Consider the following 115,343-nt stretch of genomic DNA (forward strand, 5'->3'; position numbering starts at 1 on the left):
TTTTGGCGCGCTGGGCAGGGCTGTTGATTTGCATCAGCGCCTGCGCCAGCAGCTCAGAGAGCATCAGCGTCATCACGGAACTGCGGCTGTAGTGTGCGGAAAACACCGGCAGACGTTCCTCCGGTGCCAGATCGGACAGCGGCTGGCCTTCGTCGTTGATCAGAAAAGTCAGCGGCATGGCGGCAGCCACCGGCTCCTGTACCGCGCCGTGGCCGCCCTGGCTGAAACGCCAGCCTGGCGTATAACTGTCTTCATCCCACAAATAGCGGCGCGGGCTGGAAAGTCCGGTGGATCCTTCCGTTCCTTCACGCAACTGGGCCAGACGGCTGGCTTCACGACCGGCGCGCAAAATGGACGGCCAGATGAAAGCGTCATCACGGCCACTTTCAACTGAGAAATTCGGCTTTCCAAAACGCGCCTGTGAGAATTCCACCCGGCTTTCAAACAACTCGTTATAGAGATAATGCGGCTGCGACAGGTCCCGCAGTTGCAGTTCGCTGGTCTGTTTCAGGCCATCGGTTTCACCGACGTGATCTTCCACCAGAATGCCGCAGGTGTGCGAGTTGCCGACGTCCAGAATAAGATCGACGTTGATCGAGGGTTCCTGCAACGTTGCGCCGTTGATCTTCAGTTCAGGGATACCCAGCTGGCTGCCGAGCATGCCCAGCAGATTCAGGTAATGCGCCTGATATTCAAACTCGCGCAGCGCCACTTTGATATTGCGCACTTCACGCAGCTCACGGATCGCCACCTGTTCGGTGAACACTTCACGCAGCCAGCCGTCCACCCAGGTCTGGTCGAGAAAATCGAGCAACTCTTCGTTGTGCCATGCCAGCGCAAAATGAATACCATTCTTCACATCGTCCGGCGTCGGCGCGAGCAGCGACTGTTCGTCATCACCTTCGGCCACACGGGTATCAAATGCGATCACCACGCGATGCGTGCTGCCGTCGGCTTCCGGCGTCTCAAGTGCGCGGATCTGCACCCGCGCCCAGTTATCCGGGCCCGCCATAAAGGTGCGCGGCGGATTGAAGCGCAGAAACGGCAGCGGAAGCCAGATCTGATCCAGCAATTGCAGAGACTGCTCCAGCGGAAAACTGAACTCCGGACGCACCACTTCAGGCGCGCCGCCGTCCAGCCCCGGCAGAAAATGACGGCCACTTTGCGCGTTATACTCCAGACGCAGCAGCGGGCCGTTCGCGCTTTTACGCACGAATTTCGCGGGCAGGGCCTCATCCCAGACAGGTTTTAACGCGAAGTCGAGGAACTGGATCCCGCTGTCCTGAATCAGGGTAATTTTTTGTTTAAAATCAGTAATCGTTGCCAGCATGCTGTTATTTACCTTCGCGCTTTATCGTCATGGGATAAACCGTGTCACCGTTGTAGCGCCCCTGACACACAGCGGCGCCGGTCGCGGCCTGAGTACAGCTGATTTCCGGCATCTGATAGCGGGAACCGTCGCTGCATTTGGCGCGGTAGCGGCTGTTGATCACCAGATTTCCCGACTGCATCAGCCCGGCATTGATGGCAGCCCGGCAGGTAATGCCTGCGCCGTAGCTGATTTTCACCGTGCCCTGACCTTGTTTGATTTGATAACGCAGCACCGGCGGCTTGCCGGTCACCGGATCCTTAATATCGACAATCACATTCCAGTTGCCGTTGAGGAATTTGGTCGAACCGATTTTCACCGCGTCCGGTGGCATCACCAGCGCGTTCTTACTGACGGGAACTGGCGCAGGCTCCGCCACGACAGGGTTTTTCTCGACGTCCGAAACCGGTGCAGGTGAGGCCACCACCACCGCAGCAGGTGCTACGGGCAGCGCCGCCGGGGTTTGTGGCGCTTTCACTTGCGGCACGCTAGCGGCCTCTGCTTTAGCCTCGGGTTCAGCCACCACCGGCGTCGGCGCAATGGCGCGCGGCTCAATGGTCTGCGGCGCAGGTTTTGGTTGCGCCTGAGCGACGGCCACAGGCGCGGCGGGCGTACGGGAATAAAGCCAGCCGGCAGCAGAACCGGCAATCACCAGCGCAACGGCGGGCAGCGCCCACATCAGAGGCGAAATTTTACGGCGCGTGACGACAGGCACAGGCTCCGGCACATCCTGCTCGGCGGCGCGCGCTTCAATGGTTTTCACCACGCGAACCGGCTCCGGAGGTGGCATGTCAGCCTCTGCATCCTCGACGGCCATGGCAAAGGCGGGTAAAGGTTCATCGGCTTTCACCGTCTCACGCAGACAGGCGAACGCATCGGCATTGCTGCTGTTATCCAGGCTCACAAACCCCCAGAAAGTCAGTACCGGCTGGCCGCCAACCAGATAAACGTGGTTTTGATCCGGAAAACGGAAAGCTTTTTCCAGCAACGCGCCGAAAAACTGCAAGGCTGATTTTTCTGAAGATTTCGCCGCAGCGCTGATGTGCGCAACGGTGTCGAGGCAGTTTTCGAGGTGGCGCAATGCCGACGCCCGCGCCGCATCGGTCGCGGCAGCCCAGGAGATCACTTTACCCTCGCGCGGGGAGTACCAGTCGAGACGATCGCCCGACTCATTAAGCTGTGGAATAGCCAGACAATCGGCAATCGACGGTTGTTTACGCAGACGTAAGGTTTCCCGTAATTGCAGGGCTGAGGCATAAACCGGTTCCCCGTTTTCGCCCAGCGCAAGGATGTCGTTGAGACTGCCACTGCGTAAAAATGATTTTGCCACGCCTGAATAGCCCTTGTAGGTTTTGCTCTGCAAAAAGTGCACCCGAAAAAGGTGCATGATGCTGACAGTATGGATGATTTAAGGGAAATCAAACGGTGGAATAAGCGACTAAAAGGGTGGCTGTTTGTGCCGTGGCGAAAGGGAAATACGGCGGGAAAGGCTCCCGCCGTGAAGATCAGGCGTGCAGACCGAGCCTGTCGAGTACGCCAGCCAGTTGCTGCCGTTCGTCACCGGCCAGCGCGTGCAGCGGCAATGGCAGGCAAGGCGCACTCGCCAGACCGAGCAACTCAGCGGCCGCCGCGACCACCCGCACACTGCCGTGTTTTCTGAAAAAGACCCATAAAGGCTCAAGCCCGGCCGATAGCGCCTGCGCTTCGGCCACATTGCCGTTTTGCGCTGCACGGGTGATCGCCACCGGGATCTGCGGGAATAAACCGGCAATCACCGAATACCACACATCACCGCCCTGCGTCAGCACCGTGGCAGCCGCCAGATCGCCTGCGGCGCCCAGGGTGATATGGGCAGGAAGCAGGCCACGGATCGTCTCCAGCCGCGCGCGGGTTGTCAGCGGATCGGCAGAAAGATTCGGAATTTTGATGCTGGCAACGTGCGGCAACTGCGCCACGCGGACATACAGGTCATCGCTGAACTCAAAGTGCGTGGTGTTAGGATTGTCGTAAACGCACATCGGCACCGAAAGATGGCGCGATACGGTTTCATACAGCGCAAACACTTCGTCAGCGGTCAGTTTCTGATAGGACACCGGTGCCAGCAGCACCGCACTGACGCCCGCCTGCTGGGCATCTTCCGCCAGATGCAACACCTCAGCGGTGCTGGTCGCACCGATGCTCACCATCACCGGCACCCGGTCTGCATGTTCTACGGCCAGACGGGCCACTTTCGCGCGCTCATCGCGGCTGAGGTAGGCATAGCTGCCGGTTGACCCCAGCGCACCGATCGAATCCACGCCTGCACTGACACTTCTTTCAATCAGCCGCACAAACGCCCGTTCATCGACACCATTATGATTGAGCGGCGTGAGGGGAAAAGCACTTAATCCTGCAAACATCGGTTTCTCCGGTTCAGGTGAATTAACACGATTAATCATAGAGTAAAGTTTACTGTTTGCCGGAAACTGTTGCCCCTGCATCAGGTTTCAGGCGCAGCATATCCAGCCAGCCGATAAGCGTTATCACAGCGATCACCACAAACGCGATTTTAAAACTCATTCCCGGCACCGCCTGCCATTGCATCCGCTCCGCCAGTTGCTCCCCGAAACGGGTGCCCAGCGCGCCAACCGTGATGCCCAGCCCGACCGAGAGTTGCAGCGCAGTGCTAAACAGCGTATTGGCATCCGCCATGTGGCTGGCGGGCACATCCGAAAATGCCAGCGTACTGATGCCGGTGAACTGCATCGAACGGCTCAGCCCCCCGAGAAACAGCAGCAGCATGATCAGCCAGTCTGGCGTGCCGGGTGTCAGGAAAGCGCAAAACAGCAGCGAGAAAAAGCTCAGCAGGCCGTTCACCACCAGCACAGGCCGAAAACCAAAGCGGCGGATAAGCGGCGTGGTAGCCGGTTTCATCGCCAGATTTCCGGCGAACACCGCCAGTACCAGCAGCCCGGCGTGGAACGGGTCCATACCGAACCCGACCTGCAACATCAGCGGCAGTAAAAACGGCACGGCGCTGATGGTGATACGAAACAGCGAACCGCCGCCCATACTGATACGAAAGGTCGGAATCACCAGCGATCCGAGGTGCACCATCGGCGCAGCAGATCGGGACAAATGACGCACCGCCAGCACGGACATCGCCGCGCCCGCCGCCAGCAGCAGCACGGCGGTGGTCCACAAGATATGATCCTGACTGATAAGCTCCAGACCGGTCACCAGCGCCAGCATCGCCAGCCCGGTCAGCACAAAGCCCGGCTTGTCGAAATGCTTGGGCTGGTCGGCGGGTTGCTGGGGAAACAGCCGCCACGCGAGGATCATGGCGATAATCCCGAGCGGCACGTTGATGTAGAAAATCCAGTGCCAGGAGGCGTAGTGCGTGATAAACCCACCCAGCGGCGGCCCGAGGATCGGCGCGACCAGCGCGGGCCAGGTGAGGGTGGCGATGGCTTTAATCAGCTGAGGTTTTGGCGTGGTTTTCAGCACGGTCAGCCGCCCGACCGGCACCATCAGCGCTCCCCCGACGCCCTGAATAATGCGCAGAAGGATAAATTCCCCGACGCCTGTCGCCATCGCGCAGAACAGGGAGGCAAGCGTAAAAACGGCAAGGGCAAAGGTGAATACATTCCGCGCCCCAAACCGCTCCGCCGCCCAGCCGCTGGCCGGGATCAACACCGCCAGCGTCAGCATATACGCGCTCATCCCGGCATTGAGATCCACCGCAGACACCCCGAAAGATATCGCCATTTGCGGGAGTGCGGTGGCGATCACCGTGCCATCGATAAACTCCATGAAGAAAGCCGCGGCAACCAGTAAAGCAATCACGGAGATCCCTGAACGTTCGGCACTGTCCTGCGACGGATGTTCTGCGACATCCGGTTTACTTTGGTTCATGGTCTGTCCTGAAACAGCAAAAGATAGATGATAAGTATTAAACCTATCACACACCTTTGGCTGGGTTATAGATCAGGCGAGGGGCAAAAAGAGCGATTTTACCGGTGTGCACGGGCGACTGGCTTCGTTTTCTCCAGTCTGACATCGCCATCCTCAAACCGCTCAACCTCCTGCCAGCCGAGTTTCTGATAAAACCCGAAAGCGCGGCTCTCAGCACTGGTTTCAAGCCAGATGGTGGAATGAAGGTCAAACAGCGCCTCTTCCGCTCTTGCCATCAGGCTCCGGCCAATGCCTCTGTCTTCAAAACCGGGAAGGATGAACATCGCGAAAACGCTGGCTTCTTCCAGGTCGGCCATCGAAAATCCCACCGGGGCGCCATCCACTTCGGCGATCCACAGACAAGGCGCTGCCAGCATAGCTTCAAGGATCGTCTCATCCGTGATACCCATTTCTGTGAGTTGCTCGCGGGAAAGCGGGTTCTCCTTCACGCGGGTGCGGATATCAAAAATCGCACCAACGTCTGCTGGCGTTGCGGGTCTGATACAGGGGATTGACAGATTTTTGAAAGCAGTCACTTGCAGGGTTTCCTTACATTGAGAAGTAAAAGTAGCCGGGGCTGTATTCGCCTACTATAAATCTTATAAGGGAGGGGCGTCAGGAAGTCATCAGAGACTTTGCGTTAAAAGCGCCTGACATCATCAATCTCAGGCGCAATGCATTACCCCAGATACTCGATAATCGACAGGCCGCCGTTGTAGTCGGTGCTGTAAATGATCCCCTGGGCATCGACAAACACGTCGCAGGACTGGATCACCTGCGGTCTGCCGGGACGTTTATCGATCATCCTTTCAGGCGCAGCGGGCACCAGCGCGCCGGTTTCTTTTGGCTGATAGGGGTTGCTGATGTCGTATGCGCGCACACCGGCGTTCTGATAGGTGGCGAAAATCAGCGTGGAACTGATGAAGCTCCCAGGCCGGTTTTCATGCAGATTGTGCGGTCCGAAATGCGCGCCTTTGCTGACGTAATCCCGTTCGTCCGGCTGCGGAAAGGTGGAAATACTCACCGGATTCGAGGGTTCGCGTACGTCAAACAGCCAGATCAGTTTCTCGCCGTCTTCCTGATTGTCGAGAACGGCTTCGTCGAGCACCACCAGCAGATCGCGGTCGGGCAACGGCAGTGCCGTATGCGTGCCGCCGCCAAAGGGCGGGCTCCAGTTTCGGTGCGAGATCAGCTGCGGCGCACTGCGGTCTTTGATATCCAGCAAGGTCAGGCCGCCGTCGCGCCAGCTGGCATACGCCGTATCCCCGCTGATGATCGCGTGGTGCAGCGCGTAACGTTTGCCTTCCGGCCAGTCCGGCGTTTCGCCGCCTGCGGTATGCATTCCCGGCAACCACCAGCGTCCGGCAACCTGCGGATTACGCGGGTCGGCCAGATCGATTGTCAGAAAGATATAATCACTGTAACCGTCAATCAGCGCTGAAACGTATGCCCAGCGGCCGCCGACGTACCAGATGCGGTGCACGCCAATACCTTCCAGCCCGAGAAAGCCGATCTCTTTTGGCTGATCGGGCACCGAAATATCAAAAATCCGCACGCCCGCGCTCCATCCGCGTTGCTGCGTGCCTTGCACCGTCTCGCTGACGGAACGGGTGTAATAGACTTTTTCATCGGCGAAACGCACGTCAGCAAACAAATCACGGGCGTTGATCACCAGCAGTAAATCGTCGTGCGCCTGTAAATGCACATTCCAGGTGCCCGGCGGCGCAGGGATGAAACCGGCAGGGCGCGGGTTTTTCGGGTCGCGCACATCCACAATCGAAAACCCCTGCGACACCATATGCCCGATATAGGCGTAGCCACGGTGAACCATCACCTGCACGCCATCAGGTTTACCGCCCTGATCGCTGTGGCCGATCAGCCGCATATTGCGGCTGTACTCCGGTTGAGGGAGAGAATACGTCGTCATAATCCGGCCTTATTTTTTATGCTGCGCTTCGAGGGTAGCGAACCAGGGGGCGATAAAGTCATCGGATTTTCCCCAGCCGAGGATCACTTTTGCCAGCGACGCCACGTTGACCGCATCAGGATTGCCGGACAGCAACGCCTGCGGAATGGCCGCCGCTTTAAACTCATAAGTGGCAGGCGTTTTTTCACCGGCGATTTTGTTGGCGACCAGACGCAGGTTGATGGCGCCGATGAGTTTAGGATCTACCGCCACGCTGACTTTCCACGGGCTGTTCGGTTCGCGCATCAGCGCCAGATCCTGATTGGAAATATCAATGCTGTAGAGTTTGATCTCAGTGCGGCCATTCTCTTTCAGGGCTTTATACGCGCCCTGACTGAACGCATCCCAGGTTCCCCAGATGGCGTCGATTTTACCCTTCGGATATTTCGCCAGGATCGCGCCCACTTTATTCGCCGTATCCCCCTGAACGTCAGAAGACACCGCGCCAATCGATTCCAGTTCATGAATGCCAGGCTGATCCTGCAACAGTTTTTTGTACTGCGTCTGGCGGCGCTCCATCGGCGGGAAGCCGGCCACCCACAGTTTGACGATATTGGCTTTGCCGTTGAAATCCTTCACCAGCTGGCCGAAGGAGAGATCGGTGAGCGAAGCGTCGTCCTGCTGCGTGACGGTCACGCCGGGGATCTCGCCATTTACCGCGGTATCAAAGACCGACACCGCAATGCCGCTGGCGGTGATACGTTTGACCAGCTCGGTGGAATAGGGGTCACGCCCCTGCGATAAAATAATGCCGTCATATTTCTGGCTGATGGCCTGATTGACGAAATCCTGGAATTTCGCGTCGTCGCCGTTACTCAGAAAAGTGCTGACCTGAAAACCGAGTTTGCGGCCTTCCTGGATCACACCGGAGACAAACTGGGTGGTGTTGTCGTCCGACCCCAGATTACGGATCACCGCGATGCGGATGGGCCCCTGATGCCCGGCAATCGCTTGCGGCACCGCAGCGGTTTGTGCAGCAAACGACGGCAGGACGGTGAATAAACTTAACGCCAGCAATGAGGTGGAGAGCAGTTTCATTTTTATTACCCTGTGTGGTTAATCATCATTAAAACGGGAGGACAATTCATCTGAGCTTTTGTGCAGGCTTTTATAGTGAGTTAATGAATTGATTGTCCGAGTTTTGATGACGGCGCAGCCGTTGGCAACGAACTAAAACGTATAAGTTAATGCCAAAGAGTATTAGCCATCCGGATGTCCGGGGGTAGGATGTTAACAGCTTCTATATTAAGGAATTCCCGATGAGTGATACCGATATCCGCGTGGTCGCCGGCCCTGCCAACTATTTTTCTTTCCCCGGCGCCATTGAGCGTCTTGCTGAGTTTTATACCCCGGCGCAACTGGATAAGGCGCTGTGGATTTACGGCGAACGGGCGCTGCTGGCTGCGCAGGATTATCTGCCGGAAGCCTTCACCGCCTCGCAGGCCAGGCACGTGCTGTTTAACGCACATTGCAGCGAAACAGAAGTGCAGCGGATTGCAGAGATCGGCGGGCCGGATCGTCAGGTGGTGATCGGCATTGGCGGCGGGGCGGTGCTGGATACGGCGAAAGTCGTGGCGCGCCGTCTCGGGCTGCCGGTGGTGGCGATCCCAACCATCGCCGCGACCTGCGCGGCCTGGACGCCGCTCTCGGTCTGGTATAACGACGAAGGCCAGGCGCTGCGTTACGAAATCTTCAGGGATGCCAACCATCTGGTACTGGTCGAACCGCGCATTATTCTCGCCGCGCCAAAGGAGTATCTGCTGGCAGGGATCGGCGACACGCTGGCGAAATGGTACGAAGCCGTGGTGCTCAGCCCGCAACCGCAAACGCTGCCCCTGACGGTTCAGCTCGGCCTGAATACCGCGCTGACGCTGCGCGACGTGTTGCTCAATGAAAGCGAAGCGGCCTTACAGGCGCAGGATGATCATCAGCTGACTCAGCCGCTCCTGAATGTGCTGGATGCGATCATCGCAGGCGGCGGATTAGTGGGCGGGCTGGGCGACCGGTACACGCGCATCGCGGCGGCGCATTCCGTGCACAACGGCCTGACCGCTCTGCCGCAGACTGATGCCTTCCTGCACGGCACCAAAGTGGCCTACGGTATTCTGGTGCAAAGCGCGTTGCTGAATCAGCCAGACGTGGTGGTGCAACTGACCGCACTGTATAAGGTGCTTGATCTGCCGGTCAGTCTGGCCCAATTACAGGTGGATATCTCGGATGAAAAGCAGATGTCGCGTCTGATCGAACGCACGCTCCAGCCCGGTGAATCCATTCATCTGCTGCCGGGTCATCCCGACGCCGTACAACTGCGGCGGGCGTTTGAATTTGTCGAAGAACAGTGTGTGGAGAATAACGCTGAGCGAACGGGTGATGCTTAAACAGGCCGCAAAACCTTAATTATCCCCCTTACGTAAAGATAATGTAAACGGCGCCTCAACAGGATTCATCTACCGGTCGGGCGCCGTTTTCTTTAAGGAAGCGTTGTAAAGTTGTTTAAAAATCGGGTGATACCGTGATTATTTCAGGCAGCGGAAATAAGTCATGGAACACTCACCACTTAACGACATCGAATCCCTCAGCGGACCCCAGTCCACTGACCCAACTCTCAACAAAAAAGTCAGCGGATTCAGTCTGTTCATGGATTTGCTGAGCGGTGCCTGTGTACCGGATAACCTGTGGCGCGACCGGATGTTCCGTGTCAAATACGCCGTCCGCACGTTGCTGCATCCGCTGGATACCCTGAAAGTCCTTAACAAGATGGCCGCCGAGCCCGTCTGGCAGGAGGCGTTCACCGTTCAGACGAAATTGCCGAGCAAAATCCACAAACCCTATCTGCACCTCGGGTTGCCGTCCGCCGGACGCGCTTCTGCGCTGGTTGATCACTACGCCTTCGTCAGTAACATTGAAAGCGCGCCGCTGCGCAACACCTTCCTCAGCGCAAGCGGTGACACCGTCACACAGTTCACCGGCAAAGACGGTGAAACGTTTAGGGTCGTGCTGGGATCGATCGGTAAATCCGAGCGGGAAGGCGAGGCGAACATGTTCCTGTATATGGAAGAAACGCTGCTGGCCGCGCTGACGTTCAGCGTTGTGCAACGCCCTGAAGGGCTGACGATAGTCGTGGGGGGATTCCAGGGAGCGCACCGCTCGACGCCGCATGAGGTGATCAAACAGGCGACCAAATCCTGCTACGGGCTGTTCCCGAAACGTCTGCTGCTGGAAAGCCTGCAACGCATTGCTGCACACACCGGCGTACAGCGGATCCTGGCGGTCAGCGACACCGGCCATGTTTTCCGCAGCCTGCGTTACCGTCACCGTAAAAAGAACGTATTCGTCGCCAGCTATAACGAATTCTGGGATTCCATCAGCGCCACGCCATATTCATCTTCCTTATATGACGTTCCGCTGACGCTGCCGCGCAAAACCATGGAAGAGTTACCCAGCAAAAAGCGTTCTGAATACCGTAAACGTTACACATTGCTCGATGAATTACAGGAAAGCACAGCGTCATTGCTGAAGGCCTGAACCTTTACGCCTCTTTTGAATCACTCGCTGTAGCAAGCACCAGGGCCAGGGATTGGCCTTTTCCTCTTAAAAACCTGCCGTATGACATGCCTGTAAGGTGATGAACCCTCAGGTTATTTCACCGCAGGCTGCCTGTCTGAAATCATTCAACTGTGAATTAATTCAACGTAAATAATCGCGCCAAATGTGTGTTATTTATGGAGAAGAATGATAACTGCATCGCAAAATCCACGTTCTTCCCTTCGTCTGGTATATCAAATGTGAACTAATTCACATCTATTCATCATGCTCGCCTATATAAAACGATATCTCTAAAAAAACAAAACACCGGTTCATAAATATAAAATATCTCTCTGGGCGGGAAACACGATGAACGCAGAAAAACCAATTTTATTCAGACATCAGCTGGCCTATGGTGGCGGCAACCTGTTGGGCAGCGGCGCGCTGGCCATTGCCGGTATCTGGCTGCTGTACTTCTACACGACCTTTTGTGGCCTGACGCTGTTGCAAGCTTCGGCCATCTTCTCGGTCGCCAGCATCATCGATGCGATCAGCAACCCGCTGATGGGTTATCTTTCCGATAACTTTGGCAAAACGCGCCTCGGCAAACGTTTTGGCCGCCGTCGCTTCTTCATTTTACTGGGCATCCCGCTGATGATGTTCTACCCGCTGCTGTGGGTGGAAGGCTTCGGCTTCTGGTATTACCTTTCCACTTACGTGGTGTTCGAGCTGATTTACACCTCGGTGATGGTGCCTTACGAAACCCTCGCCACGGAAATGACCACTGACTTCTCCGCACGCTCCAAGCTGACCGGCTACAAAGCGATCTTCGGTAAAGTGGCTAACTTCCTCGCCGCCTTCATTCCTGGTCAGTTCATTCTGATCTACGGCAAAGACTCCGCCGAGCCGTTCTTTTTCACGGCCCTGACTTACGGTGTGATCTTATGTGTGGCGATCGGCATGTTGTATCTCTCCTCCTGGGAACGTCCGGTTGAAGAAACCACGCCGGTGGATGAGAAGAAAATGACGCTGGGCAAAACCATGCTCACGCTGCTTCGCGACATGAAATCCACATTCCACCTGCGCGTGTTCCGTAAACATCTGGGCATGTATCTGTGCGGCTTTGGGGCGGAATGGCTGTTCGCGTCGGTCTTCACGTATTTCATCATTTTCGTACTGCAATATGACCCGACCATGGTGGCCGGGCTGAGCAGCCTGAACTCTATTCTGCAACTGTTCTCCACCGCCATTTTCATCGGCATCTGTGTGAAGCACGGCTTCAGCAAGCCTTACATTCTGGCGCTGGGCATTGTGGTGTTCTCGGTCGCCTGTTACAGCCTGCTGCATTTTATGCACCTTCCGCAGCAGTACGCCACGGTCGCCATGTTGACCATTACCGTGATATTCGGTATCGGGACCGGCGGTGTGTATTACATCCCGTGGACGGTGTACACCTTCCTGGCCGACATTGACGAAGCTTTCACAGGGAGACGTCGCGAAGGTATTTATGCCGGTGCGATGACGTTCTCCGGCAAGCTGATGCGTTCGGTGATCGTCTTCGTGATGGGCGCTATCCTCAGCTTCTACGGCTTCCAGTCCAAATCTCACACCCAGCCGGAAAGTGCCGTAACGGCGATTGCGCTGGTGTTCTGTATCGGGGTCATTGCGCTGGCACTGATGGCAATGGTGTTCAGTAACCAGATGAAACTTAACCGCAAAACGCACCTGGTGGTATTGGGCGAAGTGGCGCGCATCAAAGCGGGCGGCGAAATCAGCGATATTCAGCCGGACGTTCGCCTGGTGATGGAAAACCTGATTGGTTATCCGTATGAACAATGCTGGGGCAACAGTGAAGTGTGCCGCAAAATCTTCGATACGCCCGCCGTTGAGTTAACCGATCCGAAACCGATGGTGAGCACCACGCAACACCCGTAATACCTCAGTTTTACCACGCAGATTGACATCAATCACCTTACCGACTGGCCGGGAAATCCGGCCAGCGACGCCTTACGTTTTTAGGATGAGAACGACTATGTGGGAACGACATCTGTTTATTGTCGCGCTGACTCTCGCAGCAAGCGCACAAGGCATGGCCGCTGCATTGCCTGATGCCAGCAAACTGGTCTGGCACAGCATCACGTTTGGTCAGTCTACCGATATCAATTTTGCCACCAACGTATTGCCGGAAAAAATCGGCATGAATGAAACCCGTCTGGCCGACGGAAAAACCATCCCATCAGACGGCACCTTGCTGACCACGCCATTTACCCTGGAAAGCCGTGGCGGCAAAGTGGGCAACAGCCACGACGGGCTGACCTATTTCTACACCCGCTTACCGGCACAGGCGAATTTCCGGCTGGAAGCAGACATTACGCTCAATCAGTTTGGCCCTGAAAACGGTGCGAAACCGGCGGGCCAGGAAGGCGCGGGGTTACTGGTACGCGACATTCTCGGCAACCCCCGTGAACCGGTCACTAAACCGGGCATAGAGGAGTTACCGGCCGCCTCCAATATGGTGATGAACAGCGTCATGGCGACGGGCGATAAACCGCCGGTGGTGGCACTTCTCGCCCGGCAGGGCGTGCAGCAACCCTGGGGCAATACCGGGATTGGCATGGTGCGTGAAAGCTATCATCCGCTGAATACGCCTGCGCATTTCTCGCTGCGCCTGACCCGCACGGATTCGGGTTTTGAGGTCGCTTATGCCCCGCAGGGCAGCGACCAGTGGACCACCCGCACGGTGGAAGGTGCTGACCGCATCACCCAACTTGATAAAACCGGGTACTACGTCGGCTTCTTCGCCTCGCGCAATGCCAGCATCACCGTGAATCACGCCACGCTGACGCTGTCCGGCGCCCAGACCTTGCCTTCCGCGCCTTACGTGACGCCGTCACTTAAAGCACGCATTGAGGTGATGTCTTCCCCGGTGATGGCCCGTCGTGACGGTGTCTTCCAGCTGCGCACCAACGGCGACGGTCAGTTGCAGATTATGCAGGAGAAAAAACCTTTGCTGCGCCAGAAAACGGTGCGGGGCGGAGAAATCATCAGCGTACCTTTTCATGCCGATAAGCCCTCAACCGCCCTCAGCGTGACCTTTACACCGGATAACGGCCAGCCGCTCACGCAAGAATTCCCGGTCAGTATGGCGCTGGTGAATAATCCTGATGAACTTTATGTCTCGCCGCAGGGCGTGGCGGGCAGTGACGGTTCACGCGCACATCCGCTGGATTTCTCGAGTGCGGTCAATCTGTTAGCACCGGGCGGTACGCTGTGGCTGGCAGAAGGCGAATATCCGGCCAGCGTTATCCCGGCTACCGCCAGCGGCACGGAAAAAGCCATGAAAACGCTGCGTGCGCAGGGCGATAACGTGGTGTTCAACGGGCTGAAACTGGAAGCCAGCTACTGGAATGTGCAGGGAATTACCGTCACCGGGAAAAGCTTCCATATCTCCGGCAGCTATAACCATCTCGACCGGATCAAGGCCCACCATGCCGATGACACCGGCATCTGGGTAGCCTCGCCGGACGGCATCGGACGGGCACTCTGGGCCAGCCATAACCTGATCAGCAATTCGGAATCCTGGGGAAATCAGGATCCGGGGCGCAAAAACGCTGACGGATTTGCAGTGAAAATGCGCGTGGGCGAGGGCAACCGGCTGGTGAATTGTTATTCCCATGACAACATTGACGACGGCTTTGACCTGTTCAACAAAATAGAGGACGGCCCGAACGGCAGTGTGACCATCGAAAACAGCCTGTCTGTGCACAACGGCAGCAACGGTTTCAAACTGGGTGGCGAAGGGTTACCGGTGGCACACGTTGTCCGTCATAACGTGGCAGTCGAAAACGGCATGGACGGCTTTACCGACAACTTCAATCCGGGTGCGCTGGTGATTGAAAGCAACCGCGCGGTGGACAACAAACGCTTCAATTTCCTGTTCCGTCCTTCGCCCTACACCACGGCGGACAAGCAGGGAAGCTTCAGAGATAACCTGTCACTGCGCACCACGCCCGGCAAGTATGACGATGCGGTGAGCGGCAATGTCGACGACAGTAATTATTTCTACACCGGTCATCACAGCGTAAACAGGGCAGGGGAAATCATCACACCAGATAATTATCTCTCGCTGAAACTGCCTGAGCCTGTAACCCGTCATGCGGACGGCGCCTTTAATTATCAGCATTTTTTAGAAAAGAAATAAAAGAAGTCAGAATAAGTACGTGTCGTAAATACAAACATAAAAATACTACTCAATATCTCTGGGATTAATAACAACATGAAAAATAACAGACTGCTGCTCTGCGGTCTGCTGCTGGCCAGCGCCGGTAGTCAGGCTGTCACTATTGATCTTCGCCACGAATGGCTGGACGACAGTAAACAACATAAAGACCGGGCCATGGTGTCTCACCGGTTTGCCAATGGCTTTGGTTTTTCACTGGAAGCCAAGTGGAAATCCGGCGGCGATAACCCGAATAAACCCTTTAATAATCTGGTAGATAACGGCACTGAAAGCACCATCAGCTATCAGTATAAAGTGACACCGGCGTTTTTCCTGCAACCCGGTTTTACCCTGGAATCCAGTTCGGACAACAGTATCTACAAGCCGTTTTTAACCGCCGGATATACCTTCGACAGCGGCATCTATTTCAATGCCCGCTATCGTTACGAATATACCCGTTATACCAAAGAGAATACCGAAGACCGCAAAACAAACCGTGGCGAAATCTGGCTGGGTTATCGTCTTGCCGACTGGCGTTTCGAATATAACTATATTTACAAACACAGCGATCAGATTCTGTATGACAATGACAAGTGGGATTATGAGCAGGATTTAAAAGTGGCTTATAATATTAATAAGCAATGGACGCCTTATGCACAAATCGGTGATGTGTCGGTGAGAAAAACCACGGACGAAAGACAAACTCGTTTCCGTTTGGGGATCCAATATAATTTCTGATATCACTTGATCAGGGTGTGACAGACGTCTTGCCGGTCAGTGATGGCTGACCGGCTATTTCCTCACTGAAATATAAACGAAACATTTTAAACTGCTTTTGCGGGTTGACAATAATATACGGCATGGGTAAATTGCACGAGCCAGAAGTAGCGGCCTTTATCCACTAATACATAAGAGACTAATGGACACAGTATTGCGAAACTCACCGGACGACGCTGATATAGCCCGCCGGAATATTAAACATGAAATCGATTGTGATCATTTTATCGTTTGGGTGTGCCTCGCCAGAGCCTGATGCTCTCGTGTAATCCCACCTCAACCTGAAGGTCACGGTCCCGAGGTGTGTTATGAAGTTCAAATTCCCCTTTTTTGCTGATGTCAAAACGCTGACATCCACTTTGCGTGTCCGCCCGTCTCGCGACAGGACGCTGGCTGCCCGCAATAAAGACTCGTCATCTCTTTTTTCTTCTAAAATCAACAGAATGAATCACTCTGTGACCACCTGGCGCGTCAGTCCCGTGACCGGCCAGCTGGAGCAGCGTTGTGTTTTTTCTGACAACGAAGAACCCCAAAGTCGGCTTTCCCCCGCCTGATTCAGCCCGTGGCATCTGCTGCGCTGAATTTCGTCCTAATTGACGCCTGACCGCGACGTCTTTTTATTATTTTCCTTTACGGAATGAATAAAGAGAACGGCGAAGCCATGCCGAAATAAAAGACTCATTATCGATTTCACTCTGTTTATTTTCTTTCTCAACGTAAGAGGAATAATAAACGGCGGGAGATCTTGTGCAATAAAGACGTAAACACCGATCGCTTAAATAACGCGAATGTCTTCGGCTGCCCGCAATATAAGACAGCCATACAACGGACGCGTTACCGGCGACAGGAGCACCACCATGACTGTACAAAACAAAACAGCAACTCCCCTGAAAAATCAGGACAAAAAAAAGCAGGCGCTTTCCATGCGTGCTGCGATGGAAGCCAGAAACGGCGTGAACGTAACGCTGATTAACGTCAATGCCACCCGCGAAGGGCTGACGGAATCCGCCGCCGCCCAGCGTCTGGAGAAGCAGGGCTACAACGAAGTGGCCCACGACAAACCGCCTCACGCGCTGATCCAGCTGATCCGTGCGTTCAATAACCCGTTTATTTATGTGTTAGCGGTGCTCGCCATCATCAGTTTTTTCACTGATTTCTGGTTCCCGCTGCGCGCCGGTGAGGAAACGGATCTGGTGTCGGTCTATATCATCAGTGCGATGGTTGCCATCAGCGGGCTGGTGCGTTTCTGGCAGGAGCATCGCTCGGCAAAATCCGCCGAAGCGCTGAAAGCCATGGTACGCACCACCGCCAGCGTGTTGCGCCGCAATGCGGCCGGGCAGCAGGGCAAACTGCGTGAAATCCCGATGCGCGAACTGGTGGTGGGAGACATCGTGCAGCTCTACGCCGGGGATATGATCCCGGCTGACGTGCGGCTGATCGAATCCCGGGATCTGTTTATCAGCCAGGCGGTACTGACCGGTGAAGCCCTGCCGGTGGAAAAATATGACACGCTCGGCAACGTCGCGCAGAAATCTGCCAGCGACGTTGCGGCGGAAAACGAGAATCTGCTGGATATCCCGAACATCTGCTTTATGGGTACCAACGTGGTCAGCGGCACGGCGCAGGCCGTGGTGGTGGCGACCGGCCCGCGCACCTATTTCGGTTCGCTGGCAAAAGCCATTGTCGGCACCCGCGTCCAGACGGCGTTTGACCGGGGAGTCAACAGCGTCAGCTGGCTGCTGATCCGATTCATGCTGGTGATGGTGCCGGTGGTATTCCTCATTAACGGCATCATGAAAGGCGAATGGTGGGATGCCATGCTGTTTGCCGTGGCGGTCGCGGTCGGTCTGACACCGGAAATGCTGCCGATGATCGTCAGCGCCAATCTGGCGAAAGGCGCCGTGGCGATGGCGAAGCGCAAGGTGGTGGTCAAACGTCTGAACGCTATCCAGAATCTCGGCGCGATGGACGTATTGTGTACCGACAAAACCGGCACGCTGACGCAGGACAAAATCATTCTTGAGCACCACATGGACACCCACGGGCAAAAGAATGACGCCGTGCTGCAACTGGCGTGGCTGAACAGTTTCCATCAGAGCGGCATCAAAAACCTGATGGATCAGGCCGTGATCTATTTCTCAGACACCACGCCCGGCTTCGTCAAACCGCAGGGCTACAGCAAAGTCGATGAAATGCCGTTCGACTTTATCCGCCGCCGTCTGTCGATTGTGGTGAAGGATCCGCAGCAAAATCATCTGCTGGTGTGTAAAGGCGCCGTGGAAGAGATGCTCAGCATTTCCACCCACATGCAGGAAAACGGCAAGGTTGTGGCGCTGAGTGATTCCCGTCGTCAGGCGCTGCTGGCCATGGCGAATGACTACAACAAAGACGGTTTTCGCGTGCTGCTGGTCGCCACCCGCACCCTTCCTGCGGCAGAAACCAAAAAACAGTACGGCACTGACGATGAGCATGACCTGATCATCAGCGGGTTCCTGACCTTCCTCGATCCGCCGAAAGAGTCCGCAGGCCCGGCGATTGCAGCGCTTCGCGAGATCGGCGTGGCCGTAAAAGTGCTGACCGGCGATAACGCGGTGGTCACCCAGCGGATCTGCCGTCAGGTCGGGCTGGAGCCGGGCGAACCGCTGCTCGGGCCGCAGATTGAACGCCTCGACGACGCCACGCTGCAACAGCTGGCCGAAGAACGGACAGTGTTTGCCAAACTGACGCCGTTGCAGAAATCGCGCGTGCTGAAAGCCTTGCAGGCCAACGGCCACACGGTGGGCTTCCTTGGCGACGGCATCAACGATGCGCCTGCGCTGCGGGATGCGGACGTCGGGATTTCCGTCGACAGCGGCACGGATATCGCCAAAGAATCGGCCGATATTATCCTGCTGGAAAAGAGCCTGATGGTGCTGGAAGAGGGTGTACTGAAAGGACGCGAGACGTTCGGCAACATCATGAAGTACCTGAACATGACCGCCAGTTCCAACTTTGGCAACGTGTTCTCGGTGCTGGTCGCCAGTGCGTTTATTCCGTTCCTGCCGATGCTGGCGATTCAGCTTCTGCTGCAAAACCTGATGTACGACATTTCTCAACTGGCGCTGCCTTGGGACAAAATCGATAAAGAGTTCCTGAAAAAACCGCGTAAGTGGGATGCCAAAAACATTGGCCGCTTCATGGTGTGGATTGGCCCGACGTCCTCGATTTTCGATATGACGACGTTTGCGGTCATGTGGTACGTGTTCAGCGCCAACAGCGAATCGATGCAGACCCTGTTCCAGTCCGGCTGGTTCGTCGAAGGTCTGCTGTCACAGACGCTGGTGGTGCACATGCTGCGTACCCAGAAAATCCCGTTCATTCAGAGCACTGCGGCCTGGCCGGTCATGATGATGACCTGCCTGGTAATGGCATTTGGTATTTACGTGCCGTTCTCACCGCTTGGCCCGATTGTCGGATTGCAGGCGCTGCCGTGGGAATACTTCCCGTGGCTGGCCGGTACGCTGCTGGCTTACTGCTGCGTGGCGCAGGGCATGAAGACCCTTTATATCCGTCGTTTCAAACAGTGGTTCTGATCCGCTGAACAAGGTGCCGCAGCCCATCGCGGCACCTGCTTTAACACTTTATTTGCTGTCAGTGAATAACAATGACAACCCTGAAAAAGGGGACTGCGATGTCCATGACCCATACCGTTACCACCATGACCACCCAATCCGGCACCACGCTGCTGATCAATCTGGCGGGCGCAATTGCGCTGCTGCTTTGGGGGTCCCATATGATTTCAACCGCGCTGCAACGCGGGTTTGGCACACCGCTGCGCAACTGGATGGGCCGTCACCTGACGCACCGCTGGATGGCGCTGCTGGCAGGGATCGGCATCACCGGTTTGCTGCAAAGCAGCACGGCGGTCAGCCTGATGGCGACCTCTTTTACCGCCGCCGGTACGCTGAGCCTGGCCCCGGCGCTGGCGGTGATGCTCGGCGCTAACGTCGGCTCCACGCTGGTCGTTCAGCTGATGAGTTTCAACACCGCGATTGCCATTCCACTGCTGATGCTGAGCGGATTCGTGGTGTTCAAAATGCGCGATCACACCGGTTTTGAAAGCGCCGGTTGCGCACTGATTGGCCTCGGCCTGATGCTGATGGCGCTCAGCCTGCTCGGCGCGACCCTCGGCCACATCGAAACCACCCCAGTTTTCCATGCCGTGATGCAGGGGCTGGAGGGCGATACGCTGATTGCGCTGCTGGTGGCGATCATTCTCACCCTGATTTGCCATTCAAGCGTGGCGGTGATTTTGCTGATTGCGTCGCTTGCCGCCACCGGCGTCATGACCCCGGTCACCGCCATGGTGCTGGTGCTCGGCGCGAATATCGGCGGCGCACTCCCGCCGGTGCTAAATGCCGGGTCGGCCGTCGCACGCCGTCTGCCGGTGGGCAATCTGCTGATCCGCGGCGCAGGCTGCGTGGTGGCGCTGGCGATGATGCCGCTACTCAGCCAGCTCGCCGGGCGTCTGGCACTGACCACGCCGCAGCTGGTGGTGTGGTTCCACACGGCCTTCAGCGCGGTGCTGGCGGTGGCCTTTATCGGCCTGACGGCGCCGATGGCACGCCTGCTCGAACGTTTACTGCCCGAGGCTGAGCGCACCGGCAGCGCCGCCATGCCGATGTATCTCGATGAAGCCGGGCTGGATATCGCCTACATCGGGCTGTCCAATTCGGTGCGGGAATCCCTGCGCGCCGCTGACATGCTCAATACCATGCTCGACCGGCTTCGTGCGCTGTTTAACGCACCTCACAGACATTCAGCGGCGGAAATCCGCCAGCTGGATCACCAGCTCGATGGTCTGAGCGCGGCGATCCGCGCTTATCTGGCCGATCTGGGGCACGACGGCCTGAGTGACGCCGACGCTGACCGCGCGCAGGAAATCCTGATGTTTGTGATCAACGTGGAGCACGCGGGCGACATTCTCTCGAGCAGCCTGGCGCAGTTAGCCACGCGCCGTTCCCTGCGCGGTGAGCTGTTCAGCGAGTTCGAATTGCACAACATCGGTCTGCTGCACACGGAAATGCTCACCAGCCTGCGTCTGGCGGTTACCGCATTTCTGGGCGAAGACCTGGCGGCGGCACATCAGCTGGTCAGGCGTAAAGATGTGATCCGCCAGATCGAGGCCACCGCCAGCCGTGAGCATTTTAAAAAGCTGCGTGATGATAAAAGTGCCTGGGCGGAATCCGGCGATATTTTCCAGCGTGTTCTGCGCGATTACCGCCGCGTGCATCACCATATCGCCGCCGTGGCCTACCCGGTCATTGATCGTCTGAGTGATGAGAACGGCAGGGCGGATACCCTCCCGCACGCCTGATAACAACAATAAAAATAAAGGAGTTCACCGATGAGAGTGCTTATCTGCGCCGGGCGTTTTTACGCTGATATTCATACTGTCGAACGGGTGCTGGAGCTTTATGCCCACAGCCAGCACATCCGCGTGTTGATCCACGGCGGGCATCAGTCGCTCGGCGCAATGATTGAACGCTGGGCGCGCGATGCAGACGTGCATGTGGTGCGTTACCCCGCTAACTGGGCGTTGCACGGCAAATATGCAGAAATCCGCCGTAACCTTTTCATGATTGAAGACAGCCGGCCAGATATTATCCTGGCGTTTTCCGGCGGAGAGGATACGGCAGAATGCATAAAGCTTGCCCGTCAGGCCGGGATAAAAGTGATGGAAATGGACGATGCCCTGTAAACCCTGAAATGCCATGCGCGGGGCTTTTCAGGTCTGAAAGCCCCGCAGCTCCTGTCTGGAATAATCTGATAATCCCGGTGAGGCGGTCATAAGGGGCTATAGTTAACGGATTGCAAAAAGCAAGAGGCACAGCATCTGATTGTGCCCGGCCTCACAAACAGGAGCATTACTTTGACGACTATCACGCAGGACACCACCGCGGAAACACCCCCCAATCCCGCCATTTGCGGCGGGGATTATGCTTTCTTCTTCGATGTCGATGGCACCCTGGCTGAAATTTGCCCCGAGCCTGACGCCGTTACGATCCCGGTCAGCGTACGAAACAATCTGCACAGCCTCTCGGCGGCCTGTGGCGGCGCAGTCGCGCTGATTTCCGGTCGCCCGATTGAGCAACTGGATCAGCTCGCCGCGCCCTTGATTTTCCCGGCAGCCGGTGTACATGGCGCAGAAATGCGCGACAGCGCGGGGAATTTCCACCGCGTCAGCCTGCCCGAGGGCGTCGCCGGACCGCTGGCTCAGATGCTGGAGCAGGGCATGGCCGCCATGCCTGGCACACTGCTCGAAGCCAAAGGCATGGCGTTCGCACTGCATTACCGTCAGGCGGAAAACTATCAGCAGCAGGTGTTGCAGCTGGCAGAAGCCGCGGTGGCGAAGTTTCCTGAGCTGATGCTTCAGCGTGGAAAATGCGTGGCTGAGATCAAGCCGCGTGGCAATGACAAAGGTGCGGCCATCGCTGCTTTTATGCAGCAGGCACCTTTCGCCGGGCGTACCCCGGTTTTTGTCGGGGATGACCTGACGGACGAAAAAGGGTTTCAGGCCGTGAGTGCGTTGCACGGTATTACGTTAAAAGTCGGTGAAGGGCAAAGCCATGCGCGTTATCGCCTCAGCCGGGTTGCAGATGTTCACGCGTGGATTGCACAGATCCTTGAACAGGCAACGTTACAACGTCACACCCTCAATAATGAAAATAATGAACAAGAAAAGGAGTCCAGTTTATGAGCCGCCTGGTTGTTGTTTCTAACCGTATTGCTATCCCTGACGGGTCAAAATCTGCGGGAGGTCTGGCCGTAGGTATTGTGGATGCGTTGAAAAATACCTCAGGTCTGTGGTTTGGCTGGAACGGTGAGATCAGCGAAATTTCTGAGAACGAAGACGATGACATGAGCGTGGTGGAAGACGACGGCATTACTTATGCCTCCGTTCCGCTCAATCAAAACGATTACGATCTCTATTACTGCCAGTTCTCCAATGCCGTTCTGTGGCCCGCGCTGCATTACCGTATCGATCTGGTGGATTACCAGCGTGAAGCCTGGGAAGGCTATTGCCGGGTCAATGATCTGCTGGCGAGAAGATTACTGCCGCTGCTGAAACCGGACGATATTCTGTGGATCCACGATTATCATTTACTGCCGTTTGCCGCCGCGCTTCGCAAACTGGGCGTGACTAACCGCATCGGGTTCTTCCTGCATATTCCGTTCCCAACGCCGGAAATTTTCAACGCCGTGCCGCCGCACAATGAACTGCTGGAAATGATGTCCCAGTATGATCTGCTCGGTTTCCAGACCGAAGGCGACCGCCTGGCATTTCTGGATAATCTGGGTGAACTGACCACCTTGCAGCCCACCGGCACTTACATGCATCAGGCGTTTGGCAACACGTTCAGCACCGGCGTGTACCCGATCAGCATCGCGCCGGACAGCATCAAAGAGATGGCCGAGGGGCCGCTGCCCTCAAAACTGGCAGCGATGGAGCAGGAGCTGCGCGAAGCCCAGAACATCATTTCCTGTGAACGCCTTGATTACACCAAAGGGTTGCCGGAGCGTTTTCTGGCGTTCGAAGCCTTGCTGGAGAAATTCCCGCAGCACCGCGGCAAAGTGCGTTATTCGCAAATCGCCCCGACGTCGCGCGGTGATGTGCAGGCCTATCAGGATCTGCGTCATCAGCTGGAGACAGAAGTGGGGCGCATCAACGGCAAGTACGGCAGCCTGAACCAGACGCCGCTGTTCTATCTCAACCAGCATTTCCAGCGCAGTTTGCTGATGAAACTGTTCCGCCTGACCGACGTCGGGCTGGTGACGCCGCTGCGCGATGGCATGAATCTGGTGGCGAAAGAGTATGTGGCCGCACAGGATCCGAAAGACCCTGGTGTGCTGGTACTTTCACAGTTTGCCGGTGCGGCGACAGAACTGACCGCCGCACTCATCGTCAACCCTTACGACCGTGACGATGTGGCGGCGGCGCTGGATAAAGCGCTGACCATGCCGCTGGAAGAGCGTATTGAACGTTACAACGACATGATGGACGTTTTGCGCAAAAACGACATCGCGAACTGGGGCGACACCTATCTGAAAGATTTGAACGCCATTTCCGCTCACAGCATCGGTCATGACGCTGTGGCGTAAGGTTTCGTCGCATTCACCCTTTTGATACAGCCCTGAGTCCGGGCTGTATTCTTTTCAGCAATGCAGAGGCTTGTAGCATATGGAAAATACACAATTTTCGATGAAGGAAGCGAATGAAACTGAGGTGGCAGACGATCGCCTGACTGAGCTTGAACCCATTGAACTGATCCTCGAAAGGATGATGGACGCCGAGCCGGAACCGGAAATGATCGAAGGGTTGCCGCACTCGGATGCGCTGACGCCCGCTGACCGTTATCTCGAACTGTTTGTGGCGGTACAGTCCTCCCACCTGTTTGAAGACAGTAAAACCTTCCCCGACTGCCCGCCGAAAATGGATCCGCTGGACATTTTATTGCGCTACCGCCGGATCAAAAACCATCCCGGATTCAATTTGCAGCGGTTCGTGGATGCCCACTTTTCTCTGCCCGCCAACCACAGCGACGAGTATGTCAGCGATCCGGGCGATTCCCTGAAAGAGCACATCGACAAACTCTGGCCTGTCCTCACCCGTCAGCCGGAAGATCATGTGCCCTGGTCCTCGCTGCTGCCACTGCCGCAGGCGTATGTCGTGCCGGGCGGGCGTTTCAGTGAAACGTATTACTGGGATTCCTACTTCACCATGCTCGGTCTGGCGGAAAGCGGCCGTAACGATCTGCTGCGCACCATGGCGGATAACTTCGCCTGGATGATCGAGATTTATGGCCACATCCCTAACGGTAACCGCACCTATTACCTCAGCCGCTCGCAGCCGCCGATCTTTGCGCTGATGGTGGAACTGTTTGAAGAAGACGGCGTGCGCGGCGCAAAACGTTATCTCGATCATCTGCTGATGGAGTACGAATTCTGGATGGACGGCGCCGAGTCGCTGACGCCGAATCAGGCCTATCGTCACGTGGTCTGCCTGCCGGATGGCACGCTGCTCAATCGTTACTGGGATGACCGTGATACCCCGAGAGATGAATCCTGGCGGGAAGATGTGGAAACTGCCAGGCTGTCGAGCCGCCCGGCGAACGAAGTCTACCGCGACCTGCGCGCAGGGGCAGAATCCGGCTGGGATTACTCCTCTCGCTGGCTGCGCGACGCCGACCGCCTCGCCAGTATCCGCACCACGCAGTTTATTCCGGTCGATCTCAATGCGTTCCTGTACAAACTGGAAAGCGCTATCGCCAATATCTCCGGGCTGAAGGGCGATAAAACCACACAGGTCCGTTTTCGCGAAAAAGCCGAGGTGCGCCGCGAGGCCATCAACCGCTATCTGTGGGACGAAGAAGGCGGGTGCTTCCGCGATTACGACTGGCACCAGCAGCACATGGCGCTGTTCTCTGCGGCAAGCGTGGTGCCGCTTTACGTCGGGCTTGCCACTCACGCGCAGGCGGAAAGGCTGGCGACCGCGGTGCAGGAACGTCTGCTCACGCCGGGCGGTATTCTGGCGACGGAATATGACACCGGCGAACAATGGGATAAACCCAATGGCTGGGCACCGCTGCAATGGATGGCCATTCAGGGCTTTAAACTTTACGGCAATGACGCGCTCGGCGACCAGATTGCCCGCAGCTGGCTGAAAACCGTAAACCAGTATTATCAGCAGCATCATAAACTGATCGAGAAATACCATATCTCCGGCGACGCCTCACGGGCGGGCGGCGGCGGCGAATATCCGCTACAGGACGGCTTCGGTTGGACGAATGGCGTAGTTCGGCGGTTGATTGGTTTGTATGGCGAGAATTACGAGTAACCGCTGCAAAAATCAACTGACATTTAAAAAACCTTTCACTCCCGGGAAATAATGATTCCGGGAGTGAGTTGACGCAACAAATTAATATTAGATTTTAATATTAATCAGAACAGAATTTAAATCTGCGGATAATCAGAAAGCTTGATGTTATTAAAGTCATCTGATGCTGACGCGGTGAAATCACCATAGTTACCTTGATCATCAATAATACGGAATGTCACCGGATATTCAAACGTTTCCACAGAAGGATTCGCCGTGTCTTTAATAGACATCCGGGTGAAACAGACCGTGCCCGCACGGTTATTTACCTTGATTTCATAACTGTCTGTTGCAGTTGCAGACTGATAGGTAATTGTCTGTTTTTCCGCACTGTCCAGCGGCCAGGCAAATTGCTGAACGCAACGGACTGGCTCATTGAAAAGTGCAAACATATTCAGAACACCATAATTCCACTCAACAGAAACAATCGGATTACCATTTTTCAATGTAAGATAGTAATTATCCTGATCCATCGTCACGCCATCAGCGAAAGGCTTCGAGTTTGAGGTGTTCTCATAGAAGAAATTAACATCCGCTACGGTATAGGAGATTGGCGCTGTGCCACGACAACTGACGTGACTACTAAAAGGGGCTTTAACAGTGGTGACAAGCGACTCATCAGGCATGAGAACAGAGGCGCCGATAGAGACAGGCTCCGGCACCACGGTACTCACCCAAAAACTGAAAGACTGAACGCCAGACAACGGACCGGCTCCCGAGACGGCTGTCGCAGGGGCGACAGGATTATTATTCGGTTCTGCTGATTTTCTAAAAGACCAGTCGTAAACAAAGCGGTCGCCGTTATTAGAGTCGATTAAATTCAGATGGTTAATATCAAATTCTGTCAGCTGAACCGGATAGCCATTAGCATCGACCACTTTAATATCAACAATGACTTCAACCTGTTGATTTCCATTCGCCGTGACAGTCGTTGAACTTTCACCAGAAGGCAGTCTTACTGCAAATTCTTCAACTTTAGACCATGTTGATCGGGACATAGTGTTTCCTTTGTTAGCGTTAATAGTAGATTGAAATGAAACAGGCACAACATTTGATGGGTGCAAATTACTACCGGAGAAATTTAATAACTAATGATTACGCAACACAAAAATAATCATCAAACTAAAAATAATAAATACCGAATTAATCACGATGAAAAAAAATAACAACGATCTGATTGACGCATCATTTATACATAAAATAGCGTCATCATGTGACTGACACGGCAAAAAGAAAGGGTATTGCAATGTCCTGTCAATCATCAGAAACCCACACAGGATCGCGCCGGCGGCGAATATCCGCTACAGGATGGGTTTGTATGGCGAGAATGGCGAGTAACCGCCGCAGCAACGGGGGACCGGCAGGATAAGCACGATATAAATACCGTTTCACTCCCGGAAAGAGTATTCCGGGAGTGAATTCACATAAAAAGAAATATGACTTAAAACGAAACTTAACTCTGCGGATAATCAGACAATCCAATGGAATTGAATCCATTTGTTGCTGACACAGTAAAGTCACCATTTAACGTAAAAAATTCAGGGGCGCCCTAAAAATGATATAAATTTAAAAATTAGAATTTATTAATATCATTATCAACGTACTATCATTCCTGCTGTTTTATTCCCGGCAGTGCCTCTGAGAACCGCACCGTTATCGCATCCCGCTCATAGCCCTGACGCTCAGTCAGGATCTTATACAGCTCGGGACGGCGTCCTGACATCCAGCGGCGCCCGGTACACATGGGAATTAATGAGAGATCGAGCTCCGCACACACCATCGCGTCAGCCGCTGCCCAGGTTTCCCGCACAATGCGGCCATACGGATCGAGAATCATCGCATTGCCGGTGCGCACTTCGTCATCGTCAGCCCCGACGCCATTGCTGAACAGAATAAACAGCCCGTTATCATGCGCACGGGCAGGGAGCCAGCGCATTAGCCATTCACGACCGCTGGGGCCTTTAAACGCTGCGGTGATTTCGGCCTTGCGCTCAGCGCGTTGCGCCCAAAGTTCCAGAGGGATCGGCTTCATGCCATGCGGGCTGCGGGAATGCGTTCCGCCGGTCTGATGCGGGGCCAGCAGAATATCCGCGCCGAGCAGCGCGGTGGCACGCACGTTTTCCACAAGATTATTATCCCAGCAGATCAGGATGCCCACCTTCACGCCCCACGGCGTATCAAATACCGTAAAGCCCGCGCCGCTGCTGATTGCCGGATGCTCAAAAGCATGCAGCTTGCGGTGGGTATGCAGCGACCCGTCCGGCATGCAGGCCACGTAGGCGTTATAGAGACGCCCGTCCGCGGCGCGCTCGATCAATCCCGCGCCAATCAGCATCTGATGTTTCATGGCAAGGGCGCGGATAAGGCCGACAGACGGGCCAGTCTCCACCGGTTCCGCCAGCGCTTCTACGCCTGCCACGCTTAGTTTTGGTACATGCCAGTAGCCCGTGATACACATCTCGGGAAACGCGAGGATTTTCACCCCTTCAATGGCCGCCTGGCCGATAAATTTCTCCATCATCATCAGGTTATATTTCTTGTCACCCGCCTGATGCTGGAACTGAATCACTGCCGCCTTGATTAACTGATTTTCATGCATCGCTGTTCTCCGGTCGTTTCAGGTTTATCTGTTGACGCTGGTATTACAGCAATGACGTTGATAACTTTATAATGAATGATTTTCCATCCCTGATAACCAACCGGAATGACAAATGAACCTTCGTTTACTTAACGCTTTTGTGGTTCTGGCTGAAAAACAGAATTACGCCAGCGCCGCCGACGCACTTTCCATCTCTCAACCGGCGCTGACCAAGCAAATAAATCTGCTGGAATCGATGCTCAGTGTGACGCTGTTTGCACGCGGTAGGCACGGCACATGCCTGACCGCCGGAGGGAAATTACTCCTCCCGCAAGCGCAGAAAGCCCTCAGGCAAACCGCCGTGTTTTTACACCACGCCGATCAGGTCGCCAGAGGCCGCGAAGGGGTGATTGCCGCCGGATTCGGGCTGTCGAGTTTTCTCTTTGCGCCTCAATGCATTGCAAAATTCAGGTCGGAATATCCGGGGGTGGCGTTCACCCTGGAAGATCTGCCTTCCGCTAAGCAATATGACATGCTGCAAACCGGCGAGTTGCAGGCAGGCTTTGTCCGCACCCCGGCGCCCGCACAACTCAGCTATCACACCTTGTTTGAAGACCGGCTGGTGTTAATCACACCGAATAAAAACGATCTGAGCGCCGCAGAGTGGCTGAAAAAATTGCCTTTACTGCGGCTCTACAATGAACGCGGGCGCGGTCTGAATGCACAGACCGACCGCTTTCTTGAAGAAAACCGGCTTGAGGTATGTGCCACGCAGCAGGCGGAAGATATCCAGACGCTGGTGGCGCTGGTGATTGCCGGCATTGGCGTGGCGCTGCTACCACACAGCGTCACGCACATCGCACCGCCGGGACTGAACATTCTGCCGCTGACCGGCAGCGCAACCTGCTGGGAAGTGGGGATCGCGTGGGACCCGCAGACCACGGATGTGATTCGCGATAATTTTGTGAAGATGGTGAACGCCTGCGTGGCTGAAAGCGAGTAGACACAGCAGCCCCTTAGGCGGGGCTGGCTTCTTTCACGATGGCTTATTCTTTCCTTCCTTTTCCATCACCAGACTCATTGCCGCAGGCAGCACCGTCAGCGTTACCAGCGTGGCGACCATCAGTCCGCCAATGATCGCGAAGGCCATCGGCCCCCAGAATACCTGGTGGGAAATCGGGATCATCCCGAGGATCGCCGCGCAGGCGGTCAGCAGGATAGGGCGGGCGCGGTGTGAGGCGGCGGCGATAATCGCGGCGTTGTTCTCCATGCCGTTGCGGCTGTTGTTATCGACTTCGTTAATGAGGATCACCGCATTGCGGATAATCATCCCCGCCAGAGCAATCACCCCCAGCAGCGCGACAAATCCCATCGGCGTGCCGGTCGGCAGCATCGCCAGCACAATGCCGATCAGCCCAAATGGCGCCATCATTAACGCCAGCAGCATGCGGGAAAAACGCTGAAGCTGGATCATCAGCAGGATAAGCATTGCGCACAACGTCACCGGCAGCATGGCGTACACCGAACGGTTGCCCTTGTCCGATTCAGCCACCGTACCGCCTTCCTCAATGTGATAACCGGCAGGCAGTGAGGCCTGCAGGCGCGACACCTGCGCAGACAATTGCCGGGAAAGCGTCTCTGCACTCATACCCGGCGCGAGATCGGTTTGCACCGTGATGAACGGCAGCAGCTGATGCCGCCAGATGACCGGTTCATCAATGCCCCATTCCGGCGTAGCGACCTGCGCCAGCGGGATTTTTGCTCCGCCGGAAGTGGTCAGCATCATCCCTGAAATCGTGTCGATGTCCTGACGCTCTGCGTCGTTGCCGCGCATGATCACGTCCACCAGCCGGTTACGATCCCGCACCGTGGTGATGGTGCTGCCGGAATAGAGGGTGTTGAGCGTCTCTGCCAGCGATTCGGAAGAGACGCCCGCAGCCCGCGCGGCAGTCTGGTTGACGCGCAGGGTAATGGCGCGCTCCGGCTCGCCCGCGGTGAGGTTCACCTCGCGCGCGCCGGGGTTATTTCCGGCCAGGGTCGCCAGCTGGCGGGCGATGGTCTGGACTTTGGCATAATCCGCGCCGCTGACCCGATATCTCAGCGGCCAGCCAACCGGCGGCCCCAGCTCCAGCGGTGAAACGCGGGTGGTCAGATCGCTGAAATGGCGCGCCAGCTCGGTTTCCAGTTGTTGCCGGAGGCGGTCACGCGCCTCAAGATCTTTGGCGACCACCACCAGCTGCGCCGTATTTTCATTGTCGCTCAGCACGTCCATCGGCAGATAAAAACGAATCGCACCGCCGCCCACATAGCTGGAGTAGTGATCGACGTTGCGGTTTCCGCGCAGGGTGCGCTCCAGTTTTTCGGTCTGCCGCGCGGTTTCTGTCTGCGACGCATTTGCCGGTAACGTCAGGCTGACCAGCAATTCAGGGCGATCGGAGGCCGGAAAGAATTCACCCTGCATAAACGTCGTGCCGTAAAGGGCAATCAGCAGCGCCGCCACCGCGCACGCCACGGTCAGCAGGCGGTGACGCAGCGCAGTAAGCAGTAACCGCTGATAAAAACGCATCAGCCTGCCCGGTCCGGCATGAGGATGTTTTACCTGCGAGGAAAGCAGCCAGGTGCCCATCAGCGGCGAAAACAGAATCGCCACCACCCACGAGCTGAGCAGGGAAATCAGCACCACGGCAAACAGCGATAAACAATATTCTCCGGCGCTGGAGGCAGCAAACCCCACCGGAATAAAGCCGGCGATCATCACCAGCGTGCCGGTCAGCATCGGGAATGCGGTGGTTTCGAAAGCATAGGTGGCCGCGCGCCAGCGGCTGTCGCCCGCTTCAAGCCGTGACACCATCGCCTCCACGGTGATCATCGCGTCATCCACCAGCAGGCCGAGCGCAATGATCAGCGCGCCGAGGGAGATGCGTTGCAGGCCGATATTGGCCAGCAGCATGCCGGTGAAGGTCATCGCCAGCACCAGCGGGATCGCCGCCGCCACCACCAGACCGGCGCGGGTGCCCAGCGACACAAAAGACACCGCCAGCACGATGGCAATCGCCTCGAGCAGCACCCGCACAAATCCGCTGACCGCCTGCGCCACCACGGCGGACTGATCGGCGACTTTGGTCATTTCGATCCCGTGCGGCAGGCGTTTGCCGATATCGGTCATCTGCTGGTTAACCGCCTGGCCGAAGTCTGTCATGTTGCCGCTGGCGGCCATCGATATCGCCAGACCAATGGCGGGCTGGCCGTTCACCCGAAAGGCGAGGGCAGGCGGCGACTGACTCTGGCGGCTGAGGGTGGCGATATCGGTCAGCGGAATATAGCGGTCGTTGATATGCAGCGTCACATCGCGCAGATTTTCTTCCGAATTCAGCGCGCCGCTGACCCACAGCGAAATATTCTCTTTATCACTGCGTATTGTCCCGGCGGGCACCACCGCATTCTGTGCTTTCAGCGCACTGGTGACCTGCTGTAAATCAATTCCCATCCCGGCCAGCTTACGCGGCGAAAAGGCGATGACGATTTGCTCTTCCTGTTCACCGAGCAGACTGACTTTACCGATGTCCGGCACAGACATCAGGCTGCGGCGGATCCCTTCCACCTGATCGCGCAGCTCCCGCATGCTGTAACCTTCTGCGGTAAACCCGTAGAGGGTGCCAAAGGTGTCGGCGAACTCATCGTTGACCGCGACGGCCTGCACGCCCTGCGGCAGTGACGGGCTGATATCCTGCATTTTTTTACGGACCTGATACCAGATATCCGCCACCGCGGCGGGCGGCGTGTCGTCGCGAAGATTGACCATAATGATCGTCTGCCCGGCGCGGGTTTCGCTTTGCACGTAATCCAGATGCGGCGTTTCCTGAAGTTTTTTCTCCAGCGGATCGGTGAGCAGGCTGACCGTGTCATGGACGCTGGCACCCGGCCACTGCGCCGAGACCACTGCCGTTTTAATGGTAAACGCCGGATCTTCGTTGCGCGGCAGATTCTCATAACTGAGCACGCCCGCCACCATGATCATCAGCATGAAAAAGATCATCAGTTGCTGATGCCCCAGCGCCCAGCCGGAAAGGTTAAACGTCTCTTTAAGGGAACGCGGGCTCATGGATTGCTCTCCTGAGCGATGACTTTTTCACCCTGACGCAGTTTGCTGACGCCCGCGGTGACCACCGCGTCTCCGGCGACGATCCCGGCGCAGACAGAGATGTCATCGGTGGTGTAGCGGCCAAGAGTCACTTCGCGCAGTTGCAAACGCTGGCTCGCGCGGTCAACCACAAACACCGCCGGTTTATTGCCAATGCGGGTGAGGGCCGAGGCGGGCAGGGAAATCATCGTCTGGCCGGATTGCTGCCACGCGCCCTGAACGCTGGCACCCAGCGCCATGGCCGGTGGCGGATTATCCAGCGTCACGCGCACCCGCCAGGTGCGGGTTTGTGGATCGGCCTGCGGGCTGATGTCGCGCAGATGCCCGGTCGTGCGAACGGCGGGATCGGAGAGCAGGGAAACGGACACCGCGCTCTGTTGCGTCAGGGCTTGCGGTGTGGCGACATTAAACACCGCATCGCGTGCGTTGCTGCCTGCCACTGTGACCACCGCCTGACCGCTGCTGACCACCTGGCCCGCAGAGGCGCTGACGGCGGTGATCACGCCGTCGTCCGGGGCGGTCAGCCGCGTCCACGCCAGATTATCCTGCGCCGTTTTCAGGCTGGATTCGCTGCTCTGACGGCGCGACAACGCGGCCTGCCAGTCTGACTGCGCAGTATCAAACTGTGCGCGGGATATCGCCCCTTGCGGCATCAGCAGTGTCATCCGATGCAGGTTCAGCGCCGCCACCCGTTCGGCGGCGCGCGCGCTGTTCAGATCGGCCCTGGCGCTGCTGAGCTGATTCTGGCTGGTATCGCTTTCCTGCGTGGCCAGTAACTGCCCGGCGCGCACGTGGTCACCCACGTCAACGGCGCGGCTGATCAGACGTCCGTCTTGCCGGAAACTCAGCGTGACGTCGTCATGGGCCCGGATTTCACCGGTTTGCAGCAGGGTGCTGGCCCCCGAAGGGGCTGGCGCGATGATAAACCGCACCGGCCGCGCAGGGGCTTCAGATTTTTTCTTCTGATCATGGCAGGCGGTGAGCGCTAACCCGAGCGGGATCAGCAGCAAAAAAGGCCACAGGGCGCGCAGGCGTTGTGAGCCGGTGAGGTGGCAAATGGCCCGGCTGGCGTAATCGGTGAATGTGTCTGTCATGACCCGGTTCCTGAATTGAGATGTCGCTATTCAAACCGGGTTATGTCCAGATTCCCTGTATGTTTCATCAAGGAAAATTCAAGACGGGCAATTTATTTGCCCGTCCTGTTGAAAATCGCGTTACGCGTCAGGAAGGAATACTGAAATTTGCAGGCCGCCGCTGTCCGGCAGGGTAGCGCGGATGGTGCCGCCGTGCGCTACGCAGATCGCCCTGGCGATTGACAGCCCCAGCCCGCTGCCGCCGGAATCGCGGGCGCGCGAGGATTCTGCGCGGGTGAAACGCTCGAACATATCAGGCAAAAAGCCCGCCGTGACGCCTGGCCCGAAGTCACGAAACGCAATCTCTATCCCGCCCGCCAGCTTGCTGACGTTCACCTCCAGACGTGCGCCTTCTGCGGCGTAGCGCAGGGCATTCTCCATCAGGATGGTGAACACCTGGGCAAGGCGGAACGGATCGCCGACGCAGGTATAAGGCTGTGACGGGTTTATCTCAATCGCCATGCCCGCCGCTTCAGCCTGCGGTTTAAGCCAGGCGGCGCGTTCGAGCAGCAGATCGGTGAGATTAAGCGTGACAGGCGTCAGCTGGAGTTGTCCGGCGTCGGCCAGCGAAAGCAGGTGAAGTTCGTCCGTCAGACGGCTGAGGTGGCGAAGCTGCTTCATCACCATATTCAGCTGCTGAGGTTCCGGCTCAAACACACCGTCGATCATGCCCTGCAACCGGCCAATGGCGGCGGTCAGCGGCGAGCGTAATTCATGCGCCATCGCCACGTGGGAGGCCCGCAGTTCACGATCGTAACGTTCCAGCTGCCCGGTCATGGCGTTAAAGTTTTCCGTCAGCTGGATAAGCTCCGCCGGTGCCTTTTCCACCTTTTCAGCGCGCGTGCTGAATTCCCCGCGCGCCACCGATCCCGCCGCCGCCGCCAGCCTGCTCACCTGCGCCGAAAGCGGACGCGCAGCGCGCAGCCCGAGTACAACGATAAAAGGAATCACGGTCAGCACCAGCACGCCGACGGTGATCCAGTCCGAAGACGCAATGCTGGGATCGGAGTAGCGGATCCCCCAGCGCTCATCGACAATCTGGTGAAAACGCGCCAGATTCAGCGCGGGCTGTTCACGCAGCAGGGCAAACTCCTCTCTCATCGAGACAGGCATATGGTGGAGGATCCATAAATTCTGGATGACAAACCTCAGCCACATGCACAAGGCGATAAGCACCACGGAACCGATCGCCAGCGTCAGAACACGCAGGCAGATCCAGCGCCACAGAGACTGATGTTGTGGCTTTTTCATGGCTGTCTGAACCTGTAACCAATACCGCGCACGTTGATCAGGACATTCAGAATGCCTGCCAGCTCAAGTTTTTTACGCAGGTTATAGATGTGGGTATCCACCACGCGCTCCAGCGCTTCGCTTTCCGGCAGGCAGCGTTCCAGCAGTTGCTGACGGGTAAAGGGGCGCGTGGGTGCGCCCATCAGTATCACTAACAGCGCGAATTCAGTGGGCGTCAGCTCGAGGCTTTTCGGCATGCCGTCAGCGTCAGTCACCGTGGTGGTGAGCGATTCGGTATCCACCTCAAGCCCCTGCCAGCGCAGGAGTTCGGCCTGCCGGGTTTGCGGTGCGGCACGGCGCAGAACGGCCTGAACGCGCGCCACCACTTCGCCGGGATTATAAGGCTTCACCACATAATCATCCGCGCCGTAACGCAGCGCGCCAATGCGGTCAGGCGCATCCCCCATGGCGGTGACCATAATCACCGGCGTATCACGGGTACGGCGCAGGGTCGAGAGCACTTCAGTCCCGTTCATGCCGGGCAACATCACGTCGAGCAGGATCAGATCAGGCTTCCAGCTGCTTACCATCTCCAGCCCCAGCAACCCGTCGCCCGCCACCTTCACCTCATAATTTTCACGTTTCAGGTAGGCCTCAAGAACGCCCGCCGCATCGGCATCATCTTCTATAACCAGCACTCGTTTAGTCTGCATTGAGGTGACCTTGACAGTTTCTTCATAATTCCCAAGCAGTTTATTGACACTGCCTCTCCATACTTCCCGCTTCGGACGTGCCCTGAACCCCTTCCTGGCCGTCAAACATCGGGTAACGAGGAATTCATGATAACCAGAAAACTGATCATGCACATGACATGTGTTGCATTCACCACCACCGCAACGGTCGCCTGGGCAGAAGACAGCAGTACACCGGCGTCAAGTTTCACGCTCGGCGTCGGCGTGCAGAATGCGCCGAAATACAGCGGTTCAGACAAGCGCCACACGCTCATCGCCCCGGTGATTCAGGCGCGCGACGGCGCGTTTTTCTTCGACGGCCTGAAAGGCATCGGCTACGACCTGCAGAGCGATAACGGGTTATATCTGGAGCACACTTTGGGGTACAGCCTCGGACGAACCGAAAAGGACTCCACCTGGCGAGACGGTTCAAAAGAGCTGAAGGGCATGGGCTCCATCAAAGCGGTGATGAACACCTCGGTGGCGGTGGGCTGGCAGGCCACCAGCTGGTTTTCGCTGGAGGGGAAAGCCACCTTGCCGCTGACCGACGGGCAGGGCGGACAATATCAGGCATCGCTCACGGTGCTGCCGTGGCAGGACGAGACGGATACCGTGGCGCTGCAATCGGCGGCGCTGTTTGGCGACAGCCGTTACATGCAGACGTTTTACGGGGTGAACAGCGCCCAGAGTGAACGCAGCGGTTATGCACGCTATCAGCCGGGCGGCGGGTTTTACGGCATCAATACGAATTTAACCTGGAGCCATCAGTTTTCACCGCACTGGGCGACGGTGTTAATCGGCGGATATACCTGGCTTGACGATCACGCCGCCGACAGCCCGATTGTGTTTCGCCGCAATCAGGCCACCGCCTCCGCGGCGCTGCTCTACACCTTTTAACCCCCCGGACAGAGCGCAGGATGAATATCGATACACGGGTTATACTGCTTATATTGCTGCTGTACGCGCTCTTAAACAGCGTATTATTTGTCATTTTCCGCGCCTGACAGACAGGGGGGCTCCCCCCCTTTTATCGTCGTCAGGCCTTCTGAATACCGCCCTCCGGCGGTGTCTGCCTGCCCAATTAACAGCAATTTAGTGCCTTATTAATGCCCGCGTAACAGAGTTATGGCAGCATTATCGGTCATAAAATCAGCATGTTATTGATTCATATGAAAAAGAATAAACAATTCTATACAAAATAAGTTATTGAGCCGGGGGCAAAAAAGCCATATATTGGCCGCGTTTTTTCACGGTAGTGACTTCTTTTATTCAATTATTCAACTTAGGCGTTAGCGATAACCCCCGGTTGTAGGAGAGATATGATGACGGATAAAGTCCGTATTGATAATTTAGGTGCGAATTCATTAAATGGAAACAATGAAACCTATTTGGCAAGACAAGCTGAATTTGAATCGAATGTCAGGAGTTATCCACGTAAGTTACCGTTAGCAATTGCCAAAGCCAACGGCGTGTGGATCACCGATGTTGAGAATAATCAATATCTTGACTGTCTGGCAGGCGCAGGAACGTTAGCGCTTGGACACAACCACCCTGACGTGCTGCAAAGCATCCAAAATGTCATTACCAGCGGCTTGCCGTTACATACACTGGATCTGACAACCCCGTTGAAAGATCAGTTCTCTGAATATCTGCTTTCTTTATTGCCGCAACAGGGCAAAGAGTATTGCTTACAGTTCACCGGCCCGTCTGGCGCCGATGCGGTGGAAGCCGCACTGAAACTGGCAAAAAAATACACCGGACGTTCCGGCGTGATCAGCTTCTCCGGCGGCTATCACGGCATGACCCATGGCGCGCTGGCGGTAACAGGTAACCTGTCTCCGAAAGAAGCCGTCAACGGCATGATGCCAGAAGTGCAGTTTATGCCTTATCCGCACCAGTACCGTTGCCCGCTGGGCATTGGCGGTGACGCTGGCGTTAAAGCATTAACCTATTACTTCGATAACCTGATCAATGACGTCGAAAGTGGCGTACGCAAACCTGCGGCCGTCATTCTGGAAGCCGTTCAGGGTGAAGGCGGCGTTAACCCGGCTCCTGCCGAATGGTTACAGCGCATCCGTAAAGTCACTCAGGAACACGGCATTCTGCTGATCCTCGACGAAGTGCAGGCGGGTTTCTGCCGTACCGGCAAACCATTTGCCTTCGAACACGCGGGCATTGAGCCGGACATCATCGTGATGTCTAAAGCGGTCGGCGGTGGCTTGCCACTGGCTGTTCTGGGGATCAAAAAACAGTTCGATGCATGGGCACCGGGTCACCATACCGGCACGTTCCGTGGCAACCAGCTGGCAATGGCGACCGGCCTGACCACGCTGAAGCACCTGAAAGACAACAACATCGCAGGCAAAGTCGCTGAACAGGGCGAATGGCTGAAAGGCAAACTGGCCGAGATGCAAAAACGTTACCCGGTCATCGGTAATGTGCGCGGCCTGGGCTTAATGATCGGTATCGAGATTGTTAAACCTGACGAAGCGCAGGATCACATGGGTTGTTACCCGGCCGATGGCGATCTGTCCGCCCTGTTGCAGAAAAAATGCTTCGAAGCTGGCCTGATCCTCGAGCGCGGTGGCCGTAACGGTTGCGTTCTGCGCCTGTTGCCTTCTCTGCTGATCACCAATGATGAGCTGGGTATTTTCCTCGATAAGTTTGAGCAGGCGCTGTTAGCGGCTGGCGTCAAACCTGTCTGAGCGGAGTAAGAGATTCTGATGTCCGAGTTAAACCCGATTCTGGCAGGCTCAGCGCAAAGCACTGAAGCCTACCAGCAGGCCATTGCACAGAGCAGTGAAGCTGTCGTGCAGTGGCTGCAACAACCTGAGATGTATCAGGGCAAAACCGTTGCTGAGCTGCGTGAACGTATCAAACTGGACTTCAATCCAAACGGCCTGGGTAACCAGGCCGCGATTGAACGCGCCATTGAATACTTTTTAAAAGACAGCTTGTCTGTGCACCATCCGCAATGTGTTGCGCATTTGCATTGCCCGAGCCTGGTGGTAAGCCAGGCCGCGGAAGTGCTGATCAACGCCACTAACCAGAGCATGGACTCCTGGGACCAAAGCCCGTCAGCCACCATCATTGAGATGAAGCTGATCGAATGGCTGCGCACTCAGGTAGGTTATCAGGCTGGCGACGCGGGCGTGTTCACCAGCGGCGGCACCCAGAGCAATCTGATGGGGCTGATGCTGGCGCGTGACGCCTTCTTCGCCCGTCAGGGACACTCCGTGCAGCAGGACGGCCTCGTCGGCAACCTGCGTAAAATTAAGGTGTTATGTTCTGAAAATGCACACTTCTCGGTGCAGAAGAACATGGCACTGCTCGGCCTCGGCTATCAGTGCGTGACGCTGGTGAAAACCGATGAGTTTGCCCGTATGGATCTCAACGATTTGCGCGAGAAAGTGGCACAGGCGCAAGCCAATGGCGATCAGATCCTGGCCATCGTGGCGACTGCCGGTACCACCGACGCCGGTGCGATCGACCCGCTGCGCGCTATCGCTGAACTGGCGGCTGAGCATCAGATTTGGGTTCACGTGGATGCGGCGTGGGGCGGTGCTCTGTTGCTGTCCGAAAAATACCGCGACTATCTGGATGGCATCGAGTTAGTGGATTCCATCACGCTGGACTTCCACAAACAGTTCTTCCAGACCATCAGCTGCGGCGCGTTCCTGCTGAAAGAAGCGCGTCACTATGAGCTGATGCGTTATCAGGCGGCTTACCTGAACTCTGAGTTTGACGAAGAGGCAGGCGTGCCAAACCTGGTGTCTAAATCACTTCAAACCACCCGCCGTTTCGATGCACTGAAACTGTGGATGGGGCTGGAAGCGTTAGGGCAGAAACAGTACGCCGCGATCATCGATCACGGTGTAACGCTGGCACAGGACGTCGCGCAGTACGTGACGTCTGAAGCCGCGCTGGAACTGGTGATGCAGCCACAGCTGGCAAGCGTGCTGTTCCGCTACCGTCCTGAGCAACTGGCAAACAGCAGCGATGCCGCTGTCGCCCTGCTGAACCAGAAGATCGGCGATGCGTTGCTGGATTCAGGCCGCGCCAACGTGGGTGTCACCGAGCATAACGGCGTGACCTGCCTGAAGCTGACCCTGCTGAACCCGACCGTCACGCTGGACGACGTAAAAGTTCTGCTGGCGCTGGTAGAGAAAACGGCGCAGCAACTGCTGAACGCGTAAGGTTTAGTTCTGCGGTAAAGGCGTATTAAAAAGCCGGTAGCATGAAAATGCTGCCGGCTTTTTTGTGTCTGCATGTCAGGCTGAAATCGTCTGATGACGGCCTCATCGCTCACTTAAAAAACGGTCCTCCAGCGTGGCTTCTAAACCGAGCATGGCGTCTTCGGCGTGTTGCATGTGTTCGGTCATGATCTGTTGTACTGCCTCGGCGTCCTGACGGCGCATGGCGTCGATCAGACGGTACTGATAATCGATACCGGCACGGCGCTCTACCGGTTCGGGGCGCTGGTAGATGTCTTTGCAGACGGCCAGATCTTTGAGCAGGCGTTGCAGGAAGTGGCAGATAAACGCCAGCAGGACGTTATCGGAGTAGCTGGCGACCACACCGTGGAAATCGAGTTCGGCCATACGCTGTTCCCAGCGTTCGTTTTCGTCGGCGGGTTCATGATCGTAGACCGCGATCAACTGATGCAACTGCTCAAAGCCTTTGGCGTCGATGTTGCCGATGGCGCTCACCGCCACCAGCGGCTCCAGCGCTTTACGCAGCGCGTAGATATTGCTGATGGAAAGCTGGCGCGTAAACAGATAATTGGACAGCAAACTCATGGCGCGCGATTCGGTCATCGAATCGATAAACGCACCGCCACCGGGGCCGGTTTTGGTGCGGATCAGCCCCTGAACTTCAAGGGATTTCAGCGCCTCGCGCACCGTGCCTTTGCCCGCCGCGTAGCGGGTGATCAGGTCTTTTTCCTGCGGCAGACGGTCGCCCGGCAGCAGGTTTTCGCTGATGATGCTCTCTTTAATGGCATCGACGATTTCGTCGGTGCGCTTGCGGCGTACCGGTTCGGGCTGGTGTGACGTTTCAGTGCTCATACATCCCTTCATTGGCTCAAACCCTGGGCGCGCTGGCCAGCAGACGTTGGGTATAGTCGTGCTGAGGCGCGTTGAACAGCATGTCATTATCCGCGCATTCTACCAAATCTCCGTGATACATCACCGCCACGCGATCGGCTATCGACTCTACCACTGCTAAATCATGGCTGATAAACAGATAGGAGAGGCCGAAATCACGTTTAAGCTGATCGAGCAGCAATAACACCTGCGCCTGCACCGAGACATCCAGCGCGCTGACCGGCTCGTCGAGCACCAGTATGCGCGCCTCCGCCGCCAGTGCGCGGGCGATAGCCAGCCGCTGCGCCTGTCCGCCGGAAAACTCATGCGGATAACCGGTGAGGGCGTCCGCAGGCATCTGTACCGCGTCCATAAGCTCGCGCATCCGCGTCTGTCGCCGCGCGGCAGGGTACCCGCACAGATAACGCAGCGGCACGTCCAGCGTATCCGCGATGGTTTTGCGCGGGTTCAGTGAGGCCACCGGATCCTGAAACACATATTGGATCATCCGGCCAAAGGCTTTATCGCCGCGTTTACTGTGCGCCGACATCTCTTCGCCCATCAGTGTCACCGAGCCGGAGGTTGGCCGCTCCAGCCCGACCAGCATCCGCGCCAGCGTGCTTTTCCCTGAGCCACTTTCGCCCACCACCGCCAGCGTCTCGCCTTCGGCAAGATGGAAAGAGACACCTTTAACCGCTTCCACCTGATGTTTTTTACCGGAGAACCAGCCTGAACGGCTGCCGAAAGTTTTCACCAATCCGCTGACTTCAATGACATTGTTCATAGCGCCTCCGGCTGCGTTTTTTGTGTGGCATACAGTTCGCCGACCTGTTTGAGGAAACCGCGCCCCTGGCCGAGTTTGGGTACGCTTGCGATCAGTCTGCGGGTGTAATCATGTTGCGGATCGCGCAGCACCGAACGGGTATCGCCGCTTTCCACAATTTCGCCGTTCCGCATTACCGCCACGCGGTCACAAATCTGCGCAATCACGCCGAAATCGTGAGTAATGAACAGCAACGTCAGGCCGCGTTCGCGCCGTAACTGTTGCAGCAAATCGAGAATACGGGCCTGCACGGTGACATCCAGCGCGGTGGTCGGTTCATCGGCAATGATGATTTCCGGGTCATTCGCCAGCGCCATTGCAATGCCTACGCGTTGCCGCTGACCGCCTGACAACTGGTGTGGAAACGCATCAAAGCGCGCCGCGGCATCCTCAATGCCTACGCTGACCAGCAGCGACAGCGCTTTGTCTTTCGCTGCACGGTTTGGCATCGCCTGATGCGCCTGAATGGATTCGATGATCTGCGCACCAATGCTGAACTGCGGGTGCAGCGTGGTCAGCGGATCCTGGAAAATGTAGGCCACGCGCGCGCCACGCCGCTGTTGTAACTGGCCTTGCGACAACCCGAGCATCTCTTCTGCGCCGACATAGATGGCGCCCCCGGTGATTTCACCCGGCGGTGACGAGACCAGCCCCATCACCGACAGCGCGGTGACGCTTTTACCTGAGCCGCTTTCGCCAATCAGCCCCAGACATTCGCCTTTTGCCACGTGGAAGCTGACCCCTTTTACCGCCGCCACTGACTGCCGGCCTGAGCGGAAGCTGACCTGCAAATCCACCACTTCCAGCAGGGCGTCGCTTCCCTTTACGGCGGGCGGCACAGCGGAACGCGTTACGGTGGTCACCGCGCGGGCACGCAGCAAAATACCGGATTTAAGACGCGGATCCAGCAGATCGCGGATGCCGTCGCCGAGCAGGTTAAAACTCATCACCAGCAGGAAAATCATCAATCCCGGCACCACGGAGACGTGCGGCGCACTGAACATTTGCGCGCGCCCCTGACCGAGCATCGAGCCGAGATCCGCATTTGGCGGTTGCGTGCCCAGCCCGAGGAATGACAACCCGGCGGTTTCTAAAATCATCCAGCCGACGGTGGTCGACATGGTGACCACCACTACGGGCATCACGTTGGGCAGCACTTCGGTGAGCAAAATTTGCAGATGATTTTTACCCGACAGCCGCGCCGCCTGGATAAAGTCACGCTGCCGCAGGCCGACGGTCAGCCCGCGAATGTTACGGGCGAAGAAGGGAATATTGACCACGGCGATAGCGTACAGCGCATTCAGCAGGCCGGGGCCGAGCACCGCGACGATCACCAGCGCCAGCAGGATGTAGGGAAAAGCCATCAGCATGTCGATCAGCCGCATCAGCAGGCTGTCGGTTTTGCCACCGGCGTACCCGGCAACCAGCCCGATCAGCGTTCCCAGCAGCGCGGCCAGCAGCGTGGCGCATATCCCGACCGCCAGCGACACCCGCGTTCCCCACAGCAGACGTGAAAGCATATCGCGCCCCAGCGGATCGGTTCCCAGCCAGTGGCCGGGCGAAAACGGGGGCAGCAGCCGGTTAAGTAAATCCGTCGCGTCCGGATCAGGTATCGGCAACAGCGGGGCGGCGAGGGCAGCGGCCACGGCAATAACAAGCAGCGTCAGGCCGAGCGTTGCCAGGCGGTTAGCCAGCAGCAGCGCCCACAAAGACTGGCGGTAGCGCGGCGCGGGGGAAGTGATGGTCTGGCTCATGATTTTAACCTCGGGTCGAGAAGCGCCTGCAGAATGTCTGCGCACAGGTTGATCAATACATAGGCTGCAGCGGCGACCAGCACGCCGCCCTGAACCAGCAGCAGATCACGGGTGGCAACGGCTTTCACCATCATCGCGCCCAGCCCCGGCCACTGGAACACCGTCTCGATATACACTGCGCCGCCGAGCACGAAGCCCGCCTGAATGCCGATCACCGGGATAACCGACACCAGCGCCATCCGGAACGCATGCTTGTAAATCACTTTGCGTTCAGACAGCCCTTTGGCGCGGGCGGTGCGGATAAAGTCCTGACGCAGCACTTCCAGCATCGCGGTGCGGGTAAGACGGGCGATCACGCCGGTGGCGACTATTGCCAGCGTCACAGCGGGCAGCGCCAGATGGTGCAGCAGATCTGCCACGTCACCGCCGCCCCAGACCGCATACATCCCGGACGCCGGGAACCACTGCAGCTGCACGGCGAACAGCATGATCATCAGCAAGCCTATCCAGAACGACGGCATAGAAATGCCCAGCAGCACCAGCAGCGTGATGATGCGGTCGCCCCAGCCGAACTGCCTGACCGCTGAGAAAATCCCTGCCAGCAGTCCCAGTACGGTGCTGAGTAACAGCGCGCAGCCGCCGAGCAGCAGCGTTGCACTGAAACGCTCCATCACTTCATCAATTACTGGCCGGTTCAGCACATAGGAGCGGCCAAAGTCGCCGTGCAGAATATTGCCCGCCCAGATCAGATATTGCTGATACAGCGGCTTGTTCAGCCCCAGCTCGCGGTTAATGCGCGCCACGTTTTCCGGCGTTGCCCAGGCCCCCAACAGCGCCTGCGCCGGGTTCCCCGGAATCATCGCCATGATCAGAAAAACAATTAACGACAACCCGATAAACACCGGAATGGTCGAGAACAGCCTTTTAAGCACGTAACTCCCCATAAACATCTCCGATTACTGTTTGGTTACCCGGTTGAGCAACAGGTTGAAATTAGGTTGCAGCGCGAAATGCTGAATACGCGTGGAGGTCACGGCGTTCTGCTTCCAGTTAGCGACAAAAATCCAGGGGGCATCGTCGTGTACGCGCTGCTGTACCTCGCGGTAGAGGGCGGCACGGGCGGCGGTGTCCGTGGTCAGACGGGCTTTCTGCAACAGGATGTCGACCTGCGGATTGCTGTAATACCCGGAGTTAAATCCGCCTTTTTTCGGCCAGGCGTCGGTGCGTAAGGTCAGGAACGGCAGGGTGTCCGGATCGTTGGTCATCCACGCCATCTCTGCCATCTGGGTATGGTTATCCAGACCGGCATTGACCTTCGACAGATAGGTATTCCACTCATAGGTTTGGATGGTCACCTTCAGCCCGACCGCTTTAAGATCCGCCTGAATAGCGGTCGCCATCGGAATAGGATCCAGCATGCCGGAACCGCCCTCGGTCACATAAAATGTCAGCGAGGCGCCTTCGGCACCGGCCGCTTTGAGCAGGGCGCGGGCTTTGGCGGGATCATAGGGATAAGGGGAAACGTCTTTGTTGGCGGCCCAGTTAAAGGCGCGGGGGATCGGCCCGTCGGCGACGTCGGCTGAACCCTGCAAAATATTGTCAGCCAGCGACTGCTTGTTAACCGCATAATTCACCGCCTGACGCACGCGCACATCGTTAAACGGCGGTACCTGCGTATTGAGCATCACGTACCAGACGTGGGGGCCGGTGGTCTGATAGAGACGGAAGCGATTGCTTTTTTGCGCGAACAGTTTGACCGTATCGGGTGGCACTTCCACCATGGCGTCAATGCCGCCGGAAAGCATTTCCGCCACCCGCGTATTGCCGTCGGTAATCGGCCTGAACACCACGTTTTTGACCGCCGGTTTGCCATCCCAGTACGCGTCATTGGCCGTCAGCACCACCCGCTGATTGGCTTTCCACTCGGCAAAACGAAACGCACCGGTCCCCACCGGATGGCGGCCTGCGTCTTTACCGTACTTTTTCACCGCCTCCGGCGAGACAATCAGGCCGGTCGGCGTGGCGAGGTTGGAAAGAAAAGGCGAGAAGGGCTCTTTCAGCGTGAACACCACCGTGTTTTCGTCGGGTGTGTCGATGGAATTAATCGATGAGAAGAAGAACGACAGCGGGAACGGGCCGGTGTTGTGCCACGGATTTTTATCATCCAGCATCCGGTCGAAGGTGAATTTCACCGCGGCGGCATTAAACGGCGTGCCATCCTGAAACGAAACCCCTTCACGCAAATGAAAACGGTACGTCAGGCCATCGGGGCTGATTTCCCAGCGGGTGGCGAGCGCCGGTTCGATATCCAGCTTGCCTTCGCCGTTACGCACCAGCCCGTCGAAGATATTCACCAGAATGCGGGAATCGTTGGCCGCCGTGGCGACCTGCGGATCCAGAGACTGCGGCTCCGCCACCTGACCGATTAACAGCGCATCCGCCGGGGTTTTCGCCTGCACCGAAGCCTGCCACGACAGTGTGCCAAGACAAAGACAGAGCGGGATAACTAACGTTCGCAAAGCTGGCAGCATATCGACCTCGTCGCGTTGTAAAGCTTGTGATGAACACCTTTTTGGGAAATCAGGCGTTGTCCTGTTTATTATTTATGCGTATAAATAAACTGAATTGCAATAATTTATACGCATAAATTTAACCAGACCGTCACGGAGTATTTATGACCTTTTCGATCGTCGCGCGCGATCCGCTCTCAGGGGCGCTGGGCGTCGCTACCGCCACCGCCGGTCCGGCAGTGGGGGCGCTGGTGGTTCACGGGCAGGCGCAGTGCGGCGCGATCGCCACCCAGGCAATGACCAATCCGCTTTATGGCGGGCAGGGGCTGGCGCTGTTGCAGCAAGGTGAAGACGCAGCCAGTGCGCTGAACATGATCCTTGAAAACGATGCCGACGCGGCCAAAAGGCAGGTGCTGATCGTCGACAGTCAGGGCCGCTGTGCCCGGTGGAGCGGCGCCGAGTGCGGTGGCTGGGCGGGAAGCCTTGAAGGAGCAGGGTGCGTGGTCGGTGGCAATTTACTGACGGGGGCGAAAACGCTGGAGGCGATGCTGGCCACTTATCAGGACCGTGACGGCTTGCCTCTCGCCGATCGCCTGCTGGCGGCGATGAACGCCGGGGCGGCCGCAGGCGGTGACCGTCGCGGGCTGAAATCCGCTGCGCTAAAAGTCTGGTGCGACCGGCAGTATGCCAGCGTCGATTTGCGCGCCGACTGGTCGGATTCACCGCTGGAGATGCTGGCGGAAATTCTGCAACAAACCCGCGCGCCCGCGCATGCTGACTTTTTCGCCGCACTGCCGAAAGGGCAATCAGGCGGTTAAATCGATACAAGGATCGTAGCAAAGACAGGTGACGCTTTTTTACGCGGAAACGGCTTTGCAGAAAAATCCGAGAAACACTTAAATTTCAGCCAGTTATGACAATGCTGTTGCCAGATAGTTTCATTGCTAGCTTTTTTTTCCTAAAATACCTGTACAACTTTGCATATCTTGTATAACTTTATGGTCACACCAGCAATTATTATTCACACACGTATTAACATAAGGGTTAATCATGCGACAGAATAAACTCAATCCATCGTCTTCTGACACATTTTCTTCACTGTACACTCAGGTTTTTTCTGAGGAAGAAACGATGGGCCGCGTTGTCGTTGAAATTCTGGAAGCAGGCAAAAACCTTAATCGCAAAGCCTTATGTTCCAAGCTTTTAAGCCGCGTGGAAATGGCCGGAAGTGAAGCGGAGGAGAAGCATTATATGAAGCTTATCCACCTGGTACTTGAACGCGATTCTTAATGTCGGGCAGTTATTTTATTAAGTAAAGATTGGTTATATTAGCTATTCAGTTCGACATATTATGCGGGCCTGATTTATTCATCGCCTTAAAACCCTTTACCGCTTACGGCGCAAGGTAATAACTCTGAACCTGAAGCTAATCTGCCGAGGCCTTATGGCCGGCGTAAATTCAGAGGCTGATAATATGTACAGAAGTAACGAAGAAAAATTGACGGACAAACTGATAGGTGAGGCCGTTGTTTCTTTGCTCAAAAGCAAAAAACAAATATCGACCGATAAACTCATTGCGCAATTACAGTATATGGCTGTAAGTGCGGATTCCATTAACCGAAAAAGCGCGTGCGAACAGGTTATCAACGAGATTCGCCATAACATTGCGCAAAAGCGCGGGCAAATCAGTTATGAGGTTCGTGACGTCGACAATGTTCGACACTTTTTCAACGCTGAAGGGCCGTCCGATGACAAGAAAAAACATTGAGCCATCTGATTCTGTTATGACTCATTACAACGAAACGATGCCCTCAAACCACTCTCATTCGATGATTGATTCAGCCAGTCATACGGTGATGTATAAGCATTTCGAGAAAGCCGGTGAACTTTACTCCAGCGAAACCGAAGTGCTGGGTGCGGCAATTCGCCTTATTCTGGCAAGCAACGGTGTGGTGACGAATAAAGCCATCATTTTGCACCTGATTAATCAACTCGAAAGTACATCCGATATCGTGCAACTGGATGTTCTGCGTAAAACCCTGGAATTAGTGGTGGGATACACCCCTGATGATTCCGGCTTTTAATTAAACTCAGTGACGGAGAGTACTAAAATGCAAGACGTGTCTTATACTCATGTGAAATTGGCTGATTATATTCTGACGGAAGATCCTGAGCTTCTGGTGGGTAATGAAACAGTCATCCGTATCTACAATACGTTAAAAAGCCAGACAGGGCATGTCACCCACAAAGATATTATTCTTTGTCTGATTCAGAAGATTGAACAGGAAAGTGACGCGGATAAGCAGGATGTTTATTTAGAAGCGCTGGAATATGTGGTTTACCGCACCTCGGACGATGATATTGAATAAGCGTTCCCGGACATGTTTTGTCAGTCCTGATGCAGGGACGTGTTTCCACGACCCTGCATGCCCTTAAAAATTCTGATTGAGTAACTGATCTTCCTGCAAAATTTCAGGCCAGGCGACCACCGGCAGGGCATTAACCCGTGGCGTGGTAAACAACTCACCCTGAAAATTACATATCCCTGCGGCATCCAGCCACATCCATTCTTCCGGTTTTTCCACACCGGTCGCAATCACCGATATCTCAAGTGAAGAACAGAACCTGATGATCGCCTGCACAACCGCTTGCTTCGGCCCGCTGGTGTGAACGTCGCAGATGATATTACGGTCAATCATGATGCTGTCAGGCTGGCACTGCGTCAGCAGCAATAACCCCGCCGATCCCGCACCAAAATCATCAATCGCCAGACGCATTCCCGAGGCTTTCAGCTGTTTCATTGCTGCGTTGAATTTGTCTTCGCGGGTAATGACACCGTTCTCGGTGATCGCAACGACAATCTGCTCCGGCACCAGACCGTTCGCCGTGATCTCCTGAATCAGAAACTCAACGGCATCGGGCACCATCACCAGCGTCATGGGCAGGAGTTTGATCGTCAGCGTTTTACTGTTCAGCCCCATCTGATTGGCCAGCGCGAAGGCCAGCTTTTTAGATTTAAGATCTGCTTCATAAATGGTCATGCGCGAAAGCTTAGAGAAATAGCCCATCGGCGAACCACCGTCCGGCCCGCGCAGGGTCGCCTCGTACGAAATGATCTCACGGCTCAGCGGATCAATAATCGGCTGGAACGCAAAGCTGTAGTCCTGCATTTCCGGAAAGATAAATTCTACTTCAGCTTCCGGCTGTTCTTCAGGCAGAAACGACCAGGTGCCCGCAGGAAGAATTTCGAGATAATTCTCCTTTTCACGCGCCTGCACAAAAGTGCATAAGAACTGCAATGCGCGGTCATCATAGGTCAGCTGATATTTCGACGTTCCCTTATCCAGCACCGCCTGAAGCACCACATCTTCATGATGTGATCGCAGATCAAAAAGTTCCATACCGACATTACCGAACCGCCGGGAATGCGCATAATCTCGCATCAGTTCGACGACGTTATGGTGCCGGCGGTCCTGACTGATGGTGTAATAAAGCGCATCGACCGCGTCTTCGGGCCCTTCCAGCAACTGGAAGAAATGCGTTCCGTCAAAAAGCAGGATACCGGTGATACCTGACAGTTCATTCTTAAAACTCGCTTGTGTCACCAACCCCGCAAGGGAGGCGGACTGAACATGCTCGCTGACATGACTGCGATAAACGAGGGTTAACAGCATTCGATCTTCCAGTGTGAATCTTCTCAGAAGCGACACAATATCAGATAAATTTTTGTTATGGAAAATTCTTGATCGATCAGATTTTCTTAACTTTTATTTTGCAAACGCCCGCCGCCCCGCCTGTTAATGCTTTCCCTGATGGGTCAAAAACTTAGCGAAATACTCTTCGGGAAACGCGCTATTTTTCGCCGTCACGATGGCGGCAATATACCCGTCAGGGCGCACCAGCAAAACCTCACCCGCAACAAGATCGTACGCCTGATTAAATTCCCCCCATTCATCCGTCAGATCACCGCCCGCGCCCAGTATATGTACGTGTACGCCGGGGTGAGGGGCGATCTGCCCGGCAGGGATTTCCACGCCGAGTAACGTCCAGTGGGTTCCTTTTAGCAGATCAAACAGCCGTACGCTTTCGCCGCCTGCACGGCGAACCCGCGCATCCGGCGCACGGTCACCGGCGAGGAGGGTACGCTGACGCCCCGTGTCTTCCTGCGCAAGGGAAGAACCGGCGTAGCCGATATCCAGCTGATGCACTTCGCGACCGCGCCGCATGTCACCGCGTTTCTGCGCTTCCAGAAGGTGCGTCGCCAGCCCGAGCATCGCCGCCGCGACAGGCCTGCGTTCTTCCTCATAGGTATCGAGCAGGGCATCCGGCGCGCCACCGGCAACGGCTGCCAGTTTCCAGCCAAGATTATAAGCATCCTGCACGCTGGTATTAAGCCCCTGTCCGCCGGTTGGCGGGTGAACGTGAGCCGCATCGCCGACCAGTAAAATACGGCCAACGCGATACTGCTCTGCCAGCCGCGCATTCATGTTGTAGGCCGATGCCCAGGAAACTGACCGGATACGAATATCACTGCGCCCGGTGCGTTCTGCGACGAGGGCGTCTAACCCTTCGGCGGTTAAATCAATCTCGCCCTGAGCAGGTACCGGCCCCTGCACCTGGAACAGGTCGGTGCCGGCGAGCGGGCAGAGCATTATTTGTCGCGCCATATCGCCCTGATGAAAACAGTGCCAGGCATCGCGCGTTAATCCGCTGAGCGTGACATCGGCGACGATCGCCCGCACCCCGAGCGTTTTACCGGGGAAGGGAATGTCCAGCGCCTGCCGTATCCTGCTGCGGCCACCGTCAGCCGCGACCAGCCAGCGCGCAGACAGCGTTCTTTCCTGCGTATCGCTGATGACTTTTGCAATTACGCCCTGTGCATTTTGTTCAACACCGATCAGTTCGCAGCCAAATTCAGGCTGATGCCCCAGCCCGAGTAACCGTTCGCGCATGATCCGTTCGGTCATAAACTGCGGCACCATCAGCGGGTGCGGATAAGGCTCGGCAGGCGTCGGCGGTGCGTGCTCAATCACCTCTTCATCGCGGTAGCCGCCCCCTTCAGCGTAATGGCGCATAGGCGGATAAACGCCTCCGGCGGCCGCGATCTGTTCGAGAATACCCAGATCCTCGAATATCTCCAGGGTACGTGGCTGAATGCCTTTGCCCCTGGAACCACCGAACGGCGCCGGGCTCTTTTCTATCAGATGAAAGGCAATACCCCGGCGCGCCAGTTCGATAGCCAGTGTTAAACCTGCCGCGCCCGCGCCGCAAATCAGCACATCTGTCTTGAATATTTTTTCCATCGCTCACCTCTTATGTGTAATATGCACACATTAGTCAGAGGGGAAGACCATTGTCAATTAAAAACGTGCAAAATACACATATTGAAGAAACACTCCGCGAACTGCACGGGGCGTTGCTGGAAATCGTCGGCGTCATGAACCGCCCGCAGCGTGACGAAGCGATGATCCGGGAAGCCGGTATCGCGCTGGATCGTGCGCTGTTTCCGCTGTTAGTGCTGGTGGAACGGCTCGGCCCGATCGGCGTTGTCGAGCTGGCAGACAGAGTGGGGCGCGACTACACCACCGTCAGCAGGCAGGTGGCTAAAATGGAAACGCTCGGGCTTATCACCCGGCAGGCCAATGCCAGCGACCGCCGCGTGCGCGAAGCCGTTGTGACTGCGCAAGGTAAAGCCATGACCGCACGCATCGATGAGGCGCGCAACAGAATTGCTCAGGGTATTTTCTCCCGCTGGGAAAACGAGGATATTGTCGGACTGGCGCGACTGATGCGCAGATTTGCTGACGACATAAAAGACGAAGCGCCGGTCAATACACAGGATCAACCGTCATGAACAATACAAGCTGGCATTGGGGAACGCAGTTTCAACTGGATAGCATAGTGGTATTTACGGTGTTGCTGCTGATTGTCGCCACGTTGTGGATACGGCTTTACCGGCACACGCGGGAATGGTTAAAGAGCGCCAGACCCGTCGACGCGCACCGGGCGGCCCCCTCTAAAACAACACTGTTACGCGGCTACGGCAGAACACAGCTTTTCGGGGAAAGCGTTGTGGCAATTCTCGTCACGCTTGTGGTGTTTGCGCTGATGCTGAACCTGAGCGGAGGGTGGTGAGATTGAAAGCAGCCACCGGAGTGGCTGCTTTTTGCGTGTCAGTTTTTCAGGAAGAGTCACTCGCTGAAAGAAAATCACCCACATGAATACGTGATAATTAGACTATTCATCGCATTTATACCTATTCCGTACGCAAAATAACCGCCGTAACGTCTTTAAAAGTGGACAATCGTCGACTTTTCATCTTAAAGTCCTGCCCTCAGCGCCAAACAATACCCGTATTCAGCAATGATCTTAACCTGCTGAGTCTTCAAGAGCGGCTGCATGACAGCCGCCGGACAGGGCGCTTTGCACACACATTCCGACCGACTTTCTCTGGAGAATTTATGCATTCCTCTGTTAACAAAAACGAGAGCCGAACCTTTTTCGGCCATCCATATCCGCTGGGTTCACTGTTTTTCACTGAGATGTGGGAGCGGTTCTCGTTTTACGGGATTCGCCCCTTACTGATTCTGTTTATGGCCGCCACGGTTTACGACGGCGGCATGGGTCTGGCGCGGGAAAGCGCGTCGGCCATCGTCGGTATCTTTGCAGGCTGTATGTATCTCGCCGCGTTGCCGGGTGGCTGGCTGGCGGATAACTGGCTCGGGCAGCAAAGAGCGGTCTGGTACGGTTCGATTCTTATCGCGCTCGGGCACTTGTCCATCGCGTTATCCGCTGTGCTGGGCGACAACCTGTTCTTTATCGGCCTGATGTTTATCGTGCTCGGCTCCGGTCTGTTCAAGACCTGTATCTCGGTCATGGTCGGCACGCTGTATAAAAAAGGGGATGCGCGTCGCGACGGCGGTTTTTCGCTGTTCTACATGGGCATCAACATGGGTTCCTTTATCGCGCCGCTGATTTCCGGCTGGCTGATTAAAACCCACGGCTGGCACTGGGGCTTTGGTATCGGCGGTATCGGTATGCTGGTGGCCCTGATTATCTTCCGCTTTTACGCCGTTCCGGCAATGAAACGTTACGACAGCGAAGTCGGGCTGGATTCCACCTGGAACAATCCGGTGGCGAAGAAAAAGGGTGTTGGCGGCTGGCTGCTGGCACTGGCGGCGGGTGTGGTTGTCGTGGTGACGCTGATCGCGCAGGGCGTGATTGTGATCAACCCGGTCGCCGTCGCCAGTACGCTGGTGTACGTGATCGCCGCGTCGGTCATCCTCTATTTTGTCTATCTTTTCTTGTTTGCCGGTCTTAACCGCAAAGAACGGGCGCGCCTGCTGGTGTGCTTCATCCTGCTGGTTTCCGCCGCTTTCTTCTGGTCTGCGTTTGAGCAGAAACCGACCTCGTTTAACCTGTTTGCGAACGACTATACCAACCGCATGATCGGCGATTTTGAAATTCCTGCCGTCTGGTTCCAGTCCATCAATGCGCTGTTTATCATTCTGCTGGCACCGGTATTTAGCTGGGCATGGCCAATGCTGGCACGGAAAAAAGTGCGTCCAAGCAGCATCACTAAGTTCATCATCGGCATTCTGTGTGCGGCGGCGGGCTTTGGGATCATGATGCTGGCGGCGCAAAACGTGCTGAACAACGGCGGAGCAGGGGTGTCACCGTTGTGGCTGGTGGGCAGTATTCTGATGCTGACGCTGGGTGAACTCTGTCTCAGCCCGATTGGGCTGGCGACCATGACGCTGCTGGCGCCGGAAAGAATGCGTGGTCAGATGATGGGGCTGTGGTTCTGCGCCAGCGCGCTGGGTAACCTCGCTGCCGGTTTGATTGGCGGCCACGTCAAAGCCGATCAGCTGGACATGCTGCCGAATCTCTTCGCGCGTTGTTCCATCGCATTGCTTATCTGCGCTGCCGTGCTGTTCCTGCTGATCATTCCTGTCCGACGGATGCTGGAAAATGCCGACGTTAAGACCGAGCAAAAACCTGTCAGCCATGCCTGAGGCGTAAACGCTGTTGCGCGCAAATAGCCGCTCAATAAGGTAATCCTTCACTGAGGCAGATCGAAAGATTTGCCTCAGTCATTTCCGGCCAGCCCCTACCTGAAACTCCACTGCACGCTGATGACAAAAACAGACGGAATAATGATCCCGCTTTCCACCCCGAAATAGTCGGTGAAGTTGTATTGAATGGCGTGATAGATGTAAGGGGAGAAGCCAATGCCGGTGACTTTCTTAAAATCGTTGTAGGAGCCATGGTCACCGCAATCCTTGAAGGCATTAAAAAAGAACTCGCCGGTATAACCATAAACGCCTTTGAACACCCACCCCGACTCCCCGGATGCCCAGTCCCTTCTCAGCCCCATCGCGATACAGCGATCGCCAAAACTGTTATCCATCGTGCCCAGCAGGGCGCTGTATTTGGAGTCTTCTGAGAATTTTCTTTCAACAGACATGAATTTATTGTCGAAAAACTCATTGTATTGCCCGTAGTTGCCGGTCAGATGGTAGACAAACGAACCGGTGTTGAAAGAGTATAAATTGATTTCGCCCGCGTGGATCCCGACGGTAACGATCAGTAAGAACAAACAGAAAATCTGGCTAATATTTTTTAGCATGTTGAATAATCTCTTTGATTACTAAGGCGTAATTTTTTACGTGCGGTAACGTCCACGGGTGTAATAGATCGCACACTTATTATTTTAAGACAGGATGGAATTTTGTCCAAAACGGGCGGGAAGACGAGGAGATGAGTCACTTCACGAAGGGGCTGGAGCACTGTGCCGGAGACGGAGAATACAGCGCAAAAATCCTTAAAGACCACTCCCGTGTCCATTTTGTTCCCTGACCGGCGTTACCTTTCACCGAAAGTCCGGGTATTTATCGACTGGTTCGCGGATGTCTTTGAAAAGAAGTATCAGTCTTAAAGGCGATGATGTGGCCGCATCCATGCGGCTTTTTTGCGACAGAAGCTTTCGTTTCAGCTTAACCAGCGGGTTTATCCCAATACGCCGCACTGTGAAAATCAATCTCCCACGTCAGCACCTGGCCGTATAACGCGGAAAGCGCTTGCTGCTGTGCGGTACTCAGCGTTTCGGCACAGCGGTCCAGCTCCGTTTTCAGCCAGCATGCCTGCTGATAAAACGACTCTTCGGCATGCAGTTCGACCCAGCGGCGGAGATCCTCATCAATCTGCGTTTTCTCACTCACGCGTTTGCACCAGGCGTAGTACATCCATTCCGCGCCAAACATCAGCGTGATGATTTCTTCATAGCTGCCACGCTGCGCCACACTGAGCATGTTGTCGCTGAAGTTTCTCACGCCGGGAAGATCGTCGGGATACTCTGCCGGGTTCACCTGCCGCTTTGCCAGTACGGTTTCAAACCAGGCGATCTGCGTATCCACCAGCGCGTTCAGCACTCCAATCAGCCAGCGTTGCGGGCGGATATCCGGTGCTTTACTGATGCCCAGCGCAAAGATAGCGATCGCCGTGGCGACAAACTGACCTTCGAAAACCAGATAACGGTTAAACACAGCGGCGGGCAGCGTATCGCGCTCAATGTCGCAGACAAAGGGATGTTGCTGCATCCTTTGCCACACATTGTGATGGTTGCGCAAAAGCCGGTCGGTGAAGGTTTCCATCACTCATCCTCCAGCACGGCGCGTGCGGCTTCCATGAAATGTTTCACCCGTGCCAGTTCGACGTCATTCCACCACACGCCGTCCACTTTTAATGCGCTGGCGACGATCACACCCTGAGTACGGGTGAGGATTTCCCCGACGTTGTCCGGCGTAACGCCCGACCCCACCAGCAGAGGCAACTCGGTTGCGCTGCGGATTTCGTCGATCTCGCTCAGGGTGGCGGTATCTCCGGTGCGCTGGCCGGTGGCGATCACTGCATCCGCCTCGAAGAAATCGACGTCCCGCGTCAGCTCTTTGATGGAGCGGTCTGCGACAATGGCGTGACTGCCGTGTTTGACGTGGCTGTCAGCGAAAACGCGGATATGCTCGGCACGCAGCAGGCTGCGATAGCGTAACGCTTTTGCCGCTGCGCCTTCGATGAAACCTTCGTTGGCGATATACGCGTTTGCCCACTGGTTGACGCGCACAAAATCGGCTCCACCGGAGAGCGCGGTTGCCAGCGCGGGGATCGCGGCATTCGCCAGCACGTTGATGCCCAGCGGCACATCAAAGCGGGTGCGGATGCGGTCGGTGATTACCGCCATCAGCGCGGAAGTTTCAGGGCCGATATCTTCGGGTTTGGAAAAAGGAATGTCGCCGTGATTTTCAATAATCAGACCATGCACACCGCCGGAAATATAATTATCAGCATCTCGCAGTGCACGCTCAATAATATCACTGATTGATTTGCCGCTGTATTTTGGTGTGCCAGGGAAAGGGTCGCAATGAATAACACCAATCACGGCTTTCTTACGTGAAAAAATAGCTTGTATTGCGTTAACTTTTTCTGCTGATATAGAAACCATCTTATTCATCCTGTTCAAGGAAACACTATGCGTGTTTATGTTATCGGTAATATTACTGTCGATGAAAACTGGGCGATTGCCGATATTCCCACAAAAGGTTCATCCATTCATGGAAATAAAGTCTCGCAAGACATTGGCGGAAAGGGGGCTAATCAGGCAATCCTGCTTTCCCGCTGTGGAATAAACACCACCTTAATTGCCGCTATGGGAAATGACGTCAATGGCCGCTGGATGGCGGAAAAAATTCGTCACGAAACCCTGCGTCATTTACCCGTCTCTTTTTCTCCCTGTAACAGCGATATGTCGCTGATATTTAATTGTGCCGATGGCGACAATGCCATTATTACTACCACCACTGCAGCGGATTCCCTCACCGCAGAAGCCATCACTCTGGCGCTGGCAGATGCCGTGCCCGGCGACATGATGCTGATGCAGGGTAACTTCTCGTTTGAGAAAACCCGCCATCTGTTCCGGCTGGCGAGAGCACGCGGCATGACCACTGTGTTCAATCCATCGCCGGTGAAACCTGACTTCTGCCACCTCTGGCCGTGGGTAGATATCGCCGTGCTCAATCAGCTGGAAGCGGAGGAATTGCACCCCACCGGCGTTAAAAATCTGGTGATAACCCAGGGCGCGCAGGGCGCCACACTGCTCACGGATACTCAGCAAACGTTTTGTCCGGCCGCGGTGACTCAGGCGGTGGATACCACCGGTGCGGGCGATACCTTTCTGGCCGTGATGCTGGCCTCATCGCTGCTGCGCAACAGCGGCATTGATGAACTGGCCCTGACACACGCCAGTCAGGCCGCCGCCATTACCGTCAGCCGTTGGGGTACCTACAGCGCGTTCCCCACCTGTGCCGAACTGCACACCTTACTGAACCCTGCCCCCTGAAACGCCAGCACCGACCCGCATAATGCGGGCCGGTATCCGGTGTTATTTAAACAGTGAGCGATAGGTATCAACGTTGGTTTTGGTGACCACGGTGGCCGGTACCAGAATTTTCTTCGGTACGGTTTTCCCTGCGGTGATGTCGTTTAGCGCCTTCAGTGCCTGAGCGCCCATTTGCTCAGGATCCTGTTGCAACACTGCCGCGACGTAACCGCCATCAATGCCACTGATGGCTTTCGCCGTCAGATCCCAACCAAATACCTTGATATCTTTCTGACGTCCCTGGTTTTCCACCGCAGCAATCGCGCCCAGCAATGCCGGTTCACCCGTGGCATAGATGGCGGTGAGGTCAGGGTTGGCCGTGATGAGGTTTTCCGCGGCGGTCATCGCACTGTCCTGCACGTTGCGGCCATCCACCACATCAGCCACGGTGATCTTCTTGTTAGCTTTGAGGGTGTCTGTGAAACCTTTCTGGCGATCGTTTTGAATGGCAGAGTTCAGCGCACCCACAATGCCGACGTGCGCTTTGTCATTCATATTTTTTTTCACGTATTCAAGGAAGTATTTACCGAGGATCTTACCGCCTTCGATATTATCCACGCCGACCTGCGCCGCCTGCGGCCCGTCCGGCAGCACGGCATCAATGGCGATCACCGGAATGTGCGCCGCTGCCGCTTCCTTAATGGCTGGCATAATACCGTTGACGTCGATGGCATCGACCAGAATGCCTTTCACACCTTGCTGAATATAGTTTTCGATAGCGTCATTCTGTGCCACCGGATTATCCGTGGCATTAAAAATTACCAGATTTTTGCCGCTGGCCTTGGCTGCGTCCGTCGCGCCTTTATTCATGAGATTAAAGAATAACGCCTGCTGGTTAATTTGCACCAGGGCATAAGTGGGTTCTGCGGCTATTGCACCAGACATGTAAGTACCTGAAGCAAATAATGCTGTGACGAGCGCTAAAACACGAAATTTTCCGGTGTTGAATATCATTGTTTTTGTCCTCATTGGGATTGAGATATAACCAGCATTGCCCGGGCGAATAATCGCTGAGCACAGAATGTGTTGGCAGGACAAATAGCAAAGTGATCGTCGTAAACCTGTTAAAAAAACAGGCTGATTGCTGAGGCCGGTAAAAAAGCATTTAAGCAACCGGTCCGTTTCGGTGCGTGGATAAAATGCGCTTTACCGGTTGGGAATTGCTTCCCGGGTGGTGCAGGTAAACTGGCTATTACAATTCTCTGACTCGGATTTTTTGTCAAGTGCTATTTTTTTGCGTCGCGTTGAGGGCGGAAAATGCTATAACAATCACGCTCAATTATGTTACTGATACCTTTTATCCAACGTGGCCTGATGATGAAAAAACGCGTGCTGTTATCCGATGTGGCAAACCTTGCCGGTCTTTCCAAGGCCACCGTGTCGCGCTACATGAACAACAGCATCGTATTGCCTCAGAACACGGTCAGCCGGATTGAATCCGCAATCGCACAGCTCGATTACCGGGGGAACAGCCTTGCCCGTCGCCTGAGCAAGGGCGGAAGCGAAACCCTCGGTCTGGTGCTGTCGGACATCACCAACCCCTTCTTCGCCGAACTGGCGGATGCGGCCGAAGAGGCGGCGTTCGAACACGGCTACAGCCTGGTTTTATGTATCACCCGCAACAATCCCGAGAAAGAAAGTCAGTTTATTCGCTGGCTGGATACCTGCCAGGTCGATGGTTTGCTGTTTGCCACTAACCGACCGGATAACGGATCGCTATGCAAAGAAATCCAGCGCCATCAGCGCATTGTCCTGCTCGATGAAGATATTCCCGGCAGTTTTGCGCCGAAGGTTTTTGCCGACAACGTGCAGGGTGGCATGCTCGCTACACAGGAACTGATTGCCGCCGGGCACCGCGACATCGCCTTTATCGGCGGGCCGGACGCACTGATGAGCGTGCGCGAACGTTATCAGGGCTTCTGCACCGCGCTGGCGCAGGCCGGTCTGAGCTGTCCGCCGGAGTGGGTGATGTATGGCGACTACCGGCGAGAATTCGGTCAGCGCGCCTTGCACAAGCTGTTCAGCCACACAAAACGCCCGACCGCCGCGTTCGCCGCCAGCGATTTTCTGGTGCTCGGCCTGCTCGATGGTTTGCGCGATTTGGGTCTGCGCGCGCCGGAGGCGCTGTCGCTGGTGGGTTTCGATGATGCCAGCTATGCCGACTTCACCCAGCCACGGATCTCCACCATCCGCCAGCCCGCACGGGAACTGGGGCGGACGGCGGTCAGCCTGATGTTGCGGCTGCTCAACGGCGAAGAAAATGTCCCCGCTGAAACCCGTCTGCCCGTTAGCTGGGTAGGGCGTGATTCCATCCAGCAACGCTCACCCGATCCAAAATAGCGCAAATTGCGCACGATTTTAGCGCATGAAGTGTTCGCATAGCCTGATCGGGTAAACCGGTTTACCTCGCGATTAAAATTTATTCATCGCAATTACAGACAGTTAAAAATCTTCGATTCCCCTTTACCTGCGCTCTGGCATGGAAGCTGCTTAGTTCACTGTGGCTAACAAGTAGTGAAGCGTTTTGTCCCACGGGCACTGGAGACAGTTCTGTTATTCAGGTAAACCGGTTTACAAGGATGTAAGCCGTGAATAACAGAACCTTTTTCTCCGCGCCATCCAACCCCTAATAACCGATATCGGGTGACAGGAGTTCCAGATGCAACAGGCTAAACCCGGCATACCGCGGGTAGAAATGGTCAATATCACCAAGACTTACGGGTCAATTCGTTCACTGCGCGGCGTGAATCTCAAGCTGGAACCGGGCGAAGTTCTGGGGCTGGTGGGGGATAACGGCGCGGGGAAATCGACGCTGACCAAAGTGTTGTCCGGTGCGGTTGTACCGACCAGTGGCGCTATCCGCGTGGATGGCGAAGTGATGCACTTTACCAATCCGGCGGATGCCCGCCGCTGCCATATCGAGATGGTGTATCAGGATCTGTCGCTGTGCGACACCGTGGATGTGGCCGGTAATTTATTCATGGGGCGCGAGCCGCTGAAACACGTGCTCGGCATTCCCTTTCTTGACCAGACAAAAATGCACGCTGATGCACGCGAGATGCTGAAAGGGCTGGGAATTTCGATCCCTGATACGCATCTGCTGGTGCGCAATCTCTCCGGCGGACAGCGACAGGCGATTGCGATTGCCCGCGCTGCCGCGTTCGACCCGAAAGTGCTGATTATGGATGAACCGACCGCTGCGCTTGCGGTAGCCGAAGTGGAAGCGGTGCTGGAGTTGATCCGCCGCGTCAGTGCCAGAGGCGTTAGCGTGATTTTAATCACTCACCGGTTACAGGATCTGTTCCTGGTCTGCGACCGCATCATGGTGATGTACGAAGGCACCAACGTCGCGGACCGCAGGGTGGCCGACACCAGTCTGGGAGACATCGTCAATCTTATTGTCGGTGAGAAATTCACCGCGCAATCTGCCGCCGCGCATTGAGGTAAACAGGATGAGTATGATCAATTTAAGCGGTTCACGTGTTATCCGGCATTCGCTGCCGCGCCGCATACTGCACAACCACTCAGGCGTGGTGAGCATTGCGCTGTTTTTTATCTTCTGCTGCGTGGTGTTTTCGCTTATCACCAACAACTTTCTCAGCAGCGCTAACTGGCTGAATATCGTTCGTCAGAGCGCACCGCTGCTGATCGTCGCGACGGCCATGACGCTGGTGATCACGACCGGCGGTATCGATCTGTCGGTCGGCTCGACGCTGGCGCTGGTCGGCGCGCTCTCCGCGATTGCGCTGAACTACTGGGGGTTGCCGTGGCCGGTTGTGTTAATCGGCGGACTGGTGCTCGGCGGGCTGGTGGGAGCGATAAACGGGTTTTTCATCGCCTACGAGGGGATTCCGGCGTTTATCGTGACCCTCGCCATGCTGGCGGTGGTGCGCGGTGTTGCACTGCTGATTACCCAGGGTTATTCCATACCGATCCCGCAAGACAGCCTCTTCGCCTTTATGGGACGCGCCTGGGTGGTCGGCATTCCGATGCCCGCGCTGATTGCCATTTTTGCTCTGGGTATCGGACATATCGTGCTGAATCACATGCGTTTTGGCCGCTACGTCACGGCGATTGGTGCTAACGCCGAAGGCGCACGCCGCAGCGGAATCAACACTAAGGCGGTCACGATGCGCGTGTATATCATCAGCGGCATGGCGGCCGCACTGGCCGGGATGATTATTACTGCACGTCTTGGCAGCGGATCGTCGAATCAGGGCGAAGGGTTTGAATTGCAAGTGATCGCCGCCGTTGTTCTCGGCAGCACCAGTCTGTTCGGCGGTTTCGGCACCATCATCGGCACGCTGCTGGGCGCGATGTCGATTGCGATTATCCAGAACGGCCTGATTTTGTCGCACATTTCCCCGTTCTACACCCAAATCGCCACCGGGACGATCATCCTGCTGGCCATCTGGCTGAACACCCGCATTCTCAACCCGGCGCGAACGCCGTCGAAAGGATAGCCAATGAAAGGGTCTATTTTTCGCCACGCGGATCCCTTGCCGGTCGGCATTGGCAGCGGTCATGTGATGACCGTACTCGGGCCGCTCCCGTTAGCCGAAATGGGCGTCACGCTGATGCACGAACATATTCTGCTGGATGCCTCGGGCAAGTGGGTCGCGCCATGCTGTTGCAGCGATCGCCACGTCGCCGAAATGCCGGTGTCTATCGAGAATCTGGGTGAACTGTCGCTCAATCCGCTGATGAGCCGCGATAACTGCCAGCTGTTTGATGTGGATGTGGCGATTGAAGAGCTGATGAAGTACCGCGCGCTGGGCGGGCAAACGGTGGTCGATCCCACCAATATCGGCATCGGGCGTGACCCCAAAGCGTTGCAACGGATTTCGCGCCTCACCGGCCTCAATATTGTCATGGGCACCGGCCTGTATCTTGAGCCGTCACACCCGGAATGGGTGAAAAGCATCTCGCTGGAACAGCTAACCGAAAAGCTGATTTATGACGTCGGCGGCGCAGAGAATAAGCCGGAAGTCATTGCCGGGCTTATTGGCGAAATCGGTGTTTCCAGCCGCTTTACGCCGGATGAGGAGAAATCGCTGCGCGCCGCAGGCCGGGCGAGCGCGGCTACCGGCGTGCCGATAGAAGTGCATCTGCCGGGCTGGGAACGCCTCGGCCACAAGGTGCTGGATATCCTCGAGCACGAAGGGGCGGATCTGCGCCACACCGTGCTGTGCCATATGAACCCGAGCTTTGCCGACAAACGCTATCAGCGCGAACTGGCGCAGCGCGGCGCGTTCCTCGAGTACGACATGATCGGCATGAGCTACTACTACGCCGATGAATCTGCGCAGTCGCCGTCGGACGAAGAGAACGCGCGGGCGATCCGCGAGCTGATTGATGATGGTTTCATCGGACAAATTCTGCTGTCGCAGGACGTGTTTTTAAAAACCATGCTGACTCGCTACGGCGGCCACGGCTACGGCTACATCCTGAAGCATTTTGTTCCCCGTTTGCGCCGGCATGGCGTCAGCGGCGAGCAGCTTGAAAACATAATGATTAATAACCCGCAGCGTGTCTTTGGCGGAGAATAAGGAGAGAGTGATGAACAAGAAAATCCTGCTGGTCGGTGAATCCTGGACCAGCACATCCACGCATATCAAAGGTTTCGACCAGTTTGCTACAGCAACCTGGCACAACGGCGCGACCGATTTTCTCGCCGCGCTGGCGGACAGCCACTACGACATCACGCACATGACAGCCCACGAAGCGCCGGTCAGTTTTCCGCTCACGCTGGCGGAATTACAGCAGTGGGATGCGATCATTCTTTCGGATATCGGTGCCAATACGTTGCTGCTGCACCCGGATACCTGGCTTAAAAGCCAGCGCACCGCCAACCGCCTGACGCTGATCCACGATTACGTGGCCGCAGGTGGCAGCCTGATGATGATCGGCGGCTATTACAGTTTCCAGGGGATCAACGGCGGGGCGCGTTATCACAATACGGCGGTGGAAAAGGTTTTACCGGTGCGCTGTCTGGCCTGGGATGACCGAATCGAAACACCGGAAGGCATCTATCCTGAGATCAAGGAACCACACGCGGTATTCAGTGATATCGCCGGTGACTGGCCGTGGTTGCTGGGCTACAACGAAGTAGAAATGCACCCGGAAGGCAAACTGCTGGCGACCGTGGCCGGGACGCCGCATCCGCTGGTCGCGATACGGGAATATAAGCAGGGAAGATCGCTGGTGTGGACCAGTGATATGTCCGCGCACTGGCTGCCGGCTGAATTTGCCGCCTGGCCGGGCTACCGCCAGTTATGGGTGAATTGTCTGGACTGGCTGACGGAGAACGCTTGATGACCGGCGCTACCTTGTCACTGGCACAACAACTTCTCGGTTTCAACACCATCAATCCACCCGGCGATGAGGCGGCCTGCATGGCGTTTTTTGCCGACTGGCTGCAGGTGCAGGGTTTTGACGTTACGCTCAGCGGCTTCGGCGAAAAACGTTTCAATCTGATCGCCCGTCTTCACGGCAGCAAACCGGGCAAACCGCTGGCTTTTACCGGGCATCTGGATACCGTGCCGTTAGGTAATCAGACCTGGCAGTACGATCCGTTCGGTTCTGACCTGACGTCTGACCGGTTGTACGGTCGCGGTTCGAGCGATATGAAGGCCGCCGTTGCCGCGTTTGCTGTGGCCTGCGTGACACATCAGGCCGCCATCCGGGCAGGAAAGGGCGTGGTGATGATCATTACCGGCGGAGAAGAAACCGGCTGTGACGGCGCAAAAGCGCTGATCGACGCGGGCGAACTGCCGCCGGTGGGCGCGTTGATCGTCGGGGAACCGACGGCCAACTATCCGGTCATCGGCCATAAAGGTGCGCTGTGGTTGCGCTGTGAAACGCGCGGAAAAACGGCGCACGGCGCGATGCCTGAGCTGGGGATCAACGCTATTTATCTCGCCACCGAAGCGCTGGGGAAAATCCAGCATTTCGAACCGGGCGCGGCTCACCCGCTGATGAAAAAGCCGACGCTGAACGTCGGGCGCATTCGTGGCGGGCTGAATATCAATTCGGTGCCTGATCACACCGAATTTGATGTGGATATCCGTACCGCGCCAAATCTGCAACATGCGACCATCCGGCAGAATCTCACGACAGCACTGGGTGACAACGTCACTATTTCAACGCTGGTGGATTTACCCGCAGTGCTCAGCCCGCAGGAAAACGGCTGGATAAGCGGCGTTTACCGGCGTTGTCAGAAGCTGCACTCCGCCACGCTGGAGGCGAAAATCATGCCGTACTTCACCGATGCGTCACTGCTGTTACCGGCGCTCGAGCATCCACCGTGCATTATTCTCGGGCCAGGTGAACCGGGCATGGCGCATCAGACGGATGAATATTGTCTGCTGAGCCGTCTGGAGGAAGCGGAAATTATCTATGGTGAGCTGATTACGGACTGGCAGAGTTCGGAGGAAGTCTGAAAGGTAGTCTGCGGCCGGCAATGCATCATGCCGGTCGCAGTAGCGGTATAAAGATGAAAGACACTATCGAAAAAGTAGAAGCTGTAGTTCGCCGTAACTAAGTACGTATAATGTATATTATGTTAAATGACTGGTGCGTTTAATCATTTCAGGTGTGGAATTTCGCATTCCCCCCTTCGATGCATTGAATTTACGTTTGGGAAAAATTAAATATAACCCCCGTCCACAAACTGAACTCAGACCTTGCCCCAGTGCATGTTCTGAATAACAACCCTATATCCATCCATATCCTGGAAGGTCACACCCTTGCGGTCCCAGTAGGGATTAAATGATTTAACTCTGGCGAAGCCAGCATCATCCATATTTGCGCAGGTGGTTAGCCAACTGTCTTTCTCAGGAAAATATAGAACCAGGAGATCTTCATCAGAAGGCGAAGGTAACACTGGATGTGCATGACACTGAGTGAATTCAAGGTGCCAGGGTAAACCATCCATCCCTAACATGTATCCGCTGAATCCATCGTGATCTGTAAACTCACCGATTTTTTCTAATCCAAGCCCGTTACAGTACATTGCACAACTTTTGCTGAGTGTGCTGACTGGTCTGGCTATCCTCATATGCTGCAATGCCATAAATACCTCTCTTTTTTATTTCTATTTATCATAACTGGCACAAAGCAGTCTGCAAAACACACTCACCGTTCCAGTGCACGCCTGTAGTCGATTCTCAGCAAAGCCCCTGAATAAGGCATCGTTTCTAAAAGCGTTTCCGACAGTCCTAGTCGTGCTGAGGTGACATACAGATAACGATCATCATCTGCAAAGGAACAACTTGTCGGTCGCTGAACCGGAAGATGAATCCATCGCTCGATTTCTCCTTCCGGAGATATCCGCGCGACGGCAGCCCCGTCAAAGAGAACACTCAGGAGAAATCCATGCTGATCAACGATAAGTCCGTCAGGCTTACCCTTTTGGGGATGAATGCTGATAACTTCCCTTCTATTACTGACCTCGCCTGAGCCGGGGTCGTTATCATATCCGTAAATGACGCCACGCCGGGAATCCGTCACGTAGAGTGTTTTGCCGTCGGGGCTCCAGGTCATTCCATTGATAAGCGTGAAACCAGAATCGACGGTGTGCCACTTACCGTCTGGATCGAGACGATACAAATAGCCTGAACCGTCTTTCAGTTCTTCATTTATCAGCCCAACCCACAGGCGGCCTGCGGAGTCCAGGCTCGCATCGTTGAGACGAAAGCCCTCCTGTGCGTGTGGCGCAGTGGCGATCCTTCGCCTCTTCCCTGCTCTGTCTATTAGCTCAACATGGCAACCCAGGCCAATAATCAACTCACCGGTATTTTTCTCCACGACAAACCCCAGCGGCCCGGGCATGGCATGTGCCACATTCCGGCCCGTTGCGGGATCAAAAAAATTGAGAGAGCCCCGAAGAGTATCAACCCATAAAAGCCGCGCTCTTGAGCGGCTCCAGAGGGGTGACTCGCCCAGTACGGCCTTGCCTGGAAATGCCATCGTTACGCCATTCACTGTCGCGTTTCCACATGAGGTATCGCGATCGACTGCCAGTTCTGCGCAACTTCCTGAGCGGTGGACGCTTTCACAGCGCGAAGATTTCGCGGATAGTCCACACCGGCAGCCTCCATCATTTTGGTTGCATGGAATTGCCCGTTCGCGGCGCGCAGGATCCATCCTCCTTCGGTGCATTCTGCTGAGGCAAGATAGGCCACTCCCGGTGCCACTTCCGAAGGGTGCAGTTCGTCAGGTTCTCCCTCAATTCCCCACATCCGTGTCTTGGCGACGGGTGATATGGCATTGACGATAATTCCATCGTTTTTGCCTTCACTGGCAAGGACATGGGTAAGTCCTATTACCGCCATTCTGGCTGCCGCATAGGAGGCAAGACCCTGCTGAACATACTGCGGATAGAGTGCCCGGCAAGATGTCGTCATGATGATACGGCCATAGCCCGCAGCTTTCATCGCAGGCCATGCCGCCTGTGCAAGCCAGAGAGGTGCCTTAGCGGCAATGGCCATCATATGATCAAAAGAACGTTCCTCTATTGACTCGATATTCTCGTACGCCACCCAACCCGCGTTGTGGATCACAGCATCCAGCCGGCCTGCGACGTTAAGGGCGTCTGCACACAATTTATGGCAGCTCTCGCGTGAGGCCAGATCCCCTGGGATCGCGTGTACATTCAGCCCTTCCAGCCGAAGTGTCTCTGCCGCCCTTTTTGAAATATCAGGATTGGCCCCCTCCCCGTCAGAATGGGCACCGATATCCTGAATCAAAACCAATCCGCCAAGCTGACCAATACAGCGGGCATACGCGAATCCCAATCCGCGCCCCGCACCGGTGATAAGCACTACCCGACCTTTAAAATCCACCATGCACCCCTCGCCGTTTCCATTCAGTTATTGTGAAAACAACATAGAGTGATACCTTTGATATATAAAATACTCTTTAGGTGGCTTCTTAATACTTTAATTGTATCGTGAGAAGATTGACTCAATCACAAGAAGGATGGCGGAGATGGCGGCAGTAAGTCGGGCACAGATCACTTTACGCAGAATGGAGCAATTCATTGCTGTCGCGGAGGAGTTACATTTTCATCGGGCGGCAGAACGTCTGAACATGTCGCAGCCTCCGTTGACCAGTGCCATACAGAAGCTGGAGGAAGATCTCGGCGTCACTCTTATCGAGCGTGGTAACCGCGTACTTGGCCTGACGCCTGCGGGAGAAAAGTTTGTCAGTGAGGCACGCAAAACCCTCCGACAGGCTGAAAAAGCCATTGTTTCTACGCTGGATGTGGCTGAAGGTCGAACGGGTTTTTTACGCGTGGGTTATGTAGGAAGCGCACTTTATGGCCGGTTGCCCGATATTATTCGTGAATTCAGGGCAAGCCATCCGAAGGTACGGCTTGAGTTGCGAGAGGCCACAACCGCCGCACAGATTGCTGCGCTGCGCGACGGGACGTTAGACATCGGTGTACTGATCCCCCCTGTTGAAAAAGCTGATGACATCGAACAGGTAAATTTCGACACTGATCGTCTGTGTATGGCTATCCCAAAAGATCATCCTTTGAGTAAGCGCTCAGACCTTACGCTTGCCGCGCTTGCAGGCGAACCCTTCATTTTGTGGCCAATGCCTGAGGGGCGAAGCTTTCATTTGCAGGTTATCCGCCTGTGTGCTGAAGCAGGCTTTGTGCCGCTCATTACTCAGGAAGCTCACGGGATGCATGCCGTGCTGTCACTGGTGTCTGTTGGAGGAGGCGTATCTGTCGTTCCTCAAAGTATGAGCGGCTTTCGCGGTGACCAGATTAGCTATCACCCCTTATCAGGCCCTGGAATTGAATTCGACCTCGTCATCGGCTATCGCCATTTGTCACCCTCGGCACGCGCCTTCGTTCTTTCTACCGTTGAGTAGCGGCGGGGAAATCTCTGGGCAACAGTAGTCATTTTTCGCTATGGGGAAAGAAGACAAAGGGGGATTATCTCAGGCAGGAAGTGCATAATTTATTGATAGTGAAACATCACATAGCGTTTTTATAGTTTTCTGAAGCGGGGGTAACTCAGTATGAATGTGCCGCAGACAAAATCCGAATTGCTTTTAGCCATTGATAAAAATTTCAATAAATTAATCAGCTATCTCAATGTCATTCCCCCTGAACTCATCTCCGATAATTCAATGGAAGGACACAGCAAGGGCACTGAAATGAGTATTCATGATCTGGTTTCTTATCTGATCGGCTGGAATACTCTGGTTGTAAAGTGGATTACTTACGATGAGAAAGGATTGCCCGTTGATTTTCCTGAAACCGGTTTTAAGTGGAATGAACTTGGGCTTCTGGCGCAAAAATTTTACTCTGATTATCGCGAATTGAATTACAGGGCGTTAATTACTGAGCTTGAGTCAGTAAAAGATCACATAGTGAAACTTATTGATGAACGCACTGATGACGATTTATATGGTAAACCCTGGTACACAAAATGGACTATGGGGAGAATGATATCATTCAACACATCCTCACCCTATGCCAATGCTAATGGCAGAATAAGAAAATGGGCGAAAAATAATAATATCAGCTTGAAATAAAGAACGCTGAGTACTTCTCCCCCCTTTTCTTGTTTAGAGAGGTAATCTGTACTCTATGACACCTGGTTTCTCTGCTACCCGGTCATAAAGTCGCTGCGCGGTGACGTTTTTTTCCTGTGTATGCCAGTAGAGTCTTGCACATTGTTTCTCGCTGGCCTTTTGTTTAACGTATTCGATAAGATGTTTTCCTATATTTTTGCCCCGGGTATTTTCGGCAACAAAAAGATCTTCCAAATAACAGAATTCATTTACAGACCATGTTGAACCATGAAAAACGTAGTGAACGAACCCGAGAATTTCCTGCCCTTTCTTTGCCACTGCGCAATACATCTCTTCATCAGGATTTAAAAAACGTTTCCATGTTTCATTTGTGATGTCTTCAGACAACTCAACCTCATAAAACGCCTGATAGCTCAACCAGTACGTCAGCCACCGGGAGTAATCCATTTCTTCAACGGGTGCCACTACTATTTTTAAACTTTCATCTTTCATATTAATGCCTTATCATAACCTCACGAATTTGTGGATGAAAGAGTAACCCGCGTAGTGGTATCATAAAAGGTACACTTTATTGATAGTTTATGGGTCCACTTTGGTCATGAAGAAAAATGCTGCCAGCTTCCCGAGTTTATTGCTCAAAAAAGGAAAAATTAAAGAGCAGTTTTATTTGGCTTTAAAAGAAATGATATTGAGTGGTCAGCTTAAATCGGGAAGGAAAATCCCCTCCAGCAGAACACTTTCTGAGATGATGTCTATTTCAAGAAACTCGGTTTTATCTGGTGTAGAACGCCTCATTGATGAAGGTTATCTCATAACCAAAAGCGGGTCAGGAACTTATGTCACAAACACTATTCCTGATGAAGTGATTCAAATTAAATCCATCTCAGCTCATAAAAATCCAAATAGTGAAAACAATGTAAATAATCTCAACCCTCATATGAACGTTATGAAAAGAGTATGGGATATGACCCGCCCACACTCCGGAAATAATATGCTATTTAATATCGGCGTGGGATGTGTGGATTTGTTTCCGTATGAACTTTGGGGAAGATTATTGGGAAGGATCTGGCGTCAGTTTCGCCATCAGGATTGGGAGCTCAATGAACCTTTGGGGTATAAACCATTGCGGTCGGCGATTTGTGAATATGTTCGCACCACGCGTGGCGTAAATTGTTCTGATAAACAAATAATAATTTTAAATGGGACCCAACAAGCGATCAATCTTGCCGCACAGGTTCTTTTGCAAAAAGATGACGAAGTTTGGTTAGATGAACCAGGATATGATGGTGCTTTAGGCGCATTTACCTCCGTGGGTGCAACAGTTCGCCCTGTCGTCAGTGATCAGGATGGCATGGATATTTCCTACGGCATAAAACACTGGCCATCTGCAAAAATGATTTTCACTTCGCCCTCCCACCAATTTCCTCTTGGCGGCACACTGAGTTTATCCAGAAGAATGGCTCTGCTTGACTGGGCATCTGAAAATAAAATGTGGATTTTTGAAGATGATTATAACAGTGAATTCAGATATACCGGTCAGCCAATACAAGCTCTCCAGGGACTGGATAAACAACAGAGGGTAATATATGCGGGTTCATTCTCTAAAATGATGTTCCCGGGTTTTAATTTAGGATTTCTGGTTGTGCCGGAGAATTTAGTCGAGTCTTTTAAGATTGCTAAATATTATGCAGATACTCGGACGTCTTATTTAGAGCAAATCATACTTTCCAGCTTTATTTCTGAAGGACACTATGCACGGCACGTCAGGCGGGTGAGAAAAGCATGCTACGAACGCCAGCGGGTTATGATTGAAGCCATACAGTTACATTTACCCGAAATTATGTTCGCCAAACCTTCAGATTCAGGCATTCACGTTGTCTGTTGGTTATCGGAGAAAATTGATGAATCTTATGTGATTGATCAGTGCCGTAAAGTGGGTTTAGGGGCACAGCCTCTTTCGCGATATTGCCAGACACCCCCAACAAGCCAGGCCATCCTGCTGGGTTTTGCTGCGCACTCACCCGCAGAAATCGTTGAAGGTATAAAAAAACTCGCTCAAATATTCACCTGTTAATACCCGTTCCTCTCTTTTTCCTTAAACCAATGCGCTTACGGATATGCCCGCTGAGAGACAAATTTACTCGTCTTTTCGTCGGGTTACTTTGGCAAAAAAAAAAGCACCCAATGGGCGCTTTTGTATCAAAAAAATTTTATATTCTTAAAATTTAATTTATTATGTTTTTTTACAACGAGTGTTTCCCTGGTGTTGGCCGTCCATTGGCCTCCTCACACATTGTTCGGAGCAGTGTGTGAGGTTTCTTTTTCGTTGATGAAAGTATCATTCATAGTAATGGGCCGTAAGTTATACTTAAGTCCTGAAAAAACCTGTACTTAAGTATAGATGTCGGCATTAAGGGATAAGCAGCCCCTCAGGGAGTCAGTATGTTTAGTGCTTTTGAACAAAATCACACGATCACTGAAACATTGAAAGATTATATCGAGCGGAAACTGTCTCCGCTTGGCAGCCCCGACTACGCGTATACGGTCGTGAGGAAAAAAAACCCTGCAGAAGTCCTTATCATCTCAAGTTATCCTGATGAGTGGGTCAATCTCTATCGGGCCAACAACTTTCAGCTTACCGACCCGGTAATACTCACCGCATTCAAAAGAACCTCTCCCTTTGCGTGGGATGAAAACATCACGCTGATGTCTGACCTGAAATTTACAAAAATCTTCACCCTTTCAAGGCAGTACAACATTCTCAATGGCTATACCTTTGTGCTGCATGACCAGATGGGAAACCTGGCATTGCTGTCTATCATCATTGCCGACCACAGCCAGCAAGAGTTGGAAGAGCGACTTACTTCTGAACGTGGGAACCTGCAGATGCTTCTCATCGATATAAATGAACAGATGTATCGGCTTGTTGGCGGTTTATCAGCCCGCGGGCGTCAAATTACGGCAAGAAAGGAAAATAACATTTTCACCATCCGTGAAAATGAGGTGCTTTACTGGGCCAGTATGGGGAAGACCTATGCAGAGATTGCGACGATTATCGGCGTTTCAGTCAGCACGATAAAATTTCATATGGGAAATGTCGTTGCTAAGCTGGGTGTCAGTAACGCCCGCCAGGCAATCAGGCTGGGCGTTGAACTGGAGCTGATTATACCGGCAGCGTCAGCGGCCAGGTAAACACAGAGGCTGTTTGGCCGTTAAGTCCTCTGGCCATGATCCGCTGATCGTCCTCTCCGGCAGGAAGGTAGATCAGATAGATGCGTTCCCGTTCGCTAAGAAATGCCTCTTTAAGTGTCTGTATTTGCCAGCCTGAGCGCTTCAATATCGTCAACATGGCACGGCTTACGATGGTATAAATACCGGTATGTCCGTTGTCCTGAGCCCAGTTTATCATGGCAAGAAAAAGTACCTGACTCACAGGATATCGTTCGCCGAGAAGCTCCCGGGCCCGCAATTTGTCGACAAAAAAACGGCTCGACTCAACGCCCGCAGAAGGAAGCGGGATCGAATCAAAACACGCGCGAAACGTGTGAGTTATCATGTTTGGCTGGTCGAGAGGGGTAAAGCGCACGCTGCAAATGAGTTTCCCCTTATACAGCCCGAGAATATAGCGTGTTGAGTCATTATCGAACTCATCAAATTCCATATCTTGTTGGCAAACAACTTCCCATCCCAGACGATCACTGAAAGTTGTTTTTCTTAGCCGGTAAAGCTCATCTACTCTGGTCATTCTGAGCTCTTCATAGCTCACGTCAAACAGTTCAAGCATCCCATCACCCTGTTATTAAAGCGTTGTTTCCCGTAAACCGTACATCATTATCCTACAAAACCGGGTAACCGCCGACCCGAAAATGAACGGAATAACTGGAAGTTATTAAAATAATAAATATCTCATCAAACCTCGCTAACAGGGAAGTTATCGTTCCGATCCCGCCTTCGCAACAATACCTGCGCGTTTATTGATTTGACTCAAATCTGAGCAAAGCGTAATCCGCAGGCAGATCTGGGTGGCGCCAGGCGCCATTTTGAAGAAACAAAATGATTGACGGTGATTGACTGATACTTGCTGTGTTGTCTGGTCTTACGGATAACACCCTGCACGCCGCAGGGCTGGAGCAGACGGCATGACAACTGGCCAGTGAGAAAGCTCTCTCATTCACTGGCCATAACGGATAAAACGCAGAATGTGTTCAGGCGGGTTTTAAATGTCCGGAGACTGCCAGTTAACGTCATCTTTCACCGGCGGCAGGTAGGACAGACGCTGCATATTCTGATTCCACAGATTATCCGGGATGCGGTAACGGTCTTCTTTATGCGGATCGATGGCTGTCACTATCTTGTCTTCTTCACCTGACGCAATGAGACGGATGAGATCCGGATTCATCATCACGGTTTTACCGGTGGCGATGAACTCCGCCCAGCCAGTCTGGTACGCGTCGAGGATCTGGTCGGCGGTGAACAGGTTACCGACGCCGATCAGCGGAAGTTTGCCGTTAATGCGTTCGTGCATCAGCTGCATACGGGCAACGGATGTATCGGCGCCCCGGCGCGCTTTTTTGAAGAAATCCCACAGAGAAACGTGCAGGTACTGCAGGGGTTTTTCGACCAGCGCGTCAATCAGGGCAAAGGTATCCTGCATGGTCAGGCCATGCTCGCCCGGCTCTTCCGGGGAGAAACGGTAGCCCAGGATAAACTTCTCGGAGGCGTATTTCTGTTTCACGGCCACTACTGCATCAATGATTGCCAGCGGGAAACGCAGACGGTTTTCAATGCTGCCGCCCCACTCATCCGTACGACGATTGCTTTCACCGGAGACAAACTGCTGAATCAGATAATTATTCGCGCCATGAATTTCGACGCCGTCAAATCCGGCCTGAATGGCTAAATGTGCGGCATTGGCGAAGGCAGAAATCAGCTGGCGGATCTCCTCACCGGTCAGGGCGCGGGCACCGGATGCTTCATCAGCAGAAGGCGCGACCATCTCGCGGCCATTGAGCAAATCCGGGAGGGAGAGATGCCCGCCGTGGTGGATCTGTAAAACCGCTGTGGCGCCCTGTTTTTTAGCAATGCGGACCACTTCACGCAGGCTGGGTAAATCTTTTTCACCGATGGCTTCCGGCTGGCCGACAAAGGCTTTACCTTCCGGGGAAACCAGCGTGGCGGCGGCGATAAACAGGCCAAAACCGTCAAAGCGATCGGTCAAAAAGTGGCGTTCTTCGTCACTGATGCTGCCATCTTCGTGCGAGGCATAATGCGTCATTGGCGCAACGGTAAAACGGTTTTTGATCGTGACGCCGTTGTTCAGGGTAAAGGGTTCAAACAAAGGCGCGTATTTCGGGTTCATCATCGTGCTTTCCATTCTGTAGTGATCGCTAAACATGCGCATATTTATAACGATCACTAAATAAAAAAGCAAGCCCTTGCCCGCATTTATGTATCAATCGATAAGTAATAGCACCATCGGCCCCCTTTCCCCGCTACAGCCGCGCGGAAATCTTGTATAGTGAGCCATCAGTTTTTCTTTATTCCTCAGGCTGGACATATGACAGATTCAACGCACAGCACCCCCGCACGACGCGGAAGACCCCGTAATTTTGACCGGGAAAAAGCCCTGGTGAGCGCACTGGGTTTGTTCTGGCGATGCGGGTACGAGCCCGCTTCGGTCGGTGAGCTTTGCCGGGTGATGGAGATCAATCCGCCGAGCCTTTACGCAGCCTTTGGCAGTAAAGCTGAGCTGTTTCTCGAAGCGGTCAATTATTACGAAACGACCTACTGGGATGCCCCTTGGGAAAGAATGCTTCAGCAACCGAATGTGCATGACGCTATTCGTGACTTTTTCGAGGAATCTGCCGTCATTTTGACGTCTCAGGATGCCCCCTGCGGCTGTCTGGTGGTCCTTGCTGCTATCAATGTCTCGCCAGATTCGAAGGATGTTTACGATACGGTCAAAGCCCTGAGAGAAGAAGGCCGGGTGTATTTCAGGCAGCGCCTGCAGGCAGGTAAAGAGGCGGGCCAGTTGCCGCCGGATACCGACATTGAAAGCATTGCCCTGACGCTGAATACGCTTCTGGAAGGGATGTCTATTCCCGCGCAAGACGGGATCACGCAGGAGGAACTGAAACGCGTCGCCAGACAGGCGGTGCTTCTGCTTCCGCGCCCGTCAAATACCCCGCAATAAAAAACCGTCCTCAGGGGACGGTTGATGAAAACCCGGATGCACATCTGATCTATTGGGGTTTCATCCCCTCAGGATCAGATTATTTCGGGGCAACATGGGTATGGTAGATTTTGCTGACGACCGTCCATTTGCCTTCGACTTTCAGCAGGTTGAAAAAGTCAGTGAAGCAGAACCCTGAGATATCGTTGGTATCGATGCGTGCGCTGGCTGCCGTTCCGACGATATCAATGTTCACGATGACGCCCTGCGCTTCCGGCGACGGACGGAAAGCCGAATCAATGGTATCGAACAGCCCCTGGATCGCACCGCCGGTCAGTTTATTGTCACTGTCTACGCCGAAAATGGTGGCTTCTTTGCTGAACGCAGGCTTCATGATGCTGCTGTCAGCCTGCCTGCCGCCTTCATTGTACTGATTCAGCACCTTAACGATCTCGTTGTATTCCTGGACATAAATAGGTTTGGTCATGATGAAATCCTCACATCTGGCGGATGTATTACGGGTGATTTCCCGGTTAAACGAGAGAAGGTTCCCCTCCTCTCATCATGCTGGCTTACGTCACAATATGTAGTGACCACTAAGTAATATACGTTTTATAGTGATCATTACAGAATAAGTCAACAGGAAAAGCACCAGGCCAGATCAGACGTGCAGGGGTAGGTGTTGCTGCGCGGGGATGTGTGACGATAAATGGCCGGTTCGCCCGGCCATGAATAGAAAATACAAATTCTATTTTTAATGGGATAACTGATGGTTTAAAAACCGTTATTAATTTCCGCGATAGCTTGAGAAACCATAAGGGCTAATCAGCAAAGGAATATGATAATGCGGCACTGAACCATCCGCTTTAAAAATAATTGGGATCTCCGGGAAGAAGGTCGGCGTGTGGTGTTTTTCAAACCATTCTCCGGTTTTGAACGTCACGCGATAATTCCCTTTTTCGATCACTTTTTCATCCGGGTAAAGAGAAGGAATACGCCCCTGCTCATTGGTCACACCATTACTCAGATGCACCCATTTATCCCCTTCCTGCTTGTCGAGAGAGACGCTTACACCGGCTGACGGCAGCCCGCTTTGTAAGTTTAAAACATGAACGCTGAGAGGGTTCGCTGCAACGGCAGATGTCATATAAAGAGCATTCAGAATAATACCGGCCAATAACAATTTACTTTTATACATGCGTTCATCCTTTTTGATTTTGAGGTTATCTCTGACAATGGCTTAATTATCCGCGAGAGTGAGTTATTAACACACCCGGCGTATGAGTTTATTTAAACAGATGACGTGATGACATCGGATCATATTGTTTGAATAACACGGAGTTTACCTGCCAGTGGCTAACAGCTTAATGTCAAATTGATGACAATTTTGTAATAATCATTCGGGAGAAGGGTTTTCTGGAATATAGGGAGGATAACGGAAATAACAGCGGTATTATTCGCCAGCCCCACGAGGCGCTGGCGATATGTTCAGGGCTGACGCACCAACGCCCTGCCTTTATCCAGCAGGAACGGACGCAGATATCCCACCGTGTTAGAGAGAAGAATGACATCCTCTGACACGCTGATGTTCAGCACATCCCGCAGATAGGCTTTGCGGGTTTCCATGCGTTGCCAGACCTCCGGGAAGAGGCTTTGCAACTCATGTCTCAATGCCGCATCCGCCAGTGCGACCGTGTCTTCAATGCTGCATCCGCCGTAGCCGGGCAGCGAAGGAATGATGTCGATCTGAAATATCATGCCGCTCTCAAGTGCTACCGGCGAGTTTGCATAGACTGGCGAGCAGAGCCACTCTTCATCGGCCACCAGATGCCCCGGATTAAGATGCCAGTGCCACTGCGCCTTCGGCATGACGTTTTCGATGGTCTGATAAAGCTCACCGCCCGTCAGGCCGGGCCGGAGCGTTTCCAGCCAGGTGGTGACCGCACGATAATAAGGGATCGCCAGCGCCTGCAGATAGTCGGCCACGTCAGGCGCCAGTTCATTTTCTGCCGCCACAACATACGCTGAACGGCTGGTCAGGCCGCCCTTGAATCCAACGGTCAGCGAGAATTTATCACCGCGTTGGATCACTTTGTCAGTGGGATATAAACAGGCGTTGGCGAAACGATCGCCGGTGGCGGCAATCATCACCACGTTGCCCGGTTGCCCGTCAGCAGCCAGTAACTGACCGATCTGTCTTTCTGTTTTACCCGGTGCAATATGATCCAGCGCGGCCAATATATTGGTGGATGCCAGATTGGCACCGAACTCATAAAAAGCGATTTCACTGGCCGTATTTAAACGACGCACGCCGTGCGCGGGCGAGATGAAAAGCGCGGTCGCATTGACCACGTTTTCCCGCTCGCCTGCTGTATCAATAATCGCGTCAAGAATGAAAGCCGGTACGTCAAACTGATACTGCGTATCGTGAAGCGTGCTGGTGAACAACTTCCAGCCGACGACACCAATCCGGCTTCCGCGCGTCAGCCCCGCCCCGGCCAAAACCTCTGTCAGCGGTGCATCGTTATCCATCGGTTGATTCGGCAGTGAGAAGGCCGGTGCATGCAGGCATTTACCCTGATTTCGCGCATGGGGCACCAGTTTGAGGTTCTCATTGCCCATCACATAGCTGAGCTGGCCGTCAGCGGTCACAATCAGCAGCGCTTCTTCAAAACGGGGAATAAACCCCGCAAGGTATTCAAAATTTCCGCCATGCTCTTTATCGGCGTAAATCACCAGCGCATCGAACTTGTGCTGATGCATAGCCGTCACAATGTTCTTCAGACGCAGCGCCATGACCTTATCGCTGATAACGGGCGTGCTCACGTGGGAAAAGGTTTTCGGTGGCGGGACGGTGGTGAGTGCAAAACGTTGTTGGGACGGGTTCATTGTCATTCTCCATAAACGAGCGTGCAGGCGATTCCGCTTCCTCAACGCGGATTTTAGTAATTTTTAGGGAATGGGAGATTGATACGCAACAGTTTTCCTTTTTCCATTTCGATGAATCCGCCGAAACGCAGGTCAGCAAGCATTTTCATCACACCGCTTCGCGCCAGCCGGGTGCGCGTCAGAATGTATTGTTCAACACGAATCTCGGGGAAATCAGGACGTTCAGAAATCTCGGTCAATAGCCGGCAGATAATTTCATAACTGGAGCTGTTGATCATCAGAAAGTCGCGATACGTCTGCTGGTCGTTCATATACGACTGATAAGTGATCATGTCTTCCATCAGATCATGCGCTTTGATGGCATCCAGCGCCGTCTGGTGTGATAACCAGGCAATCTTACTTTCCGGTTGCGGCGTGAAGGTGTGTGTCTGATAGCGGAATTCAGAACCTTGCAGCCCGATGATCGCCGGGGCATAAGAGGTGGCGACCAGAAGTTCATCACGATTACGCCAGATCTCAATGCTGCCTTCTAAAATCAGAATTACGATGAATTCTGAATGCTCATCAATGAGCTTTATCCCCTCGCGTCCACGGGTTGCCGCCAGAGGCCGGGACAGGCCCGAGAGAGAATTTATCAGTTTACTGATGGACTCTGCGGGCTTCACCGGCGCGGCGACAATAAGGTTTTCAGATTTTGGGCGTGTCATAGATTTACTCTTAAACAGTGAAAATCAACCTGCCTCTTATTATAGCCGCGTATTTTTCTTTCATTTTCTTTCATATTGACGGTAGCCAGAACCGTTTTCAGTTCAGGATGCAGGCATAGCCCTCCGTAACAGTAGCTCTGTTTGAGCTGATGTGCCCATCCGAAAGATAAGCGTATGAATAACTGTTGACACCGTTAGACGATGAAGACCAGAACACAACGCCAGAATGTGGAACATCCTGAATACTTTGCCCCCACTCTTCCCATAATCCATTACCCGGAACGTTACGAATGTTTGTTCCGTCGCTCAGCTCGCTGATCGTAGGCAAACGTCCGCCCATACCTTCGCACTCCGTTTTTGCGTCATCCCACGTCTTATTTACCGAACCCATGACAAAGAACAACTGAGGATTAAGGGTCATAGAGACACTCTGTTCATTATGACGCGCAGTGATTTTCACCGCCCCCTTCCCTTTGAAGGTCACTAAACCGGTATCAGACACCGTCGCAACAGCATCATTGCTGCTGCTCCAGTTCACTTCATCAGGAATGTTATCTGTTTCTAACTGCACCTCTGCTCCCGGAAAAGCCGTCATCAGTTTCGCATTGGCGGGAACGGTCATTCGGGCGGTGGCGTTATTCGGCGCGACAGTGTAATCCGTCATATTAATGGAATGCGGATTTACCGGTCCGTCAGGAATAGAATCATTGTCAATATACGTGCTGATGTCCGCGATTTCGATCGCCGTATTTTCCTGAGGCGCGCCGGTCAATGTTTTCGGCGTGAGATTGACCCCGATAGTACAGGCTTTATCATTTGGAGAAATAATATATTCCAGAGTACCCGTCGCGAGGACGTGCCGGCTATTATTGGTGTCGGTACAAATCCACTCTACGGAGGGAAGTGTTATTTCCTCATCCCCCTCACCATCAAAAAATCGCCACGCGAGGGACAAACTGTCATTAATATCGAGCTGGTCGTCATCCTCAATGCCGCCTCTTTTTCTGACGACGTCGACATGCCCGGATTTATTATCCTTGTTATATAAAACAGGGGGGGTTCCTGATACAACCCCTGTCCGACCGGTCATTTCATTGGCATTAACCAGAAAGGGGGTATTGATCAGGAGTGCTATAAACAACGCTATCCGTGCCTTGTTTTTAAATTTACTTTTCATCACGTCACCATGCTTTAAGGTATGGCAATTTACATCACACGGATTAATTAACCTGAGCGCCAGAGCGCCCAGGTTAATTAATATTACGGATTATTATTTGCGTTTAACGGATTTCAATACTGCTTTAACTTTAGCGGTATAATCTACCTGCAGCTGGTAACCCTGGATACCGTCAGCACCCGCATTGGCGTAGACAGATTTCGCTTCGGTGTTAGTCAACGGCAGTTTCAGATCCTTGTTATCGGTTGAACTGACGGCTTTACCGCCCGCCGTACCCGTGGTCGCTGAGGTGCCGTCGAAGATCCAGTTATAGCTGTAGTTGGATGACGCATCCAGTTCGCCCGCATCCCAGACCTTGTTACCGTTGGTGTCATACCAGATTTTGAACTGATACGTATGGCCCAGAATCAGACTGCTGTTCGCTTTACCGATCAGGTTATCATCTGGTGATGTGGTATCCACAATCATGGTTGCCACCGTGCCGCCTACTACCGGACCGTCCGGAATATTGTCCGTCGCGTCGTTGGTACTGACATCATTTATGGTGATCCGCTGACCCCCTTTAGGACTCCCGGTAAGAGTGGCTTCATCAATGGTTGCCCCCAGATAAAGCCCGGCGTCCGCCTGCTGCAGGGTGTACGTTTCCTTACCGGCAGCGCCACTGATGATTTTTTTATCAGCACCATGGCCATCCGAGGTGGTAAACCACGTAATGGTTTTTATACTGTCATCAGCATCACCTTCATTATCCTTCAAAATATAGCTGAGGGTAATTTTATCTCCCGGCGACATGGCGTTGACAGAACCACTTTCATGCCCGTTAGCAAATGTCACGGTATGCGCCGCTGCGCCTGCACCTGTTCCGTATATAATGGGAGAGCTACCTTCAATTGTACCGGCACTGGCTGTTGTATCAGCAAAAGCCATTGGCGCACAGCTGGCAATTAATAATGTGGCAAGGAGTGTTTTGTTAAACGTTTTCATTGGGTCATATCTCATTAAAGTAAAATGGGTGAGTGAATGTCAAATCGCGATAGGAAATATTATTTCTTATTCATCGTTTTAACAGTCTGTATTCCTGTTTGAGTCAACTGATAGTCAACCCTTAATTCATATCCCTGGACCCCGTCTGGTCCGGCAGCGGAAAATACGGTGCTGGCTTCAGCATTGGTTTTCGGCAGGATAATATCGTGATTATCCGTTGCAGGAGTGGCAAATCCACCCGGCGTACCATTCGCGCTATTTTTGGTGAATTGCCAGCGGTAATTCATCAAAGAGATGATCGGCGTTTTATTTTCTTCTGTTACTGTTTCACGGTCACTGGCATCCCACTGCCCGTTATTATTACTGTCGTAGGCCACTTTAAATTCATATTCATGGCCTAACTGTAATTTATTACCCTTTGTTGCCGTTAAATTCACTGTCGGATTTTCTTTATCGACGATGGCGGTATAAATCATTTTATCCGCGGGGGTGAAATCAATAACAACCGCATTGGTTTTCTGTGACGATTTATTTTCTGGTTTGGCAATGACAGAGTAAACACCGCTCATTGTACTGCCGATCACCGCCTCGCCCTGCTCCGGCTTTTGTTCATAAAACAGACATTGCGTATGCGTTTCACAGTCACTTTTCGACGCGTGAATCTCAACTTCCTGAGCGTGGCTTTTATCTTCCATCTTGTAAGCATGGAATGTCATATTCAGACTTTCAGCCGCCAGAGCCGTGGTTTCACCCGCCAGCCCGGCAACTTTACTGCCGCTCGAATGCAGGGTGACGACATCGTTGCCGTTAGATAACACCTTGATGGCTTTTTTCTCTTCACCGGCATCGTTAATCACCAGCTGATAATTAACAGGCGCTTCAGACACTTCAATGTTGACGATATTGGATTGCTTCGCGTGCCCTTTATCATCAACCAGCATCACCGCCAGCGCGTATTTGTTGGCCTCAGGATCGGCGGAATCAACCCATGCAGGGAACGTCAGCGTCCAGTGGTTGTTCTGACCGGCGCTGATATTTTGCTGTGGAGACAAGGCCGGTAAGGCCAGCTTGCTTTCCGCAGAGAAACCGCCGAGCGGAACCCACTGCGCGTCTTTAATTTTCAGATGCGACGTAATGGTGGCGTTAACTGTCCAGTGACATCCCTCATAAGCCTGAGCTTCATCCGGCGCATCAGAAAGAATACATTGCGCTGGCGTGCCGGTCGGTTTCAGGTACAGGCCGACATCCAGATCCCTTTTCTCGCGATACTCAAGCACAATATGATTATTACGATCGACGAAATCCATGCGACTTCCCGCCAGACTGCGCATATCGGCGACGGCTGAAGGGTCCAGTTGTTGCGCCATCGGCACACCGATGCGGTAATCCAGCGCCACGTTGGCTGTCAGTTCGGTGTTATCAGAGTTACCCTTTTTATAGCCCAACCCCATGGTGATCATCGGTATCGGGGTGTAATCCACTCCCAACGTCACTGCCGACGGGTTTTTCTGTAAACTGTCAGTCCCAAACAGCGCAACCTGTTCGCCGTAATACTTTTCATAAATGACCGACGAGCCCAGCTGCGGGTATGCCGGTAAATAAGCCTGCGCACGAACGTCCCACCCTCTGGATGGGCGCTCTTCGTAATCTTCCAGGTCTGGCGAATTTTTCCATGAAGACAGCGGAATATAATAGTTGCCGCTAAACTTCAGGTAGTTAGTCCAGGCTTCTGCACCTACGCCGTAACGGCGATGATTTCGGGTCAGGTCGTAATCGTAAAAGGCATTGACGCCCACCAGCCAGTCTTTATTCAGGTTATGGCGTAACCCTGCCCCGAAGTTAGCAATGGTACGATCATCGGTATTGTGAGCAGAGAATTGGGTAAAAATTAAATTGCTCTCGCCTTCATACCAGGGGATCAAATAATCCAGCGATGACCCGTCTAAACTTCCGTCGTCATTGAGACTGATTTGTGTACTGACATGGCCATAAGGCGACAGCGTTTTTTCAATCTGATTCTGTGCCGCGCTTGTAGCAACACTTTTGCCATATTGATAGGCCTGAGACTTCATCCCTTCCGGCGTTAAATTTTCAAAATTCTGTTGTGCTTCGCTCACAGCGGTTTGCGCTGTTTTAGCTGCAAAACCGTTATTTGTCTGCGCAGAAAGATCTTCTGCAGAAGCGTTATTTTTTACCGTTTCAGCACTGCCTAAATCTGGCAATAGCAGGCTTTCTGCGGCAATAACATGACTGCTCATCAGCGGGCAGAATGTGATTGCTGCCAGCGTAAATAAAGATAATTTCTTCATATTACGTATTGACCTGAATGATAAAAAATAACCTATCATATTGCTGGAGAAAAATTAACGGAGGATGAAATGACAGAACATCATCGCGCCGGGTTTATATATAAGTAGTGCAGTCATTAAGAATCTGAACTCTATTAACATCTGCCAGAACTCCTGCTTGCGAAAATAATATTCTTACCCAACCCTCCCTGCAATATCGTTTGCTGAATGATCAATTCTAAAAATCAACATCCACTCACCACACTAAGATAACCCACTGTTTTACCGTGTAAATATTAAAACACCTTGTCAGGAATTTATGCCATTCAGTGCGGTTTTTTATGGCGATAAATTTAATCTCATGCACCAGACTGACGTCTGATGAGAACTTTCACTCCTGAGAATAACGCTGAGCCAGAGCATTTATACAGACAGAGTAACGCCCATAAGGGTTCATGCAGATTTGCAAAAACATCTTTCAGGATATGGCATTGTCTTTGACTCCAAACTTCTGGAGGATGAGCCGTTGAAATATTATCTGCTTAAGGAGTCTGCATCTGTAACTTCTTATTTATTACATTGTCATTTTATTAATAGTGAGTGAGGTTTTATGTTCCTTTTGAATAACCTATATGAGTACGATGAATTCATTACCACCGTATTCATTATGGCCAGCGCAGAGTCTGATGGTCATATTAAAAAGTGGTCTGATTATAAAAAGCAGTTATCACTCAACCATCCCACCGATTATCCGGTATTAGTGCTTATCAGAGGCTCCAGGATAACGCCGGTATTGGATGATCTGCTTTTCCTGACGGAAGAAAAACTGCAGCAAATTTTTAACCGTGACTTATAATTATGACTATCATTTCCCCGCGAAATATAGCCACTCGTTTATAAGGAGAGAGCATGCAGTCAGGTAACATTACTGATGTATTCTGGACTACAAAAGATTTTGACTTCAACTTGTTAGTCATGTTTGAAGCGGTATACATCTATGGAAGTGTCACCATGGCTGCTGAATCTCTCGACCTCTCGCCTTCTTCCGTCAGTCAGTCTTTGCAAAAACTCAGATTGTACTTTGGGGATCCGTTGTTTGTTCGGGAAGGGAAATCATTAAGTGCCACGACAGTGGCAGTCAGTATTCATCAGGCACTGAGCCCGAGCTTTGATAATTTCCTGTTTGCTTTTCAGAAAGTCTCGAAACAAACCTCTCACAATCGTCTGGTGATTGACTGTTCAGCGTATCTTTCAGGCATCCTCATTCCTGTCATTACCACGTTAGTCCTGGACAGCATCCCACAATGCGAGATCGTGCATACCATCAGTGACCCTACGTCGAACTCCGCTGAAGAGGCGCTGATTTACCGGCGGGCAGACATTATCTTTGATTCCAATCCGCATTTCAGTATGCAGTTCGTTTCTAAAAAAATATTCGAAGAAGAAATCGTTTTTATATGCAGTAAAACGCACCCGCGTCTTACTGATACGATAGATGTTGAGCAATCCAGGCATGAGAAATTCGTTTTATTAGAAACAGACAGCGAAGTGATTAACGAGTTTCAGGTCTACGCTGACAACCATTTTGGCGAAAGAAATATCGGCATGAGAACGCGTTCACTTTTATGTGTCCTCGCCGCGACAGAAAAAAGCGATCTGGTCGGTGCAATCCCTAAACGCCTGTTTGAAAAAATGAAGGGCAGTTATGACATCAAAATGTTGAAACCGGAGTTGAGTATGAAGCCGGTGTCTATTTACATGATTTATAACAAAACATCGCTCAATAACTCTTCATTTGTACAAATCATCGAGGGGATCAACTCTCACCTGTTGAACTGGCAAGGGTAGTTCAAAGCGAAAACAGTGCATTCTGTCTGCGGGTTTGAGAGGAGGAAAGGTCTTCGGGAAGGTTCTCGACTCGGGAGTGCACGGACTCCACGAGTCGATTTAACACAGCTTAAGCAGGTTATTGTTCAGATAGTAGAAATATATGACTCACGCTTCTTTAATTCACTTAGCGCTTTTGCGATTCGCCAAATGCATATCGAGAAGTTTTGGCAGATTGGCTAATGACATCAGATGAGCAATGATCCAACCCAAATAGCCTTTCTGGTTAAGCTCAACCAGTTCTTCGCCGGTCAGTTTTGCCAGTTTAGCTTCACTCACAACATGGAAATCCTGAACTTTAAAGGATGCGCCAGTGCTGCTGGTGATTTCTGCATTACGTTTTTCCAGAAGCTGGAATTTGCTCAGCAGCGCCACGAACTCTTTCGTCCGCTCCATTTCAACCGTGAATCCATTCATGAATTTGATTGTTTCATCCAGGAACTCACTGTTTGAGCCGTCTTTATTAAACAGCTCTTTCCCTTTCTTCTCGTTGAAACCCGCGAAATCTTTGTCAAAACAAATAGTGAAGTCTTTTGACTCCTGATCTGTTGATGCCAGTACGAATGGATAACGACGAACAAAGGCAGGTAAATAAGTCCCGGCCTTCCAGCTCATATCCTTAGCCACATAATCATTATGACCCGCCTCAAGGCCTAACAGCAGAATGGGGGTGATCACTTCTGTCCCCTCTTTGGTTTCAGCGGCGAATACGATCGGATAATGCGGGGATGCCTGATAAAACTCTCCACCAACAACCGGTAACCAATGGGTATTCGCTGCCATATCAAACCCGTTGACGGGATCGAGTTTTAACTTCTTATGGCTATCACGGGAAAGTGCAGTAACGTTTTTATAGAAAAGCATTGTTGTAGACATTTTAATTCCTTGTGGGCGCAAGGCCCGGGAGTAAGTAATAGGGTTTCCACACGCGAAGCGTCGCGGTGAGATTAATGAATGCTCGGGGGAACAGTACCCGGTGGATTTCAACCGGGCACTGTTCCTGATATTACAAAATGGCTTTACCAGGAGTATTTGATACCGATCTGGCCGGACAATGAGGTGAAGTCATTATCTCCAGACTGCCCGCCGACCTGCGTCGTGACCTGCAGGTTTCTCGTCACATCACTGACAACCCCTGCTTTCACTTCTCCGTACGATTTAGGTGCTCCACTTTTAATCGCGTCGTCATTCATCACGACTGTGCCGGTGTTCTGTGTGTACCAGTAGTTGACCTCAACAAACGGTCGAATCGTCTGACCGCCTTTCAGCGTATGAACGCCATACAGACGAGCACCTGCACGCGCGGTAACACCTTCCGCATCCTCTGTACTCACTTTCGTCCCACCGACTTCTGTATGGTTGTCTGAACGGTAAGAGGAATATTTCAACTGGCCCTGAGGTTCGACGAAAATCTTAGTGTTTTCATCATCACTCAGCTTAATAGCATAGCCAGTTTCCACTGAAACGGTGTCCATTTGAGAACCATACGATTCCTCTGGTAAACCGAAGCCATGAACGCTGTTATCAAACCAGTTGTGTTGCATCCATGAATCGACATAGGCGCCGCCCAGATCTTTGTCTTTCTCATACCAGGTGCCATAAACACCGGCTGAGTAACCACTTACAGAGCCATCGGCGTGAATGTGATTGCCTTGATCTTTTTTGGCGTAGGTCTTAGCAGAACCCCAGCCGCCCATGACACCGGCATACACTGAACCAAACTGCGTATCCGGTTTGCTCAGCAGATCAACACCCATCTGGACAGAAGAGATATCCGCAGAGTTTGACAGTGCGCCATTCGCCATTTTCCCTGAGGAGTGGCTGCCGGTAACACGCGCCCAACTTGCATGCTCATCTTCAACGCCGTTCTGACCGGTTGAGCGGTTATAACTCTCACGATCGTGCAGCGTCATTTCAAACATGGTCTGAGCTGCCAGCATGTTTCCTGCGTAGACCCCTGCTTCCGGACGCAGACCTGCGTTGCTGTTATTGTTGTTGTCGTCATCACCGCCTTTATCGTCATCACCCTCGTTACCTTCATTACCGTCTTCAGCTTCTGTGCTGGTTGAGCTCAGGTACCAGCTTTCTGCATCGCCCCCTTTGCCGCCACGCACCAGACCGTAATCGTAGGCCCCTATCGCCAGGGTACCGGTGGTAGAACGATAGCCCGTTGACTGTGAAGAAAGCGTGAATGAACCGTTTTCCGTGATTGCGCCATTGATGGCGTCAACAACTTCAATGCCGATATCGGTTTTAGCACCTGCTCCGCCATTATTGAAGACAGCCAGAGAGGTTGTGCCGGTGGTCTTACCGCCATCCAGGATAAGTTTATCCGTCGCGGAGGCGTCGTTACCCAGAACGGTATTGATGGCAACAGTACCGCCCGCACCGATCAGGTCGCCCTTAACCGTCAGGGAGTTACCGACATTTTGACCGGCCAGTTGCACCAGACCGCTGTTGGTCAATGACCCCACTGTCAGGTTAGACACTGCGCTATCACCGCCGCCGTTAACCAGAGGCAGTACGTTGTAAGAAACAATACGACCCTCGTTATTGACGCTGCCATTCACCGCACCGATACCGGAGAAGGTACCGTTCGCATTGATGTTCAGGTCACCCGCCATCGTTGAAGCTGATGATGTGCGGTTACCCAGCATCATCACGCCATCGCTGACGGTGGTATTTCCGCTGAAACCGCTCAGTTGGGAGTCCACCATGAACGTCGCTGAACCGAGTTTGTTGAACTCACCGTTGCCGGACACGTTATTGCTGAATGTCCAGTCAGTTTCAGCGTTGGCGTTGAATGTGCCATCCAGCAGCAGGTCTGCGGTACCCAGATTTTTCGACTCATCAGCAGTCAGCGTTGAGTCTTTCGCAACATCAAACTGTCCTTCGAAGGCCGAGCTGTCACCGGTCAAGGCTATATTCGAGCCATCACGCAGTTCAACGCTTCCCAGACCAGAGAAACCAACGCTGGTGATGCCATCTGGTGTGGAAGTCCATGACGCGTCCTGCGCTGACAGGTTAGCGAATGTCACTTTGTCACTGTCAGTGGTCAGCGTAATACCTTGCGCATTGTTAAACGCTTCGGCGGTATTGAGGAACAGTTGTGAACCGTCGGTGACATCAATCTGGCCGGTAAAGCCAAGCTGAGTACCCGCTACGCTCATGACGGAAGGATCGATAACCAGTTTACCGTTGCCGAACAGCGTGTTATCGCTCGCAAATCCACCGGATACATCACCCGCAGAACGCTGGCTGTCAGAAATTGTCAGTGTCCCGTCGAGATTCAGTACGCTGCCGGTATACGCAGCGAGCGCGCCGATGGTTTGTGAACGGCCATTCATATCAACCGATGCACCTCCGTCAATCGCCAGATTGGCGGTTTTGCCCAACACATCGTCTGCAGCAAGTTTTAAGTCGCCCGTTTGAACAACCGTTTCACCGGTGAAATCATTCATGTTGTTAGAAAGCGACAACGAACGACCCACGCCAGCGTTGATTGCCAGATTACCTGTACCTGTAATTTGGGTGCTGAAGTCCATTGCGGCACCGGTGGCACCGGCATCAGGCGTCAACGTCAGGGACTGACCCGCCTGAAGATCCACTTTCTTCAGGCCGTAACCCACGTACAGGCCATCATTGGTATCACCGAAGCTGGTGGTGTAATCGTAAGTACCGATCGCCACCGTGTTTCCGCCTTCAATGATGTCATTGATGTTCATTGCGCTGATCGCATTGCCCTGCGCGTCGACCAGCTTCAGGTTGCCCACAGAGGAGCCTGCCGCTATCGAGGTGGAGTCAATGAGTTTCAGTTTTGCATCATCGTCCTGAGACATCAGATTCAACGTGCCTGACGGTGCCGGGTTAATGACCTGCGCCGCCGCCGCTGCACTGATGCTCACTTCAGAAGCTTTCGTGACATCCAGTACGCCGGTTGAAACGCTGCCTTTCGCCACGATATCCGTCGGGATGGTGGTGTTGCTGAAATCAATGCGACCACCCGCCAGCGTCAGGTTACCGATGTTTTGCACACCGTTGCCAACCTTGGTCACGTTGCCGGCACCTAACGACAATGTTGCACCGGCCAGGGTGGCGGTATTGTCACCAGACAAGCTAAAGGTGTTATTCGTCAGCGCCACAGTACCGGTGAACGCATGGCCTGCACCGCTGCCGAAGGAGAATGCGTTACCCGCATTCGATGCATTCAGCGTGCCGTTACCGGTCAGCAGATTGTTGAAAGCAAATGCACCTGTTGTATCCGTGTTCAGTGCACCGCCACTGACCAGGTTAATGGCACCCGTCCCAAGGTGTTGACCGGACGTGGTAGCTGCCGCATCGACTGCCGCTTTACCACTGATATTCCAGTTACCGGTATACGCAGAGTTTGCGCCCGTGATCGTTGCTGTACCTGCGCCGGTGACTGACGTCACACCCGCACCTGCCAGCGTGGAGGCGAAGCTTTGTGCCGTGCCGAAGGCCAGGTTCAGACCTTGCGCACTGTTTCCGGCAGCGGTATTGACGTTAACCACACCCGTTCCGAGCGCGCCTTTATCGGTCAGGGTCATTTTACCTGCGGCGATGTTGGTACTGCCGGTGCGATTATTCGCGCGGCTGATGGTCAAATTACCTGTGCCATTTTTCGTGAACAGACCCGCACCGGTGAGGGCGTTAGTGAATGTCCAGTTGGTGGCGGTATCCAGAATAAAGCCGCCGGTGTTGTTGATGGTCGCTGTGCCAAGGTTGGCTGCACGTGACGCAGTCACGGAGTTATTAGCCGCAATGTTAATCGCGCCGGACAGTGTGTTAGTTCCGGTTACTGTGACGTTTGAACCATTCGTCAGATCCAGAGAACCGCTTCCGGCAATGTTTTTCGCCATTACGCCAGACGCATTGTTCAGTTCCAGTTTGCCCGCCGTGGTGACGGTGCCGGTGTTACCCAGACCTGCCACGTTGTTTAGCGTTGCAGACGCGCCGGAAGCGACAGAGACATTCGAGCTCAGAGAGGTGTTAGCCCCTTTCACTGAGAAATCACCGCCATTAACATTCAGCTGACCTGCACCGGTTAATGCACCGTCAGAGGTCCCGCCGTTGGTCATCGACAATGTCCCGCCGTGAACATTGAGCGTAGAGCCTGTCGCACCGCTGAAGCTGCCTACGGTCTGGTTGTAACCATTCAGATCTGCTGTTGCCGCCGCGGCGATATCCAGCAGACTTGTCTTACCGAATGCGTTATTGGAACCTGCTGCCAGGGTACCGGTGGTAACGGTTGTTTTCCCGGTATAAGCATTAGATGCGTTGGTCAGTGACACCGTGTGACCCGCACCGGCGGAAATATCAAGATTCCCTTTGCCGGTAATGGTTGCAGACATGTCTGTTGCCAGACCGCTTGCGCTGGTATCAGGCGTCAGAGACAACGTCTCGCCGTCGATAACATCCACACTTTTCAGAGCATAAGAGACATACATGCCGTCATTTTTATCACCGGTATTCAGGCGGTAATCATAAATACCTGTTGCAACTTTTTTGCCGCCGCTGGAGATATCAATGGACTGCCCGTTACTGATGACCTTGCCGTTCTGATCAACGAGCGTCAGCGCGCCGCCTGCACCGGTAATGGAGCCTGCACCGGCCAGCTTAGTGATAGCACCTGAGTCATCCTGAGACAGAATATTGGTGTTGCCGCCTGCGGATGGCGCCGTTGGCATCAACGTTGGCGTCGTTACCTGCACGGTACCTGCACCGTTAATGTCGATGTTTTTGGCTGTAATAATGCCGTTAGCCTGGGTTTGAGCCGGGATAGTGGCATCGAAAATGACTTTACCACCGGCAAATGTCAGACCGCCGATTTGCTGATTGCCGCTGCCGACCGTCACAATGGAGTCCTTGTCGGCCTTCAGCGTGGCATTGGTCAGCGCCGTGGTATTGTCGCCCTTCAGAGCAAATGAAGTCTGTTTCAGGTCGACAGTACCCGTAAAGGCGTTGCCCGCTGCTGAGGTGAAATCAAACGATTTCGTGTTGTCAGCAAGCTGCACATTCAGCGTACCGTTTCCGGTCAGTTTGTTGCCGAAGGCAATGTTGCCGGCTGCCGGCGTGACATTCAGTATGCTCGCAGCACTGCTGAGGTTAACGCCCGCAGTACCGAGATTATTCATCGCAGTCACAGCCGCGGAACCGACGATGTTCCACATGCCTGCCAGCGTATTGACACCCGTCAGGCCAACATCGGTACCCGTAATGTCCACTGTACCGTTGCCGGCAATCGTGTTGCTGAAGCCAAGCTTGCTAAATGCCAGATCCAGTTTGCTACCCGCAGCAACAGAAACCGCCGAAGTACCCACCGATTTATTGCTCTGCAACGCAAGGGTACCCGCATTAATCTGCGTGGTGCCGCCCAGCGTGTTGTCGCCGGAAAGGGTCAGCTTGCCGCTGCCGGTTTTGGTTAATGAACTTGTTCCGTTCAGTACACCACTGAAGGTACTGTCTGCGGTGTTGTTAGCGGTTAATCCTGCTGACACCAGAACGTTACCCGCGCCGGTCAGATTGTTCAGCTGCTGCGCGTTACTGTTCAGATCGAGCGTGGCATTCTTTTTAACATCAACGGCTTTGCTGCTGGCAAAGACATTCACGCCACCTGCTTTCGCGGTGCCGGATGAAACGGTTGTCGTGCCGGTATAGGTATTGTTAACACCTGAAATGGTGATGGCATTGGTCGCCGCGATATCCAGGTTACCTGCGCCTGTCAGTTTGGCTTTCAGTTCAGCAGCCGTGTTGGTTGCTGCGCCTTCGTTCAATGACAGGGTTTGATTATCCTGCAAATCAACCTGATCCAGCTGGTAGGAAACGTAGAGTCCGTTGCCGCCCGCGCCGGTGCTTGCCAGAGATTCGCTGTAGTTGCCTTTCGCGACAACATTCCCACCCTGGGTAATGTTTTGTACGCTGTTAGCACCCATTACCGCGCCTTTGCCGTCAACCATTTGCAGGTTTTTAACATCACCGGCAATGGTGGTGGCGGCAATCAGCTGATTCGTCACACCGTCATCGGCCAGCAACAGACCCGCAGCAGAATTCATTGCTGCCAGATCCAGCTGCACGGAACCGCTGTTCAGCGTGAGCGTATTGGTGGTGATTTTCCCATCGATCACACCTGATGAGTTCATCGTGGTCAGCAAGCTGCCACCGTTCAGCGTCGTGTTACCTGCCGTGACGTTACCGGTCATGGTTGCTTTACTGCCAGCTTCAAGCTTCAGCGTTGCGTTAGCTAACGCGGTTGATGCGTTGGCATCCAGATTCGCAATACCATGAGCGATATCCGCTGTACCGGTAAAGGCTGAGCCGGTGTTTGCACCAAAGTTGAACTGGTGATCGGTACCCCCCAAATCAACGGTCAGCAGACCGGAACCAGAAAGCTGATTATCAAAGGTGAAATCTGCATCTGCCGGAGCAATCGTCAGTTCGCCGTTGCCGCTCAGTGCCACACTGCCGTGCCCGAGGCTTACGGCATCGTTCACGATGGCTGAAGCATTGTTATTAACGTCCAGCACACCGCTGAAACCGGAGTTATCCGCAGCAACCTTCACATCAGTACCCTTGATGTTCAGAGTACCGGCACCTGTCAGCACATTGCTCAGCGTATCGCCTGAGAAATTAGCATTCAGAGCTGCCCCTGATGCGATGCTGATATTGCCTGCGCCCGCTGCGTCATTGTTAGTCATGACCACAGCGCCTTCGGACACGGATGTGCCGCCGCTGTAGGTGGAGACAGTGTCCAGAGTGAGCGTACCGCTACCGGTTTTGTTCAGCTTACCTGCGCCAGTAATGTCGCCGGTCAGGGTGAGATTATGAGCACCGCTGTTGATGGACTCAGTACCTGCAGCCAGGGAAATATTACTATCGACCGCCAGCCCGTTGGTGTTGGCAACCAGAGTGGTGCCGTTCGCCAGAGAAACAGATCCCTGACCAAAGCCATTATTGGTGCCGATACCGACGCTGCCCTGATTAACAAGAACATTGCCGCTAAAATTGGTGGCCGTGGAATTGAAGTTAACCGTACCCGAACCGGTTTTGGTCAGGTTCTCGGTGCCGGTCAGCAACAGATCACTGCCAAATGTCAGTGCGCCAGCCGCATCAGCCACGTTCAACGTCGTCGCCGACGCGATTTTGCCTTCACCCCCCTGAGAGCCTTGAAGCGTCAGGGTATTGGCACCCATGACACCCACGTTTCCGTTGAATACCACGCTATTATGTAAGGTTTGATTGCCACCGGTTGCTTCGATACTGGTGCCGCTTGCCAGGGTCAACACCCCCAGACCTGCAGGCCCTTTCAGCACACGGCCATACTGATCCAGTGAACTGGATGCACCTACTTGCAGCAGGCCACCTTCAATGGTTGTCCCGTTGGTGTAGTTTGAATCGCCAGACATCAGACCCAGAGTACCGAAGCCTGATTTAGTAATACCGACAAACGGACCGCTGATCGTACCGGTTAAGTTCAGTACCGAGAGCGCATCCACTTCAGAGATGTTCAGATTACTTTGCAAAAGAATCTGTGAAGCGATGGTTGGCGCAGTATTACTCATGACACGAATAAGCGCTGGTGTATCAACATCACCGCTATCGAGGGTGATTGTGCCCCCGCTCAGCGTGAAGGCCTGGCCCTGGTCGCTTTCAAACGAAATAGACCCAATAGTCGTATTTCGGCCGAGAGAAATCGTGCTGCCATCAAGATTTGCGTCAGTATTATCAAACACCGCCGAATCGCCAGCACCGTTTGGTGAGCCGACATCGGTCCAGTTGCTGGATGACCACAGATCGTTATTAGTATGATCATCCCAGACATACGCCAGGCCTACTGGAACCAGTTCAATCCTGCCATTCGGGTTAATCAGCGTTTTCGCACCCGGCGCATACCCGCCGGTGAACCAGATGTTTTGGATCTTCTGATTGTCCGTCAGGCCATTGAGCACCACGAACTGATCCGCACCGCCGCCTGAGCTGGCATTACCGTCCCAGTTATCAAGGTTTAAGGTCAGGTCAGAGCGACCGACATATTTTCCGTCGGCGGTCATATTAAGGGAACCCACGGTAACGATACTGGCACCATCACCAAAATCGATATGGCTGTCAGCGTTCAGCACCACTTGCGAGGCTGAGCTGAAGGTCTGATTAAGACCGTTCACCGCCAGAGTGCCGCCGTTAAGAGTGAGTGTTCCGACAACGCCGACCAGATTGGCATTCGTCAGGGACAGAATGGCATCAGGTTCAATCAGCAATTCAGGGGTAATCAACCTGGCACCCACAGATGTGGTGGTGCCGGCACCTTTCTTAATCAGTTTACCTGAGGTCGTGATAGAGCCTGTGGTATTCGTACCGGTAAAGGCTGAGTTACCATCGAACACGGTGTTAGTGTTCGCGCCCCCCTCAATGACCAGTTTTGCACCATTACTCATGGTCATACCGTCACCAGAAAGGCGAACAGTTGAACCGTCTGCGGTGACAATTTTGGTCAAACCGTTATCAAGGTTGAGATGGCCTGTACCGAAGTAGTTATGCCCCTGGTCGACAGCTCCGGTCGTTACATCGCCCGTTGCTGTAGCCAGCAACGTAGACAAAGTACCGACCTTAATGCCAGCTGAAATCTGATTGTCGCCGTTCTTTAATTCCACAGTACCTGGACCACTTATCGCAAGCAGGCTGGGTTTACCCGTCTGATTGTCGACAAACTGTGACTCTACAGAAAGGGTGGTGTTATTCGATAAAGTCATATTCGTGGATGACAAATCGATCGTTGAGGTGTCCCAAATCAGGGTCTTGGCATCGCCACTACTTGTAATACCGATGTTTGCGCCATTGAGGTAAATCCGGTTGGACATGCGGCGAGAGGTGATCCCGCTGCCGGTTTCACTGTAAGAGCCCAGCCAGCCACCGTTCGAGGTATACGCACCGGTCCCCAACGCACCGCTAATGATATTGCCTGAAGCATCTTTAACCGAGTCCGCGCCAACAAATAGCTGACCAGACGCCTGGGTCACCCCGCCGCTGAAGGTGTTTTCCCCCAGAAATACGAAGCTGCCGGAGTTTGTGTATGAACCGATACGACCAAAGTTAAACCCACCGGCACCATCCAGAATATGGTCCTTGCCAAATGCGACCTGAGAACCGCTACTCGCACCCATATCGTTAACTTTAGAAACGATACTGGTCCCCTGGTGGTCGAAGTTAATATTGCCTGACAGTGTCATGCCGCCGGCTAAATTCAGCTCATTACTTAACTCCAGGAAGTCAGATTTACCGGTACTGTTATAGGTTATCCCATGGTTTACAGAACCATTAGTGACAGAGATCGTACCCGTTCCCAAGCCCTGATCGTGGGCAACCACCACATTAACGCCATCGAGTACTACACCACCGGTGAAGGTATTATTAGCGCCATTCAGAACCAGCGTACCGGAGCCGGTGTTTCTGATACCACCCGAGCCGGAGATATCGCCATCCAGAATCAGTTGGCTGCCATAGCCGGCATCAAGGGAATGCTGACCCGCGGTTAATGTTGTTGAGCCCGTAAATGTCAGGTCACCGCCATTGGTGCTGATGATGCCGGCATCCGTATCACGACGTAATGCCAGATTACCGTCAATGATTAACGGCCCGTCCACGGTATGATCCCCATCACGAGATTCAAGCGTATAGGTGCCGGCGGCGCCGTTACCTACAGTTAAACCCGCGGTGCCGAACAGTGAACCGTCTTCGTTAATTTGAATAACAGAAGCATCTTTCCAGAAGAACCCGCCGGTATAAGAGTTTGCCGACCCGCCGGAAATACGCAGCGTACCCGTGCCAGTTTTGTTGATGCCACCGTTGCCATCGACATCGCCCGTCCAGTCAAGATAACCGACGGTTTTGGCAACATCATCAATATAGTTAAGCGTATCAGCCAGATGCACATCGGCAGCGAAAGTGACGATGTTGTTACCTGAGTGGTGCAGGATGGCGTCACTGTTGTCATCAAAGGTAAGAGAGCCATTCCCTCCCAGCGTAAAGCTTTCCTTTCCGACCGCCTCAATCATAAGGTGGCCTAACGTATAATCGCCATCGACCTTGATGGTTTTACCATTTAACTTGCCATCGAGATCGCGGATGGTTGCACTTTGGTCGACGGCATCAGGCACGATACCCGCCAGCCAGTTTGCTGCATCACTCCAGAGGTAATCGGAATTTGACGTCGCGCCATTCCATTCGTTGGTCGCATCGCCATTCGGTAATAGCGTCCAGTAACCGCTATACAGCGAGTTTGAGACATACGCACCGGATTCATAGCCGGTAAACGCCACATTAGATAATTGCTTAGTGGTAAACGTTGGGTCCGCGGCGAAGCGCAGATACGAGCCACCCACCTGATCCCAGGCACTGGAACTTGCCAGCGTTAATATCTTGCCGTCGACCCAACCATTGGATTTTTTATTACGTGAGGCTACGGTTATTCCACTGTTATCCATCAGAATGGTGGAGTTATCCAGCAAGGATAATGAGCCTAAACTTTGCTGATAGTTATCGGTATCCAGCGCACCGCCATTAAGCACCAGATTAGTAGACGAGGTGATCTGGTTATCCCTGGATAATTCGATTGTCCCTTCGGTAATATTCAGGTCGATGGCAGATAAATCCGTGATGCTGTCATCAATTTTTACCGTGCCGGAGCCTAATTTAGAGACATGCCCCAAACCAGAAATTGTGCCGCCAACCGTTGAGCTAATGGTATTTGAATCTTCGCTGCTCATAACGATATTGGGTGTATTGACCAGCGTCGTGCCAGAGAAAATAAGATCCCCTGATACGCCCAGCGTTCCTTTGCTACTCGCCGTCCCGCCGTCCAGTACACCACTGGCCAGAGTGAAATTGCCGCCGTCTAAATAATCCAATCCACCGTTGTTTTGCAGCGTCAGTGTGGAATCGTTGAGCGTGGTGTTATAGCCATGACTGTCTATCGTGACCTTGTTGCCGTTACTCACGGTAATATTGCCGGAACCCAGGTAGTTATGACCGGCTTCCAGTTGACCGATATTCAAATCGCTGGTTAATGAGGTTGTAACCCCTCCCTCGGCATTTCCCGTGTTCGTGACAAACAGACCGCCGCCAAAGGTATTATTGGCGCTCTCCAGGTTTAAAACTCCGCCGCCATAGCCATTGGATACTGACGTCAGAGAGCCATTTCCGGTGAAGTTGGTCCCGCTTTCAAAGGTGACCTGCCCATTTACACGGATCGTTCTGTCAATACCGTCTAAGTTGAAATCTTGAGCATGGGTGAAATCTATATTTTGCGCCGAGAAATCACCGTTGATATTCAGTGCGTTATCCACGTCAGCAATCGAATCTAGCCCGATATTATTGGAAACAATGGATGCCCCGTTTTCAATTGTTATCTCGCCGGTGCCCACTGAATTAGCGAGTCGAAGCATAGAGTTTGAAAGAAGAGTGATATCGCCGCTGAAATTAGAAGAATCGAGGCTCTGGCCCAGATTTACCAGACCATTGACGATCAGTTGCCCGGCACCTGTCATTACGCTGTAAAAACCAACGCCCACAGCCCCGATTGACCTTTGTGAGTCGGTGGTCACTACTGTATCGCTGTTTAACTGAACACTGTTAAAGTTCAACGTACCATCGTGATCGCTCAGGGTGATAGCCGCTTGCGTGTTAGCATCGCCGCTATCAAGAATCAGAGCTCCTCCGCTTACCGTCATGGCATAACCGGTAGCTGCGCCAGTACCTACGGTTAATGAACCAATGGTACGACCTGTGCCCCCTAAACTCAGGCTGCTGAGGCCGGTTGCGGAGGCACCAAATATGACAGATGCACCTGCGTGGTCAGGAATATTATAGGTATCTCCTCCAACCCAGTTTTTGCCGTCCCCCCACACAGAACTTCCTGCCGCACCGCTCCATTCTGCCGTCATGTTTTCAAGCGGACGGAGTTCGTCACCCACCTGAACTGCGCCCTGGTTAAAACCCTGGAACCAGACAGAACTCAGTTGATCGGCAGTCAGCGTGTTATCAACAGTGACATGATCCAGCGATGAACCCAGATTGCCTTCCCAGCCACCGATACGCAGTGCATCGCTTGCACCGGAAAGCGTACCCAAAGCAACCAGGTTGGAGCTTCCCCCTGTACCGCCCATATTGACGGTCAGTGAACTGTTATTGCCGCTGTTTACGCCGGTGAAGTGTTGATCATAGCCGTTAAAATTCAGTGTTGAATCAGTGTCCTGCACTAAATTAAGATCCATCCACGGGGAAATCTGATCAGCCTGATTCATGACAAGCGTACCGCCGCCTAAATTGACGGTAGAGGTGGCTATCTTGGCGGTGCCCAGATCCAGAGTTCCGTCTAACGCGGTGAGCGACAGAAGGCTCAAATCGGTTATTCCGCTTTGCACAGTCAGGGTGCCTTTTCCTGACTTCGTCAACGCCCCGAGGCCTGTAATGGCACCCGTACCGTTAATGTTCTGTGCTGAGGCGGAATCCATAGTGATGCCTATTCCGGATTGCACACTGGTAGAACCTGACAATATCGTCAGGTCTTTCCCTACATCCAGTATTACGCCATTACTATTAAGTAAAGTGGTATTGCCCAAAACAACTGAGCCGCTGGAGTGAAGGCTTCCTTTGGTTGCACTATTACCAAAATCAATAGTACCGCCAGATAATGTAGTCGTACCTCCGCCCAACACATTAATCGTCGCACCATCTGTTATTTTGGTGGTGCTGCCTGCAAAATCGACATTGCCTGTTGCAGAGGTATTAATATTCAGAATTGAAGATGCACTCGAAACGTCAATATCGCCGGTGCCGAGCATATGGTTGGTGCCACTGGCATTACCGATCGTTAATGTATCGGAAACTGTGCCAGTGCCGACAGCGCCTTGTTGAATGTTCAGGCCACCGGAGAAGGTGTTATTTTTTGATTCAAGTACCAGGGTGCCCTTGTCGGTTTTGTTGATGGCACTGCTACCCTGCAATGCGAAATTAGATCCGAAACCTAATGTTGCGCCATTACCGGCTTCCAGATTTAAGTCTTTTGTCAGAGTGGCGATTTCATTAGCATTTAATTTGAGCGTTTTACCTGCGCCGGCAACGCTGAATCCGTCATTAAGCGTAACCTGGTTGCTAAGGGTACGACTGCCGGATGAAACATCGAATTCCTGGTCGCCACCGTCGGCTAAAACAATGGTGGAATTTCCGAATGCGGCATTATTACCCACAGCAACGGTGCCGGCATTGAAATTAAACTGACCATTGAAGGAGTTCGCGCCATTTAAAGCCAGACTTCCCACACCCTCTTTATTAACGGAAGATGCATTGGATATTGCCCCATTAACAATGATCTTGGTATTTGTTCCATCTTCAAATGTTAATTTTTTACCGCCGCCATTAATCGTCCCATTCAGCGTCAGTTTTGCGCCGTAGGTGCTGTCATTGGTAATATTCAGGTTGTTGCTGGTGGTGATTTTCGAGTCAATCGTCGCGTTAATACTGTCTAAGAGAGAAATCAGCGAGTCAGAGCCGAGATTATCGAAATTCAGTGTGCCGCCGGAAATGCCAAAATTCGACATAGCGGAAATGTCGGTTGACGCAATGGAAAGCGAGCCAATCGTGTTGGTGGACGTTCCGAGGGAAACTGTTTTTCCATCAATCTTAACAGCATCATTATGAATAAAGTTAACACTGGTCCCTGCGCTATTTGGCACCAATGATAATGACCAGTTTGATGCTTCACTCCAGTTGTCATCAGCCGCACCTGTCCAGTCGGCAGATGCACCATAGGCAGAGCCGCCCAAAAGCAGTGCGCCGCCACCCAGAATACTGATCAGAGTATTACGGGTTATGTTTTCAGAACCAGTAAAGGCATTATTCATATTGTTGTGCTGCATTGATTTACAAGCAGACGACAACTCTTTATATAGTTTTTTTAATATAAAGACTTTTTCACATTTTCTTTTCATTTGATTCCGATCCTATTCTGTTTTTTTGCTGACACGCCTTCTGTAATAAAACAGAATAAGATAGCAAAACAGAAGATAGTGATTGCCGATTGATTTATGAGTTGAATAACAGAAGGATCTATCGTGCGATGACGATAGATTAATTCCTTCAGTAATTAACGACTATTTGAAGTAATTCCTTTACTGCGCAGGGTTCCATACGTTTGATTCTTTACATCTATCGGTTATTTCTAAAAGCTCTACAAAATGACTGTCATCAAGTGATTTTTTATTATATATCATATAAAAATCCACTGGCTCAGGCTCATATAAACACTCGAGCACTTTAAAATTAAAGCTGGTTGCAAATTTATCCGCAAACCATTTAGGAACAAAACTTACAATATCCGAGGTTTCAACAATGCTGGCATTCACGAACATCGAGCCGCTGCTGAACAAAAAATTGCGACTGCTAAAATAATTCTGAATATCAGCCTGGGTTTTCTTAAGCCCATCAGAGTTTACGTTCAGGAACGTAGACTTCTCAAATTGCATCTCTTCCGGACTTAATGTCGTTCCTAATCTCGGGTGATTCTTTCTACAAATAGGCACAGCCTTTTCAGACAAAAGATGTTTTGAAATCGTAGCGAACGAATAATTTTGTTTTATATCAAATACAATATCCGCCTTTCTGTATGTCAAAATATCTTCAGCGCTGTTCTCGGTTAAATCCGCACTGATATGAACAATTTCACAATTCAGCCCTGCATTATCCACTGCGGTATAAATGGCAGGCAATAATCTCAATGCAACATAAGGAGTGGCATGAATAACGATTTTTTTCTTTGCCATGACGTTGGAAAAATCGTTCAAACTTCCCAATAACTGCTGAAGGTTGAAGTTCGTGTTCAAATGCACATGCAAGTCTTTTGCGGTTTTTGTCGCATCTAACCCGTTTCCGCTACGGATAAACAATGCGTCAGAGAAGAAATCGCGGAGTCTGGTCAGCGACTGACTGATCGCGGAAGGACTCACATTAAGAACTTGTGCGGCTTTCGTGACGCTTTTGTAGGTAAACACGACTTCAAAAACCAACAGGAGATTTAAATCAAAACCATGCATTTTTTGGATATTAGAAATAAATTCTTTATTCACCATATGCCGTCTCAAACCCCTGTTCGATGTAGTTAAAAAAACGTCCAAAACCAAAGAATTTCATTGTGAAGCGTAGCAGAGTCTGCTCGCTGGGTTTTAACTTTGTTTTAGAGCGTTTGCTTAACGGAGTGCATAGTAACAACGCGTGCCTGAAATGAGCAAAGCACAAATACTTACATGCGATTAAGCTGTGCTAAATATCAAGTAATTCAAAAGAGTAAGAGATACTTTTAAGCAATTCGACCTGTCACTGATGCAGTAAATCTGCAAATACCCTCATGCAGACAGTGGAACCTGACGTGTTTTTTTATCCAGTTAAGCTGAGGTTATTGAGAAGTTTTAGAAACTGGCGTAACGGGACTTTTCTCCGCGGCCAGGCTTCCCGTCTGGCCGCTGCATCCGCATCACGCACGCACGGTCGGCACGTCGCTCCAGCGGGTGGTCCAGGCCGGTGAAAGCATGTCGCGCTTCATCTGCCAGCGCCGGTCGGTGCCCTGCCCGGCAAACCACAGCGTGCCTTTGCTTTTCTTATTGATGTCATCAAAAAGTGTCATCAGTGCATCGCTGTTGGGCCGGGGCGGAGACTCATCGAACAAATGCAGCTGGGCCACACCCTGGCTGAAAAAGTCACCCAGCATCACGCCCGCTTTTTGGTAGCGGTAGCCCTCTTTCCAGACGTTATCCAGGCAACGTAACGCCGCTGAGATAATGTCGCGGGTATCCTGCGTCGGCGTCATCAGCCGGGTATTGGCGAGGTTGCCGTAATAAATGCCGCCGTTGTCGAAAGGGCTGGTTTTAATAAATACGCAGATTTGCCGGCAAAACTGATGCTCGCCACGCAGTTTTTCAGCCGCGCGGCTGGCGTGAAAACAGATGGCTTCGCGCATCTCCTGATAGGCGCTGACCCGTGTGCCGAAAGAGCGCGAACACACAATTTGCTGTTTAGCCGGTGCAAATTCTTCAAATCCGAGACAGGGTTCTCCGCGCAGTTCACGCACGGTCCTTTCCATCACCACGCTAAAGTTTTTCCTGATGTATCCCAGGTCGCATTCGGCCAGTTTGAGGGCTTTATCGATACCGGCATCATGCAGTTTTTTTGATGTCCTTCGCCCGATGCCCCACACCTCGTCAACGGGCAGAAGCGCCATCAGTTTACGCTGGCGTGCGGGATCAGACAGATCAATCACGCCCTCGGACTGAGTCCACTTTTTGGCAGCATAATTGGCGAGTTTTGCCAGCGTTTTGGTCGGCGCGATGCCGACGCCGATCTTCAGGCGGGTATGCTGCCCCACGGTCTGCCGTATCTTTTTGCCAAATGCGTGCAAATCCGTGTTGTGAGGTAACTCGCGAAGATCGAGAAAGGCTTCATCAATGCTATAAATTTCAATCTGTGGACAGATCTGCTCGAGCGTATCCATCACGCGCTGGCTCATATCTCCGTAAAGCTCATAGTTACTGCTGAACACCACCACGTTATGTTGCTGAAAAATGGCTTTTTGTTTGAAGTATGGCGCGCCCATTTTTATGTTGAGCGCTTTCGCTTCCGCTGACAGTGCGATCACGCAGCCGTCATTGTTGGAAAGCACCACGACGGGTCTGCCTTGCAGATCGGGCCGCCAGGCCACTTCGCAGCTCGCGTAAAACGAGTTCACATCAGCGAGTGCGTACATTGCGATGCATCATGCTGATAACGGTTGTCACCACGCCGACGATCTCGACTTCTCGGTCCTCATTCAGAGGGATCGGCGCATAAGCCGGATTTTCAGCGCGCAGATGAGGAAAAGGGTGAAGCATCAGCCTTTTGACGGTGAATTCCCCATCGAGGCTGGCCACAACAATGTCATTGTGGGCAGGCTTGAGGCTGAAATCGACCAGCAGCATGGAACCATCGATAATCGCCGCGTCCCGCATAGAATCCCCGGACACCTTAAGCACATACGTAGAGGAAGGATGGGCGATCAGATGTGCCACCAGATCGATCCCTTTCTCCACATAGTCGGCAGCCGGGCTGGGGAAACCTGCTGAAATATTGTTTAAATACAAAGGAATATTCGTTTTTTGCTGCCGCGCGGCGATCTTGTAAAGCATCATAAGGGGTTCTCACATCAATTACTGTGTTTATATACAGTATAGTTGATGAGATTTTCAGATCAATGCTCCTGGCGTGGATAAACCCCCGCTCCTCTCGTTCGCAGGACTATCAGCTTGATCTCACTAAAAAGATAATCAGCGCCTTTTTCGCATAATAACGCTTTCCGCACCCTGCTCAGGCAGACGCCATGCAGTCTCAGCCATGCGTGCCCGGCATGACGTTATTGTCAGGTGAACGCCCTATTCATGAACTCAGTTCATAGAGTCTATCCGTTTACACGCCATTATTTATTAATGGATTGCCGCTACTCTTCATTCATCACCGCGATATGTCATCGCCTGTGATTCACCTAAATCGTGAGGAACTGAACAATGCAAAAACGCTATCTCGGTAATTCAGGGCTTGAAGTCTCAGCGCTCGGCCTGGGGTGTATGGGGTTGAGCCACGGCTACGGCCCGGCGACGGATACCCGCGAGGCTGTCGCGTTAATCCGTGCCGCCGTTGAGCGCGGCGTGACATTTTTTGATACCGCCGAAGTGTATGGCCCTTATCTGAATGAAGATGTCGTCGGGGAAGCCTTAAAACCGTTTCGCGACCGGGTCGTTATTGCAACCAAGTTTGGCTTCACCTTTGGCGACGATAATAAACAGCAGAACTTAAACAGCCGCCCGGAGCATATTCGTCAGGCGGTTGAAGGTTCACTGCGTCGGTTGAAAACGGATGTTATCGATCTGCTTTATCAGCACCGTGTCGATCCTGACGTACCGATTGAAGAGGTGGCTGGGGCGGTAAAAGACCTGATTGCCGAAGGGAAAGTGAAGCATTTCGGGTTGTCCGAAGCGGGTGTTGAAACCATTCGCCGGGCTCATGCGGTTCAGCCGGTAACGGCACTGCAAAGTGAATACTCCATGTGGTGGCGTCAGCCTGAGCAAGAGATTTTACCGACGCTTGAAGAACTGGGGATTGGCTTCGTGCCGTTCAGTCCGTTAGGGAAAGGCTTTTTGACCGGGGCCATCAAAACGGGTACCACCTTTGGCGAGGATGATTTCCGCAGCATAGTGCCACGTTTTGCCGCTGAAGCGCTTGAGGCCAATGAACACCTGACGGTCTTGCTGTCCGGACTGGCGGCAGAAAAACAGGTTACCTCCGCGCAAATTGCGCTGGCCTGGTTACTGGCGCAAAAACCGTGGATTGTTCCTATCCCCGGCACCACTAAGCTGCATCGTCTGGAAGAGAACATGGCCGCAGCCGACGTGATGCTCTCACCGGATGATTTGCAAAAAATCTCGCAGGCTCTGGACTCAGTCAACATTACCGGCGAGCGCTATCCGGCGGCATTGCAGGCGCGGGTCGGGCGTTAAGCCTCTGACCGGCGGTTTCTCGCAGATTCCGCCGGTCATTCATTCTTTGTAACGCAGCGCATCAATCATCAGGGCGAAAGCCGGTGGATGCTGCTTGCGGCTGGGGTAATACAGGTAATAGCCCGGAAATGACGGGCACCATTCGTCGAGGATCTGGATCAGGGCTCCCGATTTAACCGCCTCTGCCACCAAATCTTCCGGCACACAGGCAATACCAAATCCGGACAACACGGCATCAATTCTTTCAGCCAGATGATTGAAAATCAGCTGCCCTTCGACCCTCACGCGCAACGGCTTGCCCTCTTTTTCAAACTCCCAGTGATATATGCCTCCGGCAGTAGGCAGCCGCATGTTAATACACCGGTGATCCTGCAATTCATGCGGCGTACGCGGGGTGCCGTAATCGCTGAAATACGACGGTGCGCCGACCACCACCATGCGCATGTCTCCCCCCATTTTGACCGCCACCATGTCCTTATCCACACTCTCGCCCAGACGAACCCCGGCATCGAACCGGCCATCGACGATATTCACGAAGCCGTTATCAACCACCAGTTCGACATTAATTTCCGGGTATTCCCACAAAAACGGTTTTAGCTTTGGCCACAGCAGAGTTTGGGCGGCATGTTCACCCGCAGAAATCCTGATATTACCGGACGGGGCGCGGTTGCTCTGAAGAAGGGTGTCAAGTTCCTGCTCAAGATCGGCAAGGCGTGGCTCGAGACAGGCAATAATGCTCTCCCCCGCTTCCGTCGGGGCGACGCTGCGGGTGGTACGGGTGAGAAGACGAAGGTTTAACCGCTCTTCCAGCCCTTTAATCGCATGGCTTAACGCTGACTGCGAGACGCCCAGTTTACCCGCTGCTTTGGTAAAACTTCTCTCTCTGGCAACAACCAGAAAGACCTGAAGCTCATTGAAGTTTTCTTTTAGCATGGCGTATTCCTTAAAAAGCATGGCGGCAGAAAGTGGCACTCATGAAGTCAGTTCATGAACGCAGACAGTTTACCCCCGCAGGGCGATGTTATGCTTGTTTTTTATGAGGATTTTCGTGGGCTTACCCGGAGAGCCCGGGTGAGCGCGAAAAAGCATTGCCGTGATGCCGCGCCCGTAATAATGAAAAAATACATTCGAAATTAGAATATATGAATTAAAAATAATTGATGGCATAAATATTTATTGGATTGTTTCCGCCAACCTGAAAAATATCATTCCGAAATAACACCCTCCGGAATAACGAATTAACGACGCCCGGCTAAAAACGGCCTGAATAAAAAGGTATGCTACTCGTCCATTCAGATAACGAGGCGGGATCGCTTCACATAATTAAGGTTTTTATGACTCCTCATATTACCCACGATGTCATTGAACATATCGCCCCGCGGGAAGTGATTATGCAGGCATGGAATGCGGTGGTGGCAGGCCTGCAATATTGCACTCAGGATACCGCCAGAGCGCGCTGGGCGCGGCAAAGCTGGTTTGGAAAGCACATGGAGTCGTCACCGGAACTTCTGGCCAGGCTGACGTTATTACAAAACTTCGTTAATTCAACCAAGCCATTAACGATTGCTTTTGATCCCCTTGCCAATATTCCCACCGCGATTGCGTATACTTATTCCCGGCGTCTCGATGATCCTTTACGTGTTCCCGCCATTTATTTAACCAGGAAATTCTGTACCGCACAGACCAATGACCGGGTGAAATATCTGATGAAAAACCGGAATAACAACGGCGTGCAGATTATTGCCTTGGCGCACGAGCTTTCTCATCTGGTGATTGGCACTAACCGGAAAACGGGCAACTACTCTGCCGAGAAATATGCCCACGAGGCAAAAAACTTACGCGATAAAGATCCGCAATACGCGTTACATAACGCGGACAATTATGGTTTCTGTATAGAGATGTGTTCCTGATCCGATCCCGGTGTCAGTGCGCGTCGCCCGCCTGCCCACGCAAAAACGCCCTGACAGCGGGAAACCGCGATCAGGGCGTTATTATCAGGTCATCAAGCCGCTTTGACGGCGCGTACCTTTTTGGTTTTTACCGCTTCTTCCGGCTGTTCTTCCATTTGCACGTCTTCGGTATGCGTGTCTTGTGCATCAGCCTCTTCCGTCACGTCTGATTGAGCTGCGACGTTCGCCGGGGCACTTTCCGTTTCAGGCAGTTTGCTGGTGCGCAGGATGTGCTGAACAGCGTCTTTCTGCTCGGCGAGGTGCATGGCGATGCTTTCCGCCAGCGCTTCGTCGATTTCAATGTTGCTCTGTAACAGCCAGTCAGTAAAAGTATCTGCCATGTCGAGCATTTTGTCGTAGGCGTCTGCTTCTTTCTTATTGGCAAATGTCATTTTTTCTTCACCTTTTCTGACTACCACAAATTTTGTTTCAACAGCCATGATTTCACTCCTTATACTGTAATTATGTACAGTATATCAACAATAGGTAACGCTGACATCATACATTTAAATTTTTGATGCGTATTTTTAATGGCACGCATTATACGGCGGGATCAAAGAAAGAGGTTTTCAGCGGGAGAAAAAGCGGCTATCGGGATAAGAAACAGAGGCTGAGCAACCTCTGACGCCCGTGGGCTGGCGTCAGAGGTTTATCGGAAAGAGACGATCAACCCGGAATTAAAACGTCTCCCAGGAACCTTCATCACCTTTGTCCAGCGGAGAATTCATGCGGTGAGCCAGCAGCGCCGGTCTTTTCAACGGCGGCGCCTGACGCTCCGGGGTGTTCACTCCCGCCGCGCTGACTTTAAAGATGCTGATGGACTCCGCCAGACGCTCGGCCTGCTCGTTCAGGGAATACGCCGCCGACGAGGCTTCCTGCACTAACGCGGCGTTCTGCTGCGTCACTTCGTCCATTTGGGTGATGGCTTTATTGATCTCTTCGATCCCCGTGCTTTGCTCATGGCTGGCGATGGAGATTTCACCGACGATATCCGTCACGTTCTTCACGCTGGACACCACTTCCGCCATGGTGGCACCGGCTTTCGCCACCAGTTGCGTGCCGTTATCGACTTTAGACACAGAATCGTCGATCAGCACTTTGATCTCTTTTGCCGCAGAGGCAGAGCGCTGCGCGAGGTTGCGAACTTCTGAGGCCACCACCGCAAATCCACGCCCCTGCTCACCCGCGCGGGCGGCTTCTACCGCGGCGTTCAGCGCCAGAATGTTGGTCTGGAAAGCGATGCCGTCAATCACAGAAATGATATCGACAATCTTGCGTGAGGAAACGTTAATGCCTTCCATCGTGCTGACCACCTGCCCGACCACTTCCCCGCCTTCGACGGCAACACGCGACGCCTGTGCGGCAAGCTGATTCGCCTGACGCGCGTTGTCGGCGTTCTGTTTCACGGTAGCGGTCATTTCTTCCATGGCCGATGCAGTTTCTTCCAGCGAGCTGGCCTGCTGTTCGGTGCGGGAAGAGAGGTCCAGGTTACCCGCCGCAATCTGACTGGACGCACTGCTGATAGCCTGCGTACCCGAACGCACTTCGGTGACGATCCTGAGCAGGTTTTCATTCATATTTTTCAGCCCCTGCATCAGCTGGCCGGTTTCATCGGTGGAGGTCACGCGAATGTCCGTGGTCAGATCCCCGGCGGCGACACTTTCCGCCACCTGCACCGCCGTGCCCAGCGGGCGGGTAATGGAACGGGTGAGGAAATAGCCCATGATCATCGCCAGCAGAACGGCGATGACGGAGAAGATAAGCGTCAGCTGAATGGCCGTTGCGCCCTCTGCGACGGCCTGCTTGCCTTCGGCGCGCAGTTGTTGGTCCTGTGAATTCGCGAACGCGTTCGCCAGGTCTAAGAACGCGTTTTGCGAGGTGGTCAGTTTACGCAACACGTATTCGTTGGCGCCGTCCACATCCCCGGCGCGGGTCAGTGCGATCAGCTCCTGCTTGGCGGTTTCGAACGTTTCACCGGCCTTTTGCAACACCTGAATTTTTTGTTTCCCGGTCACCGTGCTCTGGATCGCGGCAATTTTATTCATTGAGGAATTCGTTTCCTGAGTTGCGCTATCAAGCTGCAAATAACGATTTTTATTTTGCTCAGGGTTTTTAATATCAATGACAATGCCGCGCAGGAATTTAATCTGTGAATTGACGCTGTCACGAACATCAAAAGCCAGACGCACTTTGACATAGCGATCGCCGATAATTTGTTCTACGGCGTCGTTAATGCTGCTTATTTTGGTGATGGCGGTAACGCTGACGATGATTAATAACAAAACAACCAGACCGAAGGCGGCGCCCAGACGAGCGCCTACCTTCATATTGCTGATAAAATTGAACATTTTTTCCCTTATTTTCTGACTATAAAAAACAAATACCATCAAAAATAATTCAAAATATTGACGATTACATAGCGAAACTACTTTCAAATATCTTATTTAATTCAGAGGGGTTATCGGTAGAAATAAGGGGAACTTTAGGCGCACAGCAGAATGGAAAGTGTAAAAAGAGGTGAATGAATTTATAACGTTACTGAACAAAGCGGGGTCACATCCTCCCCTGCAAAGAGGGAGGATGTGTGAGGAGGATTAAGGTCAGAGAATAACGCTGGCAAACCTCTCTTCCAGCCAGCCGACGCGCATTTCAGGCACCGAGCGCAGCAGTTCGCGGGTGTATTCATCCAGCGGTTCAACCAGCGTCGACGCCACCGGCCCCTGACGCACAATCACGCCCTCTTTCAGAACCGCCACTTCATCGGCGATTTCACGCACCACCTGTAAATCATGCGTGATGAATAAATAGGCGATGCCGGTGTCCTGCTGAATGCGACGCAGCAGCGCCAGCACGTCGCGCGCGACCAGCGGATCGAGCGCCGATGTCGGTTCATCGCACACAATCAGTTTTGGCTCTGCCGCCAGCGCCCGCGCAATGCAAACGCGCTGCTTCTGCCCGCCGGAGAGTGCGGCCGGAAAACGTTCTGCCAGTTCAGCGTGCAGGCCGACCTGCGCCAGCAGCTCCCTGACGCGGGCATCGCGCTGGCTGCGGTTGAGATCGGAAAAACAGCTCAGCACGCGGGCGATCTGGCTGCCGACGCGTTCTTTTGGGTTCAGTGCGGTGTCGGGGATCTGATGAATCAGCTGCACGTCACGCAGTTGCAGGCGGCTGCGCTGACGCAGATTCGCAGGCAGACGATCCTGCCCCAGGCTCACCTCTCCCGACTCCGGGCTGAGCAGGCCGCAAATGACCTTGCCGAGCGTCGATTTCCCCGAACCGGATTCGCCGATCACCGCCAGCGTGCGCCCGCGCGGCAGACGCAGAGACACACTGCGCAATACCGGTTGCGCATGATAACGGGCGCTGATGTTGTTTATCGTCAGGGCCGCCGGTGCGTCGCCGGTTTGCGGCGTTTTCACCTCTCCCTGCGCATGAAGAAGCCGCCGGGTGTAATCCTGCTGCGGTTGCGTCAGCAACTGAGGAGTGGGCGCCTGTTCGACGGTTTTACCCTGTTGCAGCACCATGATCTGATCGCTTAACTGCGCCACCACCGCCAGATCGTGACTGATGTAAATCGCCGCCACGCCGGAAAGGCGGATCACGTCGCGGATGGCTTTCAGCACGCCGAGCTGCGTGGTGACGTCCAGCGCGGTCGTCGGCTCATCGAAAATCAGCAATTCGGGGCCTGCGCACAGCGCCATCGCAATCATCGCGCGCTGCAACTGGCCGCCCGACACCTGATGCGGATAGCGCTGATAAAACTGTTGCGGCTCAGGCAAACCGAGCAATTCAAACAGCTCGAGGGCTTTTGCCTGCGCCTGCCGGCGATCGGCCACCTTATGTTTCAACGCGGCTTCAATCACCTGCTCGCCCAGCGTGATCGCCGGGTTAAACGCCGCCCCGGCAGACTGCGCCACGTAGGCAATATGCCGCCCGCGAACCTGACGTAAACGGCGATCGGAAAGCGTGGTCAGCTCCTGACCGTTGAACAAAATGCTGCCGGATTCGATGCGCATCCCCTGACGGCAATGGCCGAGAATTGCCAGCCCGATGGTCGATTTCCCGGCACCGGATTCACCAATCAGCCCCAGCACTTCGCCACGATCCACGGTGAACGACACATTATCCACCAGCGTGCGCGGATTTTTTCCCTGTGAAACCACGCGTAAATTGTCGACGCTCAGTAAATTCCCGCTCATGCTTTTCTCCCCCAGACGCGCGTGGTGCCGCTCATCAGCCAGTCCGCCACGGCGTTCACCGCGAGTGCCAGCACGGCAATCGCACCGCCCGGCACCAGTGCCGCCCAGACGCCGAACAAGATGCCGTCTTTGTTATCACGCGCCAGCCCGCCCCAGTCTGCGGTCGGCGGCTGAATGCCTAAACCGAGGAACGAGAGCGCCGAGAGAAACAGCAAAATAAAGATGAAACGCAGGCCGAATTCGGCGATCAGCGTCTGCAACGCGTTGGGTAAAATCACGTGCCAGAGGATCCAGCCGAGGCTTTCACCGCGCAGCCGCGCCACGTCAACAAACTCCATTACGCCGATATCCACCGCTAATGACCGCGCCACCCGCAGCACGCGGGTAGATTCCAGCAGGCCGAGCACCAGCGTCAGCACCAGAATGGTTTTTGGCAGCACCGCGAGCACAATAAGCGCCAGAATAAGCGTGGGTATCGCCATCACAATATCGTTACAGCGTGAAATCACCTGATCCAGCCAGCCACCGCGCAGACCGGCAATAAAGCCTAAGGTGCAGCCGACGGCGAAAGCCACCAGCGTCGCCAGTGCAGTCACGCCGAGAGAAACGCGCGTTCCCCAGATGAGGCGCGAAAGCAGATCGCGGCCAAGATTATCGGTGCCCAGAATGGCGTCCGGCCCCGGCAAATCCCACGACATACCGAGGGTCTGATCCGGCGCATGGGGTGCCAGCCACGGCGCAAAAATAGCGATGAGAATAAAGAGGCTCAGCACCAGCAGGCCAAGAGCGGAGGCGGGTCTGAGTGAAGCGAAAGCGGGCATTGCAGCAATTCCTAAAATTTAACGGTTGTGGCGCAAACGCGGATTGGCAACCAGGGCCATCACATCCGCCAGCAAATTCAACAGGATATAAATCCCGGCCAGCAACAACGCACAGTCCTGCATCACAGGAATATCGCGTTTACTGATGCTGTCGACCATGTACTGTCCCAGCCCCGGATACACAAACACGTTCTCGACAATCACCACGCCGACCATCAGATAAGCCAGATTGATTGCCACGACGTTAATGATCGGGCCGATTGCGTTGGGCAGAACGTGACGCCACAGAATGCGCGACGGCGACAGCCCCTTCAGCAGCGCGGTGTCCACGTAAGCAGAACTTTGCGCGGCGATCAGCGCGGCGCGGGTCATGTTGCTCATGTGCCCGAGGATCGCCAGCACCAGCGTGGCGCACGGCAGGGAAATCGCCGACAGTTTTGCCGCCAGCGGCATGTCCGCCGTGATGCTGCTGTTGCTCGGCGCCCACGCCAGCGTGATGGCGAAAATCAGGATCAACAGATAACCGGAGAAGAATTCCGGCAGCGCAACGGTGGCGCGAGTGATGGCGTTGAGCAGGGTATCTACCCAGCTGCCGTGAAAACGCACCGAGATAAAGCCAATCAGCAGGGCCAGTGGTACGGCGATGGCCGCGGTGCAGCCCGCCAGAAACAGCGTATTGCCAAGGCGGGTAAACAACGGGCCGCTGATGGCTTCGCGGGTGGAGAAACTGGTGCCGAAATCGCCGTGCAGGATGCCAAACAGCCAGCTCAGATAACGGCTGACCGCCGGTTTATCCAGCCCCAGTTGCAGGTTCAGTTCACGAATGGCATCCGGCGTGGCGCTCTGGCCGAGGATCGCCGTGGCGGCGTTACCCGGTAACAACTGCACACCGGCGAAAATCAGCACCGACACCGCGAGGACGATCAGTACGCCGTAAAACAGGCGTACCAGTACCATGCTCAGCAGGCCGGAACGGGAGTGCGAAAAACGGCCCGCAGGCCGTTGTGTCACTTTTTGAGAGGACAAATCTGACATTATTTTACCCGGTTCAGCTTTCGATCCAGACTTTCTCTGCCGCACGGTTGCCACTGAGTGGCATCCCCGGCACAGAGGTGAACCCTTTGATTTTGGTGGAGCACCCGTCCAGCGCATCGGCGTACAGCGGAATGATTTCGCTGCCTTCATCCACCAGCATGACCTGAATGTCGTGGTAAATCTGCTTGCGACGCGCTTCGTCCGGCTCACCGCGCGCGGCTTTGACCATCGCATCAAAGGCCGGTACGTGCCACGCCGATTCATTCCACGAAGACTGGCTGGTGAATACCAGTGAAAGCAGTGCATCCGCGGTCGGACGGTTTGCCCAGTTCGACGACACAAAGGCTTTCTTCTGCCAGATATCATTCCAGAACGCATCGTCCGGCACGCGCACCACATTCAGGTTAATGCCCGCTTTGGCCGCTGACTGCTGATAAAGCTGACCGGCATCGACGGCACCGGGGAAACCGGCATCCGCCACGTTGAGGGTCAGCGGGCCGCTGAAGCCGGATTTTTTCCAGTGGAACTGCGCTTTTTCAGGGTCGTACGGACGCTGCGGAATGTCTTTGGCGAAGTAGCGGTTCGACGGGAAGATCGGGTTGTCATTCGCCACGCTGGCGTAACCGCCGAGCACGGTATCGATAATTTGCTGACGGTCGATGGCGTATTTCAGCGCCAGACGGCCATCGACGTTATCAAAGGGTGCCAGATTCGACAGGCCTGGGAAGGTATAAATCATACTGTCTTTGGCGCGCACCAGTTTCAGGTTCGGCATCCGTTCGATACGGCTGACAATACGCGGGTTCACGCGGTTGATGAGCTGCGCAGAGCCGCTGACCAGCGCCGCCACGCGCGCGGTTGAGTCGTTCATCGCCAGCGTTTCGACAGAATCGACGTGGCCGCGTTCGCTGTTCCAGTAGTTCGGATTGCGTTTGGTCAGCGTGGTGACGCCCGGCTGGAATTTTTCCAGAATGAACGCGCCGGTGCCGATGCCTTTATCAAAGCTTTCGTTTTCTGCCGTGATGGCAAAATGCACGGCGCTGAGAAGCCAGACAAATTCGACATCCGGCGCATTCAGTTTGATCGTCACTTCATGTTCGCCGGTGGCCTCAATCGAGGTGGCGGATTCTAAGTATCCCTTCACCGGTGAAGTGGATTTTTCGCCACGGTGGTGATTAAGGGAGTAGACCACGTCTTTCGCGCCCAGCGAGCGACCATCATGGAACTGCACGCCCTGACGGATTTTCAGTACCCAGGTTTTGCTGCCGTCAGCGGATGCCCAGGATTCGGCGAGCGATGGCGCAAGTCTGGCGTTTTCATCGATTTCCACCAGATTATTGAACAGCTGTGAACCGACGAAATACATGTAGGTTTCGAACCAGAACGCCGGATCGAGGCGGTCTGTGCTGGAGGCGTTATCGACGCCCACCACTAAGTGGCCGCCCTTCTTCGGTTTTTCAGCATCAGCGGCGAAGGCTTTGCCCAGCCACGTGGAACTGGTGGCAGCCGCAATGGAAAGTGCCCCCGCACTTTTAATAAATGAACGACGATCAATCATGGTTTTCCCCTGTCAGGGAGGGCCTGCGCCCTCAAATGTCGTCAATACGTTATGACGTTTTGTTATGCGTTATTGTTTAGTAAATGCCTGTTGCAGCGCGGCAATGTGTTCCGGCCCGATGCCGCAGCAGCCGCCGACCATGGTGGCGCCCTGCGCCACCCAGTCTTTGGCAAAGTCGAGATAACCGGCAGGATCGGTGTCCTGACGCATTTTGCTCAGCCCTTCATTCGCGCCACGTTTGTTATCGGAAGGCTCGAATGCGTTGGCGTACACGCCAATATCCAGTGTGGAACCTTGTGCCGTCAGCGCGGCGCGTGCCGTGTTGACCGCCGTCGCCATCACTTCCGGGCGGCTGCAGTTAAACAGCACCGCCCCCGCAGACACCCGCAATGCTGCGTTTACCGCGACATTCACTGATTCACCCGAGCGCAGCAGCGCGTTGCCGAATTCATCAAGGTTGTCCTGCAGGGTGAACGAAAGCCACAGCGGGCGCGGGTCATTGCCCAGCACCTCGCGAACGGCTTCCACTTCGGCCACAGAACTCTGCGTTTCGGCCAGCCAGACATCGACGTAATCCGTCAGATTATCCACCAGCACGCGCAGCAATTTTTTGGCGGCTACCGGTTCGAACAGATCCGGACGATAAGATCCCAGAACCGGAGGAAGCGAACCCGCGACCTGCACGGCAGACGGTGACGAATCTGCCGCTTCACGCGCCAGTTTGCCGGAGAGCGCAATCAGCGCCGCGCCCTGCTCTGCAAACACCGGCTCGCTGATGTGGAAAGGCACGACGGCATAACTGTTGGTGGTGATCACCTGAGAACCCGCGGCGATAAAGGCATCATGCGCAGCCCGGACAAATTGCGGCGCTTCCATCAGCGCCAGCGCCGACCATTCAGGCTGACGAAAGGGGGCGCCCATGCGGGCCAGTTCGCGGCCCATGCCGCCATCGAGGATTTTAATGTTACTGATCATTGTGTCGTCACCTGGTGTTTTTCTTAACCGAATCAAGCGCTGCGTCATGTTGATCCGCGAGGTGGCTCCACTCTACAAAACGAACGTTTAGATGTCTAGATTTCTTAATGGCTAAACTATGCAAAAAAACATTCATCGCAACTATGCGATTCAAAGCGCAAATAAATGAACGCAATGATAAAAGCCTGTTCTCCGGCATGTTTGCACTGATATTTCACTTAAGTATCATCATTATAAAATTTATGCCTTATCCCTGCCCTTTCTCAATTCCGCCACGAACTTTACCTTTGTTATATTTATTTACACCTGAAAGCTCAATGCGTATTATTCTCATTCGCTTTATTGTCCACACCCATTGCCAGCCCCTCCAGCCCGGTGTTTATCAGGGTTTGGCGAAAAATGGCGGGCGGTAACGCGAACATAAAACATAAAAAGCAGTGGCG

General features: G+C 53.7%; 90 protein-coding genes and 1 pseudogene (1 of these 91 running past the window's edge). 41 read left to right on the forward strand and 50 right to left on the reverse strand.

Annotated elements, in window-relative coordinates; translation table 11 throughout:
- The 7 genes from ACO0U8_RS14465 to ACO0U8_RS14495 form a co-directional block, all read right to left on the reverse strand.
- Positions 1 to 1,330, reverse strand: partial view of a virulence factor SrfB gene (locus tag ACO0U8_RS14465; RefSeq protein ID WP_122096687.1) — the 5' portion only. The gene continues 1,643 nt to the left of window position 1, outside the view; the window shows 1,330 of its 2,973 coding nt (coding positions 1-1,330); the start codon lies at positions 1,328 to 1,330; the stop codon falls past the left edge of the window.
- A 4-nt stretch (positions 1,331 to 1,334) separates the two neighbouring features.
- The gene (locus ACO0U8_RS14470) at positions 1,335 to 2,699 is read right to left on the reverse strand and encodes an SrfA family protein (protein WP_421671060.1); all 1,365 of its coding nucleotides are present in this window, start codon (positions 2,697 to 2,699) and stop codon (positions 1,335 to 1,337) included.
- A gap of 175 nt (positions 2,700 to 2,874) precedes the next feature.
- Positions 2,875 to 3,768 carry a dihydrodipicolinate synthase family protein gene (locus ACO0U8_RS14475; RefSeq protein ID WP_421671061.1) on the reverse strand — a complete coding sequence of 298 codons (894 nt, stop codon included), beginning with the start codon at positions 3,766 to 3,768 and terminating at the stop codon, positions 2,875 to 2,877.
- 49 nt (positions 3,769 to 3,817) lie between these two features.
- Positions 3,818 to 5,263 (reverse strand): MFS transporter, encoded by a 1,446-nt coding sequence (locus tag ACO0U8_RS14480; RefSeq protein WP_421671062.1) that lies wholly within the window; start codon positions 5,261 to 5,263, stop codon positions 3,818 to 3,820.
- 98 nt (positions 5,264 to 5,361) lie between these two features.
- Complete coding sequence (locus ACO0U8_RS14485) at positions 5,362 to 5,838, reverse strand: GNAT family N-acetyltransferase (RefSeq protein ID WP_421671063.1); 477 nt, start codon at positions 5,836 to 5,838, stop codon at positions 5,362 to 5,364.
- Between the two features lie 143 nt (positions 5,839 to 5,981).
- On the reverse strand, positions 5,982 to 7,229 hold the full coding sequence (locus ACO0U8_RS14490) for an LVIVD repeat-containing protein (RefSeq protein ID WP_136374681.1): 1,248 nt from the start codon (positions 7,227 to 7,229) through the stop codon (positions 5,982 to 5,984).
- 9 nt (positions 7,230 to 7,238) lie between these two features.
- Positions 7,239 to 8,306: a sugar ABC transporter substrate-binding protein gene (locus tag ACO0U8_RS14495; RefSeq protein ID WP_421671064.1), complete on the reverse strand. Its 1,068-nt coding sequence runs from the start codon at positions 8,304 to 8,306 to the stop codon at positions 7,239 to 7,241.
- A gap of 221 nt (positions 8,307 to 8,527) precedes the next feature.
- Here ACO0U8_RS14495 and ACO0U8_RS14500 point away from each other — a divergent pair, with 221 nt between their 5' ends.
- The 12 genes from ACO0U8_RS14500 to ACO0U8_RS14555 all read left to right on the forward strand — a co-directional run bounded on the left by ACO0U8_RS14500 (position 8,528) and on the right by ACO0U8_RS14555 (position 25,666).
- Positions 8,528 to 9,646, forward strand: a complete 1,119-nt coding sequence (locus ACO0U8_RS14500; protein ID WP_421671065.1) for an oxidoreductase — start codon at positions 8,528 to 8,530, stop codon at positions 9,644 to 9,646.
- A gap of 163 nt (positions 9,647 to 9,809) precedes the next feature.
- The gene (locus ACO0U8_RS14505) at positions 9,810 to 10,793 is read left to right on the forward strand and encodes a VirK/YbjX family protein (protein WP_421671066.1); all 984 of its coding nucleotides are present in this window, start codon (positions 9,810 to 9,812) and stop codon (positions 10,791 to 10,793) included.
- A 369-nt stretch (positions 10,794 to 11,162) separates the two neighbouring features.
- On the forward strand, positions 11,163 to 12,728 hold the full coding sequence (locus ACO0U8_RS14510) for an MFS transporter (protein WP_122096681.1): 1,566 nt from the start codon (positions 11,163 to 11,165) through the stop codon (positions 12,726 to 12,728).
- Positions 12,729 to 12,825: 97 nt separating this feature from the next.
- A complete protein-coding gene (locus tag ACO0U8_RS14515; RefSeq protein WP_421671067.1) occupies positions 12,826 to 14,994 on the forward strand; it encodes a right-handed parallel beta-helix repeat-containing protein in 2,169 nt (722 codons plus the stop codon).
- A gap of 75 nt (positions 14,995 to 15,069) precedes the next feature.
- A complete protein-coding gene (locus ACO0U8_RS14520) occupies positions 15,070 to 15,750 on the forward strand; it encodes an oligogalacturonate-specific porin KdgM family protein (protein WP_056773898.1) in 681 nt (226 codons plus the stop codon).
- A 347-nt stretch (positions 15,751 to 16,097) separates the two neighbouring features.
- On the forward strand, positions 16,098 to 16,343 hold the full coding sequence (locus ACO0U8_RS14525) for a hypothetical protein (RefSeq protein ID WP_056773901.1): 246 nt from the start codon (positions 16,098 to 16,100) through the stop codon (positions 16,341 to 16,343).
- Between the two features lie 303 nt (positions 16,344 to 16,646).
- A complete protein-coding gene (gene mgtA / locus ACO0U8_RS14530) occupies positions 16,647 to 19,361 on the forward strand; it encodes a magnesium-translocating P-type ATPase (protein ID WP_421671068.1) in 2,715 nt (904 codons plus the stop codon).
- A 98-nt stretch (positions 19,362 to 19,459) separates the two neighbouring features.
- Positions 19,460 to 21,145, forward strand: coding sequence for a Na/Pi cotransporter family protein (locus ACO0U8_RS14535; protein WP_421671069.1), 1,686 nt, complete (start codon positions 19,460 to 19,462; stop codon positions 21,143 to 21,145).
- 30 nt (positions 21,146 to 21,175) lie between these two features.
- The gene (locus tag ACO0U8_RS14540; protein WP_056773910.1) at positions 21,176 to 21,529 is read left to right on the forward strand and encodes a DUF2493 domain-containing protein; all 354 of its coding nucleotides are present in this window, start codon (positions 21,176 to 21,178) and stop codon (positions 21,527 to 21,529) included.
- 171 nt (positions 21,530 to 21,700) lie between these two features.
- Positions 21,701 to 22,528 carry a trehalose-phosphatase gene (otsB, locus tag ACO0U8_RS14545; RefSeq protein WP_421671070.1) on the forward strand — a complete coding sequence of 276 codons (828 nt, stop codon included), beginning with the start codon at positions 21,701 to 21,703 and terminating at the stop codon, positions 22,526 to 22,528.
- Entirely contained in the window at positions 22,525 to 23,931 is a 1,407-nt protein-coding gene (gene otsA, locus ACO0U8_RS14550) for an alpha,alpha-trehalose-phosphate synthase (RefSeq protein ID WP_056773915.1), read from the forward strand. The genes otsB and otsA overlap by 4 nt, the downstream gene beginning before the upstream one ends.
- A gap of 79 nt (positions 23,932 to 24,010) precedes the next feature.
- Positions 24,011 to 25,666, forward strand: coding sequence for an alpha,alpha-trehalase (locus tag ACO0U8_RS14555; protein WP_421671071.1), 1,656 nt, complete (start codon positions 24,011 to 24,013; stop codon positions 25,664 to 25,666).
- Between the two features lie 116 nt (positions 25,667 to 25,782).
- Here the strand turns inward: ACO0U8_RS14555 and ACO0U8_RS14560 are convergent, their stop codons facing one another.
- Both ACO0U8_RS14560 and ACO0U8_RS14565 read right to left on the reverse strand, forming a co-directional pair.
- Positions 25,783 to 26,703 (reverse strand): hypothetical protein, encoded by a 921-nt coding sequence (locus ACO0U8_RS14560; protein ID WP_421671072.1) that lies wholly within the window; start codon positions 26,701 to 26,703, stop codon positions 25,783 to 25,785.
- A 608-nt stretch (positions 26,704 to 27,311) separates the two neighbouring features.
- On the reverse strand, positions 27,312 to 28,304 hold the full coding sequence (locus tag ACO0U8_RS14565; protein ID WP_217203745.1) for a nitrilase family protein: 993 nt from the start codon (positions 28,302 to 28,304) through the stop codon (positions 27,312 to 27,314).
- 112 nt (positions 28,305 to 28,416) lie between these two features.
- Here ACO0U8_RS14565 and ACO0U8_RS14570 point away from each other — a divergent pair, with 112 nt between their 5' ends.
- On the forward strand, positions 28,417 to 29,286 hold the full coding sequence (locus ACO0U8_RS14570; protein WP_421671073.1) for a LysR family transcriptional regulator: 870 nt from the start codon (positions 28,417 to 28,419) through the stop codon (positions 29,284 to 29,286).
- A gap of 33 nt (positions 29,287 to 29,319) precedes the next feature.
- Here ACO0U8_RS14570 and ACO0U8_RS14575 read toward each other — a convergent pair whose 3' ends face one another.
- The 4 genes from ACO0U8_RS14575 to ACO0U8_RS14590 all read right to left on the reverse strand — a co-directional run bounded on the left by ACO0U8_RS14575 (position 29,320) and on the right by ACO0U8_RS14590 (position 35,500).
- Positions 29,320 to 32,385 (reverse strand): efflux RND transporter permease subunit, encoded by a 3,066-nt coding sequence (locus ACO0U8_RS14575; protein ID WP_421671074.1) that lies wholly within the window; start codon positions 32,383 to 32,385, stop codon positions 29,320 to 29,322.
- The gene (locus ACO0U8_RS14580) at positions 32,382 to 33,518 is read right to left on the reverse strand and encodes an efflux RND transporter periplasmic adaptor subunit (protein ID WP_056773940.1); all 1,137 of its coding nucleotides are present in this window, start codon (positions 33,516 to 33,518) and stop codon (positions 32,382 to 32,384) included. Before ACO0U8_RS14580 ends, ACO0U8_RS14575 begins: the two co-directional genes overlap by 4 nt.
- A 120-nt stretch (positions 33,519 to 33,638) precedes the next feature.
- Positions 33,639 to 34,808: a sensor histidine kinase gene (locus ACO0U8_RS14585; protein WP_421671075.1), complete on the reverse strand. Its 1,170-nt coding sequence runs from the start codon at positions 34,806 to 34,808 to the stop codon at positions 33,639 to 33,641.
- Positions 34,805 to 35,500: a response regulator gene (locus ACO0U8_RS14590; protein ID WP_421671076.1), complete on the reverse strand. Its 696-nt coding sequence runs from the start codon at positions 35,498 to 35,500 to the stop codon at positions 34,805 to 34,807. The genes ACO0U8_RS14585 and ACO0U8_RS14590 overlap by 4 nt, the downstream gene beginning before the upstream one ends.
- 126 nt (positions 35,501 to 35,626) lie before the next feature.
- Between ACO0U8_RS14590 and ACO0U8_RS14595 the strand changes: the two genes are divergently transcribed.
- The 3 genes from ACO0U8_RS14595 (at position 35,627) to ACO0U8_RS14605 (ending at position 39,714) form a co-directional block, all read left to right on the forward strand.
- Entirely contained in the window at positions 35,627 to 36,415 is a 789-nt protein-coding gene (locus ACO0U8_RS14595) for a MipA/OmpV family protein (protein WP_136376370.1), read from the forward strand.
- A 422-nt stretch (positions 36,416 to 36,837) separates the two neighbouring features.
- Positions 36,838 to 38,223, forward strand: coding sequence for a diaminobutyrate--2-oxoglutarate transaminase (locus tag ACO0U8_RS14600; protein ID WP_056773953.1), 1,386 nt, complete (start codon positions 36,838 to 36,840; stop codon positions 38,221 to 38,223).
- A gap of 18 nt (positions 38,224 to 38,241) precedes the next feature.
- Positions 38,242 to 39,714, forward strand: coding sequence for a pyridoxal phosphate-dependent decarboxylase family protein (locus ACO0U8_RS14605; RefSeq protein WP_056773956.1), 1,473 nt, complete (start codon positions 38,242 to 38,244; stop codon positions 39,712 to 39,714).
- 102 nt (positions 39,715 to 39,816) lie between these two features.
- On the opposite strand, the gene ACO0U8_RS14610 is transcribed toward ACO0U8_RS14605, so the two are convergent.
- The 5 genes from ACO0U8_RS14610 to ACO0U8_RS14630 are packed head-to-tail and all read right to left on the reverse strand — an operon-like array spanning position 39,817 to position 45,710.
- Entirely contained in the window at positions 39,817 to 40,584 is a 768-nt protein-coding gene (locus ACO0U8_RS14610) for a FadR/GntR family transcriptional regulator (protein ID WP_122096664.1), read from the reverse strand.
- Between the two features lie 16 nt (positions 40,585 to 40,600).
- Positions 40,601 to 41,386, reverse strand: coding sequence for an ATP-binding cassette domain-containing protein (locus ACO0U8_RS14615; RefSeq protein ID WP_421671077.1), 786 nt, complete (start codon positions 41,384 to 41,386; stop codon positions 40,601 to 40,603).
- Positions 41,383 to 43,179 carry a dipeptide/oligopeptide/nickel ABC transporter permease/ATP-binding protein gene (locus ACO0U8_RS14620; protein WP_421671078.1) on the reverse strand — a complete coding sequence of 599 codons (1,797 nt, stop codon included), beginning with the start codon at positions 43,177 to 43,179 and terminating at the stop codon, positions 41,383 to 41,385. The genes ACO0U8_RS14615 and ACO0U8_RS14620 overlap by 4 nt, the downstream gene beginning before the upstream one ends.
- Complete coding sequence (locus tag ACO0U8_RS14625; protein WP_122096661.1) at positions 43,176 to 44,123, reverse strand: ABC transporter permease; 948 nt, start codon at positions 44,121 to 44,123, stop codon at positions 43,176 to 43,178. Before ACO0U8_RS14625 ends, ACO0U8_RS14620 begins: the two co-directional genes overlap by 4 nt.
- Positions 44,124 to 44,135: 12 nt before the next feature.
- On the reverse strand, positions 44,136 to 45,710 hold the full coding sequence (locus tag ACO0U8_RS14630; protein WP_136376374.1) for an ABC transporter substrate-binding protein: 1,575 nt from the start codon (positions 45,708 to 45,710) through the stop codon (positions 44,136 to 44,138).
- Between the two features lie 143 nt (positions 45,711 to 45,853).
- Here ACO0U8_RS14630 and ACO0U8_RS14635 point away from each other — a divergent pair, with 143 nt between their 5' ends.
- The 5 genes from ACO0U8_RS14635 (at position 45,854) to ACO0U8_RS14655 (ending at position 48,058) form a co-directional block, all read left to right on the forward strand.
- Complete coding sequence (locus ACO0U8_RS14635; RefSeq protein ID WP_421671079.1) at positions 45,854 to 46,507, forward strand: DUF1028 domain-containing protein; 654 nt, start codon at positions 45,854 to 45,856, stop codon at positions 46,505 to 46,507.
- Between the two features lie 232 nt (positions 46,508 to 46,739).
- Complete coding sequence (gene ycgZ, locus ACO0U8_RS14640; RefSeq protein ID WP_056773978.1) at positions 46,740 to 46,979, forward strand: regulatory protein YcgZ; 240 nt, start codon at positions 46,740 to 46,742, stop codon at positions 46,977 to 46,979.
- Between the two features lie 154 nt (positions 46,980 to 47,133).
- Entirely contained in the window at positions 47,134 to 47,457 is a 324-nt protein-coding gene (locus tag ACO0U8_RS14645; RefSeq protein WP_235533417.1) for a hypothetical protein, read from the forward strand.
- A gap of 16 nt (positions 47,458 to 47,473) precedes the next feature.
- Positions 47,474 to 47,773 carry a biofilm/acid-resistance regulator YmgB/AriR gene (locus tag ACO0U8_RS14650; RefSeq protein WP_371414322.1) on the forward strand — a complete coding sequence of 100 codons (300 nt, stop codon included), beginning with the start codon at positions 47,474 to 47,476 and terminating at the stop codon, positions 47,771 to 47,773.
- Positions 47,774 to 47,800: 27 nt separating this feature from the next.
- Positions 47,801 to 48,058, forward strand: coding sequence for a biofilm development regulator YmgB/AriR family protein (locus ACO0U8_RS14655; RefSeq protein ID WP_056773983.1), 258 nt, complete (start codon positions 47,801 to 47,803; stop codon positions 48,056 to 48,058).
- Between the two features lie 63 nt (positions 48,059 to 48,121).
- On the opposite strand, the gene ACO0U8_RS14660 is transcribed toward ACO0U8_RS14655, so the two are convergent.
- Both ACO0U8_RS14660 and ACO0U8_RS14665 read right to left on the reverse strand, forming a co-directional pair.
- Positions 48,122 to 49,363 (reverse strand): diguanylate phosphodiesterase, encoded by a 1,242-nt coding sequence (locus tag ACO0U8_RS14660; RefSeq protein ID WP_421671080.1) that lies wholly within the window; start codon positions 49,361 to 49,363, stop codon positions 48,122 to 48,124.
- A gap of 123 nt (positions 49,364 to 49,486) precedes the next feature.
- Positions 49,487 to 50,992 (reverse strand): FAD-dependent oxidoreductase, encoded by a 1,506-nt coding sequence (locus tag ACO0U8_RS14665; protein ID WP_421671081.1) that lies wholly within the window; start codon positions 50,990 to 50,992, stop codon positions 49,487 to 49,489.
- Positions 50,993 to 51,048: 56 nt separating this feature from the next.
- Here ACO0U8_RS14665 and ACO0U8_RS14670 point away from each other — a divergent pair, with 56 nt between their 5' ends.
- From ACO0U8_RS14670 to ACO0U8_RS14680, 3 genes are all read left to right on the forward strand, one after another.
- Entirely contained in the window at positions 51,049 to 51,543 is a 495-nt protein-coding gene (locus ACO0U8_RS14670; protein ID WP_235533420.1) for a MarR family winged helix-turn-helix transcriptional regulator, read from the forward strand.
- Entirely contained in the window at positions 51,540 to 51,824 is a 285-nt protein-coding gene (locus tag ACO0U8_RS14675; protein ID WP_421671082.1) for a hypothetical protein, read from the forward strand. Before ACO0U8_RS14670 ends, ACO0U8_RS14675 begins: the two co-directional genes overlap by 4 nt.
- 326 nt (positions 51,825 to 52,150) lie before the next feature.
- Positions 52,151 to 53,704: a peptide MFS transporter gene (locus tag ACO0U8_RS14680; protein WP_122096655.1), complete on the forward strand. Its 1,554-nt coding sequence runs from the start codon at positions 52,151 to 52,153 to the stop codon at positions 53,702 to 53,704.
- A gap of 95 nt (positions 53,705 to 53,799) precedes the next feature.
- Here ACO0U8_RS14680 and ACO0U8_RS14685 read toward each other — a convergent pair whose 3' ends face one another.
- Entirely contained in the window at positions 53,800 to 54,318 is a 519-nt protein-coding gene (locus tag ACO0U8_RS14685) for a hypothetical protein (RefSeq protein WP_421671083.1), read from the reverse strand.
- Between the two features lie 207 nt (positions 54,319 to 54,525).
- Between ACO0U8_RS14685 and ACO0U8_RS14690 the strand changes: the two are divergent.
- Positions 54,526 to 54,627 (forward strand): annotated as a pseudogene (locus ACO0U8_RS14690) (LysR family transcriptional regulator); the annotation flags it as partial.
- Between the two features lie 58 nt (positions 54,628 to 54,685).
- Here ACO0U8_RS14690 and ACO0U8_RS14695 read toward each other — a convergent pair.
- Together ACO0U8_RS14695 and ACO0U8_RS14700 are read right to left on the reverse strand one after the other, a co-directional pair.
- Positions 54,686 to 55,342, reverse strand: coding sequence for a TenA family protein (locus tag ACO0U8_RS14695; RefSeq protein ID WP_421671084.1), 657 nt, complete (start codon positions 55,340 to 55,342; stop codon positions 54,686 to 54,688).
- Positions 55,342 to 56,187 (reverse strand): BtpA/SgcQ family protein, encoded by an 846-nt coding sequence (locus ACO0U8_RS14700; protein ID WP_390976372.1) that lies wholly within the window; start codon positions 56,185 to 56,187, stop codon positions 55,342 to 55,344. The genes ACO0U8_RS14695 and ACO0U8_RS14700 overlap by 1 nt, the downstream gene beginning before the upstream one ends.
- Positions 56,188 to 56,214: 27 nt before the next feature.
- On the opposite strand from ACO0U8_RS14700, the gene ACO0U8_RS14705 reads away from it, so the two are divergent.
- On the forward strand, positions 56,215 to 57,081 hold the full coding sequence (locus tag ACO0U8_RS14705) for a ribokinase (RefSeq protein ID WP_421671085.1): 867 nt from the start codon (positions 56,215 to 56,217) through the stop codon (positions 57,079 to 57,081).
- Between the two features lie 42 nt (positions 57,082 to 57,123).
- Here ACO0U8_RS14705 and ACO0U8_RS14710 read toward each other — a convergent pair whose 3' ends face one another.
- Positions 57,124 to 58,074, reverse strand: coding sequence for a substrate-binding domain-containing protein (locus ACO0U8_RS14710; protein WP_136375863.1), 951 nt, complete (start codon positions 58,072 to 58,074; stop codon positions 57,124 to 57,126).
- Positions 58,075 to 58,434: 360 nt separating this feature from the next.
- On the opposite strand from ACO0U8_RS14710, the gene ACO0U8_RS14715 reads away from it, so the two are divergent.
- The 6 genes from ACO0U8_RS14715 to ACO0U8_RS14740 all read left to right on the forward strand — a co-directional run bounded on the left by ACO0U8_RS14715 (position 58,435) and on the right by ACO0U8_RS14740 (position 64,562).
- Positions 58,435 to 59,460: a LacI family DNA-binding transcriptional regulator gene (locus ACO0U8_RS14715; protein ID WP_122096942.1), complete on the forward strand. Its 1,026-nt coding sequence runs from the start codon at positions 58,435 to 58,437 to the stop codon at positions 59,458 to 59,460.
- Between the two features lie 355 nt (positions 59,461 to 59,815).
- Positions 59,816 to 60,562 (forward strand): ATP-binding cassette domain-containing protein, encoded by a 747-nt coding sequence (locus ACO0U8_RS14720; protein WP_162237796.1) that lies wholly within the window; start codon positions 59,816 to 59,818, stop codon positions 60,560 to 60,562.
- A 19-nt stretch (positions 60,563 to 60,581) separates the two neighbouring features.
- The gene (locus tag ACO0U8_RS14725) at positions 60,582 to 61,583 is read left to right on the forward strand and encodes an ABC transporter permease (protein WP_162997907.1); all 1,002 of its coding nucleotides are present in this window, start codon (positions 60,582 to 60,584) and stop codon (positions 61,581 to 61,583) included.
- Positions 61,584 to 61,586: 3 nt separating this feature from the next.
- Positions 61,587 to 62,669 carry a phosphotriesterase family protein gene (locus ACO0U8_RS14730; RefSeq protein ID WP_056772444.1) on the forward strand — a complete coding sequence of 361 codons (1,083 nt, stop codon included), beginning with the start codon at positions 61,587 to 61,589 and terminating at the stop codon, positions 62,667 to 62,669.
- Between the two features lie 10 nt (positions 62,670 to 62,679).
- The gene (locus ACO0U8_RS14735) at positions 62,680 to 63,435 is read left to right on the forward strand and encodes a glutamine amidotransferase (RefSeq protein WP_421671086.1); all 756 of its coding nucleotides are present in this window, start codon (positions 62,680 to 62,682) and stop codon (positions 63,433 to 63,435) included.
- Positions 63,435 to 64,562 carry a M20 family metallopeptidase gene (locus tag ACO0U8_RS14740; RefSeq protein ID WP_421671087.1) on the forward strand — a complete coding sequence of 376 codons (1,128 nt, stop codon included), beginning with the start codon at positions 63,435 to 63,437 and terminating at the stop codon, positions 64,560 to 64,562. The genes ACO0U8_RS14735 and ACO0U8_RS14740 overlap by 1 nt, the downstream gene beginning before the upstream one ends.
- 236 nt (positions 64,563 to 64,798) lie before the next feature.
- Here ACO0U8_RS14740 and ACO0U8_RS14745 read toward each other — a convergent pair whose 3' ends face one another.
- The 3 genes from ACO0U8_RS14745 to ACO0U8_RS14755 form a co-directional block, all read right to left on the reverse strand.
- Entirely contained in the window at positions 64,799 to 65,194 is a 396-nt protein-coding gene (locus ACO0U8_RS14745) for a VOC family protein (protein ID WP_122096647.1), read from the reverse strand.
- Between the two features lie 62 nt (positions 65,195 to 65,256).
- A complete protein-coding gene (locus tag ACO0U8_RS14750; protein WP_421671088.1) occupies positions 65,257 to 66,090 on the reverse strand; it encodes an SMP-30/gluconolactonase/LRE family protein in 834 nt (277 codons plus the stop codon).
- Between the two features lie 11 nt (positions 66,091 to 66,101).
- Complete coding sequence (locus tag ACO0U8_RS14755) at positions 66,102 to 66,968, reverse strand: SDR family NAD(P)-dependent oxidoreductase (protein ID WP_421671089.1); 867 nt, start codon at positions 66,966 to 66,968, stop codon at positions 66,102 to 66,104.
- A 142-nt stretch (positions 66,969 to 67,110) separates the two neighbouring features.
- Here ACO0U8_RS14755 and ACO0U8_RS14760 point away from each other — a divergent pair, with 142 nt between their 5' ends.
- Positions 67,111 to 68,004, forward strand: coding sequence for a LysR substrate-binding domain-containing protein (locus ACO0U8_RS14760; RefSeq protein WP_421671090.1), 894 nt, complete (start codon positions 67,111 to 67,113; stop codon positions 68,002 to 68,004).
- A gap of 150 nt (positions 68,005 to 68,154) precedes the next feature.
- A complete protein-coding gene (locus tag ACO0U8_RS14765; RefSeq protein ID WP_421671091.1) occupies positions 68,155 to 68,673 on the forward strand; it encodes a ClbS/DfsB family four-helix bundle protein in 519 nt (172 codons plus the stop codon).
- A 33-nt stretch (positions 68,674 to 68,706) separates the two neighbouring features.
- Here ACO0U8_RS14765 and ACO0U8_RS14770 read toward each other — a convergent pair whose 3' ends face one another.
- Positions 68,707 to 69,165 carry a GNAT family N-acetyltransferase gene (locus tag ACO0U8_RS14770; RefSeq protein WP_421671092.1) on the reverse strand — a complete coding sequence of 153 codons (459 nt, stop codon included), beginning with the start codon at positions 69,163 to 69,165 and terminating at the stop codon, positions 68,707 to 68,709.
- Positions 69,166 to 69,271: 106 nt separating this feature from the next.
- On the opposite strand from ACO0U8_RS14770, the gene ACO0U8_RS14775 reads away from it, so the two are divergent.
- Entirely contained in the window at positions 69,272 to 70,747 is a 1,476-nt protein-coding gene (locus tag ACO0U8_RS14775) for a PLP-dependent aminotransferase family protein (protein WP_421671093.1), read from the forward strand.
- Between the two features lie 368 nt (positions 70,748 to 71,115).
- The gene (locus ACO0U8_RS14780) at positions 71,116 to 71,865 is read left to right on the forward strand and encodes a helix-turn-helix transcriptional regulator (RefSeq protein WP_056772482.1); all 750 of its coding nucleotides are present in this window, start codon (positions 71,116 to 71,118) and stop codon (positions 71,863 to 71,865) included.
- Here ACO0U8_RS14780 and ACO0U8_RS14785 read toward each other — a convergent pair.
- Entirely contained in the window at positions 71,837 to 72,457 is a 621-nt protein-coding gene (locus tag ACO0U8_RS14785) for an acyl-homoserine-lactone synthase (RefSeq protein ID WP_122096641.1), read from the reverse strand. The two genes, ACO0U8_RS14780 and ACO0U8_RS14785, sit on opposite strands and share 29 nt — an antisense overlap.
- Before the next feature lie 432 nt (positions 72,458 to 72,889).
- The gene (locus tag ACO0U8_RS14790; RefSeq protein ID WP_421671094.1) at positions 72,890 to 74,035 is read right to left on the reverse strand and encodes an NADH-dependent flavin oxidoreductase; all 1,146 of its coding nucleotides are present in this window, start codon (positions 74,033 to 74,035) and stop codon (positions 72,890 to 72,892) included.
- Positions 74,036 to 74,230: 195 nt separating this feature from the next.
- Between ACO0U8_RS14790 and ACO0U8_RS14795 the strand changes: the two genes are divergently transcribed.
- Positions 74,231 to 74,866 (forward strand): TetR/AcrR family transcriptional regulator, encoded by a 636-nt coding sequence (locus tag ACO0U8_RS14795; protein WP_421671095.1) that lies wholly within the window; start codon positions 74,231 to 74,233, stop codon positions 74,864 to 74,866.
- Between the two features lie 79 nt (positions 74,867 to 74,945).
- On the opposite strand, the gene ACO0U8_RS14800 is transcribed toward ACO0U8_RS14795, so the two are convergent.
- The 7 genes from ACO0U8_RS14800 to ACO0U8_RS14830 form a co-directional block, all read right to left on the reverse strand.
- Entirely contained in the window at positions 74,946 to 75,332 is a 387-nt protein-coding gene (locus ACO0U8_RS14800; RefSeq protein WP_421671096.1) for a nuclear transport factor 2 family protein, read from the reverse strand.
- 300 nt (positions 75,333 to 75,632) lie between these two features.
- Positions 75,633 to 76,043: a hydroxyisourate hydrolase gene (gene uraH, locus ACO0U8_RS14805; protein ID WP_122096639.1), complete on the reverse strand. Its 411-nt coding sequence runs from the start codon at positions 76,041 to 76,043 to the stop codon at positions 75,633 to 75,635.
- A 290-nt stretch (positions 76,044 to 76,333) separates the two neighbouring features.
- On the reverse strand, positions 76,334 to 77,734 hold the full coding sequence (locus tag ACO0U8_RS14810; protein ID WP_421671097.1) for a M24 family metallopeptidase: 1,401 nt from the start codon (positions 77,732 to 77,734) through the stop codon (positions 76,334 to 76,336).
- A gap of 53 nt (positions 77,735 to 77,787) precedes the next feature.
- Entirely contained in the window at positions 77,788 to 78,441 is a 654-nt protein-coding gene (locus ACO0U8_RS14815; RefSeq protein WP_421671098.1) for a helix-turn-helix domain-containing protein, read from the reverse strand.
- Positions 78,442 to 78,538: 97 nt separating this feature from the next.
- Positions 78,539 to 79,618, reverse strand: a complete 1,080-nt coding sequence (locus ACO0U8_RS14820) for an Ig-like domain-containing protein (protein WP_421671099.1) — start codon at positions 79,616 to 79,618, stop codon at positions 78,539 to 78,541.
- Positions 79,619 to 79,711: 93 nt separating this feature from the next.
- Positions 79,712 to 80,602: a SinI family autotransporter-associated protein gene (locus ACO0U8_RS14825; RefSeq protein WP_421671100.1), complete on the reverse strand. Its 891-nt coding sequence runs from the start codon at positions 80,600 to 80,602 to the stop codon at positions 79,712 to 79,714.
- Positions 80,603 to 80,661: 59 nt separating this feature from the next.
- Positions 80,662 to 82,911, reverse strand: a complete 2,250-nt coding sequence (locus ACO0U8_RS14830; protein ID WP_421671101.1) for an inverse autotransporter beta domain-containing protein — start codon at positions 82,909 to 82,911, stop codon at positions 80,662 to 80,664.
- A gap of 589 nt (positions 82,912 to 83,500) precedes the next feature.
- On the opposite strand from ACO0U8_RS14830, the gene ACO0U8_RS14835 reads away from it, so the two are divergent.
- Both ACO0U8_RS14835 and ACO0U8_RS14840 read left to right on the forward strand, forming a co-directional pair.
- Positions 83,501 to 83,746, forward strand: coding sequence for a hypothetical protein (locus ACO0U8_RS14835; protein ID WP_056772507.1), 246 nt, complete (start codon positions 83,501 to 83,503; stop codon positions 83,744 to 83,746).
- Between the two features lie 53 nt (positions 83,747 to 83,799).
- A complete protein-coding gene (locus ACO0U8_RS14840) occupies positions 83,800 to 84,738 on the forward strand; it encodes a LysR family transcriptional regulator (RefSeq protein ID WP_421671102.1) in 939 nt (312 codons plus the stop codon).
- Positions 84,739 to 84,900: 162 nt separating this feature from the next.
- On the opposite strand, the gene ACO0U8_RS14845 is transcribed toward ACO0U8_RS14840, so the two are convergent.
- The 5 genes from ACO0U8_RS14845 to umuD all read right to left on the reverse strand — a co-directional run bounded on the left by ACO0U8_RS14845 (position 84,901) and on the right by umuD (position 103,001).
- Positions 84,901 to 85,653 carry a SapC family protein gene (locus ACO0U8_RS14845; protein ID WP_421671103.1) on the reverse strand — a complete coding sequence of 251 codons (753 nt, stop codon included), beginning with the start codon at positions 85,651 to 85,653 and terminating at the stop codon, positions 84,901 to 84,903.
- A gap of 143 nt (positions 85,654 to 85,796) precedes the next feature.
- A complete protein-coding gene (locus ACO0U8_RS14850; RefSeq protein WP_421671104.1) occupies positions 85,797 to 99,689 on the reverse strand; it encodes an autotransporter-associated beta strand repeat-containing protein in 13,893 nt (4,630 codons plus the stop codon).
- Positions 99,690 to 99,956: 267 nt separating this feature from the next.
- Positions 99,957 to 100,913 (reverse strand): LysR family transcriptional regulator, encoded by a 957-nt coding sequence (locus tag ACO0U8_RS14855; protein ID WP_056772515.1) that lies wholly within the window; start codon positions 100,911 to 100,913, stop codon positions 99,957 to 99,959.
- A 401-nt stretch (positions 100,914 to 101,314) separates the two neighbouring features.
- The gene (umuC, locus tag ACO0U8_RS14860; RefSeq protein WP_217203712.1) at positions 101,315 to 102,580 is read right to left on the reverse strand and encodes a translesion error-prone DNA polymerase V subunit UmuC; all 1,266 of its coding nucleotides are present in this window, start codon (positions 102,578 to 102,580) and stop codon (positions 101,315 to 101,317) included.
- Positions 102,564 to 103,001: a translesion error-prone DNA polymerase V autoproteolytic subunit gene (gene umuD, locus ACO0U8_RS14865; RefSeq protein ID WP_056772519.1), complete on the reverse strand. Its 438-nt coding sequence runs from the start codon at positions 102,999 to 103,001 to the stop codon at positions 102,564 to 102,566. Before umuD ends, umuC begins: the two co-directional genes overlap by 17 nt.
- Positions 103,002 to 103,373: 372 nt before the next feature.
- On the opposite strand from umuD, the gene ACO0U8_RS14870 reads away from it, so the two are divergent.
- On the forward strand, positions 103,374 to 104,363 hold the full coding sequence (locus ACO0U8_RS14870; protein ID WP_421671105.1) for an aldo/keto reductase: 990 nt from the start codon (positions 103,374 to 103,376) through the stop codon (positions 104,361 to 104,363).
- 39 nt (positions 104,364 to 104,402) lie between these two features.
- Here the strand turns inward: ACO0U8_RS14870 and ACO0U8_RS14875 are convergent, their stop codons facing one another.
- Positions 104,403 to 105,296 (reverse strand): LysR family transcriptional regulator, encoded by an 894-nt coding sequence (locus tag ACO0U8_RS14875; protein WP_122096626.1) that lies wholly within the window; start codon positions 105,294 to 105,296, stop codon positions 104,403 to 104,405.
- Positions 105,297 to 105,640: 344 nt separating this feature from the next.
- Here ACO0U8_RS14875 and ACO0U8_RS14880 point away from each other — a divergent pair, with 344 nt between their 5' ends.
- A complete protein-coding gene (locus ACO0U8_RS14880) occupies positions 105,641 to 106,273 on the forward strand; it encodes a M35 family metallo-endopeptidase (protein ID WP_122096625.1) in 633 nt (210 codons plus the stop codon).
- A gap of 92 nt (positions 106,274 to 106,365) precedes the next feature.
- On the opposite strand, the gene ACO0U8_RS14885 is transcribed toward ACO0U8_RS14880, so the two are convergent.
- The 7 genes from ACO0U8_RS14885 to ACO0U8_RS14915 form a co-directional block, all read right to left on the reverse strand.
- Positions 106,366 to 106,752 (reverse strand): YebG family protein, encoded by a 387-nt coding sequence (locus ACO0U8_RS14885; protein WP_421671106.1) that lies wholly within the window; start codon positions 106,750 to 106,752, stop codon positions 106,366 to 106,368.
- Between the two features lie 237 nt (positions 106,753 to 106,989).
- Complete coding sequence (locus ACO0U8_RS14890) at positions 106,990 to 108,660, reverse strand: methyl-accepting chemotaxis protein (RefSeq protein WP_421671107.1); 1,671 nt, start codon at positions 108,658 to 108,660, stop codon at positions 106,990 to 106,992.
- 252 nt (positions 108,661 to 108,912) lie between these two features.
- Positions 108,913 to 110,511 (reverse strand): ABC transporter ATP-binding protein, encoded by a 1,599-nt coding sequence (locus ACO0U8_RS14895; RefSeq protein WP_421671108.1) that lies wholly within the window; start codon positions 110,509 to 110,511, stop codon positions 108,913 to 108,915.
- Complete coding sequence (locus ACO0U8_RS14900) at positions 110,508 to 111,332, reverse strand: ABC transporter permease (protein WP_056772537.1); 825 nt, start codon at positions 111,330 to 111,332, stop codon at positions 110,508 to 110,510. Before ACO0U8_RS14900 ends, ACO0U8_RS14895 begins: the two co-directional genes overlap by 4 nt.
- A gap of 18 nt (positions 111,333 to 111,350) precedes the next feature.
- Entirely contained in the window at positions 111,351 to 112,289 is a 939-nt protein-coding gene (locus ACO0U8_RS14905; RefSeq protein WP_122096938.1) for an ABC transporter permease, read from the reverse strand.
- A gap of 91 nt (positions 112,290 to 112,380) precedes the next feature.
- Positions 112,381 to 113,922 (reverse strand): ABC transporter substrate-binding protein, encoded by a 1,542-nt coding sequence (locus ACO0U8_RS14910; RefSeq protein ID WP_421671284.1) that lies wholly within the window; start codon positions 113,920 to 113,922, stop codon positions 112,381 to 112,383.
- A gap of 72 nt (positions 113,923 to 113,994) precedes the next feature.
- The gene (locus ACO0U8_RS14915; protein ID WP_183849181.1) at positions 113,995 to 114,900 is read right to left on the reverse strand and encodes a homocysteine S-methyltransferase family protein; all 906 of its coding nucleotides are present in this window, start codon (positions 114,898 to 114,900) and stop codon (positions 113,995 to 113,997) included.
- Positions 114,901 to 115,343 lie beyond the last annotated feature (443 nt).

Origin of the sequence: Rahnella sp. EDr1-12 (assembly GCF_049206505.1) — a bacterium.
GTDB lineage: Bacteria > Pseudomonadota > Gammaproteobacteria > Enterobacterales > Enterobacteriaceae > Rahnella > Rahnella rivi.

Excerpts from the sequence above, each read along its gene's own strand:
- ACO0U8_RS14475 (WP_421671061.1), bottom strand. The coding sequence starts at position 3,768 with ATGTTTGCAGGATTAAGTGCTTTTCCCCTCACGCCGCTCAATCATAAT.
- ACO0U8_RS14480 (WP_421671062.1), bottom strand. The coding sequence starts at position 5,263 with ATGAACCAAAGTAAACCGGATGTCGCAGAACATCCGTCGCAGGACAGT.
- ACO0U8_RS14490 (WP_136374681.1), bottom strand. The coding sequence starts at position 7,229 with ATGACGACGTATTCTCTCCCTCAACCGGAGTACAGCCGCAATATGCGG.
- ACO0U8_RS14495 (WP_421671064.1), bottom strand. The coding sequence starts at position 8,306 with ATGAAACTGCTCTCCACCTCATTGCTGGCGTTAAGTTTATTCACCGTC.
- ACO0U8_RS14500 (WP_421671065.1), top strand. The coding sequence starts at position 8,528 with ATGAGTGATACCGATATCCGCGTGGTCGCCGGCCCTGCCAACTATTTT.
- ACO0U8_RS14505 (WP_421671066.1), top strand. The coding sequence starts at position 9,810 with ATGGAACACTCACCACTTAACGACATCGAATCCCTCAGCGGACCCCAG.
- ACO0U8_RS14510 (WP_122096681.1), top strand. The coding sequence starts at position 11,163 with ATGAACGCAGAAAAACCAATTTTATTCAGACATCAGCTGGCCTATGGT.
- ACO0U8_RS14515 (WP_421671067.1), top strand. The coding sequence starts at position 12,826 with ATGTGGGAACGACATCTGTTTATTGTCGCGCTGACTCTCGCAGCAAGC.
- ACO0U8_RS14520 (WP_056773898.1), top strand. The coding sequence starts at position 15,070 with ATGAAAAATAACAGACTGCTGCTCTGCGGTCTGCTGCTGGCCAGCGCC.
- ACO0U8_RS14525 (WP_056773901.1), top strand. The coding sequence starts at position 16,098 with ATGAAGTTCAAATTCCCCTTTTTTGCTGATGTCAAAACGCTGACATCC.
- mgtA (WP_421671068.1), top strand. The coding sequence starts at position 16,647 with ATGACTGTACAAAACAAAACAGCAACTCCCCTGAAAAATCAGGACAAA.
- ACO0U8_RS14535 (WP_421671069.1), top strand. The coding sequence starts at position 19,460 with ATGTCCATGACCCATACCGTTACCACCATGACCACCCAATCCGGCACC.
- ACO0U8_RS14540 (WP_056773910.1), top strand. The coding sequence starts at position 21,176 with ATGAGAGTGCTTATCTGCGCCGGGCGTTTTTACGCTGATATTCATACT.
- otsA (WP_056773915.1), top strand. The coding sequence starts at position 22,525 with ATGAGCCGCCTGGTTGTTGTTTCTAACCGTATTGCTATCCCTGACGGG.
- ACO0U8_RS14555 (WP_421671071.1), top strand. The coding sequence starts at position 24,011 with ATGGAAAATACACAATTTTCGATGAAGGAAGCGAATGAAACTGAGGTG.
- ACO0U8_RS14560 (WP_421671072.1), bottom strand. The coding sequence starts at position 26,703 with ATGTCCCGATCAACATGGTCTAAAGTTGAAGAATTTGCAGTAAGACTG.
- ACO0U8_RS14565 (WP_217203745.1), bottom strand. The coding sequence starts at position 28,304 with ATGCATGAAAATCAGTTAATCAAGGCGGCAGTGATTCAGTTCCAGCAT.
- ACO0U8_RS14570 (WP_421671073.1), top strand. The coding sequence starts at position 28,417 with ATGAACCTTCGTTTACTTAACGCTTTTGTGGTTCTGGCTGAAAAACAG.
- ACO0U8_RS14575 (WP_421671074.1), bottom strand. The coding sequence starts at position 32,385 with ATGAGCCCGCGTTCCCTTAAAGAGACGTTTAACCTTTCCGGCTGGGCG.
- ACO0U8_RS14580 (WP_056773940.1), bottom strand. The coding sequence starts at position 33,518 with ATGACAGACACATTCACCGATTACGCCAGCCGGGCCATTTGCCACCTC.
- ACO0U8_RS14585 (WP_421671075.1), bottom strand. The coding sequence starts at position 34,808 with ATGAAAAAGCCACAACATCAGTCTCTGTGGCGCTGGATCTGCCTGCGT.
- ACO0U8_RS14590 (WP_421671076.1), bottom strand. The coding sequence starts at position 35,500 with ATGCAGACTAAACGAGTGCTGGTTATAGAAGATGATGCCGATGCGGCG.
- ACO0U8_RS14595 (WP_136376370.1), top strand. The coding sequence starts at position 35,627 with ATGATAACCAGAAAACTGATCATGCACATGACATGTGTTGCATTCACC.
- ACO0U8_RS14600 (WP_056773953.1), top strand. The coding sequence starts at position 36,838 with ATGATGACGGATAAAGTCCGTATTGATAATTTAGGTGCGAATTCATTA.
- ACO0U8_RS14605 (WP_056773956.1), top strand. The coding sequence starts at position 38,242 with ATGTCCGAGTTAAACCCGATTCTGGCAGGCTCAGCGCAAAGCACTGAA.
- ACO0U8_RS14610 (WP_122096664.1), bottom strand. The coding sequence starts at position 40,584 with ATGAGCACTGAAACGTCACACCAGCCCGAACCGGTACGCCGCAAGCGC.
- ACO0U8_RS14615 (WP_421671077.1), bottom strand. The coding sequence starts at position 41,386 with ATGAACAATGTCATTGAAGTCAGCGGATTGGTGAAAACTTTCGGCAGC.
- ACO0U8_RS14620 (WP_421671078.1), bottom strand. The coding sequence starts at position 43,179 with ATGAGCCAGACCATCACTTCCCCCGCGCCGCGCTACCGCCAGTCTTTG.
- ACO0U8_RS14625 (WP_122096661.1), bottom strand. The coding sequence starts at position 44,123 with ATGGGGAGTTACGTGCTTAAAAGGCTGTTCTCGACCATTCCGGTGTTT.
- ACO0U8_RS14630 (WP_136376374.1), bottom strand. The coding sequence starts at position 45,710 with ATGCTGCCAGCTTTGCGAACGTTAGTTATCCCGCTCTGTCTTTGTCTT.
- ACO0U8_RS14635 (WP_421671079.1), top strand. The coding sequence starts at position 45,854 with ATGACCTTTTCGATCGTCGCGCGCGATCCGCTCTCAGGGGCGCTGGGC.
- ycgZ (WP_056773978.1), top strand. The coding sequence starts at position 46,740 with ATGCGACAGAATAAACTCAATCCATCGTCTTCTGACACATTTTCTTCA.
- ACO0U8_RS14645 (WP_235533417.1), top strand. The coding sequence starts at position 47,134 with ATGGCCGGCGTAAATTCAGAGGCTGATAATATGTACAGAAGTAACGAA.
- ACO0U8_RS14650 (WP_371414322.1), top strand. The coding sequence starts at position 47,474 with ATGACTCATTACAACGAAACGATGCCCTCAAACCACTCTCATTCGATG.
- ACO0U8_RS14655 (WP_056773983.1), top strand. The coding sequence starts at position 47,801 with ATGCAAGACGTGTCTTATACTCATGTGAAATTGGCTGATTATATTCTG.
- ACO0U8_RS14660 (WP_421671080.1), bottom strand. The coding sequence starts at position 49,363 with ATGCTGTTAACCCTCGTTTATCGCAGTCATGTCAGCGAGCATGTTCAG.
- ACO0U8_RS14665 (WP_421671081.1), bottom strand. The coding sequence starts at position 50,992 with ATGGAAAAAATATTCAAGACAGATGTGCTGATTTGCGGCGCGGGCGCG.
- ACO0U8_RS14675 (WP_421671082.1), top strand. The coding sequence starts at position 51,540 with ATGAACAATACAAGCTGGCATTGGGGAACGCAGTTTCAACTGGATAGC.
- ACO0U8_RS14680 (WP_122096655.1), top strand. The coding sequence starts at position 52,151 with ATGCATTCCTCTGTTAACAAAAACGAGAGCCGAACCTTTTTCGGCCAT.
- ACO0U8_RS14685 (WP_421671083.1), bottom strand. The coding sequence starts at position 54,318 with ATGCTAAAAAATATTAGCCAGATTTTCTGTTTGTTCTTACTGATCGTT.
- ACO0U8_RS14695 (WP_421671084.1), bottom strand. The coding sequence starts at position 55,342 with ATGGAAACCTTCACCGACCGGCTTTTGCGCAACCATCACAATGTGTGG.
- ACO0U8_RS14700 (WP_390976372.1), bottom strand. The coding sequence starts at position 56,187 with ATGGTTTCTATATCAGCAGAAAAAGTTAACGCAATACAAGCTATTTTT.
- ACO0U8_RS14705 (WP_421671085.1), top strand. The coding sequence starts at position 56,215 with ATGCGTGTTTATGTTATCGGTAATATTACTGTCGATGAAAACTGGGCG.
- ACO0U8_RS14710 (WP_136375863.1), bottom strand. The coding sequence starts at position 58,074 with ATGATATTCAACACCGGAAAATTTCGTGTTTTAGCGCTCGTCACAGCA.
- ACO0U8_RS14715 (WP_122096942.1), top strand. The coding sequence starts at position 58,435 with ATGATGAAAAAACGCGTGCTGTTATCCGATGTGGCAAACCTTGCCGGT.
- ACO0U8_RS14720 (WP_162237796.1), top strand. The coding sequence starts at position 59,816 with ATGGTCAATATCACCAAGACTTACGGGTCAATTCGTTCACTGCGCGGC.
- ACO0U8_RS14730 (WP_056772444.1), top strand. The coding sequence starts at position 61,587 with ATGAAAGGGTCTATTTTTCGCCACGCGGATCCCTTGCCGGTCGGCATT.
- ACO0U8_RS14735 (WP_421671086.1), top strand. The coding sequence starts at position 62,680 with ATGAACAAGAAAATCCTGCTGGTCGGTGAATCCTGGACCAGCACATCC.
- ACO0U8_RS14740 (WP_421671087.1), top strand. The coding sequence starts at position 63,435 with ATGACCGGCGCTACCTTGTCACTGGCACAACAACTTCTCGGTTTCAAC.
- ACO0U8_RS14745 (WP_122096647.1), bottom strand. The coding sequence starts at position 65,194 with ATGGCATTGCAGCATATGAGGATAGCCAGACCAGTCAGCACACTCAGC.
- ACO0U8_RS14750 (WP_421671088.1), bottom strand. The coding sequence starts at position 66,090 with ATGGCATTTCCAGGCAAGGCCGTACTGGGCGAGTCACCCCTCTGGAGC.
- ACO0U8_RS14755 (WP_421671089.1), bottom strand. The coding sequence starts at position 66,968 with ATGGTGGATTTTAAAGGTCGGGTAGTGCTTATCACCGGTGCGGGGCGC.
- ACO0U8_RS14760 (WP_421671090.1), top strand. The coding sequence starts at position 67,111 with ATGGCGGCAGTAAGTCGGGCACAGATCACTTTACGCAGAATGGAGCAA.
- ACO0U8_RS14765 (WP_421671091.1), top strand. The coding sequence starts at position 68,155 with ATGAATGTGCCGCAGACAAAATCCGAATTGCTTTTAGCCATTGATAAA.
- ACO0U8_RS14770 (WP_421671092.1), bottom strand. The coding sequence starts at position 69,165 with ATGAAAGATGAAAGTTTAAAAATAGTAGTGGCACCCGTTGAAGAAATG.
- ACO0U8_RS14775 (WP_421671093.1), top strand. The coding sequence starts at position 69,272 with ATGAAGAAAAATGCTGCCAGCTTCCCGAGTTTATTGCTCAAAAAAGGA.
- ACO0U8_RS14780 (WP_056772482.1), top strand. The coding sequence starts at position 71,116 with ATGTTTAGTGCTTTTGAACAAAATCACACGATCACTGAAACATTGAAA.
- ACO0U8_RS14785 (WP_122096641.1), bottom strand. The coding sequence starts at position 72,457 with ATGCTTGAACTGTTTGACGTGAGCTATGAAGAGCTCAGAATGACCAGA.
- ACO0U8_RS14790 (WP_421671094.1), bottom strand. The coding sequence starts at position 74,035 with ATGATGAACCCGAAATACGCGCCTTTGTTTGAACCCTTTACCCTGAAC.
- ACO0U8_RS14795 (WP_421671095.1), top strand. The coding sequence starts at position 74,231 with ATGACAGATTCAACGCACAGCACCCCCGCACGACGCGGAAGACCCCGT.
- ACO0U8_RS14800 (WP_421671096.1), bottom strand. The coding sequence starts at position 75,332 with ATGACCAAACCTATTTATGTCCAGGAATACAACGAGATCGTTAAGGTG.
- uraH (WP_122096639.1), bottom strand. The coding sequence starts at position 76,043 with ATGTATAAAAGTAAATTGTTATTGGCCGGTATTATTCTGAATGCTCTT.
- ACO0U8_RS14810 (WP_421671097.1), bottom strand. The coding sequence starts at position 77,734 with ATGAACCCGTCCCAACAACGTTTTGCACTCACCACCGTCCCGCCACCG.
- ACO0U8_RS14815 (WP_421671098.1), bottom strand. The coding sequence starts at position 78,441 with ATGACACGCCCAAAATCTGAAAACCTTATTGTCGCCGCGCCGGTGAAG.
- ACO0U8_RS14820 (WP_421671099.1), bottom strand. The coding sequence starts at position 79,618 with ATGAAAAGTAAATTTAAAAACAAGGCACGGATAGCGTTGTTTATAGCA.
- ACO0U8_RS14825 (WP_421671100.1), bottom strand. The coding sequence starts at position 80,602 with ATGAAAACGTTTAACAAAACACTCCTTGCCACATTATTAATTGCCAGC.
- ACO0U8_RS14830 (WP_421671101.1), bottom strand. The coding sequence starts at position 82,911 with ATGAAGAAATTATCTTTATTTACGCTGGCAGCAATCACATTCTGCCCG.
- ACO0U8_RS14835 (WP_056772507.1), top strand. The coding sequence starts at position 83,501 with ATGTTCCTTTTGAATAACCTATATGAGTACGATGAATTCATTACCACC.
- ACO0U8_RS14840 (WP_421671102.1), top strand. The coding sequence starts at position 83,800 with ATGCAGTCAGGTAACATTACTGATGTATTCTGGACTACAAAAGATTTT.
- ACO0U8_RS14845 (WP_421671103.1), bottom strand. The coding sequence starts at position 85,653 with ATGTCTACAACAATGCTTTTCTATAAAAACGTTACTGCACTTTCCCGT.
- ACO0U8_RS14850 (WP_421671104.1), bottom strand. The coding sequence starts at position 99,689 with ATGAATAATGCCTTTACTGGTTCTGAAAACATAACCCGTAATACTCTG.
- ACO0U8_RS14855 (WP_056772515.1), bottom strand. The coding sequence starts at position 100,913 with ATGGTGAATAAAGAATTTATTTCTAATATCCAAAAAATGCATGGTTTT.
- umuC (WP_217203712.1), bottom strand. The coding sequence starts at position 102,580 with ATGTACGCACTCGCTGATGTGAACTCGTTTTACGCGAGCTGCGAAGTG.
- umuD (WP_056772519.1), bottom strand. The coding sequence starts at position 103,001 with ATGATGCTTTACAAGATCGCCGCGCGGCAGCAAAAAACGAATATTCCT.
- ACO0U8_RS14870 (WP_421671105.1), top strand. The coding sequence starts at position 103,374 with ATGCAAAAACGCTATCTCGGTAATTCAGGGCTTGAAGTCTCAGCGCTC.
- ACO0U8_RS14875 (WP_122096626.1), bottom strand. The coding sequence starts at position 105,296 with ATGCTAAAAGAAAACTTCAATGAGCTTCAGGTCTTTCTGGTTGTTGCC.
- ACO0U8_RS14880 (WP_122096625.1), top strand. The coding sequence starts at position 105,641 with ATGCTACTCGTCCATTCAGATAACGAGGCGGGATCGCTTCACATAATT.
- ACO0U8_RS14885 (WP_421671106.1), bottom strand. The coding sequence starts at position 106,752 with ATGGCTGTTGAAACAAAATTTGTGGTAGTCAGAAAAGGTGAAGAAAAA.
- ACO0U8_RS14890 (WP_421671107.1), bottom strand. The coding sequence starts at position 108,660 with ATGTTCAATTTTATCAGCAATATGAAGGTAGGCGCTCGTCTGGGCGCC.
- ACO0U8_RS14895 (WP_421671108.1), bottom strand. The coding sequence starts at position 110,511 with ATGAGCGGGAATTTACTGAGCGTCGACAATTTACGCGTGGTTTCACAG.
- ACO0U8_RS14900 (WP_056772537.1), bottom strand. The coding sequence starts at position 111,332 with ATGCCCGCTTTCGCTTCACTCAGACCCGCCTCCGCTCTTGGCCTGCTG.
- ACO0U8_RS14905 (WP_122096938.1), bottom strand. The coding sequence starts at position 112,289 with ATGGTACTGGTACGCCTGTTTTACGGCGTACTGATCGTCCTCGCGGTG.
- ACO0U8_RS14915 (WP_183849181.1), bottom strand. The coding sequence starts at position 114,900 with ATGATCAGTAACATTAAAATCCTCGATGGCGGCATGGGCCGCGAACTG.